The organism is Actinomadura sp. J1-007 (genome assembly GCF_009793335.1).
Lineage (GTDB): Bacteria > Actinomycetota > Actinomycetes > Streptosporangiales > Streptosporangiaceae > Spirillospora > Spirillospora yumaensis.
This window is the reverse complement of sequence record NZ_WING01000001.1, coordinates 3,360,551-3,471,614: the sequence shown is the minus strand read 5'-3', so window position 1 is coordinate 3,471,614 and position 111,064 is coordinate 3,360,551. Positions and strand designations below refer to the sequence as shown.

Here is a 111,064-nt window from a genome sequence, read left to right as displayed (position 1 = left end):
GGACGAGGTCCTGGACTGGAGCAACCCGCCGTTCGCCAAGTGGTTCGAGGGCGGCGAGCTGAACGTCGCGTACAACTGCGTCGACCGGCACGTCGAGGCCGGGCGCGGCGCGAAGGTCGCGTTCCACTGGGAGGGCGAGCCGGGTGACGGCCGGACGCTGACCTACGCCGACCTCCAGCGCGAGGTCAACAAGGCCGCGAACGCGCTGCTCGAACTCGGCGTGCGCAAGGGCGACCGGGTCGCGATCTACCTGCCGATGATCCCCGAGCTGCCGATCTCGATGCTCGCGTGCGCGCGGATCGGGGCCACGCACTCGGTGGTGTTCGGCGGGTTCTCCGCCGACGCGCTGCGCACCCGGATCGACGACGCGCAGGCGCGCCTGGTCATCACCGCGGACGGCGGCTACCGGCGCGGCAAGCCGTCGGCGCTCAAGCCGACCGTGGACGAGGCCGTCGAGCGGACGCCGAGCATCGAGCACGTGCTGGTCGTACGGCGCACCGGCGCGGAGGTCGCCGAGAACCCGCGCGACGTGTGGTGGAACGACCTGGTCGAGCGGCAGAGCGACCAGCACACCGCCGAGCCGATGGAGGCCGAGCACCCGCTCTACATCCTCTACACCTCCGGTACGACCGGGAACCCCAAGGGCATCCTGCACACCTCCGGCGGCTACCTGACGCAGGTCGCCTACACCCACCACGCGGTGTTCGACCTCAAGCCCGAGACCGACGTGTACTGGTGCTCGGCCGACATCGGCTGGGTGACCGGGCACTCCTACATCGTGTACGGCCCGCTCGCCAACGGCGCGACGAGCGTCCTGTACGAGGGCACGCCCGACACGCCGCACAAGGGCCGCTGGTGGGAGGTCATCCAGAAGTACGGGGTGACGATCTTCTACACCGCGCCGACCGCCATCCGCACCTGCATGAAGTGGGGCGACGACATCCCGGCGCGGTTCGACCTGTCGTCGCTGCGCGTGCTCGGGTCGGTGGGCGAGCCGATCAACCCCGAGGCGTACGTCTGGTACCGCGAGAACATCGGCGCCGGGAAGACCCCGGTCGTGGACACCTGGTGGCAGACCGAGACCGGCGCGATCATGATCAGCCCGCTGCCGGGCGTGACCGCCGGGAAGCCGGGCGCGGCGATGCGCCCGCTCCCGGGGATCGTCGCGGACGTGGTGGACGACCAGGCGAACAGCGTGCCGAACGGCGGCGGCGGGTTCCTGGTGCTCAAGGAGCCGTGGCCGTCGATGCTGCGGACGATCTGGGGCGACGACGAGCGGTACGTCAAGACGTACTGGTCGCGGTTCGACGGCCTGTACTTCGCGGGCGACGGCGCGAAGAAGGACGAGGACGGCGACCTGTGGCTGCTCGGCCGCGTCGACGACGTGATGCTCGTGTCGGGCCACAACATCTCGACCACCGAGGTCGAGTCGGCGCTGGTCTCGCACCCGAAGGTCGCCGAGTCCGCCGTCGTCGGGGCGACCGACCCGGTGACCGGGCAGGCGATCGTCGCGTTCGTGATCCCGCGCGGGAACGCCGGCGAGGACGTCGAGGGCGAGGAGTTCGCCAAGGAGCTGCGCGACCACGTCGCCAAGTCGCTCGGCCCGATCGCCAAGCCGCGCCAGATCATGATCGTTCCGGAGCTGCCGAAGACCCGTTCCGGCAAGATCATGCGGCGGCTGCTCCGCGACGTGGCCGAGAACCGCGGCATCGGCGACGTCACCACCCTCGCCGACAGCACGGTCATGGACCTCATCGCCGAGAAGCTGCCGAGCGCCAAGTCCGACGACTGACCCTCCGGACCGCGGGCGCGCCCACACGCGCCCGCGGCCGACGCACGCGGCCGACGCACGCGCCCCGGTTCCCGCTCAGAAGCGGGAGCCGGGGCGCGTGCGTGTGGAACGGCCGTTCGGTCGCAAGGCGCGCCTTCGGGCCGCCGAAACGGGCGGAACGGGCGGAGCGACGCGGACGGACGATCCGGTCATCCGGGCAGGTCGGGGGCGTCAAGGGCGCATAAGTGACGATCATGCGGGTACGCTCGGGCGCAGGTGTGCCGGGAAGTCTGGTCGGCGGGGGTACGGGCCGTCCCGGTCCTACGGCGGGGACGGGCTGTGCCGCGTCCAGCCCGCCCACCTGCACAGCTCGGGGGATCCATGCCGCGTCGTGTCGCCGCAGTCCGGCCCGTCCGTCCCACCATCCGCTACTCCCGGCACGTCGCCGAGGCGCTGCGCGCCGAGACGGTCGGCGGCATCGTCATGCTGCTGGCGACGGTCGCGGCGCTGGTGTGGGCCAACACGCCCTGGTCGTCCGCCTACACGCGGCTCCGGTCGTACGAGATCAGCCCCGGCTGGCTCGGGCTCGGCCACATGGACCTCCAGCACTGGGCGTCCGGCGGGCTGCTCGCGGTCTTCTTCTTCATCGCGGGCCTCGAACTGCGCGAGGAGCTGACGCACGGCGAGCTGCGCGATCCGCGCGACGCCGCGCTGCCGGTGATCGCGGCTGCGGCGGGGGTCGTGATGCCCGCGGTGCTGTTCGTCGCGGTGAGCGCGGGAGAGCCGGGGCGCTCAGCGGATGGGCGGTGCCGACGGCCACCGACATCGCGTTCGCGCTGGCGGTGCTCGCGGTGACGTTCTCGTCGTGCCCGGCGCCGCTGCGGGCGTTCCTGCTGACGCTCGCCGTGGTGGACGACCTGATCGCCATCCTGATCATCGCGCTGTTCTACACCGACACGCTGCGCTGGGGCCCGCTGCTGGCCGGCGCTGCGCTGATCGCGGTGTACGGGGCGTTGCAGTCGCGCGGGGTCCGCACGCCCTGGGCATACGTCCCGCTGGCCGTCCTGGCCTGGTACTTCGTGCAGCGCAGCGGTATCCACGCGACCGTCGCGGGCGTCGCGCTCGGCATGCTCACCAGCCCGCGCGAGCCCCTGGACGGGCGGCCGACGAACGCCGAGCAGGCCGACCACGCGCTGCGGCCGCTGTCCGCGGGCGTGTGCGTGCCGGTCTTCGCGTTCCTGTCGGCGGGCGTGGCGCTCGGCGGGCCGGCGCTCGGGCGGTGTTCGGCGACCGGGTGGCCCTGGGGGTGATCGTCGGACTGGTGGTCGGTAAGTTCGTGGGGTCTTCGGCGGAGCCTGGACGGCCGTGCGGCTCGGCCTGGCGACGCTCGGGAGGAGCTGCACTGGCGGGAGATCGCGGGCGTCGCGTTGCTCGCCGGTGTCGGTTTCACCGTTTCACTGCTGATCGGCGGTTTGGCCTATACCGACCCCGCACAATTCGAGAGAGTGACAACAGCGGTTCTGCTCGCGAGTGTGATCGCGTCGGCGGCCGCCACCGTCGTCTTCCGCAGGCGGGTGCGCCAGCGCGCACGCCAGGAGGAGACCGTCGGCTGACCGGTGCCCGGCAGCGCGCGCCCGCCTCGCCGCGAGCGCGCCGACCCGCCGGCGGGCGCCGGACGGCGGCGGGCGCCGAGCGGCGGGCGCCGGACGGCGGCATCGGGCGGCCGGCGGGCGGGTGGCGCCGGACCGCCGCCGACGCCGGGTGGCCGGACGAGCGGCCCGGCTGCCAGGCTGGGCCGAGCCCTGGAGGCCCGGGCCCCGAGACCGGGGTCCTGGAAGGAGAGAGCGATATGTCCGAGGCACTGCCGGACGAGCAGGTCGGGGAGAAATCCCTCGGCGAACTGGTCGCGCTGGCGTCGAGCAACGTGTCCAACCTGGTCAGGGCCGAGATCGACCTGGCGAAACTGGAGCTGAAGGACGACGCCAAGAAGGCCGCGCTCGGCAGCGTGATGTTCGGGATCGCGGGCCTGATCGGCGGCCTGATCGTGATCCTGCTGTCGATCGCCGCCGCGTACGGCCTGGTCGCGGCGGGCATCTGGCACTGGGCCGCGTTCCTCATCGTCGCCGGCGCCTACCTCCTGCTCGCCGTCGCGCTGATCGGGATCGGCTACTGGCGGATCAAGAAGATCGACGGGGCGAAGCGCACCCGCAAGACGCTGAAGGCCGACCTGACGATGCTGCGCCACCGCGGCGACTCGGACAAGCCCGCCCTGACGGACTGAGCGGGCATGGCCGGGCACGACGCGTCGGTGGTCGAGGTCGAGGGGCCGTGGACCCACCGCGCGGTCAGCGCGGGCGGCACGCGCTTCCATGTCGCCGAACTCGGGGAGGGCCCCCTCGTCCTGCTGCTGCACGGCTTCCCCGAGTTCTGGTGGTCGTGGCACAACCAGCTCGTCTCGCTGGCCGCCGCCGGCTACCGCGCCGCGGCCGTCGACCTGCGGGGCTACGGCGGCAGCGACAAGCCGCCGCGCGGCTACGACCTGGTCACCCTCGCGGGCGACGCCGCCGGGCTCGTCCGCGCCCTCGGCGAGGCCAACGCCATCGTCGTCGGCCACGACTGGGGCGGGCTGCTCGCCTGGACGACGGCCGTCTACCACCCCAAGGTCGTCCAGCGGCTCGCCGTGGTCGGCGTGCCGCATCCGCTGCGGCTGCGGCAGGCCGTACGGGGCGGGCTGCGCGGCGGCCAGGCGTGGGCCGCCCGCCACACGTTCGGGTTCCAGGTGCCCGCGTGGCCCGAACGCCGCCTCGTCCGCGACGACGCCGCCCTGGTCGGCCGCCTCCTGCACGAGTGGTCCGGCCCCGGCTGGCCGGACGAGCGCACCGAGCGCCTCGTACGGCGCGCGGCGCAGATCCCCGGCGCGGCGCACAGCGCGCTGGAGTACCACCGGTGGCTGATCCGCTCCCAGCCGCGCCCGGACGGAATCCGCTACGCCCGCCGGATGCGCGCGCCGATCCACGTGCCGACCCTCCAGCTCCACGGCGCGCTCGACCCGTGCGTCCTGCCCGGCAGCGCGCAGGGCTCCGGCCGCTACGTCGCCGCCCCGTACCGGTGGAAGCTCATCGAAGGCGCCGGCCACTTCCCCACGAGGAACGCCCCCGCGCGTTCGACGCCCAACTCCTCGGCTGGCTGTCCGACCCCGAACCCGACCACTGACCCCCCGGCTCCCGCCCACCCCGCCGCGCCCGGCGTACGCGCGCGCGTACGGTGGGGGGATGCGGGATCGCGATGAGGAAGGGCGTCCACGGAACGCACGGCCCCGTGACGCGTACGGGAGGCCGCTGCCGCACGGGACGGCGGGCGTGCCGACGATGCCGGACGACATCTCCCCCGCGCCCGCGCAAGGGCTGGCCGAGGCGCAACGCCTGCTGGACGAGGATCGCCCGTTCCACGCCCACGAAGTGCTCGAAGCGGTGTGGAAGGCCGCTCCCGAGGGCGAACGCGAACTGTGGCGGGGCCTCGCCCAGGTCGCCGTGGGCCTCACCCACATCCGGCGCGGCAACCCCAAGGGCGCGCGGGCGCTGCTGAGCCGCGCGGCCGACCGGCTGGAGGAGTACGCAGGCGAACGTCCCCACGGCATCGACGTCCCCGGAGTCGTCCGCGACACCCGTGCGCTGGCGCAGGCGAACGACCTCCCCACGGACCTCCCCGTACACCTCCGCCTGTCCTGACCCCCGCCCCTAGCCGAAGCAGCACGGACGGACGGGCCGCCGCCGGAACGGGCAGGCGCAGAGCCGGGATCAGTCGGAGCAGCTCTCCGTGCTGACGGGGACGGTGGCGTTGACGCCCGCGCGCGCGTCGGGGGCGACCTCTTCCGCCGTCAGCGCGTAGCCGGTGGACGGGGTGTCGAGGGCCGCGGCGAAGATGACGCCGTAGACGCGGCCGTCGGAGGCGAGCAGCGGGCCGCCGGAGTTGCCGGGCTCGACCGTGCCGCGGATCGCGTAGATCTCGCGGCTGACCTGGCCGGAGTGGTAGATGTCGGGGCCCCGGGCCGTCTGCCGGGCGCGGATGCGTGCGGCGCCGGCGGTGAACGGGTGGTTCTTCGGGAACCCGGCGATGATCGCGTCGTCCCGGACGCGGGCGGGCCCGGCGAACTTCAGCGGCGGGGCCTGCAACCCGGGAACGTGCAGGATCGCGATGTCGCGCTTCGGGTCGTACAGCACGACGCGGCCGCGGTCGCGGGAGCCGTTCAGCGACAGGACGCTGGACGATCCGCTCGCGCCCGCGACGACGTGCGCGTTGGTCATGACGCGTTCGGGCGCGAACACGAACCCGGTGCCCTCGATCTTGCGCTGGCACTGCGGGGCGGTGCTGACGACCTTGACGATGCTGCGCTTGGAGGCGCGGAGCGCGTCGGTGTTGAGGATCCGGTCGTCAGGCGGCGGGACCTGCGTGACCGATTCGCCGCCGAGCCCGTTGAACACCTGCGGGAACTCGCTGCTGCGCACGAATCCCTTGAACGACGAGAACCACGTCTGCGCCTGCGGGGGCATCACGTCGTTGATGCCGTTGAGGATCGACGAGCCGTTCACCTGCGTGCGGACGGGCTTGAACTCCGAGCCCACCACCAGCGTCCCGAAGAACCACGCGACGATCAGCAGCGACAGCGAGCTCACCACCGCGCCGCCGGCCGCGTCGACGGCGCGCGCGTTGAGGCCGGTCACGCGGTTGCGCAGGACGGCGCCCGCGGACGAGGCGATGAGCTGGCCGAGGGTGGCCGCGAGGAACGCGATCACGATGGCCAGCAGCGCCCGCTGGGCGGCGCCCTTCACCGTGGCCTCGGCGATCGGCGGCGCGATCAGGACGCCGAGCACACCGCCGCCGACGAAGCCGACGAAGCTCAGCAGGCTCACGATGAAGCCCTGCCGGTAGCCCGAGACCCGAACAGCACGATGAGCACGATCAGGATCGCGTCGAGAAGGTGGTCGCCCAGCACCGCTTCACCGTATAGCGCGGGACACCGTGTTCACGTCCCCTCGCTGGACCAGATCGGGCTCCGCGGTGTAGCCGCGCGGAGCGACGCGGCGCGGCGCCGGTACGCGCCGGGGATGACCCGTGCCGGCCTCCCGCAGGTCCCGCGCCCAAGTGACGGATCCGCTCACATCGCTCCCGTACGTGACCCCGCGCGTTTCCGGCCGTCCGGATTCCCGGGGCCGAGTACGGAAGCTTAGCCGCGCGAAGCGAGGTTGAGGACCTCGGGAGGCAGGTCCTCGACGCGGCTCGCGTCCCACGGCCGGTCCCAGCCGCCCGCGCCCAGGACCTGGATGAGCAGCCCGGCGGTGAAACCCCAGACCAGCATGCCGCCGACGCGGAACGCCGGGCCCATCTTGAGGCCGGACGGGTGCCGCACGGTCAGCCGGTTGGCCGGATCGACGAGGTCGGCGATCGGGACGCGGGCGACCGTGGCGACCTCGCCCGGATGCCCGGGGGCGATGTCGGACGGCTCGCGCCACCAGGCGGCGACGGGCGTGACGCGGTGCTCGCTGTGCGACAGGTACAGCTCGGGCAGGGTCGCCAGGACCTCGACGCCCGCGGGCTCGACGCCGGCCTCCTCCCACGCCTCGCGCAGCGCGGCGGCGACCGGGCCGTCGTCCTCGGGGTCGATGCGGCCTCCGGGGAACGCCGGCTGGCCCGCGTGCTTGTTGAGCGTCGCGGCGCGTTCGGTGAGCAGGACGTCGGGGCCGTGCGGGCCCTCGCCGAACAGGATCAGCACCGCCGCCGCGCGCCCGCCCGACGTCGGCCGCAGCATCGGGGGCACCGCCAGGTGCGGCGCCTCCGCGCGGAACCGGTCGAGCCATCGCGGGACGGGGGTCGCTGTGTCGCTCACGCCTTCTCCCAACCTCCGAACGGCCGGGATCCTTCCCGAACACCGTTCTGTGTCGCCGCGCGTTCGCGGTCGCACGGAACGCGGCGCCGCCCGCCGCCCGAACCGCTCAACCTACTCGAACGCCCCGACCGCACTGGCCCGGCGGAAAGGGCGGCGGAAAGGCTCGGGAGGAGCCGAGGCCCCGCAGAGGTCAAGGCCCCGCAGAGGCCACGGCTCAGGAGAAGGGGCCTTCCTTGACCAGCTTGCGCGCCTCGTCCTCGCCCGTCGGGCCCTCGCCGTACGACGGGCAGAGGTGGGCGAGCGTGCAGGCGCCGCAGGCGGGGCGCCGCGAGTGGCAGACGCGCCGCCCGTGCCAGATCAGCCGGTGCGACAGCATCGTCCAGTCCTTGCGCGGGATCAGCTCGCCGATCTCCTGCTCGACCTTGACCGGGTCGGTCTCGGCCGTCCAGGCGAAGCGGCGGGCGAGCCGTCCGAAGTGGGTGTCGACCGTGATTCCCGGCACATCGAACGCGTTGCCGAGGACGACGTTGGCGGTCTTGCGCCCCACTCCGGGCAGCGTGACCAGGTCCTTCAGCCTCCCGGGGACCTCGCCGCCGAAGCGGTCGCGCAGCGCGGCCGACAGCCCCATCACCGACTTGGTCTTGGCCCGGTAGAACCCGAGGGGCTTCAGGATCAGCTCGACGTCCTCGGGATCGGCGGCGGCCAGATCCTCCGGCGTGGGGTACTTGTGGAAGAGCGCCGGAGTCGTCAGATTGACGCGTTTGTCGGTGGTCTGGGCCGACAGCACGGTGGCGACGAGCAACTCGAACGGGTTGACGAAGTTGAGCTCGCAATGGGCGTCGGGATAGGTCTCGGCCAGCGTCCGGTTGATCCTCCTGGCCCGCCGTACCAGTGCCAGCCTGCTTTCGGGCTTGCGCCCGGACCCCGCCGCGGCCCCGTTCGTCGCCATGCCGCCAGCGTAGCCGCCCGGACCGCCGCGAGGCGTATGACCAGCGCGTTCCGGACCGTCCGCTAACGGGCGAAGAGAGCCGGTGTGACACCCTTCACCCGTTGGTCCGTAGACTGAGGCGACAGGATCGTGGCGACCGGCAGCTCAGGTGGATGCGTGAAGTCCAGCTCGCGGGGCGCCGCCACGGGGGCGGGACCGCCGTTGCGAGGCACGGGCGCAAAGGTGCGGCCCGGTCCCGTTTCGGCGCGCCGTGACCCCACTTTCACGTACGCGGTGGGACGTACGTCACACTATGCATGTAGGTGTTTGAGGAGGAGAAGCGTGACCGACCGCGACGTGGACGTTCTGAGTAGAGCCCCGTTGTTCGAGGCCCTCGACGAGCAAGGCGCCAAGGCGCTGCGCGCCAACGTGACCGAGGTGCGGCTCGCACGCGGTCAGACGCTCTTCAACGAGGGCGAGACGGGGGACCGCCTGTACGTGGTCCTGGAGGGGAAGATCAAGCTGACCCGGACCGCGCCCGACGGCCGGGAGAACCTGCTGAGCGTGCTCGGGCCGAGCGAGATGTTCGGCGAGCTGTCGCTGTTCGACCCGCGTCCCCGCACGGCCAGCGCGATCGCCGTGACCGAGTGCCGCCTCGCGGGGCTCGGCCACGACGACCTGCGGCCCTGGCTGACCGGGCACCCGGAGGTCGCGGTGCAGCTGCTGCGCGCCCTCGCCCAGCGCCTGCGCAAGACCAACGACGTGATGGCCGACCTCGTCTTCACCGACGTTCCGGGACGCGTCGCCAAGGCCCTGCTCGACCTGGCCGAACGCTTCGGCCAGCCGTCCGAGGCCGGGCTGCACGTCCACCACGACCTCACCCAGGAGGAGCTGGCGCAGCTCGTCGGCGCCTCCCGCGAGACGGTCAACAAGGCGCTGGCCGACTTCGCCCAGCGCAACTGGCTCCGGATCGAGGCGCGGGCCGTCGTCATCCTCGACATCGAACGGCTCCGCAAGCGCTCCAAGTGACGGCCGACCGCACGATCACGCGCCGCCCGCCGTGATCGTGCGGCCCCTCGCACGAGCCCGACCTGGAACGCTCCACTCGCCCATCGACAGCGTGGCGAGGGCGGGCCGTACGGTCAGCGGCGCTCGTCGAGGTAGTCGAGCTGCGACTGGACCGACCACTCGGCGGCCGGCCAGAGCGCCGGATCGACGTCCGCGTAGACGATCTCCACGACCTCGCGGGCCGTCCGTGCGCCGCCCGCCACGGCGGCCTCGACCTGGGCGAGGCGTTCGCGGCGGTGGTCGATGTAGTGGTCCAGCGCGGCGAGCGGATCGTCCAGCTTCGGGCCGTGGCCCGGCAGGATCGTGGCCGCGCCGGCGTCCGCCGAGAACGCGCGGAGCCGGTCGAGCGAGCTCAGGTAGTCGCCGAGCCTGCCCTCCAGGACGGTCGTCCCGTACCCGAGGACGGTGTCGCCGGTGAGGACCGCGCCGTCGGCGGGCAGCCAGAACGTGAGCGAGTCGTGGGTGTGGCCCGGCGTCTCCATGATCCGCAGTTCCAGGCCGCCGGTGGTGACGACGTCGCCCTCGACCAGGCCCTCGTCGCCGAGCCGGTGCTTCGGGTCCATGGCCCGCACGTTCACGCGGGAGCCCGCCGCGGCGGCCGACGCCATCTCGGCGAACCGCGCCGCCCCGGCCGCGTGGTCGGGATGCCCGTGCGTCAGCAGGACGAGCCCAACCCGGCGGCCCTGCGCCGCGACGGTCTCAACCACCCGCTTGAGGTGCCTGGCGTCCTTCGGGCCCGGGTCGACGACGACCGCCTCGCCGGCGCCGGGCTCGGCGATGATCCAGGTGTTGGTGCCGTCCAGCGTCATCATGGACGGATTGGGCGCCAGCACGCAGGTCGCCCGTTCCGTTCCCATCCCGTCGATCTCGCTCATCCGTCCCATCCTGCCCGAGCGAAGATCGGGATGGCGGACCGGGTTCCAGCCCGCGCGGTCCAGGTGGCGCAGGGCCGAGGTGCCCGCCAGCCGCCGGACGAGCGCGTGCGCGAGGGGGTCGATCCCGCGCGCGAGCCGGCCGCGTGCGAGGCGGCTGCGGGCGAGCCTGCGCGGGAGCACGGTCCGTTCATCCCCTGGGGTAGTGGTGCGCCGACTCCTCGGGAAGGACGAGGTAGGGCTCACCGTCGATGATCTCGGCGTGGGGCTCCTGCACCACGATGTCACGGGACGCCGCCAGCACGCCCGCGACCGTCTCGAACTCCGCCAGTTCGGCCAGCGTCGCCAGCGTCGGCGGCAGCATGAACCACTCGCCCGCCCGCGCCCGCTCGGCCGCCTCCGCCGGGCGGACCCACGCCACGCGGTCGGCCTCCGTGCTCACGTCGCGGGCCCGCTGCCCCTCCGGCATCCCGGCGACGAAGAACCGCGTGTCGTACCGCTTCGGCTCGATCGCGGGGGTGACCCAGTGCGCCCAGGGCCGCAGCAGATCCGAGCGCAGCACGAGCCCGCGCCGGTCGAGGAACCCGCCGAACGACAGGGAACGGTCCAGCAGCGCCTGCCGGTCGGCCTCCCAGTCCTCGCCGCGGGTGTCGTCCACCACCGTCTCGCCCGTCGGACCGGCGAGCAGGACCAGCGTCTCTTCGAACGTCTCGCGGACCGCCGCGCAGACCAACTCGCGCGCCAGCGTCTCGTCCGCGTTGAACGCCGTTCCCCACTCGGACGGCGCGGGCCCCGACCAGGCGAGGTCGGCCTCGCCGTCGCGCGGGTCCACCGACCCGCCGGGGAAGACGTACGCGCCCGGCGCGAACGCCATCGACGCGACCCGCCGCAGCATGAACGCCTGCAACCCGTGCCGTTCGTGGTCGCGCAGCACCACGACCGTGGCCGCGTGCCGGGCGGGCGCCGGCTGGACGCTGCCGTCGAGGATGCCCTCGACCTGCTCCCTGAGCTCCGCGGGAAGCTTCAGCCCGTTCACGGGCGCCCGGCTGAACATGTGATCCTCATGGCCGCCCATTCGGACATACCGAACGCCATTCCGTCAACCCCTCCCGCCCCCGCCCGAGCCTCCCGCGCCCGTCTCCCACCAGGACCGGAGAACGGGCGCGAGGCGCGGCGCGCGGACGACCGAGCCCCAGGGGGAACGAGGACCGGCCGCGACGGACCGTTCTCGCGAACGGCTCGACGCCGCGGCCGGGAGGCCGGAGGGGGCGCGTGGCCCGAGTCAGGCGATCTCGGCGATCAGCTCTACCTCGACGGCGGCGTTCCGGGGCAGGGAGGCGACGCCGACGGCGCTGCGCGCGTGGACGCCCGCCTCGCCGAACACCTGGCCGAGCAGGTCGCTCGCGCCGTTGACCACCTGCGGGTGGCCGCCGAAGTCGGGGGTGCTCGCCACGAATCCGACCACCTTGACGATCCTGGCCACCCGCGACAGCTCGCCGACCTCCGCCTTCACGGCGGCGATGGCGTTCAGCGCGCAGATCCGTGCCTGCTCGATCCCCTGCTCGACGGTGACCTCGGCGCCGACCCGGCCGGTCACCGGCAGCTCGCCCCTGACCATCGGGACCTGCCCCGCCGTGTAGACGAGCGAGCCCGTGCGCACGGTCGGCACGTACGACGCCAGCGGCTTGACGACCTCCGGCAGTTCGAGGCCGAGCTCCCTGATCCGCTCCTCGGGCGTTGCCATGATCACTTCCCTTCCCGGTGCCGCGCGCCCGCGCCCGCGGCCCCGCCGGTGCCGGTCCGGACCGCGGGTCCGGTGATGTCGAGTCGTACGGGCTACTGGGCGTCGAGCTCGCGCTTGAAGTAGGCGACGAGGTTCTCGGGGTTCGGGCCCGGCAGCACGGTGACGAGCTCCCAGCCGTCCTGCCCCCAGTTGTCGAGGATCTGCTTCGTCGCGTGGACCAGCAGCGGCACGGTTGCATATTCGAAACGCTTCACAGGGGCCACCCTATGACGCCGCGCCCCGCCCCTTCCCACCTCGCGCACCGGCCACCCCGGAGCCGTCCCGTCCCGGCCCCGGGCGCCGCCCGCCGCTCCGGGTCGTCAGGGGTTCTCGGCCTTGCGCATGACGCGGCGGAGGAGGTCCGCCAGGAGCCTGCGCTCGTCGGGGTTCAGGGCGCCGAGCAGGCGGTCCTCCTCGTGGCCGAGCGCGGACATCGCGCCCAGCCAGGCGGTACGGCCCTCGTCGGTCAGCTCGACGTCCACGCGGCGGCGATCGGTGGCGGACGGGAGGCGGCGGACGAAGCCGCGGCGGTCCAGGGCGTCCAGGCGGCCGGTGACCGAGTTGGGCGCCATGCCGAGGTCGGCGGCGAGCTGCGAGGGGGCCGCGTGCCCGCCGCGCCCGGCGAGCGCGTGCAGGGTCTCGTACTCGTGCCGCTGGAGGTCCAGGCCGGCGAGCGACTCGGCCTTCACGCGCCGCAGGTGGTCGGTCAGGAACGCGGCGCGGGTCACGACGCCCTCGATGTCGGGGTCGAGATCGGGCAGCACCGGCAGCCAGCGGGCCACGTGGTCGTCCGTCCGGTCGGGCGGCGGGCCGGACCTCGTCGCTTCCCCTGGCATGTGGCCGTACTCCTTGCTCGCCGGATCGCGTGGCTCGTTCGGGGCCCACCCTACCCAGTTCGACGCAGAAATGTTCGTTGACGAATAGTTCGTCAACGAAGTACCTTCCCGGCATGGCTCATCCACTTCGCGGCCGGGACTTCCGGCTGCTGTTCGGCGCGCGCGTGCTCTCGCTGACCGGGGACGCGGCGGTGCCGGCCGCGCTCGCCCTCGCCGTGCTGCGCGCCACCGGCTCCACCTCGGCCCTCGCGCTCGTGCTGGCCTGCGCGATGGTCCCCCGGTTGCTGCTGCTGCCGTTCGGCGGCGTCGCCGCGGACCGGTTCGACGCCCGCCGGGTCGCGCTCGCGACCGACCTCGCCGCCTGCGCGGCCCAGGCGTACGCCGCGTTCGAACTGCTCAGCGGCGAGCCGCGGCTCGCCCACCTCGCGGTCGCGCAGGCGGTCGGCGGCGTCGCGTCCGCGTTCCAGAACCCGACCGTCTCGCCGCTGGTCGCCGGAACGGTGGACCGGGAGGGCCTGCAAAAGGCCAACTCCCTGCTCGCCGTCGCGAACGGCGCCACCGCGCTCGCCGGACCCGCGCTCGCGGGCTCCTTCGTGCTGACCGTCGGACCCGGCTGGACGTTCCTGCTGGACGCGGCGTCGTTCGGCCTCAGCGCGGTACTGCTCGCGTGCGCGCGCGTACGGCACGTCCCCCTACCGCGCCGTTCGCTGCGCGCCGACCTCGCCGAAGGCTGGTCGGAGGTGCGCAGCCGCGACTGGTACTGGTCGAGCCTCATCGCGCACTCGGTGTGGAACGGCGCGGCGGGCGTCCTGCTGACGCTCGGGCCCGCGCTCGCCATCGAACGGCTCGGCGGCGAGGGCGCGTGGATCGCCGTCCTCCAGGTCGGCGCCGCCGGGCTGGTGCTCGGCTCGCTGGCCGCCTCCCGGCTGCGGCCGCGCCGCCCCGTCCTGGTGGCCAACGTGGGCCTCGCGACGTTCGCGCTGCCCCTCGCCCTGCTCGCCGCCTCCGCGCCCGCACCGCTCGTCATCGGCGCGTACGGGCTGGCGATGGCCGGGCTCGGCGTCCTCAACCCGATCTGGGAGACGGTCGTGCAGAGAACGGTCCCGCAGCACGCCCTGGCCCGCGTCACTTCGTACGACTGGCTGCTCTCCCTGGGCGCGGCGCCCCTCGGCTACACCCTCGCGCCGTGGGCGGCCTCCGCCTGGGGACCGGGAGTCCCGCTGACCGTCACGGCCGTTCTGGTCGGCGGGAGCTGCCTGGCGACGGCCGCCGTCCCCGGCGTACGCCGCCTATCCCTGGACCCGCCACCGGTACAGCCCCCGGCCGCTTCGGCTTCCGTTCAAGTGCAGTGACGTTTTTACTCGGGCGGGGTCTGCGGGCGCGGGCCTTCGGATTCGCCGCTTGCGATGCCTCTCGGGCCGTTCTCCTCCGTGCCCGCCTCCACGCCCTGGGTCTCGCCTCGTTCGCCCTGGCCGTGGTGCGGTTTGGGCTCGTCCAAGCCGATAACGGGCGGAACCTCGTCGGCGGGCGCCAGCGGCTGCTTCTCGGCGGCCTTGGCGAGCTCCTCCTCGGCCTTCGCGAGCCGTTCGCCCAGGCCGGGCTTGCCTTCGCCCGTCGGCTCGCCCTCGGAACTGCTGCCGCCGCCGGCGGCGCGGTCGAAGAAGCGCAGGATCTCGACGGGCAGGGGCATGACCAGCGTGCTGTTCTTCTCGGCGGAGACCTCCACGACCGTCTGGAGCAGCCGGAGCTGGAGGGCCGCCGGGTCCTGCGACATGATCTCCGCCGCCGCCGCGAGGCGCTTGGACGCCTGGAACTCGCCGTCCGCGGTGATGATCCGCGCGCGGCGCTCCCGCTCGGCCTCGGCCTGCCGCGCCATCGAGCGCTTCATGCCCTCGGGCAGCGAGACGTCCTTGATCTCGACGCGCTCGATCAGGATGCCCCACGGGTCCTGGGTGATCTCGTCCATGATCCCGCGCAGCCGCACGTTGATCTTCTCCCGCTCGCCGAGCAGCTCCTGCATGTCGGTCTGCCCGATGACCGAGCGCAGCGACGTCTGCCCGATCTGCGAGACGGCGTAGCCGTAGTTCTGGACGTTGACGATCGCCTTCACCGCGTCCACGACGCGGAAGTACACGACGGCGTCCACGCGGACGCTGACGTTGTCCTGGGTGATGCCCTCCTGCGCGGGCACGTTCATCGTGACCGTCTGCTGGTTGACCTTCTGCATCCGCTCGACGATCGGCAGGATGACCGTCAGCCCCGGCGAGCGGACGGCCCCCGGCCTGAGCTGATCGTTCCGCCGCACCTGGCCGAACCTGAAGACGATGCCGTGCTCGAACTGCTGGACGACGCGGATCGACGACGCCAGGCCGATCAGCCCCACCACCACGACGCCGAGCACCACGAACAGAATCACCGCTGCCATCGCGGGCCGCCTTTCACGAGGAAGGTCCGGAGCCCTGCAACCAGTCGTACCCGGCCCGGGGGCCGGTTTCACGTTTCCCACCCAACCTCGCGGGCAGGCCCGAAACAACGGCCCCGCGAGGGTTTCCGCAGCATGGACGGCACCGTGTCAGGAATCACTTGCATGAGAGCGGGCACCCTCTGAAGTCCTTGCCGAGCGAACGATATGGTCGATCGGGTGAGCGCGAGAGACACCGACTGGGACGGCGTACGCCTCCACGTCGTCACCGGTAAGGGCGGCACGGGCAAGACCACCGTCGCCGCCGCCCTCGCCCTGGCGCTGGCCGCCGGGGACGGAAGGTGCTGCTGGTCGAGGTGGAGGGCCGGCAGGGCATCGCCCAGCTCTTCGACTGCCCGCCCCTCCCGTACGGGGAGCGCAAGGTCGCAGTCGCCCCGGACGGCGGCGAGGTCTACGCGCTCGCGATCGACACCGAAGAGGCGCTCATCGAGTACCTCGAGATGTTCTACAACCTCAAACGGGCCGGGAAGGCGATGACCAAGCTCGGCATCGTCGACTTCGTCACCACGATCGCGCCCGGCCTGCGCGACGTGATCCTCACCGGCAAGACGAGCGAGTCGGTGCGCCGCAAGGAGAAGAACGGCTCGTTCATCTACGACGCGGTCGTGATGGACGCCCCGCCCACCGGCCGGATCACCAAGTTCCTCAACGTCAACGACGAGGTCTCGGGCCTCGCGAAGGTTGGACCGGTCCGCAACCACGCCGACACCGTGATGAAGGTCGTGCGCAGCCCCGAGACGGCCGTGCACTTCGTCACGCTGCTGGAGGAGATGCCCGTCCAGGAGACCCTCGACGGCATCCACGACCTGACGGAGGTCGGCCTCCCGGTCGGCGGCGTGATCGTCAACATGGAGCACACCCCCGTCCTGCCGGAGGACGACCTCGCGGCGGCCGCCGCCGGCGCCCTTGACACCGACGAGATCGTCCGCGGCGTGAAGTCGGCCGGGCTGGAGAACGGCGCCGAGGCGATCGCCGCCGACCTCGCCGCCGAGGCCGCCGAGCACGCCCGCCGCACCGCCCTCCAGCGCCGCGAGAAGGAACGCCTCGAAGCGATCGAGCGGCCGCGCTACACCCTGCCGTTCCTGTCGGACGGCATGGACCTCGCCGGCCTCTACGACCTCGCCGCCGCCCTCCGCGACCAGGGCGCCGCATGACCGCGGCCCCGGTCCGCCGAACGACCCGTCCGCGCAGGCGCACGGCCCCCGCACGGGAGACTGAGGAAGATGAGCCCGACCGGTAAGAACCCGCCCGTTCTGGACGTGGACGCGCTGCTCGACGACCCCCGCACCAAGATCATCGTGTGCTGCGGGTCCGGCGGCGTCGGCAAGACCACCACGGCCGCCGCGCTCGGCGTGCGCGCCGCCGAGCGGGGCCGCGACGTCGTCGTGCTGACCGTCGACCCCGCCCGCCGCCTCGCCCAGTCGATGGGACTGTCGGAGCTCGACAACAACCCGCGCCGGATCGAGGTCGAGGGCGACGGCGAGCTGCACGCCATGATGCTCGACATGAAGCGGACGTTCGACGAGATCGTCGAGGCGCACGCCGACCCGGACCGCGCCCGGCAGATCCTCGCCAATCCCTTCTACCAGTCGCTGTCGTCGTCCCTGTCGGGCACGCAGGAGTACATGGCGATGGAGAAACTCGGGCAGCTGCACCGCTCCGGCGCCTGGGACCTGATCATCGTGGACACCCCGCCGTCCCGCAACGCGCTGGACTTCCTGGACGCGCCCGAGCGGATGGGCCGCTTCCTCGACGGCCGCTTCATGAAGATCCTCGCCGCCCCGGCCAAGACCGGCGGCCGGTTCGGCGTCAAGGTGATCAGCGCCGGGTTCGGCATGTTCACCGGCGTGATCAACAAGGTGCTCGGCGTCCAGCTCCTGCGCGACGTGCAGACGTTCGTCGCGGCGTTCGACACGATGTTCGGCGGGTTCCGCGAACGGGCCGAGAAGACGTTCAAGCTGCTCCAGACGCCGGGCACCGCGTTCCTCGTCGTCGCCGCGCCCGAGCCGGACGCGCTGCGCGAGGCGTCCTACTTCGTCGAGCGCCTCGCCGAGGAGCGGATGCCGCTCGCCGGCCTCGTCGTCAACCGCGTCCACGAGTCGTCCGCCGACGGCCTCTCCGCGGCCCGCAGCCAGGCCGCGGCGGAGACCCTCGACGAGCGCGGCGACCACCCGCTCACGGCCGCGCTGCTGCGCCTGCACACCGACCGCATGCAGCTCGCCGCCCGCGAGGAACGGCTCCGCGACCACTTCGCCTCGGCGCATCCCACCGTTCCGGTGACGGCCGTCCCGGCGCAGGCCGAGGACGTCCACGACCTCGACGGCCTCCGCCAGGTCGGCGAAGACCTCGCGGCGCGCACCACCCGGGCTACGCCCGCCGCCTGACCCTTCCGGCGACCTCGCCCCGCGTGCGGGCTAGAGGATTGGCACCGTGCGGCCGGTTTCCGCGCGAAGCCCGCCCGACCGGACGCGGGTTGTCCTAAACCGAGCCGGTACGACCACATGCGGCCAATCGCTTTTCGGCTCGTCCGTAATTCCGCGCGAGTGCTGTCCGAAAAGCGGTGAGGCCCGCACCCATGACTCGGGTACGGGCCTGTAGCCGTTGACTCAGTCCTTGGACCTCCGCTGGACAGGGCCGCGCACGTCGCGACCCGTACCGCCAGGAGTGCCGGTCAGCTCGCGACGAGTTCGCTCTCGTCGACGTCGACCGACCGCTCGTACTCCTCCTTGGCGGTCTCCAGCAGCTCGCGCCACGATTGCACATCCGGCCGCCGCCGCAGCAGAGCTCTACGCTCCCGCTCGGTCATCCCACCCCAGACACCGAATTCGATCCGGTTGTCGAGAGCGTCAGCGAGACACTCGGTCCGCACCGGGCAGCCGCGACAGATGAGCTTGGCTCTGTTCTGCGCCGCCCCCTGGACGAACAGGGCGTCCGGATCCGCGTTACGGCAGGCGGCGCGGGCGGTCCAATCCGTGATCCACATCTTGGCCCCACTCCCCTAGGGTCTGTGTCGATTTGCGCTCCTTGGCCGGACGGGCGCGGACGTCAGGCCGCCAAACGAAAGCCGTGGGGAAGAACTTACGGAAGCGAGGCACGATTCAACAGCCCCCGATGGGCCCATTCTCGATATAGCCCACCGGGGCCATACCGCCGGAACGGACTAGTTACCTGTAGTTGACGGCCCAGACACCACGACGGTTGTCGTGGAGGGCACGGATCGGGTGATTGTTCCGCTCCGCGCGGCGTCCCGCGCCGTCCCGGCGACGCCCACGACGCCCGCGCGACGCGAACGAGACGGCCATGCGACGGCCATACGGCGCGGACGAGGCGGCGTGCGCGCCCCGCGCACCCGGCCGTCGCGCGCCGGGCCCGGCGAAGATCGCACCCGGGGCCGGCGAAGATCGACGCGGCGAGAAGGGCAAAACGCGGTGTCGCGCGAGACCTGTCCCGAATGCACTGGTCGTCCCGCGTACTCTAGACCCCGTGCACGATGCTGATAGAGATCGGGGTAAGGCGTTCTCGACGCTGTTCCGGCTGTTGGGGGCAGGGGTCGTCGCCGGCGTCCTCGTCGCGTTCATCGCGCTGCCCGGTGTCGGCAGCGCGGGGCTGACCGCGCGCGACGCCGCCAACAACTTCGAGAACATGGACAGCAAGATGAACACGCAGCCGCCGTCCGAACGGACGGTGGTGTACGACGTCAACGGCAAGCCCGTCGCGTCGTTCTTCGACAAGTACCGCGAGTCGGTACGGCTCGACCAGGTCGCGCCCATCATGCGGCAGGCGATCGTCGACATCGAGGACTCGCGCTTCTACCAGCACGGCGCGCTCGACCTGAAGGGCACGATCCGCGCGTTCGCCTCCAACGTGGAGTCCGAGCAGACGCAGGGCGGCTCGACCCTCACCCAGCAGTACGTGAAGAACATGCTCGTCGACAGCGCGACGACGCCGGAGGAGTACAAGGAGGTCACCGCCCCGACGGTCGGGCGCAAGCTGCGCGAGCTGCGCTTCGCCCTCGACGTCGAGAAGCGGATGACCAAGAACGACATCCTCCAGGGCTACCTCAACGTCGCGTACTTCAGCGCCGGGGCCTACGGCGTGCAGGCCGCCTCCAAGCGCTACTTCAGCAAGCCCGCGTCCAAGCTCACCCTGGAGCAGGCCGCGCTGCTGGCGGGCATCACGCAGAACCCGACGGCGTACGACCCGATCCGCAACCCGAAGGACGCGCGCAAGCGCCGCGACGTCGTCCTCTACCGGATGCTCCAGCTCGGGCACATCACCAAGCAGCAGGCCGACGCGGCCGCCGCCAAGCCGATCGAGCTGAACCGCACCGACCCCGTGGGCGGCTGCGAGACGAGCAACGCGCCGTACTTCTGCGAGTACGTGAAGTACGACATGCTCAACATCCTGTCCAAGGGCAAGTACTGGTCGCTGCAGCCGAAGCAGCGCCAGAACATCGTCAACAAGCTCAACCGGGGCGGCTACACGGTCCGCACCACCCTCGACATGAAGGCCCAGAACGCCGTCGACCGCGCGCTGCGCGGGCAGGTGCCGCCCCCGGCAACCGGGTCGGCGCGGAGGCCATGGTCGAGCCGGGCACGGGCAGGCTGAAGGCCCTCGGCGTGAGCAAGCGGTTCGGTGCGGGCAAGCGGCGCACGACCATCAACCTCGCGGCCGACTCCGCGCACGGCGGCGGCAGCGGCGTGTCCGCGGGCTCGACGTTCAAGGTGTTCACGCTCCTCGCGGCGCTCGACCAGGGCGTCCCGGTCAGCACCAACATCAACTCCCCGCAGACCATGGGCATCTCGGGCTACCAGCCGTGCAAGTACACGGGCATGTTCGGCGGCAAGAAGTACAACAACGAGATGCTGGGCGGCGGCTCCTGGCCGTCCGTCTCCAACGCGGGCGACAGCGAGGCCGGCAACTTCAACCTCAAGACCGGCACCTGGCACTCGGTCAACACGTTCTACGCGCAGCTCGAGAAGCGCGTCGGCGTCTGCAACGCCATCAAGATGGCCGAGAAGTTCGGCATGAGGCGCGCCGACGGCAACGCGCTCGCCCCGATCCCCTCGCAGGTCCTCGGCACCAACGAGATCGACATGGTGCACCTGGCCGCCGCCTACGCGGGCCTCGCGGCGCGCGGCAAGTACTGCGCGCCGATCTCCGTCACCGAGGTCGTGGACGGCGCGGGCAAGAAGCTGAAGCTCCCCAAGCAGGACTGCCACCAGGCCGTCGACGAGCCCATCGCCGACAAGGTCAACTCGATCCTCAAGGGCGTCCTGACGAAGGGCACCGCGAAGGGCCGCAGCATCGGCCGTCCCGCCGCGGGCAAGACCGGCACCTGTGAAGAGCACTCCTGCGCGGTCTTCGCCGGGCACACCCCCAACCTCGCCGCCGCCACCGCCTACTGGGACTACCGCGGCCCGGTGCAGTACAAGGTGTACGGCGTGTTCGGCGCCGACACCCCCGGGGCCATGTGGCAGCAGAGCATGCAGAACGCGCTCGCGGGCAAGCCCGCCCCCGAGTTCGCCCAGCCGACCGAGGACTTCGGCGACACCACGACCGTCCCGAAGGTCAAGGGCCTGCCGCTCGCCGCGGCCAAGGCCAAGTTGCAGGGCGCCGACCTCCAGGTCAAGGTCTCCCCGCGCCCGGTCGAGGCCGACCAGCCGAAGGGCACGGTCGCGGCCACGTCCCCCGACGCGGGCACCGAGACCGCCCCCGGAACGACCGTCATCATCTATCTGAGCAGCGGCAAGAAACGCGACGACCACGGCGGCGACAAGCCGGACGACGGCGGCTGGCCCCCCTGGGGCGGCGACTGACGCGAAAGGGCCCGGCTCCTCGGAGCCGGGCCCTTCGGCGTTCTCAGCCCGCGAGCTGGCGCTTGACCTCCGCCGAGACGCGTCCGCCCTCGGCACGCCCCGCGACCTTGGGGTTGACGGCCTTCATGACCTGCCCGATCGCCCGCGGCCCCGCCGCGCCGGTCTCCGCGATGGCGTCGGCGACGAGCGCGGTCAGCTCCTCGTCGCCCAGCTGCGCCGGAAGGTACTCCTCCAGGACGGCGCCCTCGTCCCGTTCGTTCTGCGCCTGCTCGGTACGGCCCGCGTCCGCGAACGCCGTGGCCGCCTCCCGGCGCTTCTTGGCCTCCCGCCCGAGCACCTTCACCACGTCGTCGTCGGACAGCTCGCGCGACCGCTTGCCGGCGACCTCCTCGTTCTTGACCGCGGTGAGGGCCATGCGCAGCGTGCGGGTACGCACCTCGTCGCGGGCCTTCATCGCGGTCGAAAGGTCGGTTTCCAGCTTCTCCTTCAGGGCACTCATGCTCACATCATGCCCGTACGCGCACCGGGGCCTCACCAGGATTACGGCGCGATTCGGCAGGGGCGTCCCCGTCTGGGAGCATGGGACCGGGCCCGCCACGGGGCCCTGGAGGGGAGAACCGTGCGGAAGCTCTACGCCGTACCGCTGGGCCTCGCGGGCGCCGGAGCCGCGACCTTCGGGTACGCCTCGCTGATCGAACGGAACTGGTTCCACCTGCGCCGCTTCGACGTCCCGGTGCTGCCCCCGGGCCGTCCCTCGGTCAAGATCCTGCACCTCTCCGACGCGCACCTCACCCCGGGCCGCTCCCGCCTGATCCACTGGGTCCGCTCCCTCGACGCCCTCGAACCCGACCTCGTGGTCAACACCGGCGACACCCTCTCGCACCGCGACGCGATCGGCCCGTTCCTGGACGCCCTCGGCCCCCTCCTCGACCGTCCGGGCGCGTTCGTGTACGGCTCCAACGACCTCTACGCGCCGATCTTCAAGAACCCCCTGCGCTACATCTGGCGCACGTCCAAGTCCGACTACGGCCGCCGCCGCCGCGAGCCCGACCTCCCGTACCGCGAGCTCGGCTCGTCCCTCCAGGCCGCCGGCTGGCTCGACCTCAACAACCGCATCGGCCGCCTCAAGGTCGGCGGCCTCGACGTCGAGTTCGGCGGCATCGACGACTCCCACATCGACCGCGACCGCTACGACAAGATCGCGGGCCCGGTCGACCCCCAGGCCGACGTCCACCTCGGCGTCATGCACTCCCCCGAACCCCGCAACCTCGACCGCTTCGCCGCCGACGGCTACGACCTCCTCTTCGCGGGCCACACCCACGGCGGCCAGGTCTGCGTCCCGTTCTACGGCGCCCTGGCCACCAACTGCGGCATCGACCGCCCCCGCGTCAAGGGCCTGCACCGCCACAACGGCTCCTGGCTCCACGTCTCCGCCGGCCTCGGCACCTCCCCCAAGGCCCCGGTCCGCTTCTGCTGCCCGCCCGAGGCGTCCCTCCTCACCCTCGTCCCCCGCCCGGGAAATTAGGGACGCACCACTCCCCAGCATCCGCTAAAGTGGTCAAGGCGCCGGGAGCACGTACGACTCCCGGGCAGCCACCACCGGGGTGTAGCGCAGCTTGGCAGCGCGCTTCGTTCGGGACGAAGAGGTCGTGGGTTCAAATCCCGCCACCCCGACAGATAACGCCAGGTCAGAGGCCGTTCCCCAGCACAGGGGAACGGCCTTTTGATCGTTTGGCTCTCATCCGGCGCTGGGACTGGACGTCATCAGCTGATCCTGCCCTCAGCGGCGCGGGTAGCGTCCTCACAGATCGATCAGCGGAACCATCGAGTTCAGACAGCTGCCAAGCAGTCACCGATGCGCCGAAGTTGGCAGCCAGGGAACCCCGCCGCGCGGCGTGTAGCGTCCGCTGCGCGGCATGAGCGGAGGTCGTCCGGCGGTGTCCTACCGAAGCGTGGTTCCTCTCGAAACGTTATGTGACACCTACGGCTTGGCCGACGAGGTGATCGGCGATCCGGCCAGGGCCGCGGAGTCCGGCACGCCCGTGTAGTCGGGCAGCTCGATGCCGTTGATCGCGCGCCCGACCAACTCGGTGAACCATGCGCTGGCGAAATCGGGGCGCGGCTCGGCGTCCGCCCCAGGGACGTCGCGACTGCGGGCGTTCAACCGGCCGATCTCCTGATTGGCCTCGACGAACGAGCGCATCCGCGCCTCGTAGCGGGCGAACCCGGTGTCGGGGTCCCATCCGGCGGCGGCCAGCTCTCCGGCCAGCAGGTAGGCGCCGACCAGGGCCAGCCCGGTGCCCTGGCCGGACATCGGCGAGGAGCTGTACGCCGCATCCCCGAGCAGCCCCACCCGTCCACTCGACCAGCGGTCCATCACCACCTGGGCGACCTGGTCGAGGTAGAAGTCCGGGGTGTCGTCCAGGTGCGCGAGGATGTCCGGGGTCAACCAGCCCAGGCCCGCCATCCGCTCGCCCAGCACGACCTTCTGGGCCGCGACGTCACGGTGGTCGACGTCGAAGTCGGCCGAGGGGAAGTAGAACATGGCCATCGCCCGGGTGGCGTCCTGGATGGGCCGCAGGAGGGCAGAGCGCCCGGTCTCCTGGTCTTGGTGCTCGAGCAGCCAGCGGTCCAGACCGAACTCGTTGGGCACACTGTAGAAGGCCAGCACGTGCCCGAGATGGCGGAGGAACCGCTCATGCGGCCCGAAGACCATCGCTCGCAGCTCCGAGTGCAGCCCGTCGGCCCCGACCACGAGGGCGAAGCGCCGCCGGTCGCCGCCCGCGAAGACCACGTCGATGCCGTCCACGTCCTGGGCGAGCCCGGCGATTCGGTCGCCGAAGACGTACTCGACGCCGTCGCGGGTGTCGTCGTAGAGCACCTGGGACAGGTCCCCGCGCAGGATCTCGATGTCCGCGATGAACCCGTCGCCGCCATCGTCGTCGGCACGGAAGGTCTCCAGCACTTGCCCGTCCGCGTCCACGGTGTGTGCTCCGGCGGTGTCGGTGCACGCCGCGCGCACAGCCGCGTCCAGCCCCATGCGCCCGATGACCTCCTTGGCGACCCCGCGCGCGTCCACCGCCTGCCCGCCGGGACGCAGTTCGGGGGCCCGTTCCACCACGGTCACCTCGGCCCCCCGCCGACGCAGCCAGTGGGCCAGCGCGGGTCCCGCGATGCTCGCTCCCGCCACCAACACCTTGGGACCGCTCACCCGCGTCCCCTGCTCGCCAGTCCGAATGGCGTGCTCCTGCTTTGAGTCGCCGACGCTCATCACTGCCCTCCATGTGCTTCCCCGCGCTGGGATGTTCGCAGCACTGGCCCACCGTTATCGGTGTGTCCATCCGTATCGACTACGGATCCGCACAAAGCTCATCGGCACGACCGAAATCGCGTCCGCGGTGCAGCCGAACGAAGGCCGGAACGATCCCCTTCAAGCAGGAGGAGTTGAACAGCCTCGTCCCGGTCAAGCCACCGACCCCTGCTGTCAGGCCGCATCGCGACCCTCTGACACTCCCATGAAGGCCCTTGCGCACTGCGAGTGCGCAGTTGCTCGTGGAACTGTGCACTCCTAGGCTCACTGTTCGTAAAGAGCACTACCTCACACGGCGCACTGGGGAGTTTCACTCATGTCGAATCCGCTGACGAGTGAGGACCCACTTCTCGGCCGCGCGGAGATCGCCGCGCTGGTCGGCGTGAGCCGATCGACCATGGCCTCCTGGGAGGAGCGGGATGCCGGCTTTCCCTCGCCACGGCACTCGAACGGCCAGGACCGCTTCTCCCGGTCGGAGGTCATGAGCTGGCTGGATCAGCGCCCCGTGCCGCCCGAACGGCTCACGGCCGGCGAACCCCTCGGGACCACTTACGGCGATCGGGCAAGACGTAGGGACGGCGCCGGAAAGTCCTCAGCTGGAGAGATGGAACGCCGGTCCGGGGGCCGGTCGCCATACCGCCTTCCGTTCGGCGCGGTCGACGAACCCCGTCCCGAGAACCGCCGGATCGTGACCGAGTTGCTGGACGCGTCCGTGGACCGCGTTCGCGGAGCAGCCAGCGTGCTCGAGTATCTGAGCCTGCTGCTATGTCTGCACTACCTCCGCGGTGCCGCCGCCGATCGGTTCGAGAGATTGGCCGCCCGGGCACGTGCTGTCAACACCCTCGACGAGGCAGCCCTACTGCTGCGGGACATCGGTCGCGAAGCCGACGAGGACCTGTGTGGGCTCGGCGTCCGTCCGAGCATGCAGGAGGCGTTGGGTCGCCTCGAACCCAGGACCGCTCGCGATCTTCGGAACGTCGTGGAAGCGATGAGCAGCCTCGACGAGGACGTGTTCGGACTGATCCTCGATGAGTACGAGCAACGAGCCGCACTGGGCAGTGGCGAGTTCTTCACTCCCCGTGCGGTGGTTCGGGTGATGGCACGGCTGGCTTGTTCGGAGTTCGGCCCCGGGCTGCCGGAATCCATCTACGATCCGTACGCTCGCGACGGCGGATTCCTCATCGAGGCGGTTGCCGCCTGCGCTTTCGATGAAGACGGCCTGCCACGCGAGGAGACCGTGCGGACGTACGGGGAGACCCGGCGCGCCGACACCTGGCGGCTCGCGACCATGAACCTCCTCCTTCACGGCACCGCGCCAGCCATCGCCCTCAAACGCGCAGTCCCATGGGCCGCCGACGCGACGCGCTTCCCCGCGAGCCGTTCGACGTCGTGCTCACCAACCCGCCGTTCAACATGAGCGACCCCGGCCGCGGGGAACGCCGCGATGGCCAGTGGGCGTACGGGGCTCCACCCCTCGACAACGACAACTTCGCCTGGCTGCAGCATTGCTTGTCCATGCTGAGCACAAGAGGCCGAGCCGGAATCATCATGCCCAACAAGGCGGGGAATTCGGGTAACAAGTCAGAGCGCGCCATCCGCCGGAACCTGGTGGAGTCCGGAGTCGTCGACTGTGTCATCGCCCTCCCCGCTCGGTTGTTCACTGGAACCGCCGTTCCGGTCTCAGTGTGGCTGCTCCGTCATCCCAGCTCACCGTGCGACAGCACGCTGTTCCTCGACGCACGGCATATGGGTGCGCAAAACGGCTCGCGCCGAACCTTGAGCGCTCTGGACGCGGAGACGCTCCTCGATGCCTATCGCACCCACAGGAGCCCGGAGAAGGCCGCAGTCCGGCTTGAGACGTCGGCTACGGGGGAGCAGGTGCCCGCCGCTCTGGTCTCCCAGAAAACACTGAGGCGCAGCGACTACTCCCTCAACCCTCTTGACCATGTCGAACGCCGGGGAGGCAAAGGCGAGAACTCCGAGCACGACCTCAAGACTGCCTGGAAACGGCAAGGCGATGCTGAGAGGCACCTTCGTGACGTCCAGGCCGCCGTTGCCCAGCTGCCGTTCGTCGGGGACCGGGAACCGCCGCCCCGAAGAAGACGACCTAACGCTATGTTCACCCTCAACTCACTGTGCGACATTCAGGCAGGCCCCTCCTATTCCAAGTTGGGCAAGGCCCAGCGCGGTGAGGGCGGGCCGGTCCCAGTCGTCTTCCCGCGGCATCTGAGGGACCGGCGCATCAGCGATGAGAAGGACGAGCGCGTCTCAGAGGCCACGGCCCGCTGGCTGACGGGCTTCGAATTGCGAGCGGGGGACATCGTGTGCGTCCGTTCCGGCGCGATCGTTCCGCCAGCTCTGGTGCGGGAGCATCAGGCTGGTTGGCTGATGAGCCCGAACATCATCCGGCTCCGCGTACTCCCGGAACACCAGGGCCGGGTACTGCCGGAGTACCTGTTCCACTACCTGTGCCTGGACGGATCCGTCGCCTGGATGCGTGATCGAGCCGCGGCCACCGCGGCCCCATCGCTGCGGACCGAGTCCCTCGGGACCCTGCGGATTCCTCTACCGGATCTGACCGAGCAACTGGAGATCGCGGGCGCACTCGACGGCCTGGACGAGCTGGACTGCGCGTACCGAACCGCAGCCGCCTCTTTGCGGCACACCCGCACCACCCTGGCCAGCGCGCTGCTGGACGCGCCCGCCGAACCAGACCCTGGGATCAGCGCCCACCACCGACCTGAGAAGGAAGCGTCGCTGTGAACACCCCACACCAACCGTCCGCATCGACGACTCCGCTCCCGTCGAGACCTGAGCCGCCGAACAGCGCCTGGATCCCTTGGCTCCTGGTCATGGTGCTGTTCTCTGCTCTCATCGCGGTGTGCGTCGGCTTCCTCAAGGCACTCGACGGCAGTCCGGCCACCGATGCCGTCCTCTCGGCAGGCGCGGCATTCGGAGGCGCCGCGCTGCTGTGCCTGGCCGTGGTCCCGGTCGTCCAGCAACTGCGGCAACGCCGCTAAGCGGCATGAGCCGATGTTGTTTTGGTCGGTGGCGCTGCCAGGGAGGCTGTGGATCACGCTAGGACATGGCTGCCAGGACTGTCTGGATCACCCCGGCGATCGTAGCGATGATCGTGAGAAATGTGATGAGGGTCTGTTTCGAATCGATGGTGGCCGGTTCGGTTTCAGGTGCCGAAGCAGGCGGGGCCGGCTGTTGCCCTGGGCGTGGCGCCGGTGCGCTGAATTGCCGAGGAGGGCGCCGGAAACCCAGCATCCGAAGCAGTGCATCGTTCTTGTAAACCGCATGTGAGGACTCGCGCTTGCACGCGATCAGACGCCCGTTTGCTGGATTCTTGCAGGGCCACCCCTTGCTCGTTTCCACACCGCAGAGCGTGGGAACTGCGCACAGTTCATAGTAGGCGAGTGTCAAGATCGGCAGGATCCAGAGTTCCGGAGAACCCGACTGCCACGCGAATACTGCCAACAAGATGACCGCGCCCCACCAGATCAGAACGGTGTTTCGCCGCTTCTGGGATTGGGTCTGTCGTCGCGCCATATTTTCGTCTCCCCGCCGATCCTGCCAGACGGAGGCAGCGTAGGCACCGGAGGCCGTGCAGTAAATGCACTTTGACACACTGCGCAACTAAGTTGCCAATGAGACGTAATGTGACGATCGTTGCTGGTGATGCGGGCTATCCGCTGGCACGATTGCGAGGGCTGTGAGGGCAATTGCGGGTTTGAAGTCGAGCTCAGCGACAGCCAGGGCGGAAATCCAGATCTTGCGGCGGAAGCAGTCGCTGGGGATGTCGCCGTCCGTCTCGCGGGTGCCGGAGGATCGGGGGTTGTCCTTGCCCTTGGCCCGGCGTTCAGCTCGGTAGAGCGCAAAGGCTGTCTTGCAGTGGGGCAGCGGCGCTTGCCAGCGGTGTAGGCGCTGAGGGTGGCGTGACGGTAGCTGCGGCCTTTGTCGTTCGGTTGGGACATCCCTAGGTCGTCGGGGTCTGGAGCCGCTCCGTGCTGGTGCGGGGCTTGGTGGTGACTTGGCGGAGGGCGAAGAAGAGGGAGGGCGGCAGCATAAGGGGCGACTCGACGGTAATTGCGGTGGGAAGTCGGTGGAGTTTTGCAAGTCAGAGGCTTCGTGATCAGACTGTCTGACCGGACAGGGCACGGGACGTGATGTTGCCGCAGGGCGCTTTAGATTTTGGATTTGGTGTGGGCTTGCTGGGTCCAGGTGGTGTGGCGGGAGTGGGCTTCGGTGAGGAGGAGGTTGCGGAGGTGGGCGCGGGTTTGGCCGCGGGTTTTGGTGGCGTGGCAGTTGGGGCATAGGGCGATCATTTGGCTGGGGTGGTCGCGGCCCCAGTTCGCGCGGTTTTCGAGGTGGTCGACTTCCAGGATCGGCTCGCCGTGGTCTGTTACGTCGGCGGGTTGGCCGGTGCACAAGGGGTTCTCGCAACAGCCTCGGCTGCGGGGGAGTACGGCTTTTACCGCGGTTGTGGAGCGTACGGGTCGTTCGTTGGTCGTACGGGTGGTGCGGTCGTGGTCGCCGCGGGCTTCGGCGGCCTCGACGCTGTGGCAGAGGCGCTGGTAGGTCTCGAAGTCTTGGGGGTGGGTGTGAGGGTTTGCTTTTGGGGGGTCAAGACCTACTTCTTTGAGTAGGGCTTGGGGGATTTCGCCGTTGAAGAAGCGTTGGGCGAGTTCTGCTATGGCTTCGGTGCGTGCTTCTTCGGTGGAGGCTGTTAGTTCGTACGCCCAGGTGGATAGGCCGCTGGATGGGTTGTGCTGTTCTAGCCAGCCGAGGGGCTCTCCATGGGCGGGTGGAGCGGCTCCGTCGGGGCCGTGGAGTTCCCATAGGTCGGTGCGGGCCAGGGCGAGGATTGGGAACTCTGGATGGGGCCTTGAACTCGGCTGGCCGTATGCGCGTAGGAGGCCGCGAAGTTCTAGGTGAGCTGAGTTCCAGGGGACTAGGCGCGGGGCGCGGTGAGCGGCGCGGCCTAGCGCCCAGAGGAGGGTGATCGGCTGGTGTCTGGCAGGTCCGTTTGCGGTGCTGGCGACGCGTAGGCCCTTCAACTGGTCCTTGAGTTGTTGAAGGGATGGAGGAGGGGCCTTGGCGGCCACCTTGAAGTCCAGGCGGGTGAGGAGTCGTACGACGGTTTGGAGGCCGCCGGAGAATTCGTTGGCGTTCAGTGGGCGGCCCGCTACGGAACGGTAGGCCACGCCCACGATGGCTTTGGAGTCGTAATGGACGTCGTTGTGGTGCAGGAAGTAGCGACGCGCGGGGTCGTAGCCGTACTTCTTGAGGAAGCGGTCCCGCCCCAGGCGGTCGCACTTGGCGATCGTCTCCAGCACGGCTTCGCGTGTAATGGGCGAGAGGTCCATGGAGGGAGGTTATGCCCGGGTCCGGGCGGTTCGCGGGTGGTCGGGAATGCACTGGGTGGGGGTGGGAGGTGGCCGGGGGGTGAGGGATTGAGACCGGTTGGGGGCTGTTCGGGGACAAGGGGGGTTTTGGGGGTCAGGCTGGGTGGGGGGCGGAGTCGCCCCTACGGTGAGCAGAGGAGAGCGCCATGGACGATTACGTCGTCTCGATCATCCGCACGTGGGTGCCCGTCGCCGTTGGGACGGCGCTGACCTGGCTCGCGCGGGAGCTCGGGATCGTTCTCGACAAGGACACCAGTGCCATGGCCACGACGGTCGCGGTCGCGCTGGTGATCGCGGTGTACTACGCGGCGGCGCGGGCGGTGGAGCAGCGGTGGCCGGCCGTTGGGCGGGTGCTGGTGGCGCTGGGGCTGCGGAAGAGCCCGCAGTACGTCGTGGCGAAGTCGGTTCGGCGGTCGGCGCAGGCCGGTTGAGGCGGGGGTTCGCTGCGGCGAGGTGCTTCAGGCGGAGGGGTTGGCGGTTGTTCCTTCGGTGCTGAGCAGGATCAGGGTGCTGGACAAAGGGAGGGACAGGCCGTTCTGGAGGGCGGCGCGTACGCCTGCCAGGGAGGCGGCGCCGCAGGGGCCTGCGGGGACGCCCAGCGCGGCGAGGTCGTGGGCGGCGCGGACGGCGTCGGCGTCGGTGATCGCGACTGCGGCGTCCAGGCCGTTGCGCAGGTAGGGCCAGGCGATGCTGGACGGGGTGGCGCAGTTGAGGCCCGCCATGATCGTGGCGCCGGTCGGAATGGTGGTGGGGTGGTCGTTGTGGAGGGCCGTGAGGACGCAGGCCGCTGAGCGGGGTTCGACGGAGAGCAGGGTGGGGGCGAACGGCCCGCTGCGGTAATGGGTCACTGCCGCCTGGGCCAGGGAACCGACACCGACGGGGACAGCGATCAGGGACGCGGCGGTGCCGAGTTGGGCGTCGATCTCGGCGAAGAGGGTGCTGTAGCCCTCGACGATCCAGCGGGGAACGTCCTCGTAGCCCGGCCAGGCCGTGTCCTGGACGAGGAGGTCGGACGGGCCCGCTGTCGAGGCGGCGTGGCGGACTGCTTTGTCGTAGGTGGTGTTTAGGGTGACCAGGGTTGCGCCTTCGGCCTCGATGGCGGCGCGGGCTTCGGGGTGGACACCGTTCGGGACGTAGATCAGGGAGTCGAGGCCGAGGCGGCGTGCCATGGCGGCGACGGCGCGGCCGTGGTTGCCGTCGGTCGCGGTGATCAGGCGTACGGGTGGAAGGTCCGTCAGGCGGGCGAGGTCGCCGTCGGGGGGCACGTCGTGGTGCCGGCAGAGGGCCCGGTAGACGCCCCAGGACGCGCCAAGGATCTTGAACGCGGGGAGGCCGAGGCGGGACGACTCGTCCTTGACGAAGACGTGGGCCACGCCGAGTTCGGAGGCTAGTGCGGGTGTTTCGAGGAGGGGGGTCGGGGCGTAGCCGGGGAGGGACCGGTGGAACGCGGCCACGTCGGTCGGCGCGGGAGGGCAGCGCCACGTTCGGGCCTCTGGGCGTGCGTACCAGGTGGGGGTCCGCGGGGGCGAGTCCTTGAGGCGTGGCATGGGTTCACGGTGCCGTAGGGGCGATCGGTGGGTCCAGCGAATGTTTTCGAGGGATAGTCGTTAGGAAATCCGAACGGGGGGGTGTCGTGCTCGACCTGCATCGGCTGCGGCTCCTGCGGGAGCTGAAGCATCGCGGGACGCTCGCGGCGGTGGCCGCGGCGCTCTCGTACAGTCCCTCGTCGATCTCCCAGCAGCTCTCCGTGCTCGAACAGGAGGCGGGGTTCCGCTGCTGGAGCCGGTCGGGCGGCGGGTGCGGCTCACGGCCCAGGCGGAGATCCTCGTCGCGCACACCGAGGCCGTTCTGGAACGGCTCGAACGGGCCGAGGCCGATCTCGCGGCGTCGCTGGAGGGCATCAGCGGGGTACTGCGCGTCGCGGCGTTCCAGACGGCGGCGCTGGCGCTGGTCCCGGCGACGCTGACGCGCTTGAGGGAAGCGCATCCGGGGCTGCGCGTCGAAATCACGCAGACGGAGCCCGAGACCGCGCTTCCGGCCCTGGTGGCGCGCGATTTCGACCTGGTCATCGCCGAGGAGTATCCGGACGACCCCGCGGCCCGTCCGGCGGAGATCGAGCAGGCGGAGCTGTGCCGGGACGAGCTGCGTCTCGCCGTGCCGCGGTCCGCGCTCCGGCGCCTGGACGGACCGGGCGCTTCGCTGGAACGGCTCGCCGACCACCCGTGGGTCATGGAACCGGCGGGTACGGCGTCGCGGCGCTGGGCGACGACCCTGTGCCGCCGGGCCGGATTCGAGCCGGACGTACGTTTCGAGTCCACGGACCTGTTGCTCCACCTGCGGCTCGTTGAGGAGGGGCATGCCGCGGCCTTTCTGCCCGATCTGGTCTGGGACGGGCGTACGGCGTCCGTCGCGCTGCGGCCTTTGCCGGAGGAGCAGGGGGTTCGGCGCTTGTTCACGGCCGTACGACGGGGAAGCGGTCGGCATCCGGCCGTGCGCGCGTACCGCGACGCTCTGCTCGCCGCCGCCGAAGCGCGCACGCGCCCGCGGATGTGGGGTGGCGGGGGGCGGTTTAGGGGTTGGGAACGGCCGCCGGAAGGGCTTGACTGAAGGAGCGCGGGGGCTGCGACGGGGGTCGCGGAACGGCTCCATGCGACGCGTTTTGCCTGCTGGGTGAGGGGCACGAGACCGGTTCGTTCTGTCAGAGGGGGTACGTAGATTGAGTCGATGGGTAGTGTGACGCGATACGGGAGGATGACCGCGCATGAGGGACGAGGGGGCGAGCCCGCAGAGGTGTTGCCCGAGGCGGCTGAAGGGCCGCGGGGCGACTCTCGGGGCGAGCAGGACCTCGTCGAACGGCCGGCGGACCGTCCGGATGCCCTCTGGGTGACGGGAATGTGGCGAAGCCGGTCGGACCTGGACGCCCCATCGGCCCGGGTGCGCGGGAGTGAGGCCGCCGCGGCGGCGAAGGCGCTGGTCGAGAGCGCCCAGATGATCGAACTGAAGCCGATCGGACGCGGGGAACCGGGCTTCTCGCCCGCCTCGTAGGCTCCGGGTGGAGCCACACCTACGGGTTGTATGGGGGCCTTCCCCACCAGGGGTGGGGGTTTTCCCCGATGGCGATGAATTCGTCCGGTCGTCAGAGTCGTAGTCAGCAACAGGGGATGGGAGCCCCTCCGCAGGAAGAAGGCACACGATGTCGAAAACGCTGAGCCTCACCTCGATGACAACGTCAGACCTGGCCCAGGTCCTCTTCACGTCCGGGTTGCAGGCCTCGGCGGACCCGTCCCCCGAACAGGTCCGTACCGCGATAGACGAGCGTCTGTGCGCGTGCGGCGGCGACCGGGCGTCCTGCACGGCGTCCGTCGCGCAGGAGGCGGGCGACCATCCCGACGAGTACGCCGCCCGGATGCGCTGGGCGTTGCACACGGTGACCCGCACGTTCCCGGGGTGCGTGGCCGCCGCCTGAAGGTCCGTCCGAAGAGGAGATGTCCGATGCGTTCTCCGTTCGCCGACAAGACCGAAGAGATCGTCCCGCGCTCGCTCAAGCAGTTGCTCGCCGCCGACGCCGCCGACGCCGCGCCGGACGACGACCGCAAGCGCCGTCCACGCAAGACCAAGACGCTGCGGCGGGTCACCTAGGCGGGCCGCCCGGACCGGAGCACCGTCACCGACGGCCGGGCCGGGCGGCCGCCAAGCCCCTGACCCTCCGCTGCACCTCCGCCGGGTCCTCCTGCTGCACCAGCCGCAGATAGCGGCGCGTCACAGCGGGAGAGCCCCCGGCGGCCGCCATGAACGTGTCGCGCACGTGGCGCACGCCGGGAACGGTCGCGCTCTCGCTGGCGACGCGGTACGCCTCCGACAGCCACCGCAGCGCGTTCGCCGTGCGACGGCGGCGCTTCTCGTACGCCCGCGCGGCCTGGGCGCACGCGTCGCCCGTACGGCCGCCGCCGTCCAGGGCACGGGCGAGTTCCTGGGCGAGGACGTACGCGTCGAGGAGGGCGCTGTTGGCCCCTTGCGCCAGGTGCGGGGCCATCGCGTGCGCGGCGTCGCCGAGCAGGACGAGACGCCCGTCCACCCAGCGGCGGCAGCTCACGGTCTCGATCGGCGTCACGATCAGCTCGTCGAACGAGCCCACGCCGGCCAGGGCGGTGTCGCCGCCGGGGATCATCGACGCCGCCAGCCGGCGTAGCGCGGGCAGGTCGCCCCGGGCCATGGCGTCCCACGCCGCGCCCCGCGAGGCGGATATCGCCAGGTAGGAGACGCCGCCGCCCATCGGCGCGCCCATCGCGATGCCGTGCTCGCTCCAGAACTCGCCAACGTCCGCGGGGAACGGCTCCCCTCCACAAGCGCCCGAACGGTCAACCCCGGCGTCCTGACCCGCCGCGCCCCAAACCCACCGCACGACCGAACGACCGACCCGATCCCGTCCGCGCCCACCACCAGGTCAACACGCGCCAACTCCCGCCCCCCGCCGCTTACGCCTGGGGCTGGGGCTGGGGCGGGGGCGGGGGCTGGCGCTGGGGCTGGGGCTGAGGCGGGGCCGGCGGTCGGGTCGCCACCCGGGGCGGGGTGGACGGTCGAGTCACCGCCCAGGGCCGGGCGGACGGTCGAGTCGGTGTCCAGGGCCGGGCGGACGGTCGGGTCGCCGTCCGGAGCGGGAGGGACTGCGAGATCGCCGCCTGGGGCGGGGTCGGCGGTCCGATCGCCGCCCGGGGCGGGGCGGACGGTCCGACTGCCGTCGGGGGCGGGGCACGCGGTCGGATCGTCGCCCGGGGCGGGGCGGACGGTCGAGACACCGCCCGGGGCCGGACGGACGGTCGGGTCGTCGTCTGGAGCGGGAGGGCCTGCGAGATCGCCGCCTGGGGCGGGGCCGGCGGTCGGATCACCGCCCGGGACGGGGCGGACCGTCCGATCGCCGCCCGGGGCCGGATGGACGGTTGAGTAGCCGCCCAGGGCCGGGCGGACGGTCAGGTCACCGCCCGGGGCGGGACGGACGGTCTCGCCGTCCGTGGCGGGCCGGAGGGGCGGGTCGCCGGCCGGAGCAGGACGGACCCTCAGATCGCTGTCCAGAGCAGGACGGACCCTCAGATCGCTGTCCGGAGCAGGACGGACGGTCAAGTCGCCGTCCGGGGTCGCGTGGACGAGTTCGTGGCCGAAGAGGGTGTCGATCCCTTCATCGGTTTGGACGGCTTCGTGGAGGACGTCGAAGAGGTGGGCGCGGGTGACTCCGAGGGCGTGGTCGAGGCCGTCGCCGAAGTCGGGCAGGGCGGCGCGGCGGGTGCGCGTCCCGAACCGCAGGCCGCCCGCGTCCGTGGCGTACGAACGGCTGGTGAGGCGTTCGCGCAGGCCGAGCCCGTAGAGGACGGCCAGTCCGTTCGGGAACAGCGCGATCGCGGCGCCCACGGGGGCGGGCTCGCGGACGCGTTCAAGGAGGGTCACCCGGGCGCCGGCGCGGGACAGCAGCAGGGCCGCCGCCATGCCCCGATGCCCGCGCCGACGACGGCGACGTGCGGGGACGGGACACGGTCGCGGGGACTCCTCACCATGTTCGGGTTCCTTCCACGCCATAGCAGCGGACCGGCCGAGGGTAGCCGACGCGCGGGAACGCGCCGCGACCGGTACGGCACGCTGCGTTCGGCCCCCGCGTTCCGTTCGTGTGGACGCGAACTATGCTGGCGGCCGTGAGCGATGAGTCGGCGGATGATCTGAAGGGCCGTCCCGGCGCGGGCGGCCGTGAGTACCGCATCGGCGAACTCGCGCAGGCAGCGGACGTCCCGGTGCGCACGCTGCGGTACTACCAGGAGCGCAAGCTGCTGCCGCCGCCGCGCCGCGCGGGCCGCATCGGCCTGTACTCCGAGGAGCACCTGGCCCGGCTGCGCATGATCGGCAACCTGCTGGAGCGCGGCCACACGCTGGAGGGCATCCGCGAGCTGCTGTCGGCGTGGGAGCAGGGTCGCGACATCGGAACGGTGCTCGGCGTCGAGAAGGCCGTCACCACCCCGTGGTCGACCGAGACGCCCGTGACCATGACGCTGGCCGAACTCGCCGAGCTGTTCCCCGGCGAGATCGACCCCGAAGCGGTCGAACGGGCCGTCGCCATGGGCCACATCGAGATCGACGGCGACCGCGTCACGCACTGGAGCCGCCGCCAGCTCGAGGCGACCGTGGCGCTCGTTCGCGCCGGGGTCCCGCTCGGCGAAGTGCTGTCGGCCAGCCGCGAACTCCAGCGGAGCATGGACGAGCTGGCCGCGATGTTCGTCCGGCTGATCACGACGCACGTGGTGGACCGGATCGCGCAGCAGGACCTCGGCGACCTGACCCGGATCCTCGCGCGCCTGCGTCCCGGCGCGCAGGTCACGGTCGAGGCCGGATTCGCCCGCGCCATGGACCGCCAGGTGCACGCCGCCATCGACCAGGTCCTCGGCCGCCTCACCACCCCCGAAGACGCCACGTCCCAACGTTCATAGCGCCATCGGCGAGGGTTGGGCGGCAGTTGGTGGGGGTTGGTGGTTGGGGAGGGGGTGTGGGGTCGGTGTGCGGGGTCCGCGTTGATCGTTCGGTACGGAGTCGTTACCTGCCCCACTCGGACGTGGCACGCGTCTGATCATTAGCGTGGTGCGGGTGTCGCGACGTCTCTCTCGAACCCTGACCGCCGCTCTGGTCGCCGGAGCCGTGCTGTCCGCTTCGGCCGTTCCGGCGAACGCCTCGCCGCAGGCCGGAGCCCCGTACCGCCTGGACGCCCGCGCCGCCGCGGCGGCGCCCGCCCTGCCTGCGACGACCGCAGCCGCGAGCAATCCATGCAGGTCGTCGGCGCATCCGAAGGTCGCCAAGAAGCTCGGGGAGCAGATCCGCGCGGCCCTGCGCGGGCGCAGGGGCACCGAGTCGGTCGCGGTGTACGACCGCAAGCGCGGCATCTACTGCTCCGTCGACTCGGGGCGGCACTACGACTCGGCGAGCGTGGTCAAGGCGACCATCCTCGGCGCGCTGCTGCGCAAGGTCACCGACCAGCACCGGGCGATGACGCGGTCCGAGAAGTCCCTCGCGAACAAGATGATCACCCGTTCGGACAACAACGCGGCCTCGGCGCTGTGGCGGTCGGTCGGCCGGACCCGCATGAAGCGGTTCCTGAAGCGGGCGGGGATGACGCACACGACGCTCGGGTCCGGCGGTTACTGGGGCCTGACGCAGATCACCGCACACGATGAGATGCAGCTCCTGCGCCACCTCACCGCGCGCAACGCGCTGCTGCCCGACAAGGCCCGCGCCTACGCCCTGAAGCTGATGAACAGCGTCATCCGGTCGCAGCGCTGGGGCACCCCCAGCGGACGTCCGGCCGGGACCAAGTGGCATGTCAAGAACGGCTGGCTGCCGCGCCACAACAAGTACTGGCGCGTCCACAGCATCGGCAGTTTCGACGGGCACGGCCGCGACTACATGATCGTCGTCCTGACCAGGGACACCCCGTCCATGGCGTACGGCGTCGGGACGATCGAACGCGTCGCCAAGGTCGTCCACCGCGACCTCAACCCGGGCCTGCGCTCCATGACCACCGAGCCCGTTCCCAACCCGACCTTCGAACGATCGGACGGCTCCGTCCCCGCCGACGCCTGATCACCTGGGAACCGCCCATTTCCGCCAACACTCGACCGTCCAGGAACGCCCGACCGTTCGCGAACGCTTGAGCGTGCACAGGAGGTTCGAGCGTGCGCGGACGTTCGGTCCCTGCGTACGGCTGACCGTCCGAGAACGTCCGGACGCGCTGGAACGCCGCATTGCTGCGACGCTTGACCGTCCGATGCCGCCTGGCCGTCCGCGGACGCCCCACCGTCCGCGGACCGTCCGACCGTGCGAGAACGCGCGAGCGTGTGGGGACGCTCGATTCTCGCGGACGCCTTCCCGTGAACGCCTGACCGCTCACGGACGCCTGATCCCGGATACGGCGTCTCGGAAGCGATGACCCGGAGGCGGCATCCCGGAAGCGGCGTCCCGGAGGCTGTGTCCCGGACGTTCGGGGCTGGTCGGGGCTGGGCCCGGCCTCGGTGAGTCGGCCCCGGCCCCGGCGGTCACCGGGAGGCTGCGGGCCGGGCTTGGTGGGTGTTCCAGGGTGGGGCTGGTGGGGGCTTGAGCTGGGTGATACTTGGCGCATGGTCGATGATGAGCGCTGGAAGGCGCGGTTCCGGGCGGCGCGGGTGAGCCTGCCGCGCTGGGCGCGGGACGCGCCGCACCGCAGCACGTACCGGTCGAACGCCACCGGCACCTGGGAGATCTACTCCTGGGACAGGGAGACGGACGCGCGCCGCCAGGTGACGGAGCGTCCGAACGGGACGTGGATGGGCGGCGTCGACCCGTCGGGCGAGTGGATCTGGTGGTTCGCCGACACCGACGGGGACGAGTTCGGGGTGTGGCGGCGCGTGCCGTTCGGCGCGGACGTCAAGGACGGCAGGGACCCCAAGGACGGCAGTGTGCCGGCGGTGCCGGAGCTCGGGCCGTCGTATCCGGCGGGGCTCGCGCTCGGACGGGACGGGCTCGCGGTGGTCGGGCGGACGACCGAGGAGGGCAACACCGTTCACCTGTGCCGTCCGGGGGCGGCGCCCGAGGTGCTGTACCACCACGCCGAGGACGCGCACGTGGCCGCGCTGTCGCGGGACGAGAGCCTCATTGCGATCGGGCACAGCGAGCACGGCGACAGCCGCCACCTGGCGCTGCGGGTGCTGCGGCCGGACGGCTCGGCGGTCGCGGACCTGTGGGACGGGCAGGGCAAGGGCCTGTACGCGAGCGGGTTCGCGCCGGTGCCCGGCGACGCGCGGCTGCTGGTCAACCACGAGCGCCGGGGCCGGGAGGAGCTGCTGATCTGGGACCCGGTCGCGGGGACCGAACGGGAGATCGTCCTTGACCTGCCGGGCGAGATCGGCGCCGAGTGGTATCCGGACGGCTCGGCGCTGCTGATCTCGCACTCGTACGAGGCGCGGGACGAGCTGTTCCGCTACGACCTGGCGGACGGGGCGCTGACGCGGATCGAGACGCCGCGGGGCGTGATCGGCGGGGCCGCGGTGCGGCCGGACGGGACGGTCGAGTTCTCGTGGTCGTCGGCCGCCGAGCCGCCGGTGATCCGTTCCACGGCCGGAGGCGTGGTGCTGACGCCGCCGGGGCCGCCCGCGCCGGCGTCCGTCCCGGTCGAGGACGTCTGGGTGGACGGACCCGGCGGGCGGATCCACGCGCTGGTCAGCAGGCCGGAGGGCGGCGCCGCGCCGTACCCGGCGGTGTTCGACGTGCACGGCGGCCCGACGGCGCAGGACGAGGACTCGTTCGTCCCGTCCGCCGCCGCGTGGGTCGATCACGGCTTCGCGGTCGTCCGGGTCAACTACCGGGGATCGACCGGGTACGGGTCGGAGTGGCGCGACGCGATCGAGGGCCGTGTCGGGCTGACCGAGCTGGAGGACATCAAGGCCGTCCGCGACTGGGCCGTCGGAACGGGCCTCGCGGACCCGTCCCGGCTCGTCCTGACCGGTGGGTCATGGGGCGGGTTCCTGACCCTGCTCGGCATCGGGACGCAGCCGGACGACTGGACGGTCGCGGTCGCGTCCGTGCCGGTCGCCGACTACGTCGCGGCGTACGAGGACGAGATGGAGGGCCTCCAGGCGTTCGACCGGTCCCTGTTCGGCGGGTCGCCGGACGACGTGCCGGACCGGTACCGCGAGTCGTCCCCGATCACCTACGTCGAACGGGTCAAGGCGCCGGTGCTGATCCTCGCCGGGGAGAACGACCCGCGCTGCCCGATCCGGCAGATCGACAACTACCTCGGGCGTCTCGCCGAGCTGGGCCGTCCGCACGAGATGTACCGCTACGACGCGGGTCACGGGTCCCTGGTCGTCGAGGAACGGATCACGCAGATGACCGCCGAGATGGACTTTGCCCGGAAACATCTAGGTATGTCCTGACTTATCCGCCCGGGTGCGGGCCATTCCCCCCGCACCCGGGTTTACAAGATCGCAGCTCCGGGGATTTTTCCGAACGGCCGCTGACGAGCACGCCGGTCACCAGGACCGGCGGCCCCCCGGCGTGCCGCCGCCTCAGCGCGCGGCGGCGCGGCGCTCAGCCGACGCCCTCTGATCCGAGGGCCGGACAACCGGGGGAACCGCATGTCGTACGGACACGCCACCGAATCGCGTCACCGGACCATCCGAAAACCGCGGGCGGTACGCCGCGCCGCGCTCGCGATCGGCTTCGCGGCGACCACCGCCGCCTCCGCCATCGCCACACCCGCCGGCGCCGCGGCCCCCGCCCGGGGCCCCGCGCCTCGGCACGCCCGCCCCGGCCCGGACCCGGAAACCCGCTCATCCGCCACAACACCCGACGGCGCCACCCGGCAGAACCTCCCGGACCGCGTCCGCTCGTCCGCCACAACGCCCGACGATGCCGCCCGGCGGAACCTCCCGGACCGCGTCCGCTCGTCCGCCGCAGCGCCCAACGGCGCCACCCGGCAGGACCCGCCGCCACGCGCCCGCTCGGTCGCCGCAGCGTCCCACCGTGCCACTCCTCAGGACGCTGCACCTCGCGTCCGTTCGGCCGGTCCAGACGACTTAATGTCCGCGCCCTCCTCACCCGAAATGCGCTCGGACGTTCAACGGCCATCGTCCGAAGTAGGCGCCCTGGCCCGTTCCCTGCTCGGCGAAACAGCAGCACCCGACGAAACTTTGCCCGCTATTGACGCGAACGGCCCGTCCCTGCCCGACGCCGACATAATCGCGCCAGCCCTGCACGTCGCACGTCCACCGAGCAGCGCCGGAACGAGCGGCCAGCCATGGCCGGAGACCTTTCCCAGCGGGAACGAGAAGTCATCGCCCGTCTCGAACGAGCCCGCAGGCATTTCCACACGAGCGGATGCGAACGGACCTGAACATCCCGAGGACACCGACGTCCCCGGAAAAGCGGCCGGCCCCGCAGGAGAAACCGCTGCCGACGCCGCAGCGGAAGCCGCAGCGGAGGCGGCCGCGGCCGGGGTCGCCGTCGGGCGCGCCGTGCCGGTGACCAGCGCTTCGTTCCGGCCCGCCAGCAGTGCTTCGCTGATGCCGAAATCCACGTCGCCCGCCGCGCTGGAGATCGCCGTCCGGACGCACGACGCGCCCGTCTCGTTGCGGGTCGCCGGTCCCACCACCGCCAGGAAGAGCGCCGGGCCGCCGAACGGGGCGCGCCGCGTGCCGCCACAGCCCGATACGCGGCGGATGTCCAGGACGGCGCGCGTACGGCAGGGCCTCGCCGAATCGGCCCTGCGGGCGAACGGCATCACGTGGCGTTCGACGGGCGGCTGCTCCGAGCGGACGCGGCTCGGCTGCACGTCGTTCGACCAGATCAGGTGGGGCTCGATCGACGGGCTGATCGGCTTCCGGAAGGCGACCGGCTGCGGGCTGGTCGTGTCGGGCGGCACCGAGCGCGGCCACGCGCCCGGCCCGTACAGCCACTGGAACGGCTACAAGATCGACATCATGCCGACCGCCTGCACCGACCGGTACATCCAGCGGTACCGCTTCCTCGGCACCAGAGGCGACGGCGCGGAGCTCTACCGTTCCCCGGCGAACGCCGTGTTCGCCCGGGAAAGCGACCACTGGGACATCACATTCCACTGACCACGGCCCCAGCCACGGGCCCCGGCCCCGCCGGCCCCGGCCACGGCCACGGCGGTGGTCAGGCGCGGACGTCGCGGATGATGTTGACCAGTTCGCGGGTGACGGACTTGAAGCCGGGCAGGCGCGACATCGAGACCATCCGGTTGACCAGCGGGACCGTGCGCTCGACCAGCAGGTACGTCTTGCGGCAGCCCGGCGAGTCGTCGTGCACCCAGTACAGGACGATGCCCATCGAGTAGAGCCACAGCAGCTCGGGCAGCTCCTCGCGGAACTCCTTGTCGATCTTGAGGCTGGAGCCGTTCACGACCTCGCGGTAGATCGCGACCGCGGAGTCCCGCGCGGGGCCGGACTCGGCGCTGAACGGGTTCAGCGGGCTGGTCGGCTCGGCGGCGAACTTGAAGAACTTCCCGGCGAACTCGTGGTAGGGCACCATCGTGTCGACCCGCGCCTTCAGCACGCCGAGCAGGCGGGGTGCGAAGTCGCGCTCGGCGGCGAGGACGGCGCGGCAGGCGGTGACGTGGTCGTCCTGGAGCTCGTCGTAGTACGCCTGGATCAGCTCCTCCTTGGAGCCGAAGTAGTAGTAGGCGTTGCCGACCGAGACGCCCGCCTCCTTCGCGATGGCCCGCATCGTCGTCGCCTCGTACCCGCGCTCGCGGAACAGCCGCAGCGCGGTCTCGACGATCAGCGCCCGGGTCTGCTCGGACTTCACGGCCTTCGTCTCGGTCACGCATGCCAGCCTAAAGCCCAGCGGCGACACTTGTTCATGACGCCGAACGCGTCTCAGCCGGTGGAGCCGGTGGAGTCCGCGGCGCCCGCGGCGACGAGTTCGGCGGTCCGCACGATGTTGAGCGCGGCGCCCTGCCGGAGGTTGTCGCCGCACAGGAACAGGTCGAGCGCCTTCGGGTCGTCCTCCGAACGGCGCACCCGCCCGGCCCACGCCGGATCCGTCCCGACCACGTCGGCGGGCGTCGGGAACTCGTGCGCCTCCGGTACGTCGCACAGCACCACGCCCGGCGAGCCCGCGAGGACCGCCTGCGCCTCCCGCCGGTCCGTGCGCTCGCCGAACACGGCGTGGACGGCGAGCGCGACGCCGGTCACGACGGGCACCTGGACGCAGGTCGCGGTGACCTTGAGGCCCGGGAGCCCGAGGAGCCGCCGCGTCTCGTCGCGTACGGCCCGTTCCGCCGAGGTCCAGCCGCCGTCCGCGAGAGACCCGGCCCACGGCACGACGTTCAGCGCGAGCGGCGCGGCGAACGGCCCGGGATCACCGGCCGCGCCCCGTACGTCCCCGGCGCGGTGCCCGAGGGTGCGGTCGCCGCCGACCCGTTCCATCTGCGCGTGCAGCGCGTCCACGCCCGCGCGCCCCTCCTCGGAGGCCGCCTGGTACGAGGCGACGACGAGGCGGCGCAGGCCGTACCGGCGGTGCAGCGCGTCGATCGCGGCGATCATCGTGAGGGTGGTCGCGCCCGGCCCCGCGACGATCCCGCGCGGGCGTTCCCTGACCCGGCCGCGGCCGATCCCCGGAACGACCAGCGGGACGAGCGGATCGTCGCGGAACGCGCTCGTGCCGTCCACCACGACGGCGCCCCGTTCCACCGCGACCGGCGCCCAGCGCTCCGCGGTCTCGGCGGCCTCCCTGCCGTTCCCGGCGAACATCGCGATGTCGACACCGTCGAAGACCTCCGCCGCGACCGCGGCGACCTCCACCCGCTCGCCGCGCACGGCCGCCTTCCCCCGGCCGAACGGGGCGGGCCCGCGAGCCTGATCTCCCCGTACACGTCGGCCCGCGTGGACAGCAGGTCGAGGACCTCGGCGCCGACCGCTCCCGCGGCCCCGACCACGGCGAGCACCGGACGCCCCCGGCCGAACGCGCTGGAGCCCATGATCGCCTCCACCCTCCCGGCCGACCGCCTCAGTCGCCGCCGCCGACGGGACCGGACGAGCGCGGCGGGTTCCACGCGTCCGGCGGCGACGCGCCAGGCTTGGCGCGCCGGACGGCTCGCGGCGGCGCGCCGTCCGGCGCACCCAAACCCTCGCCCGCCCGCCGCCCCCGCACTGTGTCCCGTGGCACACCGGACCACATCAGGCCGCACCCAGAAAACGGCACGGAACGCCCGTGCCCGGCCCCCGCGAACGAGGACCGGGCACGAACGAACGGCAGCGCGGGTCAGCGGCCGGTGCCTCCGTAGACGACGGCCTCGACCTGCTCGGTGTCGAGGTCGAACGCGCGGTGCGCGGCGGCGACGGCGGTGTCGAGGTCGTCCTGCGCGGTCACGACGGAGATCCGGATCTCCGAGGTGGAGATCATCTCGATGTTCACGCCGGCGTCGGCGATGGCGGCGAAGAACGTGGCCGTCACGCCGGGGTGCGAGCGCATCCCCGCGCCGATCAGCGAGACCTTGCCGATCCGGTCGTCGTAGCGCAGCGACTCGAACCCGATCCGCTCCTTGAGCTTGTTGAGCGCGGTCAGCGCGCTCTGCCCGTCGGTCACCGGCAGCGTGAACGAGATGTCGGTGCGCCCCGTGGACGCGGCCGACACGTTCTGCACGATCATGTCGATGTTGATCTCGGCCTCGGAGAGCACCGTGAAGATCGTGGCGGCCTCACCGACCTTGTCGGGCACCCCCACCACGGTGATCTTGGCCTCGCTCCGGTCGTGCGCGACGCCGGAGATGATCGCCTGCTCCATGTCGTGTCCTTCGATCTCGCTGCTGTCGACGACCCACGTGCCTTCCTTCTGGCTGAACGAGGACCGTACGTGGATCGGGATGTTGTAGCGGCGCGCGTACTCCACGCAGCGCAGGTGCAGGATCTTGGCGCCGCTGGCGGCCATCTCCAGCATCTCCTCGTACGAGATGCGGGGGATCTTGCGCGCGGCGGGCACGATGCGGGGGTCGGCGGTGAACACGCCGTCGACGTCGGAGTAGATCTCGCAGACGTCGGCGTCCAGCGCGGCGGCGAGCGCCACCGCGGTCGTGTCGGAACCGCCGCGGCCGAGCGTGGTGATGTCCTTGGTGCCCTGCGAGACGCCCTGGAAGCCGGCGACGATGCAGATCGAGCCCTCGTCCAGCGCGGTCCGGATCCGTCCCGGCGTGACGTCGATGATCTTGGCTTTGCCGTGCGAGCCGTCGGTGATCACCCCGGCCTGCGAGCCGGTGAACGAGCGGGCCTCGTGGCCCAGGTTGGCGATGGCCATGGCCAGCAGCGCCATCGAGATGCGCTCCCCGGCGGTGAGCAGCATGTCGAGCTCACGGGCGGGAGGCAGGGGGCTGACCTGCTTGGCCTTATCGATGAGGTCATCCGTCGTGTCACCCATGGCGGAGACCACGACGACGACGTCGTGGCCCGCCTTCTTCGTCGCGACGATGCGCTGGGCGACCCGCTTGACGCACTCGGCGTCGGCGACGGAGGAGCCACCGTACTTCTGCACGACAAGAGCCACGAGTGGGCGCTCCTCGGATCGGGGTCAGTGCGTACGCCCGAAGAGTCTACCGAGGCGCTCGCCGTGGATTACGAGCAGGTAACTCACACCCCGCACCGCCCCCGCCCGCGCTATGAGCCCCACACCCCCTCCGGCGCCGCCCGAAGCCCCTGCGCCCCGGCGACGCTTACGGCCTCAGCCCACGGCACTGGCCCCGCGTACGGCACTGGCCCGGCGTACGACGTACGGCTTGCGGCGTGCGGCGGTCATCCTCCGGCGTCGCCCAAGGCCCTGCGGCCCGGCGAGGCGTACGGCCCTCAGCCCACGGCACTGGCCCCGCCGCGTACGGTACTGGCCCGGCGTAGGGCGTACAGCGTGCGGCGGTCAGCCTCCGGCGTCGCCCGAGGCCCCTGCGGCCCGGCGAAGCGTACGGCCCTCAGCCCACGGGCCGGCGGAATGCGCGGCCGTCGGCGTGCCCGGAGGGGTCAGCTTGCGGCGACGGACTCGGTCACGACGTCCAGGCGGGCGCCGGCCACCACGGCGTGCAGGGCGCGCAGGGCGGCGCCGGCGTGGTTGCCCCAGTGGTTGAAGTAGGAGTACTGCCACCACCAGAGCGCCTCCAGGGGACGTTCCTGCTGGTAGTGGCGCAGGCCGTGGACGAGGTCGCTGGCCACGTCGACGAGGTCGTCGGACAGGCGGTACGCCGTCGGCTCGGTGTCCTTGTAGGGGTCGAAGACCTCCACGTACTCGTCGAGCGCGGTCAGGCGGCTCGCGAGCCCCTGCCGCACGGCGTCGAGGTCGGGGTCGTCGCCGATCTCCGGCTCCCAGTTGTCGGGCAGGATCACGTCGGCGCTGGCGCCGAGCTGCGCGCCCGCCAGGATGACCTGCGAGACCTCCAGGAGCAGCAGCGGAACGGTATGGGAGCCGCCGTCGCCCCGCGCGACCGCCTCCAGTCCGTTGAGGTAGTTCTCGACGTGGCACGCCACCCGTTCGGCGAGGGCGTTCCAGTCCTGCGGGCTGTTGGTGTCAGACATCGAGCAGCCTCCGTCCTTCGAATGCGCGGCCCAGCGTTACCTCGTCTGCGTACTCCAGGTCGCCGCCCACCGGCAGGCCGCTCGCCAGGCGGGTGACGGTGAGCCCCATGGGCTTCACGAGCCGGGCGAGGTAGGTCGCGGTCGCCTCGCCCTCCAGGTTGGGGTCGGTGGCGAGGATCAGCTCGGTGACCGCGCCGTCCGCCAGGCGCTGCATGAGCTCGCGGATGCGCAGGTCCTCGGGCCCGACGCCCTCGATGGGGCTGATCGCCCCGCCGAGCACGTGGTAGCGGCCTCGGAACTCGCGGGTCTTCTCGATCGCCACGACGTCCTTGGACTCCTCGACCACGCAGATGACGTGCGGGTCGCGGCGGGCGTCCCGGCAGATCCGGCACTCCTCCTCCTCGGCGACGTTCCCGCACGTCTTGCAGAAGCGCACCTTGTCCTTGACCTCTTTGAGCGCCTTGGAGAGCCGTTCGACGTCGGCGGGGTCGGCGGCCAGCAGGTGGAAGGCGATCCGCTGCGCGCTCTTGGGGCCGACGCCGGGCAGCCTGCCCAGCTCGTCGATGAGGTTCTGGACCACCCCTTCGTACAACGGTCGCTCCCTTTCACGTGTGGCCGCGGTCCCGGTTCCGACTCCGGTTCCGGGACCTTACGCCGGTTTCCGGTCGCGGCGCCGGTTCTCCGGCTTCCGCCAGGTTCCGGCCTGGGGACATCGGCGGCGGTCCCGCACCTGCGGGCTTGGCCTTTCAGTACGGGCTTTTCGTTCGGACTTTCCGTTCCGGCCGTTCCGGTCGTTCTGGTCGGTCCCGGTCCGGTGGGACGGCTTCTTCTAGGACAAGGCTCACATTGAAGCCGTCGCCGGGCCAAGCCCCTGCGGGATCCATTTCCGGTCGCCGCTCCGCGGTCCCGCGCGAACGGTCCGTTCGACCGCCCGTGCGCGGCCTGCCAGGAGGGCCCGGTGAGGCGGCGCGCGCGGCGGGAGGGCCGCTCAGGCGCCGGGCGTACCGGGCGTACCGCCGCCGAGACCTCCGAGGCCGGGGAAACCGCCGGGCAGGCCGCCCTCGCCGAGGCCGGGCATGCCGCCGCCGCTCCCGAGGCCCTCGGCCAGCGGGCCCATCTTCTCCTGCTGGAGCTCCTGGGCGGCGCGGCCGGCGTCGCGGATCGCGGCGAGCACCAGGTCGGCGATCGTCTCGGCGGTGTCGGCCGGGTCGTCGGGGTCGACGGCCTTCGGGTCGATGGTCAGCCCGGTGACCTCGCCCTGCCCGTTGACGGTCGCCGTGACGAGGCCGCCGCCCGACGTCCCCTTCACCTCGGCCTCCGCCAGCTCGCGCTGCGCGGTGAAGAGCTGCTCCTGCATCTGCTGGGCCTGCTGGAGCAGTTCCTGGATGTTCAAACCACCGGGTTCCACGGTGCACTCCGTTCCTCGGCCCTGGTGAGGGCCTTGTCCTCGGCGACCCGCCGACCACCGGACGTCTGTTCCCCCGAGACTACGGGGTGACGACACGATCCGGCACGTACCGGCCGCGGTGCGCCGACTACGGCCGTTCTCCTCAGGAGTTGTCGATTTCTCGGATGATCTGCCCACCGAGCTCGCGCTGGATGAGGGCCATCCCGTTCATCTCGGCCTCGTTGCCGTCGGCGTCGGCGTCGCCCTCCGGATCGACCTCGTCGCTCTCGTCCACCGGGGACGGCGCGTCGGGCGGAGGCACCTCGTCCGGCGGCGGGGCGGGCGGCGGAGGACCGGGGTCTCCCGCGGGTTCCGCGGACGGCGCCGCGTTCGGGCGCGGAGGAGCGGGCGCCTCGGCCAGCGCCTGACCTCCGCCCGGCCCGGGGGCCCCGGACGCACCGCCGCCGCCGAACGAACCGGAGGCCGGCCCCGAAGCCTGTCCCCCTGCGGGGCCGTTCGCCGGCTGGCTGTGCCGCGATGGCCCGCCGCCGTACCCGCCGCCGCTGCCACCGCTGCCGCCGCCGGGCCTGGACCCGCCGCCTCCGGGACGTCCGCCGCCGCCCGGCGCGGGCTCGGACCCGGCGAGAACGGTGTCGACACGCCAGTCGACGCCCATCCGTTCCTTGAGCACCTCGCGGAGCACCGCGTCGCGGCCGCCGTTCGCGAAGTTGGTCCTGGCCCCTTCGGCGTCGAACGCCAGGGTGAGCAGGTTCCGGTCGAGCGACACGGGCCGCACCCCGGACATGATCACCATCCAGGCGACGCGGCTCTTCTGCTTGACCGCCTCGATGATGTCCGGCCACAACCGCTGAACGGCCGCGACGTCCATCCCCCCGGCGGCGGGCGCCGACTCCCCGCCCCCGCCCGCGGCGGGCGAAGGAGCAGCGGGCGGCGCGGCCGGCCGCGACGGCGCGGGCGGCGTGGACGGCCTCGACGGCGCGGACGGCGCGGAGGCCGCGGGCTCAGGTGCGGGCGGCGGCTTGGGCCGTTCCCTCTCAGGCTCGGACCGCGGCGCGGGAGACGGAACCGGCGCAGCCTCCACCGGAGCGGACGCCGCGGGCGCGGGCGCAGGCGCAGCGGCTGCGGGCGGAGCCGACGGCAGGCCACCCGAGACGCCCTGGAAAGCAGGCTGCGGCGGCGCGCCTCCCGCGGAGGGAAGACCGCCCTGGGACGCCTGCCGTTCGAGCCGGTCGAGGCGGGCGAGCAGCGACGCCTCGTCCTCGTACGCCGCCGGAAGCAGGATGCGCGCGCAGATCAGTTCGAGCAGGAGCCGGGGCGAGGTCGCCCCGCGCATCTCCGTCAGGCCGGTGTGCAGCAGGTCGGCCGCCCGGGTCAGCTCCCCGGGGCCCATCGACGCCGCCTGGCGCCGCATCCGCTCCATCTCGTCGGACGGCGCGTTCAGCAGCCCCGTCCCGCCGGCCTCCGGAACGTTCGACAGGATCACCAGGTCGCGGACGCGCTCCAGCAGGTCGGCGGTGAACCGGCGCGGCTCCTGCCCGCTCTCCACCACCCGGTCGATCGCCGCGAACACCGCGGCGCCGTCGCGGGCCGCGAACGCCGCGACGACCTCGTCCAGCAGCGTCGAGTCGGTGTAGCCGAGCAGCGAGACCGCCCGCGCGTACGTGATGCCGTCCTCGTCGGACCCGGCCAGCAACTGGTCGAGGATCGACAGCGTGTCGCGCGCCGACCCGGCCCCCGCCCGCACCGCGAGCGGCAGCGCCGACGCCTCGTACGGGACGTCCTCGGCCCGCAGGATCTCCTCGACCAGCTCCTGGAGGACGCCCGGCGGGATCAGCCGGAACGGGTAGTGGTGCGTCCGGGACCGGATCGTCCCGATGACCTTCTCCGGCTCCGTCGTCGCGAACACGAACTTCAGGTGCGGCGGCGGCTCCTCCACGAGCTTCAGCAGCGCGTTGAAGCCCTCGCGGGTGACCATGTGCGCCTCGTCGATGATGTACACCTTGAAGCGCGCCGACACCGGGGCGAAGAAGGCGCGTTCCCGCAGGTCGCGCGCGTCGTCCACGCCACCGTGCGAGGCGGCGTCGATCTCGATCACGTCGATGTGGCCGGTGCCCGTGGGTCCGAGCGCGACGCACGAGTCGCACTTGCCGCACGGTTCGGGCGTCGGGCCCTGCTCGCAGTTCAGCGAACGGGCCAGGATCCGGGCGCTGGACGTCTTGCCGCAGCCGCGCGGCCCGCTGAACAGGTACGCGTGGTTGATCCGGCCGTTGCGCAGCGCCTGCTGCAAGGGCTCGGCGACGTGTTCCTGCCCCTTGAGCTCGGCGAACGTCGCTGGCCGGTACTTGCGGTACAGAGCCAGACTCATGGGGGTCCGCCCTCCCTGGAGAAGCAGAGCGTCAAAAGCGAAAAGGACCCCCCGCACACCCGCCAGAGCCTGCTTATCCTTGCTGCCTTCCGGCCCTGGGGAGGTTCACAGGGTGACGCCGTGCGAGGGGTCTGCACAGAGTCTATGACATCCCCGGTCCCTGATTCGCACGCTTCCCGCGTAGGCTCCCGCCCCATGGCCCCGACGCTGCTGCACATCGCCGAACGCCGCCACTGGGAATCGGCCCGCGCCGCCGGAGTGTCGTACGAGATGTCCACCCTCGGCAGAACGCTCGCCGACGAGGGCTTCATCCACTGCTCCACCGACGAGACGCAGGTCGAGGGCGTCCTGGCCCGCTTCTACCGGTCCGTCGACCGGAACGACCTGGTGCTCCTGGTCATCGACCCGACCCTCCTGGACGCCCCCGTCCGCTACGAGCCCGTCGACGGCGACGTCTTCCCCCACGTCTTCGGCCCGATTCCGCTCTCGGCGATTATTGATGTCCGCGCACTGCCCGAGACCCGGTAAGCTCTCTCGCGGAGGATTCGCCTAGTGGCCTAGGGCGCACGCTTGGAAAGCGTGTTGGGTGCAAGCCCTCACGAGTTCGAATCTCGTATCCTCCGCTCGCCTGACCAGGCAAGACACGAGGCCGGTACCCCACGGGTACCGGCCTCTCATGCTCTCCGCCCCCAGCCAAAGCCCACGCCACGCCCCTCCAGGGCGTCCGTGCCGCCTCCGTGCCCGCTCGCCAGGGATCGCCCACGCCGCCGCCGGCGCGCCCTCCGCCTAGCCAGCCGTACACCGTACGCCGTGCTGGTTCTGAACGGCATTCTCTTGCGATCTGAGCCCCGTCGCTCCGACCACAGAGATCATCTACTTGCATCGGCGGACGTACGGAACGATGTGAATTTTCACCACTCAAACACCTCCACCTTTGGCAGCACGCCGCACGAATACAGGTGGAGCGGCTCACGCGTCCCCGCGAGGCCGGAAATCCAACCAAGATCTCCACGACCGGCATCCGTCCCGCCTACCCCCTACGACCAGGTAGAACGGTCCTCGACGCCCGAGGCGGGCGGCGCCGCGCACGAGCGGGGCCGGTGATCAGAATTCGGGATTGCTTGTGGACGAATCGGTCTCTGGGGGCGGGCTTGCCGACCGGCCGTAATTCGGTGGCCGTCGCGCTGCCCTAACTGGGCATTCCTTGCGATTGATCGAGGGCCGGTCGATGTCTACGTTCACATCATGGGAATTCCCACTGAACCGATCGGCAGCATCCCCCGGCCCCCCGAACTGCTGGCGGCGATGAGCGCCGGAGACCCCGTCGAGACGGCCGCCGCGCAGGGCGCGGCCGTACGGGACACGATCCGCCGTCTGGAGGAGATCGGCTCGCCGGTCGTCACCGACGGGGAGCAGTCCAAACCGAGCTTCGCCACGTACCCCCTCGCAGGGGCGGACGGCCTGGGCCCGGACGGCGTCGTCATCCCGTTCGAGGACGGCCACACGCGGCAGCTCCCGGTGCTCACCTCCGGCCCGTTCCGCTACGCCGTGCACGCCCAGGACTACCTGCGGGCGGCGCTCAGCCACGCGAACGTCCCGGTCAAGCAGGCCGTGATCGCCCCATCGGCGCTCAGCCTGCTCTACCCGAGCGACGGCCTGGACGGGTACCCGGCGAAGGCGTTCCGCGACGATCTGGTGGCCGAGGCGGAGGCCGACATCCGAGGCTGCCTGAACGCCGGGGCGCACGTCGTCCAGCTCGACTTCACCGAAGGGCGGCTGTCGCTCAAGCTGGACCCGTCCGGCGGCGTGCTGGACGACTTCGTGGCGCTCAACAACCAGGTCCTGGACCGGTTCTCCGAGGCCGAACGCGCCCGGATCGGCGTGCACACCTGCCCCGGCGGCGACCAGGACTCCACCCACAGCCTGGACGTGGACTACGCGGGGCTGCTGCCCAAGCTCTTCCAGATCAGGGCGGGCAACTTCTACGTCCAGCTCGCCAGCGAGAGCGACCCTGAACGCGTCCTCGGCATCATCGCCGACCATCTTCCGGCGTCCGCGCGCGTGTTCGTCGGCGTCATCGACCCCATCGACCCGCGCGTCGAGACCCCCGAAGAGGTCCGCGACCGGGTCCTCGCCGCCGCCGCCCGCATCCCGGTCGAACGCCTCGGGACCTGCGACGACTGCGGTTTCGCGCCGTTCGCCGACGACACCTCGACGTCCCGCGAGATCGCCTTCGCCAAGATCCGCGCCCGCGTCGAAGGCACCGCCCTCGCCTCGACCCAACTGGGCCTCTAGCCGGTTCTCCGGAGGCCCGTCCACCGCGCTCGCCAGGGCTCGTGCCTGACCGCGCCCTGGCGAGCGCCGCATCGCTTCGCGATCGGGCCGGCGGCTCGGGTACGGAGCGGTTGAGCTGGGGCGGCGGGGTTGACGGACGGGCGGGGGACGCGTGAGGCGGCGGGTTGCGGTGCCTTCTCTGGTGTTGGCGGACCCCTTAGACTCGAAGTGTGATCTTCAAGGCGGTAGGTGACGGAAGGCCCTATCCCGAGCACGGATTCTCGTCCCGGGACTGGGCCAAGATCCCGCCGCGCCAGGTCCGCCTCGACCAGCTCGTCAGCACCAAGCGCGAGCTCGACCTCCAGTCCCTGCTGGCCAAGGACTCGACGTTCTACGGCGACCTGTTCCCGCACGTGGTGCAGTGGCGGGGCGAGCTGTACCTGGAGGACGGCCTGCACAGGGCGCTGCGCGCCGCGCTGCACCAGCGGCTCGTCCTGCACGCCCGCGTCCTCGACCTCGACGCCGTGGACATGGCGGGCACGCCCTCGGAGTGAACGCCCGGACGGGTCCGCGATCCGTCGCGTTCACCGGTGGGACGTGACGGATCGCGGCCGGGGCGGGTTCAGCGGCGGGCCGGTTCCGGGGCGGGGGCGGCCAGGTCCTTCGGCTCGATGAGGTGCTCCAGGCGGCCCTCCTCGTGGACGGGGTCCGTCCGGACGAAGCCGGGGCGCGCCGCGAGCAGGCCGAAGATGATCTCCGGGACGACGAGGGCGAGCAGGAGCGTCAGCGAGACGTTCCAGCCGCCCGTGGCCGAGTGCAGGACGCCGACCGCGAGGGGGCCGAGGCCCGCGAGGAGGTAGCCGCCGGTCTGCGCCATGCCCGACAGCCGGGCGGCGACCGCGGGGCTCGGCGAGCGCAGGCTGAGCAGCGTGTAGGCCAGCGGGAACGCGCTGCCGGTGCCGACGCCGAGGAGCGCGACCCACACCCAGCCGAGAGACGGGGCGAGGAGCAGGCCGCCGATGCCGGCCGCCATCGTCGCCGCGACGCCGACCACGACGGCGCGCTGGTCGCGCAGGCGGGCGGCGAAGACCGGCACCGCGAAGCCGAGCGGGATACCGATGATCATCATGGCCGAGACCATCATCCCGGCGGTCGCGGGCGCGTAGCCGTGGTCGCGCATGACCTCCGGCAGCCAGGACATCAGCACGTAGAACATCAGCGAGGCGAGGCCCATGAACGCCGCGACGTACCAGGCCACGGGCGAGCGCAGCAGCGAGCCCTCGGCCTTGGGGGCCGCCTCGGCGGGCGGGGCGGCGCGCCGGCCGCGGACGGCCAGCGGGCCCCACGCGAGCGCGGCGACCAGGGACGGGACGGCCCAGACGGCGAGCGCGAGCCGCCAGCCTCCGGCGTCGTCGAGGGGGACGGCCACCCCGGCCGCGATCGCGCCGCTCGCCGCCATCAGCATCATCGCGAGGCCGGTGAGCGAGCCGACGCGGGACGGGAACACCCGCTTGATGACCGCCGGCATCAGGACGTTGCCCATCGCGATGCCCGCGCCCGCGACGACCGTCCCCGCGTACAGGGCGGCCTGCGCCGGGACGACGCGCAGCAGGATGCCGATCGTGATCATGACAAGCGCCCCGGCGATCGCGGTCTCCGCGCCGAGCCGCCGCGCCACCACCGGCGCCAGCGACGCGAACGCGCCGAGGCACAGCACCGGCAGCGTGGTGAGGACGCTCACGCCGACGCCCGACAGCCCGAACGTGTCCTGGATGTCGCTCAGCATCGGGGAGATCCCGGTGATCGCGGCACGCAGGTTCACGGTGAGCAGGACCAGGCCGGTGAGGGTCCAGATCGCGGTGGCACGCGAGACGCGTGGAACGGACGGGGTCGCAGAGGTGCTCATGTCGCCTTCGTCATGCGCCCGTGGGCGCGTCGTACGTGGAAATGGGGCAGACCGCGGTGCCGGGACGTCCCGGAGGCGCGGATCGTGATGGCGGGCCGTTCGACGGCCCGTGCCGGCGTGCGGGCGGGTGGGTCCCGCCGCGCCGGAGGTCAGGCGTGGACGGCCTCGGCGTCGCGCGGCGGGGCGTCCGGGATGGGCTTGGTGGATTCGAGGATGCGGTCGAGGCACGCGTGCGTGGCGTGCGCGGCGGCCTCGGCGTCGCCGGCCTCGATGGCCGAGGCGATCGTGTCGTGCGGGATGTCGGCGTGTTCGAGGAGGGTGCCCGCGGCGCCGATGCTCGCCCGCAGCGCGACGCCGAAGTCGCGGTACAGCTCGATGAGCACCTGGTTGTGGGTCGCCTCGACCACGGCCTGGTGGAACGCCAGGTCGGCCTCGACGAACTCCGCGTGGTCGCCGGACGCCCACGTGGCGTCCCGGCGGGCGAGCGCCCGCGCGATCTCGGCGGCGTCCGCGGCCGTCCGGCGGGACGCGGCGAGCCGCGCGGCCTCGACCTCCAGGCCGCGCCGCACCTCCAGGATCTCGACCAGCTCGGCCGCCTCCAGGCGCCGCCGTACGGCTCCGGACAGCTCGCTGGTCGCCCGGACGTACGTGCCGTCGCCCTGGCGGCCTTCGAGCAGGCCGGCGTGGGTCAGCGCGCGGACGGCCTCGCGGACCGTGTTGCGCCCGACCCCGAGGGTCTCCACCAGCACCGGCTCCGGGGGGATCTTCGCGCCGACCGCCCAGTCGCCGGCGGCGATCTCGTTCTTCAGCTGGTCGATCACCTGCTCGACCAGCGACGAACGGCGGGCGGTGCGCAGAGTCAAGGCGTCCCCTCGGTCCGGGACCCACCGGAACGTCCGGTGAGCCAATCATCCCATGTCTGCAAGGTAAGACGTTCAGACACACCCGCGGTATTCCGTAACGGGCGCACTGTGAAGCAACCCACACCCCGTCCGCGCGGCCGGGCCCGGCGCGGCGTCAGACGCGTCCGAGGTCCCGGGCGGCGGCGGTGGGGCGGGGGTGGCGGAGGCCGGCGGCCTCAAGGGCCCGGCGGTACGCGGCGGCGGCCGAGGCCGGATCGCCGACGATCTCGTGGAGCTCGCCGAGCTCGCGGTACAGGGCGGCGGTGGGACGGCCCGGCGCCAGGCCGTCGAGCTGGTCCTGCGCCGCCCGCAGGACGACCCGCGCGGCGGCGGGGTCGTTCTCGGCGACGCGGGCGCGCGCGAGGACGAGGCGGGCCAGGACCGTCGTGTGCGTACGGGCCTCGGGGTCGGTGCCGGGCGGCGGCGAAACGGGCCGCGCGGTCGAGCCCTCCGGCGCCGCCAGGGCCATGCCGGTCTGGAGGAAGTCCTCAAGGGCGGTGACGGCCTGCGACGTCTCCCCGGCCAGCACCAGCGCCCGCGCCCTCACGATCGTCGCCTCGGTGGCCTCGGAGCCGGTGAGGGTGGACGTGGCGGCGAGGAGGCCGAGGGCCTCGGCGGCGGCCTCCGGCGTCCCCTCGGGACGCGGGCGGCCGAGCTCGGCGGACGCGGGGAACATGCCCCGGCGGCCCTCGGGCTCCGCGGGCGCCTCGGAGAACGGGCGGACGCCGCGCAGGAGCGCCTTGGCGCCCGCGAGGCTGAGGCGGGCCTGGGTCTGGCGGGGCGTTCCCTCGCGGCGGGACGCGAGGGCCTGGTCGGCGAGGTAGAGCGAGTCGCCGATCGCCGACTCCTCCAGCGCGCGGGTGCTCGCGCGCTGGTAGTGGACGGAGGCGGGCGCGTCGTCGCCGGAACGGTCCGGGCCGAGCAGGGTCCGGCCGAGGGCGTGCGCGCGTTCGCGGTCGGATCGATCCACGTAGGCGAGCAGGAGGATCCGCCCGGCCTCGGCGTGCTCCTCGCCGACCGCGAGGCCGAGGCGTCCGAGCCGTTCGAGGGCGCGCTCTCCGAGGGCGATGGCCTGCCCGAGGTCGCCGACCGTGTGGTAGCAGCGCGCGAGCGCGATCACGGGCGGCAGCCAGCTCGCGCGGCCCGGGTCGCGTTCGGCGTGCTCGCGCAGCTCCTCGAACAGGGCGATGGCCTGCGCGGTGCGGCCGAGCTCCTCCAGCGCGCGGGCGCGGCCCCAGCGGGCGCGCGCGGTGAGGTCGGGGTCGTCGCTGCGCGCGATCACGTCGTCGAAGCCGGACTCCGCCGTGGCCGGGTCGCCGCCGAGCAGGGCCAGGTGCGCGTGGCGCTCCCGTACCTCCAGGTGGGCGCGCTGCTCCGGCTCGACGCCCTCGGCCAGGTACTCCGGGGTGCAGCCGAGCCGTTCGGCCAGCATGCGCAGAACGGTCGGGGTGGGCGTTCGCTTACCCGACTCGATCAACGAGATGTAGCTGTCTGAGAGGTCGTGACCGGCGAGCTGTGCCTGCGACAAGCGTCTGGTCAGCCGCAGGTTGCGGACACGTTCGCCGACGTTGCCTGGACCCGGCATGTGGACTCACTTAGCGGAAGTAAACAAGCGGCTGGGGTGCCGACATGATTGCACATTGCGGGTTATCGCACATCGAGAGTAATGAAGCGGCAAGAGTTGGCTCCACCCGTCCGGCCCCCGTGCTCGGCACCCCGTCCCCCGACCGTAGCCGACGAACCGGCCAAGATCACCGTATCCGCCGATTTTGCTCGTCGCCTGCACCGGTCCACGGCCGCCGTACCGGAACGACCCGGGAGCCGCCTGGCGAACGGGGGCGGGAGCGGGGACGCCGCGGCCGGGCCGTCCTGGACCGGCGGCGCGCCGCGGCCGGGGAGGGGGGTCAGTCGTCGGCTCCGGGGTTCTTGTTGGGGAAGATCATTTCGCAGACCTCAAGGTAGAGCTGCTCGGGGTAGGGGAGGTACTCGACCGTCGACAGCGCCTGGTCCTGGCCGGCGGACTCCAGGACGAACTCGCCGTAGCCGAGCATCCGGCCCGCGATCGTCCGCTTGAAGCTCATGTCGGTGACCTTCGCCAGCGGCATCATCGCGACCTTGCGGGTGATCAGGCCGGTGGTGAGCAGCATCCGCTGGTTGGTGATGACGAAGTAGTCGACCGACCACTCGGCGACCCGCCACACGAACCACGCCAGCAGGATCAGCCAGCCCCACCAGATCCACGAGATCACCGAGCCCGCGCCCGCGACGGTGTTGCTCAGCACCCCGGCGATGATCAGGCCGCCGAGGACGAGCCCGACGGGCACCATCAGCACCGCCGGGTGCCGCCGCACCGTGATGACCTGCGTCTCGTGCGGAAGGAGGTACTTGTTCACCGACGCCGGAGCGGAGTCGCCGGGCGTCACGAGTCTCATCGGGACCTCAGGCCAGTGCGTTGACGAAGGTGGCCACGGAGCCGGCGGCGGAGGCGAGTCCGTCCGCGGCGGTCTGCACGGATCGCGCAGCCCCGTCGGGCTGGTTGAACACGTAGAACGCCACGAAGGCCACGGCGACCCACGTGATGTACTTCTTGGCGGGCACGACTGCCTCCCGGAGCGCGCGTAGACCCACTGACCCCAGGTCAGTTTCGCACAGCGGGCAGCACCGGCAAAGCAACGGCTATGGCGCGTTTCCGAGAGACGTCCGGCGCGCCTGGCGGCGCCGTTCCGCCGCGACGGCCGCGAGCACCTGGAGGTGCCTGCGGGCGATCCGTTCGACCAGGCCGGCCTCGGCCGCCCCCGTGACCTCCTCGGCTCCGTGGCGCGCCGCCGCGACGCACCGCGCGACCGTCTCGGAGGCGTGCACGCCCTCGAACTCCTCGGTGAGGCGCTCGCCGATCTCCTCGTACAGCGGCTCCTCGCCGTCCCCTTGGTGAGCCATCACGCTTCCTAGAGCCTCGCTCGCACCGCCCCGGTCCGAACCGTCCCCTGTTGCCGGGGTGGCGGAGGGGAACGAACACTGACGTTCCGTAGCGGTGTATTACCCAAGGTCATCAAGGATCGAACATTCCGGCGACGCCCGCCGCCGGGAACGCCGGGAAGGCCCGTTCAGACGACGCCGTACAGGCGGTCTCCCGCGTCGCCGAGGCCCGGCATGATGAAGCCCTGCTCGTTGAGGTGGGAGTCGATCGCGGCCGTGACCACGCGGATCGGGGCGTCCACGTCGGCGAACGCCTGCTCCAGGTACTTCAGGCCCTCGGGGGCGGCGAGCAGGCAGATGGCCGTGACGTCGTCGGCGCCGCGCTCGCACAGCAGCTTGACCGCGGCGGCGAGGGTGCCGCCGGTGGCGAGCATCGGGTCCAGGACGTAGCACTGCCGCCCCGACAGGTCGTCGGGCAGCCGCGTCGCGTACGTCTGGGCTTGCAGGCTGCCCTCGTCCCGGATCATCCCGAGGAACCCGACCTCCGCGGTCGGCAGCAGCCGCGTCATGCCGTCCAGCATCCCGAGGCCCGCGCGCAGGATCGGCACGACGAGCGGCTTCGGGCTGGCGAGCTGGACGCCCCGCGCCGGCTCCATGGGGGTGTTCACCGTGGCCTCGGCCACCCGGACGTCGCGGGTAGCCTCGTAGGCCAGCAACGTGACCAGTTCGTCGGCCAGGCGGCGGAACGTGGGCGAGTCGGTGCGCACGTCCCGCAGGGTGGTCAGCTTGTGCGCGACGAGCGGGTGGTCGACGGCGAGGGTCTGCATGGCCACACCGTAACCCACCCGCCCGGACGCTCCGCCCCTGCTCGGCCGCCCGTCGGAGCCGGAGGATAGGAGCCCGCTGAGCTGGGCAGTATGCCGTTATGAACAGCGATCGCGATCAGCATTCGAGGCCGGCCGCGCGGGCCCGCGAGTCCGCGCCCGACCCGCCTCCCGCGCCCGCCGCGCCCTCCGCGTCCGGCCCGGTCAGCGGCCCGTCCGGCGCCGCGCCGGCGGCCCGCGCGAGCCGTTCCCCCGAGCGCTCGTCCCCCGGAACGCCTCCCGCTCCCTCCCCGCCTTCGACGCCGTACGCGCCCTCCCCTCCCACTCCGTCCGGTGAGGCCGGTCTCCGGCCCGTCGCCGGACGTTTTCCGGACGTTCCCTCGCGCGAGACGGCGGAGGCCGGCGGGGTCCAGGGGGAGAACGAGGTTTCCGCGGTCGGCGAGGTTTCCGCGGAGGAGGTCCGGGAAAGGCTGCGGCGCCGGGCGATCTTCCTCCGGGAGTTGGCCGAGGCGCGCGAACTGCGCCGCCGGGTGACGCCGCACCGATCCAGAAGGGCACGGATCCACGCGGCGCTGCGGCGGCGGACGTTCCGCATCAATTAATCATGGACCAGGAGCTTGCGCAGGGCGCTTGGACCAGCGCTGACTCCCCGTTTCACCGCGGGCGCGGCGCCCCAGTTCGGCGGTGAGGTACGCGAGCACGCGCCGCATCTGGGACCATGCCCTGGCAGGAACCGCGCCGGTGGGGTGGAAATGACGGATGTGGACGCGACGGACTTCGCCGTCGTGGTGTACCGGGAAGACGACCGCTGGGAGGCCGAGATCCTCCCTGTGGCGCTGACCGAGGATCTCGCTGGGCTGATCCACGCGCTGCGGCAGCAGCCGAGCCTCGGCGGGACGATCGGGCTGGTCTCGGTCGGCGACGACTTCTTCGTGGCGATCCGCCTGCTCGGCGACGAGGTGATGGTCTTCCTGTCCGACGTCACCGCGTCGGTCGACTGGCCGCTCGCCGGGCAGGTGCTCGACCACCTCGACATCCCGATCCCGGAGGACGAGGAGCTGGACCAGGTCCTCCCGGTCGGCGACATGTCAATCTTCGCGGACCTCGGGCTGGACGAGATGGAGCTGGGCGCGATCTCCGGCGACCTGGAGCTGTACCCGGACGAGATGCTGCTGAGCGTCGCGGGCCGCATCGGCTTCGCCACCGCGTTCGAACGGGCCCTGGACGCGGTCGTCTAGCACGTCCCCGACGATTCCCCGGCCCGACGTCCGGGGCGCGCGTGCTCTTGGGGCGCGGTCTCTGAGAACGGCGCTCGCGAGGGTGTGACGGTTGCGATCCCGTGGGTCACAATGAGCAGGTGTCGTACTTCTCCGCAGTCTTCGCGCGTACCCCGCAGGGCTGGGTCGGCGCCGAGGCCGTGCTCGCCGAGGCCGAGGGCGTCGACGACGTCGCCGATCTGATGCGGGAGGCGGCCGTCGAGTCGTACGGCGACCCGGTCGTGCTGCTCATCGAGCAGGACGACGACTGGTTCGCGGTGGTGCGGCTGGACGGCGACGAGGAGCCGCACGCCTACGTGTCGACCATTCGCGACGACGGGCTGGGTGCGCTGTTCCACCAGCTCGTCGGGGACGTCCCGGACGGCGAACCGGCCGGCGACCCGTCCCTGCTCGCCGACCTCGGGCTCGACGCCAAGGAGCTCGGCGACCTCGGCGAGCGCGCCCTGCCCGGCGACGCGCTGCTGGTGGTCGCCGAACGGGCCGGGTTCGGCGAGGAGTTCGACCGGCTCCGTGACTGAGATCCCTCCCGGCGAGGAGTTCGCGGAACCGATGCGGCGCGCGCTCGCCGAGGCGCGGCTGGCGGGCGAGGCCGGGGACGTCCCGGTCGGCGCGGTCGTGCTCGGCCCGTCCGGCGAGACGGTCGCCGCCGGGCACAACGACCGCGAGCGCGCCGCCGACCCGACCGGCCACGCCGAGATCGTCGCGATCCGCGCCGCCGCGGCCGCGCGCGGCGCCTGGCGGCTGGCGGGCTGCACCCTGGTCGTCACGCTGGAGCCCTGCACGATGTGCGCGGGAGCGGCCGTCCAGTCGCGCCTGGACCGCGTCGTGTACGGCGCGGCCGACCTCAAGGCCGGCGCGGTCGGCTCCCTCTGGGACGTCGTACGGGACCGCCGCCTCAACCACCGTCCCGAGGTCATCGCCGGGGTGATGGCCGACGAGTGCGCCGCGTTGCTGACCGAGTTCTTCACCCGCCGCAGAGTCGGGTAGGCTCTCCCGCGGTGGTGTCGCCTAGTGGACGAGGGCGCACGCCTCGAAAGCGTGTGAAGTGCAAGCTTCCGTGGGTTCGAATCCCACCACCACCGCCATTTGAGTCGGCCGTCCACCTGGCCGACCACGTTGAGGGCGGGACCCCCGGGTCCCGCCCTCAACGCGTTTCGGCCTCGGGTTATTGGGTGGGGAGGGTTGTGAAGGGGGGTTTGTAGGTGGCGGCTTGTTTGGCGGGGAGCAGTTTGGTTACGCGGAGCAGGATTCCGCCGCGGATCAGGTGGTATTCGGGGACGAGGATTCCGACGGCGGCGATGGACTGCTTGATGAATGCCGAACGGGCCCTCGCGCCCGCGTTCGTCGGGTAGACCTCGACTCCGCAGCCGTACTCGACGCTTCCCTTGGACTTGTCGTGGACCTTGGCGAGGGGGACGCGGCGGTCGGCGCAGGCGGCCTTGCTCGTGTACTGGCCCGGTTTGCCGAGCTTGTGGTTGGGGTCGGTCCGGGCGTTGTAGACGGCGGTCACGCGCAGGGGGACGCCTCCGCGCTTCAGGGCGGCGAGGACCTGCGCGGCTGTCAGGCGTCCGCTGGGCGAGGAGCCGCGCGGCGCGGGCGGGGAGGCGGCCGGCTCGGACGAGGCGCCGGGCGATGCCGGTACGCCGCCCGACTTCGGGTCGTCTCCGGACGTTCCGCATCCGGCGAGTCCGATCATCGTCGCGCCCGCCACCACGGCAACGGCGTACCGCATGCTTCCCCCTCGGCCTGTTCCAAGATCGCAGCCGAGAAGGTATGCGGACGGGGGCCGTTCCGCCCATGGATACACGACACAAAGGCCAGATCCGGCTATTTGCTACATCGGCGTACACAACGGTCAACACGTTGCCGGGAGCGTTCCAGGTCAGCCGACCGTGACGAGTGCCACTCCGGCGACGGCGACCGCCATGCCGACGCGCTGGACGGCGCGGAGCCGCTCGCTGTAGGCGATGCGGGCGAGCAGGACGGTGATCGCCGGATAGAGGGAGGTGAGGACGGCGGCGAGGCTCAGCATGCCCTGCTGGGCCGCGACGAAGTAGAGGGCGTTCGCGCCCGCGTCCAGGGCGCCGGAGAGCAGGGCGAGGCCGATCAGGAGCCGTCCGGACACGCGGGGTCCCGGGTCGGCGCCGCGCATCCGCGCCATGGCGGCGAACGCGACCGCGATCACCGCCACGTTGCCCGTACGGGCCGCGACGAGGGGCCACAGGCCGCCGTCGTCACCGGCGGTCTTCAGCAGGATGAAGAAGATCCCGAAGCAGGCTCCGGAGACCGCGGCCATGGCCGGTCCGCTGTCGAGCAGCCGCCGCGCGTCGAGGCCGCGGCGCGGTTCGGCGGCGGGCCGGGCGGCGCTGTCCTCCATGCTGACCAGGCCGATCGCGACCAGGCAGAGCAGCACCCCGGCGAGCGCGCCGGTGTCGAGCCGTTCGCCCCGGGCCACTCCGACGATCACCGGCAGCACGGCGGAGGCGAGCGCGGAGACGGGGGCGACCACGCTCATCGGGCCGCGGGCGAGCGCGCGGTAGAACGTGATCAGCCCGGTGCCGCCCGCCAGGCCCGCGACGAACCCGCTGGCCAGGCCGGGCGCGGTGGGCCGTCCTCCGGTGAGGAACGCGGCGAGCAGCACGATCGCCAGGCCCATCGGGACGCACCAGAGCAGGGCCTTGAGCGCCGTCGAACGCCGGGCGACGGCGCCGCCGAGGAAGTCCGCGACGCCGTAGGCGAGCGCGGCCGACAGCGCCAGCGCCGTCACCATCACTCGCCGCCGATCAGGCGGCTCTCGATCCGTACGCCGGGGGTGACGGCGCGCAGCCGCGCGGACAGCGCGTCGCCGGCGGCGCGCAAGCGGTCGAGGGGGTACGGCTCCAGGCGTTCGAGGAGGAACAGCGCGTTCTTGGTGTCCTCGGTGAGCCTGGTGCGGACGCACTGCCGCCAGTTCCAGCGCCGGCAGGTGACGCCGTCGTCGTCCCGCCACACGACCTCGCCCGCCGACGGGTGCTCGACGGCCGGTTCGCCGCCCGCGACCGTGTCGAACGGCTCGTCGCCGTCCGCGCGGACGAGGCGTGCGGGCCCGCGGTAGGCGTCGAGGTCCTCGCCGCCGATGGGCAGGGCGTACTCGACGCTGATCGCGTTGTAGGCGTCCACGACCTTGTTGACGGTGGGCAGGGCGTCGGCGCGGCGGAGCAGGGCGTCCACGGAGGGCCTGGTGCGCTGCGGCTTCGCGCCGAACGCCCGGTAGGCGTCGCGCCACGCCTCGATGTGCGGGTCGCCCGCGGACGCGGTGGCGGACCCGGCGGCGGCCTCCAGCCAGCCGGCGGCGACGTCGTCGGTCGGGCCGTTCGCCAGGCCCTCGGCGGTCATGACGAGGACGGCGAAGTCGGGGCGCAGCGCGCGCACGGCGCCGTCGACGGCGATCCGGTCGAGCATTCTCGGGGTCTCCCTCATGCGGTCACTTTAATGCACTGTAAATATCAGTATAACGACCATCGTGGGGGGTAGATGAGGTTCGTGCCGTCCGCCGGAGCCGGTGGGGGGTGTGAGATCGTTCCTGCGCGGCCGGGCCGGGTCCGCGGCGGGCGGGACGACCGTACGGAGGCCGGCCCATCGGGCGGAAGGGACCCCCTTGAGCGAGCACGAAGCGATCGGCGAGGCCGTCGCGCGGACCGTCCGCGCCCTGCGCGGCGGCCACGGCTGGAGCCTCGACGAGCTCGCCGGGCGGGCCGGGGTCAGCAAGGGCGTCCTCGTCGGCCTCGAACAGGGCCGCGGCAACCCGAACCTCGGCACCCTCATCCGCATCGCCGACGCCCTCGGCGTCCCGCTCACCCGCCTCGTCCAGGTGGAACGGGAGCCGCTCGTGCGCGTGTTCCCGGCCGACCGGCAGGTGGTGCTGTGGCGGGGCGACTCGGGCGGCACCGGAACGCTGCTCGGAGGCAGCGACCCGCGCCCCTCGCTGGAGCTGTGGCGCTGGGAGCTGGCCCCCGGCGAGACGCGCGAGAGCGACGCGCACCTCCCCGGCACCAAGGAGATCGCGTACGTGGAGGAGGGCACGCTCACGCTGCTCGTGGACGGCGCCGTGGAGAGCATCGGAACGGGCGTCGCCGCGGTGTTCGTCGGCGACCGCCCCCACTCCTACGTCAACGAGGGCGACACCGGCCTGCGGTTCGTCCTCGCCGTACTGGACCCGTGACCGCGTGAGCGGCGTGGACCGGACGACCGGACCGAACCGCCGGAGGCTCCGTGGAACGGACCGTTCAGATCGTTTCGTTGGTGGGGTGTGCGAACGCTTGTCACGACCCACGGTCACGGTCGATGATCCCGCTGGACGGGACCCGTCTCACAGGTGAGGGGCCGTAAGCGGTGAACCGGCAAGAGACCCATGGCCGCCCCAGGGTCACCGGCGCGGCGATGGTGCTCCGGGGCGGACCCTGGCAGGTCGTCGCCCCCACCGCGGTGGAGATCCCGCACCTGCTGACGGGAGTCGCCGCGGCCTCGCCTACGCAGGTCTGGGCGGTCGGGAACGCCTCCCAGCAGCCCCTGGCCGCGTACTGGGACGGCACCGCTTGGACCGTCCCGCCCGGCCCGGCCCCGGACGCCGCGTTCCTCGGCGCGGCCCTCCAGGGCGTCGCCTGCACCTGGACCCCCGTTCCCGGGTCTGGTCCTGGCTCCGGACCTCAGGCTCAGGCGGGCGGCTCGGACGTGCCGGGCCAGCGGCCCGGCGCCTTGGGCGGGACGGGCGCGGCGGCGGCTGGGCTGGAAGCGTCAAGCTCCTTGGGCGGGACTGGTGCGTCGGGCGCGCCGTACGGGCCGCCGGGCCCGACCGGCGGAACGGATGCGTCGCCGGGTGAGGGCTTGGCTTCGGCGGGGCGTTCCGGGCGTTCGGACGGGCCGCCGCAAGCTGGGAACGGGCCGTACGCGATCGCGGTGGGCGGTGCCTACGACCGCCTCGCCGGTACGGAGGTGCCGCTCGTCAGGCACTGGGACGGCGAGTCCTGGCGTTCCTGGGACGCTTGGAGCGCTCCCGAACTGGCCCGCGGCTACGTCCTGACCGACGTCGCCATGCTCCCCGACGGGACCGCGTGGGCGGTGGGCCATGGCTTTCCCCGGACGCCCGCGGAGAATCCCGCCGGGCCGTCCGGAACGAGGGTCGGCGGGCGCGCGGACGCTGGTCCTGGGGGTTCGGGGCCCGTGGCGTTGCGCTGGACGGGACGCGACTGGGCGCCCGCGGCCATGCCGAACGTTCCGAAGGGGAAGCTGCTCGCGGTGTCCGCGGCGGCGCCCGGCGACGTGTGGGCGGTCGGGGCGGCCGACCGCGCCGGGCTGATCACGCACTACGACGGCCGCGCGTGGCGCTGGGTCGCGGCGCCGTCCACCAGGTTCCCGCTGACGGACGTCACGGCGGTGTCGCCGGAGGACGTGTGGGCGGTCGGGCGCGATCGCGTCCTGCGCTGGAACGGCCGCAAGTGGCGCCGCGTCAAGTCGCCGGTGACCGCCGCCAACACCGTCACGGCCGTCGGCCCGGACGACGTGTGGGTCGCGGGCGGACGGGGCGAACTGGCGCACTTCGACGGGCACCGCTGGACCCTCGAAGCGTCCCCCAGCCGCTGGGCGAGGGCGCGGTCTGGCTGGCGTCCACGTCGACGCGCCAGGACGGCGTCTGGCTGGTCGGCACGCGGCAGCAGGCGCGCACGGGCCCCTTGGACGGAACCCCGACGATCACCGCCCGGTCCACCGACACCTGACCCGGGCCGATCACGCGCCGTCAGGCGGGCAGGCCGAGGAAGTCGGCCATGCGGTCCACTGCGTAGGAGAAGAACGCGTCGGCCGGGTCGAGGGTGCGGGCCAGATGGCCGAACAGCTCGAAGCTGATCATGCCGCCGAGCTGCGTCCAGGCGACGGCGGCACGGAGGACGACCGCGGCGGGGACCCCGGGCGCGATCGCGTCGGCGACGAGCGCGGCCTGCGCGTCCAGCGGCGGCGCCAGGGCGGCGCCGTCCGGAGGGGGGTCGAGGGCCCCGGCCTCCCACGCGTCCCGGACGATGCCGAACAGCGCCGCCGGTACGCGGGCCGCCGATCCGATCGTGGCGTCGGGGGCCTGGTAGCCGGGCACGGGCGAGCCGTAGACCAGCGCGTACTCGTGCGGGTTCTCGACCGCCCAGGCGCGGACGGCCTCGCAGACCGCCCGCCAGCGCGCCCGGAAGCCGTCGCGCGGCACCTCGCGGGCGGCCGTCTCGGTCCGTTCACCGAGGGCGTCGTAGGCGTCGACGATCAGCGCGGTGAGCAGTTCGTCGCGGCTCGGGAAGTAGCGGTAGAGGGCGGACGACACCATGCCGAGCTCGCGGGCCACCGCGCGCAGCGACAGTCCGGCCGGCCCTGAGGCCCCGAGCTGGCGGCGGGCCTCCTTCTTGATCTCCGACGTGAGTTCGGCCCGGGCTCGTTCGCGCGCGGTACGGCCTGCGTTCATGCCCGGCAGTCTGGCAGAGGCGAGAGCGGCGAACAAATTCGAGAGCACTGCTCTTGACGAGGGTCGGGCAAATTGTGCACACTGATCTCACTAGAGAGCAGTGCTCACAGTTTGGAGACCTGAGATGACCGCCACCGCCGCGCCCCGCTACATCGAGACCGTCGGAGTCGAGGTCTACCTCCACAAGGCCGTCGCGTTCCTGGCACGGCGCGGGATCAGCCTCTTCGGCACGCGCGTCCTCGCCGTCCGCGGCCGTACCAGCGGCGAGTGGCGGACCAACCCCGTCAACGTGCTCACCGTCGACGGCGAGCGCTACCTCGTCGCGCCGCGCGGCCACACCCAGTGGGTCCGCAACCTGCGGGTCGCGGGCGACGGCGAACTCCGCCTGGGCCGCTCCGCCGAGCCGTTCACCGCGACGGAACTGACCGGCGACGACAAGCTCCCGATCCTCCGCGCCTACGTGGCGCGCTGGGGCTGGGAACTGGGCCGCTTCTTCGAGGGCCTCACCAAGGACTCCACCGACGCCGAACTGGCCGCCGTAGCCCACGACTTCCCCGCCTTCAAACTCAACTAAGTCCCGACCAGCCGCCGATCCCCCTCCCCAGCGAGCGAAAGGCGGAGCGGTGAGCGACGGCCGCTCGGCCGCGCGGCCGAGCGGCGGCGCAGCGGGAGCGGGGAGCGGAGCGACGGAGGGGGAAGCGACGGCCGAACGGTCGGGCGGCGGCGCAGCGGGCGAACGGCCGAACGGCGGCGCGGCGCAGCGGGGAGCGACGGCCGAACGTCGGGCGACGCAGCGGCGCAGCGGGCGGACGGCGGGAGCGGCGCTACTCGGCGGCCGAGCGGACGTCCTCCACGCTCAGGGCACGGCGTTCTCCAGGCGCGAGCACGCGACCAGCATGGGTGCCCGACGGGCGTTCGGCAGGGGGTTCGAGATGGGCAGAGGGGCGGGGGTCACCGGTTTCGGGTGGGGGTCAGGCCGCGGACGATCGCCTCGGCGACGGGTGAGGGGTCGGTGCCGTCCAGGTCGAAACCGTCGGGGACGGCGATGCCCGGCTGGGACATCATCCGTGGCGTCGTCCCGGTGTGCGGCCAGGTCGCGGTGTGGACCAGGAACGGATGCAGCAGGTACACGTCGCCGGCGCGGCCGGTGGCGTGGGTGACCGGCCGGTGCAGGACGGAAGGCCGGAGCCGTTCGGCCACGGCGCCGCCGCTCATCCCGGCTGGGCCCGCGGCGGCGAGGATCGGGGGAACGGACAGGTGGGAGCCGGAGACGAGCCGGGTGGGCGCGTCGTTCCGGCCGACGTCGGAGAACAGGAAGAACGCGGTGAGCCCGCGCCCGGTGGAACGGGCATCGGTCCAGTAGTCCTCGCCGCCCCACCGGTTGCCCTCGATGTGCCAGCCGGTGTCGCCCGGCCAGTCCTCGAAGGGGAACTTCACCGTCCCGCCGTGCGCGGGGATCGGAGCCTGCCACCGACCGGCGCCGATCAGGGCGTCGATGGCGCCGACGAGGACCGCGCCGCTCGCTGCGGCGGCGAACGGCCCCCCGGGCGGGCACGCGGCGTCGACCTTGGGAGCCCGCCAGGTGCCGCGATCCGCCCGGTCGATCCCGTGGGACTCCAGCACCGACCAGATCACCTCGCGGCACGCCGCGGCGACATCGGCATCGAACGCCCGCCGGATCACGACATGGCCGTCCCGCACGAAGCCCTCGACGTCCACGCATCCAGCATCCCCGATGGTGCGGTCGCGTCAACCGATGATCGCCGGTGCGAGCCCTCTGCCACCTGGCCGGATGCCGCCAGGGGTTGACGCGCACCCGCAACACCTGGCTCCCGCGCCGTTCCCGCACACCCGCCCAGCGCCGCCGCACCGGCTGCGACCCACGCCCGATCCGCCCCGCCATAACCGTCCGGTCCACGCCGCCCTCGCCCCCGCGCCCGACCGTCGCCATAACCGTCCAGTCACCGCCGCCCCCGCCCCCGCGCCCGACCGTCGCCATAACCGTCCAGTCACCGCCGCCCCCGCCCCCGCGCCCGACCGTCGCCATAACCGTCCGGTCAACGCCGCCCCTGCCTCCGACCGCCGCCCATTGGCCACGGCAGCCACGGCAGGGCGAACCGGACGACGGCTGAGATCCAACGGCCATGGGACGGGACGTCCCGGGGAGACGCGGAGGGGCCGGGGCGGGACGGCAGGAACTGGGAGGCCGGGCAGTCAGGAGGTCAGGAGGTCAGGCGGTCAGGCGGACGGGCATGGCCAGGTAGCGGAAACCGGTGTCGCCGTCGGCGTCGGGCTCGGACTCGTCGTCCTCGGGGTCGGGGATGGCGGTGAGGAGGGCGGCGCGGGTCGGGCCGGAGCATTCGAGGCGGGCGAACTCGGTCTCGATGCCGGCGAGGCCGTCCAGCAGGTACTGGGGGCTGAACGCGATGTCGACGTCCTCGCCGGTCAGTTCGGCGGGGAGCGACTCGTTGGCGCGGGCGGCGTCGCCGGAGGCCGCGCGGATGCGGAGTTCGTCGGCGGTGAACGCGAGCCGTACCGGGGTGCCGCGCTCGGTGACCAGCGCGACGCGCTTGATGGCCTCCACGAACGGCGCGGTACGGATCTTGGCGGTGGACGTCCAGGTGCCGTTGAGCCGCTTGCGGTAGTCGATGTACTGGTCGTCGAGCAGGCGGGACGTCATGGCGCGGCCGCCGCCGGAGACGCCGATGAGCGTGTCGGCCGTACCCGCGAGGTCGATGGTCACCTCGGCGCCGGGCTTGATCGCCTTGGCGGTGTCGGCGAGGGTGCGGGCGGGCACGACCACGCCGGCCTTGAAGCCGGGGTCGGACGGCGACCAGGTGAGTTCGCGGGCGGCGATGCGGTAGCGGTCGGTGCAGGCCAGCCACATGGTGTCGCCGTCGATGTCGACGCGCACACCGGTGAGCATGGGCAGGGTGTCGTCGCGGCCCGCCGCCGGGGTGACCTGCGCGACGGCGGCGGCGAACACGTCGCCGGGGACGGTGCCCGCGAGCCCCGGCGGCTCGGGTAGGGCGGGGTAGTCCTCCACGGGCATGGTCAGCAGCCCGAACTCGGCGTTGCCGCACCGTACGACCACCTCGGCGCCCTTGAGGGAGACCTCGACGGGCTGGGCGGGCAGGCTGCGGACGATGTCGGACAGCAGCCGCCCTGGGACGAGGACGCGGCCGGACGCGGCGACGTCCGCCTCGATGCGGGCGCTCGCGGAGACCTCGTAGTCGAAGCCCGCCAGCGACAGTCCGCCGTCGGAGGAGGCTTCGACGAGCATGCCCGCCAGCACCGGGAGCGCCGGACGCGCGGGCAGCGTGCGCGCCGCCCAGGCGACGGCTTCGGCGAGCGTCTGACGATCGACCCGGAACTCCACGATGACCCGCTCCTTCTCACACGTACGGCGATCCCAGCGAGATCGCCCACACCCGGGACGTTATCCCTCGCCTCTGACATTCCAGCGCGACGACGCCCGCCCCCGGACGGCGGGGCGCAGACGGCGGACGGACTCGGCGTGCTGGGCTTGGCGCGGCCCGTTCGCCTCCGGTGGCCGTGCTCGTCTTGCGCGCCGCGTCCCGTCCCCGCTCGGCCCGGCCTGCCACCGGGCCGCCTCGGCGGGCGGGACGGGGTCAGAAGAGGGGTTGGAGGGTGGGGGTTTGGCGCCGGTACGGGTTTCGCGTTCGAAGGCCAGGAGGAAGCGTTTGCGTTCGATGCCGCCTCCGTAGCCGGTGAGGTCGCCGGTGGAGCCGACGACGCGGTGGCACGGGACGATCACGCCGATCGGGTTGCGGCCGTTGGCGAGGCCGACGGCGCGGGACGCGGCGGGGTTGCCGATCTCGGTGGCCAGTTCGCCGTACGAGATCGTCTCGCCATACGGGATCTCCCGCAGGGCGGTCCAGACGCGCTGCTGGAACGCGGTCCCGTGGAGGGTGAGCGGCATGTCGAACTCGATCCGTTCGCCCGCGAAGTAGGCGGCGAGCTGGTCGGCGGCCTCCCGAACGGGCTCGTCCGGGCGTCGGGGACGAACGCGCCGAACGTCTCGTCCGCCGGTCGGTGCCGTTGCAGGTCCATGTAGAGCCCCGACAGGACGCCGTCGGTCGCGACCAGGGTGAGGCGGCCGACCGGGCTGTCGATGGCGGTGTGCGTACGGGCCATGGGGTGATCCTTTCTCGGCCTGCGGGGGGCTTCAGCCGGTGGGGAGGAGGTTGATCGCGTGGTCGCCGGTCGCCCACAGGTACTGCACGGCGTACGCGCGCCAGGGGCGCCAGGCGGCGGCGCGGCGGGTGAGGGCGGCCGGGGTCGCGGGCAGGTCGAGGGCGCGGGCGGCGGCGCGGACGCCGAGGTCGCCCGGGATGAACGCGTCGGGGTCGCCGAGCGCGCGCATGGCGATCGACTCGATCGTCCAGGGCCCGAATCCGGGGAGTCCGGCGAGGCGCGCGCGGGCCTCCTCCCAGTCGGCGCCGACGCCGAGGTCGACGTCGCCGGCCGCGAGCGCCTCGACCAGGGCGGCGAGGGTGCGGCGGCGGCTCTTCGGGAACGCGAGCGTTTCCGGGTCGAGGTCCGCGAGCGCCTCCGGCGACGGGAACAGGTGGGTGAGTCCGCCCGCCGGGTCCGCGACCGGCTCGCCGTACGCGGTGACGAGCCGGGCGGCGTGCGTGCGGGCCGCGGCCGTGGACACCTGCTGCCCGAGGACGGCCCGTACGGCGAACTCGGGCCCGTCCGCCGTGCGCGGCACGCGGCGGCCCGGCGCCTTGTCGACCAGCGGCGCCATCACCGGGTCGCCGCGCAGCAGGTCGTCCACCGCGACGGGGTCGGCGTCGAGGTCGAGCATCCAGCGGCAGCGGCTGATCGCGATCGTCAGGTCCCGCAGGTCGGCGAGGGCGAGGGAGCAGGCCACGTGGTCGGGGTGGGGCCGCAGCGTCGCGACGCCGGGACCGTGCGGCAGGCGCATCGTCCGGCGGTACGCGCCGTCGCGCCACTCCTCCACGCCGGGGACGGCGGTCGCGGCGAGGTGCCCGTACAGGTTGTCCGGGCACAGCGGCGCGCGGAACGGCAGCCGCAGCGACAGCGTCCCGGACGCGGCGGCCGGATGCCCGCGCGCGACCCGGTCGCGCAGCTGCGTCGGGGTCAGCGCGAACACCTCGCGCACGGTCTCGTTGAACGCCCGGATGCTCGCGAACCCGGCGGCGAACGCCACGTCGCCCATCGGGATCGGCGTGGTCTCGATCAGCAGCCGCGCGGTCTGGGCGCGCTGGGCCCGCGCGAGGGCGAGCGGTCCCGCGCCGAGCTCGGCGCTCAGCTGCCGTTCGATCTGCCGGGTGCTGTAGCCGAGCCGGGACGCGAGGCCGGGCACGCCCTCCCGGTCGACGACGCCGTCCGCGATGAGGCGCATGGCGCGCGCGACCGCGTCGGCCCGGTGGTTCCACTCGGGCGAGCCGGGGCTGGTGTCGGGGCGGCAGCGCTTGCAGGCGCGGAACCCGGCCTGCTGGGCCGCGGCGGCGCTAGGGTAGAACCGCATGTTCTCGGGCTTCGGCGGAACGACCGGGCAACTCGGACGGCAGTAGATCCCGGTGGTCACGACCCCGGTGAAGAACCACCCGTCGAAGCGGGCGTCCTTCGACTGGACCGCCCGGACGCACCGTTCCACATCTTCGTGCATGCCTCCAGCATCACCGATGGTCAGCACGTTCCACTAGCGGAATTCCGACATCAACGTCGGCGGGCGGACAGGCGTTGTCGCGCGGGGTCAGCGGGTGCGTCCCGCGAAGGCGTAGAGGACGACGCCCGCGCAGATCGCCGCGATGCCCGTCCACGACCAGGCGCCGGGCGCGGCGGACGAGGTGATCACCGGTTCGAGGAGGGCGACGAAGACGACCTCGGCGGCCTGGGTCGCCTCGACCGCGGCCAGCCGGAACGGGTGGCGGCGCACCCGGTGCGTCGCGGCGAAGAACAGCGAGGTCGCGATCACGCCCGAGCTGACCGCGACCAGCGCCGTCCCGGTGAGCTGCCCGGACGGCGGCGGGCCCGCCCGCACCGCGCCCAGCACCCCGACGGCCAGCCAGAACGGCAGGCTGGCGATCGACATGGCGAGCAGCCGCTGGAACGTGTCGAGCCCGGCGCCCGCGAGCTCCATCGTCCGCCGGTTGCCGAGGGGGTAGGCGACCGCCGCGACGAGGACGACCGCGACACCCCCGGCCATCCCCCAGGACAGCGAACCGTGCCCGCCGAGCTGCGTCAGGAACACGCCCGCGAGGATCAGCGCCGACAGCGCCAGGCCTCGCACGGGGATCGCGCCGCGCTCGTCGTCGTACAGCAGGGGCGCGAGGAGAACGCCGCAGACGATGGTCACCTGCCAGGTCGCGGCGACGGTCCAGCCGGGCGCGAGGTCGGCGGCGAGGCACAGCGGCGCGTAGAACAGGCCGAACCCGACCGTGCTCCACACCGTCCACTGCCAGGGCCGGGCGCGCAGCGCGCGCAGCACGGGCCCCGTCCCGCCGCGCGCGGCGACGATCACGAAGAAGATCGGCAGCGAGTAGAGGAACCGCAGCGACGCGCTCCACTCCCACGCCCCGCCGTCCACGGCCATGACCCGGTTGGCGATGAACGACGCGGAGAAGAACAGCGCCCCCAGCACGGCGAGCCCGATCGAAGCCGCCGCCGCCCCGTTCCCCCGAACGCGGCCCCCGCCCCGCCCGGCGGATCACTGCCTGCCAAGCCCATCTGACCAGCCGAAGTCACCTGACCAGACGAGACGGCCTGACCGGACGGGACGGACCGGTCCGCTGGGGCCGTCTGGCCAGGCGGGACGGACTGGCCGGACGGAACGGATCGGTCCGCGGGGACCGTCTGGCTGGACGGGACGGACTGGCCGAACGGAACGGATCGGTCCGCGGGGACCGTCTGGCCGGACGGGACGGACTGACCAGGCGGGACGGACTGGTCCGCTGGGGCCGCCTGGCCGGACGGGACGGGCCGTCCGTCTGGCCGAGCGGACTGGTCCGCTGGGGTGGCCGGGTCGGTTCGGCCGGTCGGGGGTGTGCCGGGTGTCGCCGGGTCGGCCACTGGAGCCGCTCTCCTTCCTCGCGTTCGGATGCCGTCTCGCGCGCCGCTCGTACCGCTCGCGGCACATCGCCGTGCGGACGGGTCGATCTTCGTGGAGGGTGGGAGGGCGCGGGCAGACACTATCCGGCCCGGGGGCGGGCGAATCCGGGCAGGCCGCGACGTTCCGCCAGAACGGGGGGCATGACCCGCGAGGTAATCGATCTCCGGTCGTTCCGCTGGAAACGTGGACGACAACGGGGAGCCGGACGGCCTCCCGGACCGGATACGGCAGGAGAACGCCATGAACGACGCCCAGCAGATCGTCGACCGCTACATCGCCGCGTGGAACCAGAAGGACCCGGCCGCGCGCCGTGCCGAGATCGACGCCCTCTGGACCGAGAACGGCGCGTACATCGACCCGCTGGCCGAGGCGGAGGGCCGGGACGCGATCGACGCGACCATCGGGGCGGTGCAGGCGCAGTTCCCCGACTTCGTGTTCCGGCTGGCCGGGGGCGTGGACGCCCATCACGACCTGGCCCGGTTCACCTGGGAGCTCGGTCCGGCTGGCGGCGAGGCCGTCGTGGTCGGCTTCGACGTGGCCGTTCTCACCAAGGACGGACGGATCGACCGCGTCCACGGCTTCCTCGACAAGGTCCCCGCCTGAACCCCCGCCGGACGCGCCACCGCCCGGCCCCGGCGACGGGGTTCCGGGCGGACGGCGGGCGGCGGGCGAGCCGTACCACCGGGGTCAGAGGTGGGGGAGGGTGCCGCCGTCGTCGGTCCGTTCGGCCCCGGTGACCTGGGAGGCGAGCGGGGACGCCAGGTAGCCGATCACCCGCGCCGCGTCCTCAGCCGCCTCATGCTCTACGCCGCCGAGCCGGGCCCCGTCGCAACGGGCACTGCGCAAGCTGGCCGAGACGTCCCACCACGCGTCCAGCACCGACCTGGCTGCTCCCCGAAGCCGGCGGGCGGCGGCCCGGCGTCGCGGCCTTACGATCGGGGGAACGGCGGCGACTAGGGGTGACATGGGCGGAGAACGCCTCGCGTGGACGGAGAACGGGGAGGAACGCACCGCCCTCTGGCGTTCGGAGACCGGAGCGGCGGCCCCGCGCCGGGTGGTCGTGGCGGACGACGCCACCCGCGCGGACGACGCGTACCGCATGGCCTGCGAGGGCACCGCGCTGCTGTGGCGCGGCGACTTCCAGAACGCGCGGCAGCTCCTCACGGCGATGGCGCGCCGCGCCGACCGGACGCCGCGCCGCAAGCGCCGGGGCCGGGACCGGGTCGAACCGTCGCAGGTCCAGGCGTTCCACCTCTACCGCCAGGCGCGGGCGCAGCGGGCGCGAACGCTCGGGATGCTGCTGATCCCGCTCGACGCCGGCCACGTGGTCCCGTTGCGGCGGGCGCCCGACGTGCGGGAGGCGTGCGCCGAGGCGTACGGCCCGGACGGCGGCCCCTACGTGACGTCCCTGCGCGAACTGCTCGGCGTCGTCGGCGCGCACGAGTGGCGGGCGAAGGGCGTGGAGATCCCCGCCCTCGCCGGTGCCCGGATCCATCCGCACTACGGGGTGTTCTCGCCGATCAGGGGCGAGTACGTCGATCTGGTCGCGGACGCGCCGCTTCCGTCCACGACGCTCGCGTACGACGTCGGCACCGGCACGGGCGTCCTGTCGGCCGTTCTGGCCCGCAGGGGCGTCGAACGCGTCGTCGCGACGGACCAGGACCCCCGCGCGCTCGCCTGCGCCCGTGACAACGTCGCCCGCCTCGGCCTGGCCGGCCGGGTGGACGTCGTGGAGGCCGACCTGTTCCCGCCGGACGGCCGCGCGCCGCTGATCGTGTGCAATCCGCCGTGGCTGCCCGGACGTCCCGCCTCCCCCTCGAACACGCCGTCTACGACCCCGACAGCCGGATGCTCCACGGTTTCCTGAACGGGCTGCCCGGCCGCCTCGAACCCGGCGGCGAAGGCTGGCTCGTCCTCTCCGACCTCGCCGAACACCTCGGACTCCGCACCCGCGCCGCCCTCCTCGACGCGTTCGCCGCCGCAGGGCTGACGGTCCTCGACCGCCTCGACATCAAGCCGCGCCACCCGCGCGCGTCCGATCCGGACGACCCCCTGCACGCCGCCCGCGCCGCCGAGACCACCTCCCTCTGGCGCCTGTCCCCCACCTGACCATCGCACGCCGCTCTGACATTCCTCGTCCTGAGGAGGGGGCCCCGCGTGCCCTGAGGACGACCAGCCGCGCCCCATCGCGAAGCTCGGGCCGCGGGCCTCGGCCACGGCACACCGAAACCATGCGCGCCGATCTCCTTCCCTTAGCTGTCACCCATTCGCGACCGCTTCGGCGTAGTTGCGGTGAAGACGTTGATAGGAAGGACGCCGCATGGCGGATCGATCCGGCTTCACCGGCTATGTCGAGGAGCATTCCGACCGTTTACTGCGCCTGGCGTACCTGCTGACGCAGGACTGGGCCCGTGCCGAGGATCTGTTGCAGACCGCGCTCGCCAAGGCATGGGTCGCATGGGGACGGGTGTCGGACGATCCGAGCCCGTACGTCTACCGGATCCTGACCAACACGCACGCCTCCTGGTGGCGGCGGCGCTGGCGCGGCGAGGTCCCGACCGCGCGGCTCCCCGAGACCGCCCGGCCCGACCCGACGACGGCCTTCGACGACCGGGACGCGATGTGGACGGCGCTGGCCCGGCTGTCGGACCGGCAGCGCGCGGTCGTGGTGCTGCACTACTTCGAGTCGCTGCCGCTCGCCCAGGTCGCCCGGATCCTGGGCTGCTCCGTTTCCAGCGTCAGGACCCAGCTCCGCAGGGCCCTGCTGCGGCTGCGGGTCGATCCCACCCTCCAAGCCCTCAAGGAAGCGAGATGACCATGCCTCGATCAGAGCGGGAACTAGTCGTCATGCTGCGGGAACGCACCGAGAACCCACCCGCCGCCCCCGAGCGCGGCGAACGGGCCGCAGCACTCGGGCAACGCATTCTGCGCCGCCGCCGCGCCGTCCGCGCGTCGTTGGCCACCGGCGCGGTGGCCGCCCTGATCGGCGCCGCACTCGCCCTCCCAGACGGCAAGGACGACCCGATCCCCGCCGAAGCCGTGCCGGTGTCGGTACGCCTTCCGGCCAAGGTGCCGCTCCCCGCCAAGGCCGGCCACCTCTTCCGGAACGAGAACCTGCCGCTCATCCAGTCGGAGCAGCACGACCGCATGGGCGAACCGGTCCGCCTGCGGTTCACGGCCTTGAGCACCGACACCATCTACAACGTGCGATGCTCCGTCCCCGACTCCTGGCTGGTGGTCAAGACCGACTCCCCCGGCCGTGCGGCGGACATCGGCCGTTGCGGCCCGCGGGACCACCTGGCGCAGTTCGACCCCCAATCGGCCGGAACCGCGTGGGCGGGACGGCCGCACACCTGGGAACTGTGGGTGCTACCGCCCGAGGCGGAGATCAACGGCACGACCGACCCGGAGAAGATCGACAAGGTCGCCGCCCGCACCGGCACCCGCCCGGGAACCTGGGCGGTCGGCATCTACGACAGGCGCAAGTGACGGACTGCGCCCACCGACGACCAGGCGGCGACACCTCGGCGCTGCCTCCTGGCGCGGACGAGACGTTCACCTGTCTCGCCGCGCCAGGACGCAAGGCCGGACAGGCCCCGGCGTGCCGGGACCGCTCCCCGGAACGATCAATCGGGCAGGTCGGCCTCACGGGCGGCGACCAGGCCGAACAGGTCGCCGATCGTGGTCAGAGCCGCGGCGTGCAGGTCGTCCGCCGGGACCGGCGCGCCGCCCGGACCGGGAAGCGGCCGACTCGCGCACGCCTCGGCCACGACGGTGGGCCGGTACCCGAGGTTGAAAGCTCCCTGCGCCGTGAACTGCACGCACATGTGGGTCATGAAGCCCGCCAGCACCAGATCCGGCCCGGCGTCCAGCCGTTGCAGCACCTCCAGCAGGTCGGTCTGGTGGAAGGAGTTCGGGAATCCCTTCACCACGACCTGCTCGCCGTCGCGAGGCGCGACGCGCGGCTCGATCCGTCCGATCTCAGCGCGGATGTCGTACGGACTGCCCTCCCCGCCGTCGTTGACGACGTGCACCACAGGCGTCCCGACGGAACGAGCGCGCTCCAGCAACCGCGCCCCAGCGTCCAGGGCCCGATCTGCGCCGGGAAGCGCCATGACGCCCGTACGGTACGTGTTCTGAAAATCGATCAGCACCAGGGTGGACGCGGACAGCCGCGGCAGCGTGCCGTCCAGCCCCATCACCTCGCGCAGCGTCGCCGAAACGTTCATCTGTCTCCTCCAAATCAGAAATCGAACAAACCAACCCACCAGCCGACGCACTCCGCACCCGACCGCCCCGGCCCTCCGCCTCAGCCGCGCGACGCCCCCGGCAAGCGCACCGGAGGCCGCGCCGACTCAGGCCGCGCCGAACGCGCCGCACCGGCCTCGCCCCGAGCGCACCGCACCCGAGGCCCCGCCCGTACGACACCGTCCCGCCTGGACGAGAAATCAGGCGGCCGTGCGGAACCGCCGTCGGTAGGCCGCAGGAGTAGTGCCGAGACGTCGGCGGAACGCCCGGTGCAGCGTCTCCACCGACCGCAGGCCGCACGCGTCGGCCACCCGGTCGAGCGGCTCGTCGGTGCTCTCCAGCAGCCGCCGCGCGGCCTCCACCCGCGCCGCCTCGACGTAGACCGCCGGGGTGGTGCCGGTCTCCTTGCGGAAGACCCGGGTGAAGTGCCGTTCGCTGAGGCACATCCGTTCGGCGAGCGCCGCCGCCGACAGGTCCGCGGTGAGGTCCGTGGTGATCCACGCCCGCAGCTCGTCGATGTCGCGGCGCTCGGTCGGGGCCTGCCACAGCGGGACGCTGAACTGGCTCTGCCCGCCCTGGCGCTTGAGGTACATCACCAACTGCCGGGCGACCGCCAAGGCGAGCCGTTCGCCGTGGTCCTCGGCGACCAGCGCCAGCGTGAGGTCCATGCAGGCGCTGATGCCCGCGCCCGTCCACACCTTTCCCGAACGGACGTAGATGGGGTCGGGGTCCACGGTGACGTCGGGATGGTCGGAGGCCAGCCGGTCGGCGGTGGCCCAGTGCGTGGTCGCCGTCCGTCCCGCCAGCAGCCCGCCGGCGGCCAGCAGGTGGGCGCCGACGCACACCGACGCGACCCGGCGGGCGTGCCGCGCGGTGTCGGTGATCCAGTCGACCACCACCGGATCGATCACCGGAGCCCCGTCGGCGTCCACCGCGCCGGGCACCACGAGCGTGTCCACCCGGTCGCCGACCTGGTCGAACGTCAGGTCGGTGGCAAGCCGTACCCCGGCGCTGGTGCGCACCTGCCCGCCGTCCGGCCCGGCCAGCAGCACCTGGTAGGGCGTACGGCCCGACATCTCCCGGTTCGCGACCGAGAACACCTCGGCGGGCCCGGTGACATCGAGCAGATCGACGCCGGGAAACACGGCGACGACGACACGGTGCGGAGTGGACATGTCCTCATTGTCGCTAACCAACCCCCATGACCGCCATGACGACCTTCTGTCACATCCGGACACCCCGGCGCGGGGCGAACTCGCTGCCGCGACTGGGTACGCGCCTTTACAGGGTGATCGTCCTGACGCCAGGCGGGCCCGCAGGGATCAGGAGGCGGTGCCGCCCCCGGCCTCGCGCTCGCGTTGCCGCTGCCGGGCCGCGGCCCGCTGGATGATGTCGCCGTACACGCGGACCTCCTCGGCGTCCTCGCGCCGCCCCCGGTAGTACTGCGACGCGGGGACGATCGCATCCATGAACCGTTCATAGGCGGCGAGCGCCTCGCCGAGATCCCGGGCCCGGTCAGCGTCCACGGCTCACCTCACCTTCGTGCCGCGCGGCCGGCGCCCGACGAGGGCGGGTGCGGGCACCGACCGCGCGTCCTCCTTCCTCGGCTCCTGGACGGAGATCCCCCAGGAGCCGAGGAAGCATGGACCGTACGGCCCCCGCCTCGGGTTGCCCGGGATAGGCCGGGCGGGCGACCGTACGGCGTCGGGATGTGCCAGATGAAGCGGTGAATCCCGCCGTTCATGCGGAACGCGCGCCATCCGTTCCGCCCTCGACGTCGATGCCGAGCACCTCGCGGGAGGTCATGACCCGACCTCACGCAGCACGTACACAATGCGGTCCGCGACGCCCGTCACCGCCGTGACCGGCCCGATGACCGGACCCCAGACCCAATGGAAGGCGTCGTCCTTGCAGACGATCTCGCCGTCCATCCGAGCGAAGGCCGGGTTCTGCACATGCAGAACGTCACCGTTCGGGCGGGTGCGGATCTCCGCTCTCCACTTCCGGCCGATCAGCTCGGAGCGGAGGTTCCCCAGGTGTCGTATGGCGTCCATGACCACGGAACGTACCGGCGCGATCGCACTCCGATTTCACAGGTGTGGAATCCCGCCCGATCCGCTCAGCCGTTCAGTGCGGCACACCCATCCGCGCCGCCATCCCCCGCAGCTCACGGCCGACTGCCGCCGCACGCGCCTGCTCCAACAAGACTTCGACCGCGTGCCGCGCCGGAGTGCTGTTCCTGATTCGCTGCGGGGCGATCCGCTCGGCCTTCGCCAGGGCCGCGACCGCGTCTCGTTCCCGGCCTGTGACATGGGCGAGCGCTCTTCCCACGTCGGCGAACAGCATCGCCTTCCGCTCCTTGTTGGCCAGGCGCTCTGGGTTGACGCTGCTCGCAGCGCGGACGGCTCCCTCATAGTCGCCCGCTTCGGTCGCGATGGCGACGCCCCAGATGCCGACGTTGGTAGGGCCGAAGTCGCCCCATGCGCCCGGCCGTTCCCCCGTCCGGCCCGCAGTCTCGGCGGCCTCGGCGAGATGCTCGTCTGCCGCGCTTGTGTCGCGCATGACCGCCGAGCACATCGCGGCGGACAGATGCAGCATCCCGTAGGTCTCCTGTGCGGCGGGCTCGTCCAGGTGCGGCTGCAACCGGGCGGCGGCCTGGTCGGCAATGCGGACCATGGTCTCCGCGCCACGCTTCGGCAGGGTGTGAACGCGCAGGTTCGCAGCGCGACCGGCGAGGACCGGATCGTCCGCCCGCCACGCGGCCTCCCGCGCCCGCTCGGCGGCGACGAACGCGAGGTCTTGATAGTTCAGGTGCCGCAACGTCATCCCGGCGCCATTGCACGCTTGCACCAGCAGCGCGCACGCCTGACGCTGCGCCGCCTCGTCGCCGGTCGCGCTGTGAACGTGCAACTCGTTGAGCACGGGACCGAGCAGATTCCCGCGGACGAGGTAGTCCGCACGCTTCTCCGCTTGGTGGATCGGACCTGCGAGTTCGGCAGCGAGTTCGGCGAGCGGCCGGGCGTAGTCGGTGCACGCGTCGTCCAGGGTGTTGGACGTGAGCGCCAGCCGGAGCGCCGGAACGGTGCCGTGCGCCGCGGACTGGATCGGGTCCTTCGACAGGTGCGGTCCCCCGACGATCTCGGTCTCCGACACCCGCAGCGCCACCGCCAGCGCCGCGATATAGGACCGCCGATCCAGCGCCCGCTGCCCCCGCTCGATCATCGACAGCAGGGACGTACTCATCCCCGCCTGCCCAGACAACTCGGCCAGACTCATCCCACGCCAGACGCGCAACGCCCGAAGCCGCGACCCGATGGCCACCCCGTCGTACATCGGCCTCACACCTTCCTGACGGACGGGTCCCGAGAACCTCAGGCTACGGCGCGCCCCCGAATCATGTCAGGGGTCAGGTGAACGGCCTGAAGCACTTGCGCCCCTATGCCCCGTCCCGGCCTGCTCCCTCGATTCCTCGCACTGCAAGCCCAACGCGGCCGAGCAGGACGCGCCGCAAGCACAGCGCCAGGGCACGGACGTACGGCGCAGAGGCGGTCGCAAGGCCCGCGCGCATTGCCCAGCGCACGCCTCGGCGCAGAGCCCAGGCGCAGGACGCGTCCAAGCGCTGAACGTGCCAAGGCGTAGGGCGCGGCGCAGCAGCGGAGCGCAGTCGTCCAAGGCAGGCGCACAAGCAAGCGCCAACGCAAGGCAGGCGAACGAGCCCAGGCAGTCAAGGGCTGCTGCGACCGCTGCGGCTGATACGGCTGCTGCGGCTGCTACTTGGACGGGGGCGAGGAGTCCCCAGGAAGGAAGCGGGCAGCGAGGCCGTCGAGGACGCATTGGAGTCCGCTGTCGAAATCCTCATCGCGGGAGGCCCTCACGTTCTGTTTCCGCTGGGCGGCGTACAGCTTCCGCAGCCGCGGGTACTCCTGGACGGCTTGTTCGGCGGCGGGCCAGAGGCTTTCGGTCCATTCCTGCTCGCTCTTGCCGCTGCGGGCCAGGGTGGTCAACCAGGCGGCCTCACTCGTCGCCACCCCGACGACGTAGGCGACGACCGTGTTCAGGGCTCGATCGGCCGCTTCCAGGGTGAAGCCCCCCTGCTCGAACGTGGCGAGGATGGCCTCGTTCTGCCGCAGCACGTTCGGCCCTAGATAGGCCACGCCGGCCTCGCCCTGTACGGACACGATCCAGGGGTGGCGCAGGAACGCGGCCCGCATGCTGTGGGCGCAGCGCGCGATGGCCGTACGCCAGCCCGCCGGATCGCCAGCGCCCGCCGGATTGCCGGTGCCCGCCGGATTGCCGGTGCCCGCTGAATCGCTGGCACCCCCCGGATCGTCGGCAGACGGTGGCTCGACCTCGCCGTAGACCTCGTCGACGACCAACTCGATCAGCTCGTCCTTGTTGGCCACGTGCGTGTACATCGAGGTGGCCCCGGCGTTCAGGCGGGCGCCGAGCTTGCGCATGCTGAGGGCGTCGATGCCTTCGGCGTCCAGCAGTTCGAGCGCCGCCGACACGATCTGCTCGCGGCTCAGCGGCGGCTGCTCCCGCCGGGGCCGGTGCGGGCGGGCCCACACCGACGGGTACGGCTGCTTGTCGGCCGGCATCCGGTCTCCTTCACGACGATCCGTTCCGAACAGTGTACGGCTTTACGAACGACGCACGACCTCCGTACAGTGTGCGGAGCGCCGCACAACGTACGGTGCATCAGCTGAAAGGACCGTTCTCCATGCCGTCATCACGTTTCGAGGCCGACCGCTGGCAGGCCAGGCTGGACGGGTTGCGCGCCGTCCATCACGTTCCGGGCGCCACGCTGGCGGTGCTGGTGGACGGTGAGATCCACGAGCTGGCCAGCGGCCTGCTGCACCGCGGGACCGGCGTGGAGGCGACCACGGACTCGGTGTTCCAGTCCGGTTCGATCGCCAAGGTCTATACGGCGACGCTGGTGATGCAGCTCGTCGACTCCGGCGAGCTGCGGCTGGGCAGCAGGGTCGCCGACGTCCTGCCCGGCTTCGCGCTCGCCGACGGCGAAGTCGCCGAGAACGTGACGATCGGGCAGTTGCTCAGCCATACCAGCGGGATCGCCGGGGACTTCACGCACGACACCGGACGCGGTGACGACTGCCTCGCCCGTTACGTGGAGGCGTGCGCGGACGTGGGCCAGGACTGCCCGCCCGGGACCGTCGTCTCCTACTCCAGCACCGGGTACGCGATCCTCGGCCGGATCGTGGAGGTGATCACCGGCCGGACCTGGGACGAGGCGCTGCGCGACCGGCTGCTGGCGCCGCTCGGCCTGGAGCACTCGATGACCCTGCCGGAGGAGGCGCTGCGGTTCCGGGTGGCGATGAGCCATCTCGGCGAGCCGGGCACCGAACCCGAACCGGCGCCGGTGTGGGACATGCTGCCGCGCTCGGCCGGGCCGTCCGGGCGCGTCCTGGTCACCGCCGCCGACGTCGTCCGCTTCGCGCGGATGCATCTGGACGGCGGTACGGCGCCCGACGGCACGCGCGTGCTGTCCGCCGAGTCGGCGGCGGCGATGCGGCGGCGCGCCGTCGACTGCCTGGACCGGTGGACGTTCATGGCGGACGGCTGGGGCCACGGGTGGGCGTTGTACGACTGGGACGGCGTCGACGGCTACGGGCACGACGGCGCCGCGCTCGGGCAGTTCTCCTACCTGCGGGTCGTGCCCGGCAGCGGCGTCGCGGCCGCGCTGCTGACCAACGGAGGCCGCGCGACCGGCCTATTCGTCGACCTGTTCCAGGAACTGCTCGGCGAACTCGCGGGGGTGCGGATGCCCGACGCCTTCGCCCCCGCCGAACGGTCCCGGCCGTTCGACGTCGCCCCGTTCGCGGGCACCTACGAACGCGAAGGCGTCCGCCTCACGATCGGCGAACGGGACGGCGCGCCGCGGCTGCGGCTGGAACTGACCGGCGGGAACGCCGGATACTCGCCGCCGATCGAAACCGGCCTCGTGCCGGTGTCCGGCACCGTGCTCGCGATGCCGGGCATCGGCCCCGTCAGCGCGCCGTGGCTGCCGCTGGTGTTCGGGACGTTCCCGGACGGCGCGCCCTACCTCTACTTCGGCATGCGGGCGGCACCGAAGGTCGCCTGAACGAGCCGCCAACGCGTTCAGCGCCGCGGTCGGCGAACCGCGGCGTGACCAGGCTCAGCCGCACGCGGACCGGCCCAGCCGATGGACCTCCAACGCCACGGCGGGCGCGGTCGGCAAGACCAGCAGGGCAGGCGCGGCACCGTACGGCCGCAGGGCCGTCAACGGCGCGGCAGGCCACGCCGGACGGGATCGGCCGTCACGACGCCGCTTCGAGCCGCGCGCCGTTGCGCCACGCGGCGGCCAGGTCCTGGATCGGCAGGTCGAGCACCTCGCTGAGGCGGGCGACCGTGCCGAACGCGGGGGACGGCAGCCGACCGGTCTCGATCTTGCGCAACGTCTCCGGCGACATGCCGGCCGCACGCGCCACGTCGCCGAGGTCTCGGTCCGCCCGCGCTTCGCGCAGCAGCCTTCCGAGACGCCTGCCGGCCTCGACCTGTTCGGGCGTGAGCGGATTGCGAACCATGGCACCAGAGTACGGTTGGTATTTTAATACCGCAAGCGCTAGGCTCGGTATTAAAATACCAGCGTACGACTCGTGAGGTACCCATGATCGAACTGAAGTCGCCCGCGGAGATCGAGCGGATGCACACCACCGGGCGGTTCGTCGCCGACATCCTGTCCGAGCTCGGCGAGATCGCCGACGTGGGCGTCAACCTCCTCGACCTCGAACACCACGTCCGCGACCGGATCCGCCAACGCGGGGCCACGTCCTGCTACTGGGACTACGCCCCGTCCTTCGGCAACGGCCCGTTCCGCAACGTCATCTGCCTGTCGGTCAACGACGCGGTCCTCCACGGAATGCCCCACGACTACACGCTGCGCGACGGCGACATCCTCAGCATGGACATCGCCGTCGGCATCGACGGCTGGGTCGCCGACTCCGCCCGCACCGTCATCGTGGGCACGCCCGCCCCCGAGGACCTGCGGCTCCTGCGCGCGACCGAGGAGGCGCTCGCGGCCGGCACCGAGGCCGCGCGTCCGGGCAACCGCCTGGGCGACGTCTCGGCGGCCATCCAGGCGGTCGCCACCGGCTACGGCTACCCGATCAACACCGAGTTCGGCGGCCACGGGATCGGACGGACCATGCACGAGGACCCCCACGTCCCCAACAAGGGCCGTGCCGGCCGCGGCCTCAAGCTCCAGGCGGGCATGACCCTCGCGCTCGAACCCTGGCTCGCCCGCACCACTGACCGGATCGTCTTCGACCCCGACGGCTGGACGATCCGTTCGGCCGACGGCTCCCGCACCGCCCACTCCGAGGACACGGTGGCGATCACCGAAGACGGCCCCCTCGTCCTCACCCGGCGCCTCCCCCACCACGCCGACCCGACCCCCGCCTGACCTGGCCCCTCACCCGCGCGGCCCTCGCCGCCACTCCCCAGCACGAAACACCCACACCCCCGCCCGGACCTCAACGAGCCCCCCAGGCCCCGGAGACGTGCCACAGCCCTATCCCGCTGCCTTAACCGCATTTCACAGACGAAATCGAGCCCAAGTCACCCGCCCGAAGAGCCGACTCCACAAAGGCCGCGCGACTACTGGGCCATGTCGACAAAACGACTGTAGTGGCCCTGGAAGGCCACGGTCACCGTCGCCGTGGGGCCGTTACGGTGCTTGGCCACGATCAGGTCGGCCTCTCCCGCGCGCGGCGATTCCTTCTCGTACGCGTCCTCGCGATGGAGCAGGATGACCATGTCGGCGTCCTGCTCGATCGAGCCGGACTCGCGCAGGTCCGACACCATCGGCTTCTTGTCGGTGCGCTGCTCGGGACCGCGGTTGAGCTGGGAGAGCGCGATCACCGGCACGCCGAGTTCCTTGGCCAGCAGCTTGAGCGAACGGGAGAACTCCGAGACCTCGACCTGGCGGCTCTCGACCCGTTTTCCGGACGTCATGAGCTGGAGATAGTCGATGATGACCAGGCGCAGATCATGCTGCTGCTTCAAACGGCGGCATTTCGCGCGGATCTCCATCATCGACATGTTGGGCGAGTCGTCGATGAACAGCGGCGCCTCCGCCACCTCGCTCATCCGCCGGGCGAGCCGCGTCCAGTCCTCGTCCTGCATCGTGCCGGAACGCATCGCGTGCAACGCCACCCGCGCCTCCGCGGAAAGCAGGCGCATCGTGATCTCGTTGCGCCCCATTTCCAGGCTGAAGAACGCCGACGTCAGCCCATGCTTGATGGACGCGGCCCGGGCGAAGTCGAGCGCGAGCGTCGAGTTGTGCGTCGGAACGCACGAACGACCCGCCAGGTACATGTGGTCGTCGTTATCGACCTGCACGCACCGCACCGGCACACTCTCGACCCGCCGCACATCCACGATGTAACGCACCCGCGCCCCCGGCTGCCCGGTAAGCCACCGCCGCGCCGCCTCACCGTCCCCCCGAAACCCCGTCTCGGCCCCCGTGAACTCAACCCGATAAAACACAGCGACACTAGGCACCGCCCCACCTCGGCCCCGACCGCCAAACCGGTGCCCACCCCCGCGCCCGCGCCCAGCGTCGCGTCCGTTCCCGGCCCGGCAACCATTCCCGTCGCCGCGCCCAATTCCGATGCCGTGCCCGGTCCCGGCATCGGGTCCGCGCCCGGTGCGGGGACTTGGCCCGGCGTCGCCGTCATCGTGGCCTGGTGACCGAGGCTGAGGAGCAACTCGCGCACTCCTTCGGCCAGTCTTTCGCAGCCGAACGCCAGCCATACCTGCCCGGCTTCCGAGCGGCGCCCGCCGGTGTCGAGCAACCCAGCGAGCAGTGCGCGCCGCTGGTCTTCTGACGCCCGCAGGTAGATGGCGGGGACGTGCTTGTCGTTCAGCAGCCCGTGGTCCTTGAGCCTCCGGGCGAGTCCCGGCAGGCCGTACCAGCCCGGCCCGAGGGGAGTGACCTGCTCTCCGGCCGCTTCCAGTTCCGCGACGATCTCCGTGCCGAGGCCGGTGATCTCGCCTCCGTCGCTCGTACCGCCGCCGAGCCACGCGCCGAGGACGTACGGATCGATGGGGAGATCGGCATGAGGCAGGACGAACGGCCTCGCCACCTCGACGGCATGGTTGGGACGGCCGTCGCCGCGGACGCGCAGGGTCGCGGCGATCTCCTCGGTGGTCTTGACCGACCGCTGCGACACCTCGGACGTGCCGTCCGCGACACGGTTGAAGTGCCGCGTCTCCCGCCCGACCCCAGAACTCTCGACCCGCTTCGGCCCTAGCCCGGACCCCGCAACGTGGCCCGTCCCGCGACCGAGGAGGCCGACCTGGTTCGGACGTGGCTCGTAACTTCCGATGCTGCTCAGCCCGAGCCGGACAAGCCTGTCTTGGTCCAGGATCAGCTCGGCTGTTCCGATCTGGCTCGGCTCATGACCGAGAAGCCCGAGCTTCCTCATCCCACGCTCGGACCTTCTGACGTTCTGCGTCCCGAGAAGACCGAGCGGAAGCCCGGTGCCCGTGCGCGGACGCCGTGGGCGCATGAAGGAGCTACGAAGGTCACGCATCGCCTGGTCCGCGTGCACGAACGGCCCGGCGACCGCCACCATGCCCCGCCCGCGCAGGCCCCACGCCGGCACCCTCCGCTCACGCAGGCCCCACGTCCGCGCGACCTGCCCGCGCTTACCCCCCTTGCGTATGTCCTGTCCGCGCTTGCCTTGCTCGCGCATGCCCCTGCCACGCGTGCCCTGCTCACGCCCGCCCTGCTCACGCAGGGCCTGGTCGCGCATCCCCAGCTCACGCGCGACCAGATCGCGCGTGACCAGATCGCGTGTCGCGTGGTATCTCGGGTCAGTGGTGCTGGGCAGTGCGCCGCGGGCCGTTCGGGGAGGCGATGGCGGGCGTTGGGACGGTTGGGTGGTCGTTCGCCATTGGTGTTGGGCGTCGGCGACGATGACCTCTCCGTCGGAGAACTCGACCTCGTAGCAGGGGCGGCCGTACATGACCTCCGTCGCGGCGACGACCCGCGTCGGTCTGCCGTCGGCGCCGAGGAGGTGGTCGCCCACCTGGACCTCGCCCATGGTGGTCCAGCCGGTGGGCGTCGCGAGGGGGGTGTCGGTCTTGAGGGCCTTGCCCATGGCGGGACGGGCCGCGACGACGATCATCTGGCCCGGGTGCAGGCCGTTGGTCAGGGCGTCCATGTCGGCGAAGCCGGTGGGGACGCCGGTCATCTGGCCGCCGCGGCTGCCGATGGCCTCGATCTCGTCCAGGGCGCCGGGCATGATCTCGCTGAGGGGGACGTAGTCCTCGCCGGCGCGCTTCTCGGCGATGGCGAACACCTCGGCCTGGGCCCGGTCGAGCACCTCGTCGGCGTCGGCGCCGTCGGCCGCGTACCCCATCTGGACGATGCGGGTGCCGGTCTCCACGAGCTTGCGCAGCACCGACCGCTCGTGAACGATCTTGGCGTAGTAGCTGGCGTTGGCGGCCGTCGGCACCGAGGAGATCAGGGTGTGCAGGTAGGGGGCGCCGCCGACGCGGGAGATCTCGCCGTTCTTGGTGAGCTCGCCGGAGATGGTGACGGCGTCGGCGGGGTCGCCGCGGCCGTACAGGTCGAGGATGGCGTCGAAGATGATCTGGTGCGCGGGACGGTAGAAGTCCGCGGTGCGGATGACCTCGATGACCTCGGCGATGGCGTCCTGGGAGAGCAGCATGCCGCCGAGGACGCCCTGTTCGGCGGCGATGTCGTGCGGTGGCGTGCGCTCGAACTCTCGCTCGTGCGGTCCGAGCTCGGTCACGCTCACCGTCGCACCCCCTTCATCCTCGGTCGCCGGCGTCCCCGTCCGCCTCGTTGCCGACCGTTCATCACACGTCTACCGGAAGCGTCTGACATTCTCCGAGTCCGCGGCGCCGACACGCAAAGCGATCTGTGGACGAGGGTGTGGAGTCCCTGTGCAGACACGCCGGGAAGGTTGTGCACGACCTGTGGACAACTCTGGGGAAAGTCCGGGAAAGATCGCCGCGTCACCCTTGCTGACCTGCACTGACGTCGTCCACCGCCTGTGTGGGAAAGAAAGTCGCCGATCCGGCCCGCGGATGATCTCCGTAATCGTCTATTTTTCTATGTCGATTACAGCTTGATACCCTGCGCCCCCTATGGTCGGCTCACCCCTGCGGCGGCGCGCGAACGCGCACGACCGCGAGATCCTGCGGCTCGCCGTGCCCGCCTTCGGCGCGCTCGTCGCCGAGCCGCTGTTCCTGCTGTCGGACTCCGCGATCGTCGGGCATCTCGGAACGGCGCAGCTCGGCGGGCTCGGCGTGGCCGGCCAGGCGCTGACGACGCTGGTCAACCTGTGCGTGTTCCTGGCGTACGGGACGACGGCGGGCGTCGCGCGGCGGGTCGGGGCGGGCGACCTGCCGGCGGCGGTGCGGCAGGGCATCGACGGGATGTGGCTGGCGCTGGTGATCGGCGCCGTCCTGGTCGCGGCGGGCTGGCCGTCGGTGTCGTGGCTGGTGGAGGCGTTCGGCGCGTCGCCGTCGGTGGCGCCGTACGGCGAGACGTACCTGCGGATCAGCCTGTTCGGCATCCCGGGGATGCTGGTCGTCCTCGCCGGAACGGGCGTGCTGCGCGGCCTCCAGGACACCCGGACGCCGCTGGCCGTCTCGATCGGCGGGTTCACGCTGAACCTCCTGCTGAACGTGCTGTTCGTGCTCGGACTCGACTGGGGCATCGCCGGATCGGCATGGGGAACGGTGATCGCGCAGACCGCGAGCGCGGCCGTCTACATCGCGGTGGTGCTGCGGGCCGCGCGCCGGTACGGGTCGCCCGTACGGCCCGACCTCGCGGGCCTGCGCACGTCGGCGACGGCGGGCGTCAGCCTCCTGCTGCGGACGGCGGCGATGCGCGTCGTCCTGATCGTCGGGACGGCGCTGGCGGCGCGCATGGGCGACGCGGAGATCGCGGCCTACCAGGTCGGATTCCAGATCTGGACACTGCTGGTCTTCGCGCTGGACGCCCTCGCGATCGCCGGGCAGGCGATCACCGGCCGGTACCTCGGCGCCGCCGACACCGCCGGGACGCGCGCGGTGACGCGGCGGATGGTGGGCTGGGGCGCGGGCTGCGGCGCGGTGTTCGTGGTGGCGATCCTGGTCGCGCGCCCATGGCTGCCCGGCCTGTTCACGACGGACGACCACGTGCGGGACCTGCTGCTGGCGTCCCTGGTGATCGTGGCGGTGCTCCAACCGGTGGCCGGGGTGGTGTTCGTCCTGGACGGCATCCTCATCGGCGCCGGGGACGGCCCGTACCTGGCCGTGACGTCGCTGGTCGCGACCCTCGCGTTCCTGCCCGCGGCGTTCGTCGCGTACCGGCTGGACTGGGGCCTGCTCGGGCTGTGGACGGCGATCGGCCTGTGGATGGTCACCCGTTTCACCACCCTCGGCCTGCGCGCCCGCGGCGACGCCTGGATGGTGACGGGCGCCGTCCGCCGCTGACCGGCCCGCCCTGCCCCGACGAGCGCCGACGGCCGCTCGGCATACGCGGGCACAGCAAAAGCGCGCTACGCCGACGGACGACCCTCAGGGGACGGACGCGCGTCGGGACGGGCGGCGAGGCGGGCGCGCATCCCGTCGATGAGGAGGGCGAGACCGTACTCGAAGCCGTCGCGCCCGTCGGAGAATTCCTCCGCGGCGGCAGCGAGAAGCGGAAAACCCTCGGGACCGCCCTGAAGGCGTTCGAGGCTGTCGTCCTCACGGTCGCGGCCCGCCTGCTCCTCAAGGACGGCGCCGCTGACGTAGTCGGTGACGGCCAGGATGTTGAGCAGCGCCTCGCCGGGGGTGAAACCGGCGTCGCAGAGGGTGGCGAGCATCCCCTCGATGGCGGGGGCGCGGTCGGCGGGCGGACGGGTGCCCGCGGCGAGCCGTACGGCGTCGCGGTGGGCGCCGAACCCGGCGCGCATGGCGCGGGCGCGTTCGGTGAGCCACACGTCCCAGGTCTGGCCGGGAGCGGGCACGTCCGCGCCGTAGCCCTCGCGGGCCATCATGCCGACCATCTGGTCGAGGAGTTCCTGCTTGTTCTTGAAGTGCCAGTAGAGCGCGGGCGCCTGGACGTCCAGCTCCTTGGCGAGGCGCCGCAGGCTGAGGCCGTCGAGACCGACCTCGTCGAGGAGGCGGATGGCGGTGCGGACGATCTCGTCGCGCTCCAGCTTCATCGTGGCGGTCCTCTCGAAGGTGGGCGGGGCTTGACAGCTTAACAACGTTAAACCATCCTTAACGGCGTTAAATTTAACGACGTTAAGGGAGCGTGCCATGGAACGTCACGAGGTGGTCGTCGCGGGCGGCGGCCCGGTCGGGCTCATGCTGGCGGGCGAACTGCGGCTGCGGGGAACGGACGTGGTCGTCCTCGAACGGCTCACCGCGATCGACCGCCGCCTCAAGGCGGGCGCGATGCACGGCCCGGCGGCGGCCATGCTGGACCGCCGCGGCCTCGGCGGACGGCTCGAAGAAGTCCAGCGCGAGATCCTGGCCACCGTCGGCGCACCCCCGCGAAACCGCGAGTCCACCGAAGCGAGCGGCCCGACGGGACCCTCCACACTGCGCGGCCACTTCGCGGGCATCTGGGCACTCCGGGAGAGCGCGTACCCGTCCGATCCCCTCTTCCTCATCCCGCAGGACAAGCTGGAAGAGATCCTCGCGGAACGCGCCGCCGAACTCGGCGCCGACGTCCGCCGCGGCCATGCCCTCACCACCTACGAGCAGGACGCGGATGGGGCCACGCTCACCATCGAAGGCCCCGACGGGACGTACGAGATCCGGACCGGCTGGCTCGTCGGCGCCGACGGAGGCCGCAGCCTCGTCCGCAAGCTCGCGGGCTTCGCGTTCCCCGGAACGGACGGGATCATCACCGGCTACCAGGGCCGCGTCGAGCTGGACGACCCCGGCTTCGCACCGCGCGGATGGACGCGGTACCCCGGCGGCCTGCTGGTCAACGGCCCGTTCCCCGGACGCGTCATGGTGGTGGAGTTCGACGGGCCGCCGCCCGACCGGGACGCGGAGATCGCACTGGAGGACATGCAGGCGGCCGTACGGCGCGTCAGCGGGACGGAGGTCACGCTGAGGTCCGCCACGTCCCTCACCCGCTTCACCGACAACGCCCGCCAGGCGGACACCTACCGTTCGGGTCGCGTCCTGCTCGCGGGGGACGCCGCGCACGTGCACTCGCCGTTCGGCGGGCAGGGCCTGCTGCTCGGGATCGGCGACGCGGCCAACCTCGGCTGGAAGCTCGCGCTGGTCGCCGCCGGCCGCGCGCCCGCCCCGCTGCTGGACACCTACACGGCCGAACGGCATCCGGTCGCCGCCCGCGTCCTCGCCAACACGCGGGCGCAGGTCGCGCTGCTCCGTCCCGGCCCGCACACCGACGCGCTCCGGGAGATCTTCGAACGGCTGCTGGACCACGACGGCGCCAACCGCTACCTCACCGACATGATCACCGGTTCGGACGTCCGGTACGACCTGGGCTCGGCGGACGATCTGGTCGGCCGCTGCCTCCCGTCCGGCACGTCCCTCCACGACGGCACCCGCGTGGCGGACCTCCTGCACGACGGCCGGGCCCTCCTCGTCACGGACGACCCCGCCCTGCACGAGGCCGCCACCCCCTGGAAGGACCGCGCCGGAGTCGTCAGCGCCCCGGGCGTCCCGTACCTCCTGCGCCCGGACGGCGTCGTCGCCTGGACCGCCGACGAGCCCACCCCCCTGCCGGACGTCCTGACCCGCTGGCTCGGCCCCCACTGCCCCACTGACGGCAGCCGCCGTCCCCGATGGAGCGTGCTCCGCTAGAAGCAGTGGAGGACTCCGCCGGGTCAATTCGCGAAACCTCACCCGGACCACGAGCCACAGTCGCTACTATTCGAACATGTGTTCCACACATGGTGAGCGGATGGCCCGGCTGACGCAGGCGATCGACGACCTGGCGGCCGAGGGCCTCGCCGGGCTACCGCCGGAAACCCTGGTGGAACGCGTCGCGGGCATCTGGTCGCTGGTCGAAGGCATCGACCCCGAGATCGCCCGCCGCCGCACCCGCTACACCCTCCCGGAAACCTGACCCCGTCCGGCCCAGCGCCCGCCTGGCCCCGCCTCACGGCCCGCCCGGTACGCTTTCCGCATCCCGCATCCCGCACCACCTCGCCCCTCGCCCCTCGCCAGCGCGCCCGTACGCAACGAGCCCGTGGTTCTCCGGCGGCAAGAGGCGGTGGCCGGGTCGCTGGCCGCGCCAGTCACCAGCTCACGGGCCGTCGCTGAACGGGGAGGTGGTTTCCGTGCCGCCCGGGGAGGTACCGGCGGCGGGGTCGGGCTGGACGCGGACCGTGGACGTGGCGTCGGTCTCCATGCTCGTTCCCGGCCCGGTACGGGGACGGGCGCGAGGCCCGGTGGCACGGTCGAGCTCTTCCGAATCCAACGGGTCGGACGATGCCGGAGCACCGCCGAGGCGGGCCGCGACCGCGGAGCGCAGCTCGGGGAGCCGGCTGTAGAGCACGTCGCCGGGGCAGGTGGTGTCGTTGTAGTCGCGGTGGCCCACGATCCCGCGCCGCGGGTCGAGCCCGTACTCCTCGCACAGCCAGTGGCAGACGTCGACCAGGGCCGTCCACAGGCTCGCCGGGACGGGCGCCTTCATGTACGTGCCCTCGTTCTCGATGCCGATCGTGTGCTCGTTGTGGTGGAGCGCCTGGGCGCCGACGACGTGCCGGCCCGCCAGGATCGAGGACAGGCTCCGGTTGCGGCCCTCCATCACGTGCCCGCCGCGGCTGATCGTGAGCTGCTGGCCCGTGTCGTCCCACCCGCGCCCCCGCATGTGGAACCGCTGGATGTCGCGCGACAGCCGGAAGGCGTGCTCCAACGAGGAGTCCGGCGAGTTCGGCGACGCGGTGTGGTGGACGACGATGCGGTCCGGCGGACGGCTCAGGACGCGGGACGGGTTCTTCGGCGGCTTCGCCCTCCACTCGGCGCGCGTGTGTACGCGCGGGTCTCCCGATCCGGTAAGCGCGGCGAGGGTCTCGGCCATGGCCTCATTGTCCGGCTCGAACACGAGCAGCCCGGCCCCGAGCGCTCCTCCCAGCACCGAACGGCGTGTCAGCGGTCCTCCGCGCGCCGGATCCGTCATGGGACGCCCCTTCCCCTCCGCGATGATCTAGTTACGGAACGTAGCCGTCCGAATGTTGATCACGAAGGAGTGGGCGTTTCGCGGAGGAAGAGGAGACAACCCCCGCGAAGATCATCAATGCGAGCCGAACCAGCCCCACCACCGACCGAAGCAAACCGAACCGCCCACCTCTGCCCCAAGGCCAAGGCGAACCGGCCGCCCCCGTCCAAGGGCGAGGACGAATCGGCCGCACCTGCGAAAGGGCGAGGCCAAGGCGAACCCGCCACCACCACGCGGAAGCGCGAGGACGAAGCCGAACCCGCCGCCACCACGCGAGAGGGCGGGCGCAGGAGGACCGCCCCCGCCGCTACACGGGGACGAGGGGGGTCTAGAGCTGACCGGTCGCCGCGAGGGAGTGCGGACGCAGGCCGACTGCCCCCGCCACCGCGCGGAAGTGCGGACGCAGGCGGACCGCCCCGCCGCTACACAGAGACGAAGGCGGGCTTCAAAGCTGACCGGTCGCCGCCCCGGCGAAGAGGGGCCGCCCCAGCGAAGAGAGGGGGCGACGGCGAAGGGGGGGTGCGACGGCGAAAGAGGGGGTGCGACGGCGACGGCCGGGTCCCTTTCGGGGGCCCGGCCGTCGTGGTGGTGCGGTGTGGTGCTGAGGTCAGACCTCGACGACGTCGACGTCGATCGTGGCGTTGACGTCGCTGTGCAGGCGGACGCTGACCTGGTGGGTGCCGACCGTCTTGATCGGGTTGCCGATCTCGATGCGGCGCTTGTCCAGGTCGGGACCGTCGGCGGCCTTGACCGCCTCGGCGATGTCGGCGGCCGTGACCGCGCCGAACAGGCGGCCGTTGCTGCCCGTGCGGGTGCGCAGGGTCACCTTCAGCGACCGGAGGGCCCCGGCGACCTCGCGGGCGTGCTCGACCGTCGCGATCTCGCGGGCCGAACGCGCCTTCTTGATCGACTGGATCTCCTTCTCCGCGCCCCGGGTCCACCTGATGGCGAACCCGCGCGGAACGAGGTAGTTGCGGCCGTAGCCGTCGCGGACCTCGATGATGTCGCCGGGCTCGCCGAGACCGGAGACCTGCTGGGTCAGGATGAGCTTCATGTTCCCCACCCCTCCTAACGCGCGGTGCTGGTGTACGGCAGCAGCGCCATCTCACGAGCGTTCTTGATCGCCGTGGCGACGTCGCGCTGGTGCTGGGTGCAGTTGCCGGTCACCCGACGGGCCCGGATCTTGCCGCGGTCGGAGATGAACTTCCGCAGCAGGCCGGTGTCCTTGTAGTCGACGTAGGAGATCTTCTCCTGGCAGAACACGCAAACCTTCTTCTTCGGCTTGCGAGGAGGTGGCTTCGCCATCGTGGTGCTCCTTCCAGAGCCCCGCTCGCGCGGGAATGGGCGTTGTACTCGTTGTGATCGTCTGGCCTGGAACGGCGGCCCGTGACGGGGTTAGAACGGCGGGTCGTCGGAGAAGCCTCCGCCGCCGCCACCGCCCCCGCCGCCGGTGGCCCAGGGGTCGTCGGCCGGGGCACCGCCCCCGCCGGGTCCGCCCTGGCCGCCGCCGAAGCCGCCGCCCCCACCGGGGCCGCCGCCGAAACCGCCGCCGCCCTGGCCGCCACCGCCGCCGAAGCCCCCGCCACCCTGCCGCTGGGTCTTGTTGACCTTGGCGGTGGCGTTGCGCAGCGACGGGCCGACCTCGTCGGCCTCGATCTCGAAGACGGTGCGCTTCTCACCCTCGCGGGTCTCGTACGACCGCTGCTTGAGCCGGCCCTGCACGATCACCCGCATGCCGCGCTGGAGGGTCTCGGCGCAGTTCTCGGCCGCCTGCCGCCAGACGTTGCAGGTCAGGAACAGCGCCTCGCCGTCCTTCCACTCCGACGTCTGGCGGTCGAAGAACCGCGGCGTCGAGGCGATGCGGAACGACGCGACCGCCTGGCCGCTCGGGGTGAAACGCAGATTCGGGTCCTCGACGAGGTTCCCGACGATCGTGATTACGGTGTCGCCTGCCATGGGGCTCGCTCCGGCTGGTGTGAGGGCTGGGCCCGGCTCAGTGGACCTCGGGGCGGATGACCTTGGTACGGAGGATCGACTCGCTCAGGTTGAGCTGCCGGTCGAGCTCCTTGACCGTCGCGGGCTCAGCCGACAGGTCGACCACCGCGTAGATGCCTTCGGACTTCTTCTGGATGTCGTACGCCAGGCGCCGGCGGCCCCAGACGTCGACCTTCTCCACGCTGCCGCCGCCGTCCTTGACGACCTTCAGGAACGGGTCGAGCGCCGCGGGTGCGGTGCGCTCGTCGATGGCGGGGTCGAGAATGGCCATGAGTTCGTAACGACGCATGCTGTGTCCCTACCTCCTCTGGACTGATGCGGTCACGGTCTCTCCGTGACAGGAGGGCTCTTGCGTCTCCCGCGGCGGTACGGCCCGGATCGCCGGGGCACCGGCCGCGAGACCGATACAGGCTACCAAGACCCGGCAGCGTACGAGCCGGTTCCGGGTCGCCCGGACGGGCCGGACGGGCCGTGCCGGTGTCAGCGGCGGGCGCCCGCGCGGGCGCCCTTCGCGCAACGCCGGCGTTCGAGCTCGGCCATGATGTCGGCCATGCGGGCCCGCATCCGGGCCGTCTGGGTGGTCAGCATCGACAGCTCCTCGACGAGCTCCGCGTCGCCGATGACCGTGAGTTCGCTCTGCCTCACCGTGTGCACCTCCTGCCTCTCCCCGCTTCCCCTCGGGGCGGACCGAGACCGCTGTTCTCGAATCCATGTTCGACCGTACCGGGTGCCGCCGACATTTTCCGCCCCGGCCGCCCGGATTGATCTCCCGGCCGGCCGGGAATCCTCTACGGATGCGGGTCATGCCGTCCCGCGGCCACCACGCGTCCCAGGACGCAACGGAGGAGGTGTCCCGATGTCACAGGAGGCAGCCGGACCCGAACGGTCCGCCGCCGCGACCGCCCCGAGGACCGAACGGCACCCGCTCCAGAGCGCGCTGGCGCTCGCCGCGGTCGTCATCGGGCTGGCGGCCCTGGTGCTGGGCGCCATCCCGACCACGCACTTCTTCGGCGCGGTCGCGGGCGTGATCGGGCTCCCCCTCGCGCTCTACTCGCAGATGATGTCCGCCACGACCAACGAGCGCTGGCTGAACGTGATCGGCATGGTCGCCTCGTTCGTCGGCGCCGGATTCGCCCTGCGCCACGGCGGTTTCAGCATCTGAACCCGTTCCGGCTCCCGGGATGCGGGCGGGGGGCGGCGCAGCGGAGCTAGTCTCGTTGTCATGCGCATCGGAGCCCACGTCGACCAGACCAACCCGCTCGACAGCGCCCGCGCCAAGGGGGCGGACGTCGTCCAGTTCTTCCTGGGCGACCCGCAGGGCTGGAAGAAGCCCGTCCTGCCCGAGGGCGTCGAGGCCGTCAGCGAGTCCGATGTCGACGTGTACGTGCACGCCCCGTACACGATCAACGTGGCGACCTCCAACAACCGGATCCGCATCCCGAGCCGCAAGAACCTCACCCAGCAGCTGGAGGCGGCGGCGTCGATCGGCGCGAAGGCCCTGATCGTCCACGGCGGGCACGTGCTGAAGGACGACGACCCCGAGACGGGCTTCGAGAACTGGCGCAAGGTCTTCGAACGCGTCGAGTGCCCCGTCCCGGTCTACATCGAGAACACCGCCGGCGGCGGGAACGCCATGGCGCGCAGGTTCGACCGGATCGCGCGGCTGTGGGAGGTGCTGTCGGGCGTTCCCGGGCTGGAGTCCAAGCTCGGCTTCTGCCTCGACACCTGCCACGCGCACGCGGCCGGCGAGGAGCTGATCGACGCGGTCGACCGGATCAAGGCCATCACCGGCCGCATCGACCTGGTGCACTGCAACGACAGCCGCGACGCGTTCGGCTCGGGCGCCGACCGGCACGCCAACCTCGGCAGCGGGAAGATCGACCCGGACCTGATCCTGACGGTCGTCCGCGCGGCGGGCGCGCCGGTGATCGTGGAGACGCCCGGCGACGGCCAGGCCGACGACATCTCCTGGCTCCGCTCCAACCTCGGCTGACCCGTCCCTCGCCCCCACGCCCCTCGCCTCCACGCCCCGTCCGGTGCGCCGCGTGCGGGACAGCGCGTCCGGGACGGCGCGTGCGGGACGGCGCGTGCGGGACGGCGCGTGCGGGACGGCGCGCCGGTGGGGGCGGGTGGCGGCGGCGCGGGGCGGGGCGGGGGAACCTTGCCGGGTTCGTGTGCATCTAATCTCGCGTGGGTGCGAACGGCATCAAAACCGCAAGCACGACACACTGGCATAATCCGGAACCCCAGCCCTCAGCGCACGCGCGGTACACAGGCGACGGCGGGCGCGCCAACCGATCGGGAAGTCAATGGCACAACCCCCCTATGACCCGTACGGCGGCTACGGGCCATCGGACCCGTACGGCCAGCAGCCCTACCAGGCGCCGGTACAGCACCACTACTACGGCGGCGGGCCGCCGCCGATGGCGCCGCGCAACAACGGCATGGCCGTGGCGTCCATGGTGCTCGGCATCATCGGCGTCGTGACCTGCGGCGGGATCATCTTCTCCGTCGGCGCCGTCATCTTCGGGCACGTCGCGCAAGGGCAGATCCGGCGCACCGGCGAGGGCGGCGGCGGTATGGCCACGGCCGGCCTCATCCTCGGCTACATCTTCGCCCTGATCGGCCTGATCTACTGGATCGTCGTCGTGGGGATCTACGGCGCGGCGATCTGGAGCATCAACCACGACTCGTCCACCACCTACTGACACGGCCGGCCACGGGCACGGCGGCCACCGACGGCGAGCGGGCGGGGAGGTCCTCCGGCCCGGCCGCGGCTCAGCCGAGACGGGGAACGCCCGCCACCTCCACACCGACGCTCGACAGGAGCACGGTCATGGGGGTGGCGGTGTCCCGCCAGATCTCCACCGCTCCCTTGAACACCGCCAGCGCCGTACGGAACGAAGCCTGATCGGCTTCGGCGAGCTCGGCCCACGACTCGTACAGCACGACGAACCCCTTGCGGGCCCCGGCCCAGGACAGGTCGGCCAGGCAGTCCTCCAGAGCGTCCCAGTTGCCGCCGAACCAGCCCGGGAACCCGAACACCTCCGCGCACAGCGCCAGGAACGCGTCCTTGCCGCGCGCCCGCCGTCCGTCCAGGTGGTACGCCCGCCAGCCTTCCTCAACGGCCCGCGCCGTCCAGCCGGTGTCGCCCACCGCGCCTGGAACGGCGGCCGTACGCCACTGGTAGACGCCCGGCTTCAGGTCGCCCTCGACCAGCCGGGTGAGCGCCCGATTCGCGTCCACGTCTCCTCCCGGTAGCCGTCGCTCGCTTCCCGCCGTACGGGCTCGGCGGCCCGTGCGTGCCATGCCCACCATGCCTCGCCGGGCCCTCACCTGTCGCCTCCTCGGAGTCGCGCGTTTGACAGGGACACCACGCTCACCTAATCTCTCTTTCAGAGAGAGACTCTTTGGGGAGTTGCTCTCGCTGCGAGGTAGTTGCCCGATTCCGAGAGGAAAACTGAGATGGACACCGCGCACACCAGCACCACCACCGACAGCACCACCGCCGCGACCACCGGGACCGAGGGCGGCGCGGACGCGTCCGTCGAGCGGGTCCAGGTGCACTACGGCAACGTCAAGAAGCTCGGCAACTGGACGAGCGCGTCCCGCTTCGAGGTGCGCGCCCGCAGGGGCATGGCGGTGATCGACCTGCGGTCGCCGCGGATCCCCGAGGGGACGATCGAGGTGGCGGTCGACCTCGACCACTCGATGGTCAAGCTCCTGGTCCCGCAGGACGCGCGGATCGACCACTGGGACCTGCGCTACACCGGCCGCGGCCGGGTCAAGGACTGGACCGGCGAGGACGGCGAGGGCCGCCGCGTCCGCGTCACCGGCGAGGTCCGGCACGGCGAGATCCGCGTCCACCGCGGGGGCGTCGCGACGCTGTCCGCGATGTTCTCCCGCGAGTTCGTGCGGGACGCCCGCCGCGCCCACCGCGAGGGAACCACGCCGACCGTCGCCGACCCCGCCGGGGCGGCCTCCGCCGACTCCGCCTGACGGCCGCGGCGCGTCGTTCCCTTAGCGAGATCGCGTACGGCCCCGCGGCCGTGCGCGATCTCGCGCGTTCAGCCCCTGGACTCCGTGCGGGCCCGTCGCGAGCGGTCTACCGGTTCGCTCCTCGGCGCGGGAGCGGGGCGGTCATGGGGACAGGAGGGTTCGCAGGTCGGCGAGGCGGCGCTCGCTGAGGTCCGGGAGATCGTTCTCCATGCCGTGCAGGACGTCCTCCACCGGGTCGGCGAGCGCCCAGAAGCGCAGCTTCGCCTCAAGCCGCGCGGTCATCGGGGCGCCGCGCTCCTCTTGGACGCGCCGGACGAGGCCGGGGCCCGCCTGCTGCCACAGGTAGGCCAGGTCGAAGTCGGGGTCGCCGACCGCGACGTCCCCGAAGTCGATCAGGCCGGTGATCTCCGTGCCGGTGACGAGAAGGTGGTCGAGGCTGACATCGCCGTGGATGAGCACCGGCTCGTCCGGGAAGTTGGCGTCGTCGCCGAGGTACGCGCCGAACGCCGCGAGGAGCGCGTCGGCCTCGCCTCGCGGCAGCAGCGGGACGACGTGCTCGCGCGCGAGCCGCTCGCTGTCGGCGTACTCCTCGCGCGGCTCCTGGAGCGGGACGCCGAGTTCGCGCGCCCGTTCGGCGGGGAAGGCGTGGACGGCGTCGAGGACGCGCGCGATCAGCCGTACCGGTCCCGGCTCGTCCAGCAGGCCGCGCGCGTGCCACTCCTCGGGGCGCAGCGAGTCGCCCGGAACGGCCGGGTAGCAGCAGAACGTTCCCGGGCCGAGCGGGTTGGGGGCCGTGAACGCGAAGCGCGGGACGGGCACCGGGAGCCGCGGGGCGAGCTCCGGCAGCAGGCGCGTCTCGCAGGCGATGCCCTCCGCGCCGTCCTCGTTCCGCGGGAAGCGCAGGACGTGGGCGGGGCCGCCGGGCGGTTCCAGCAGGAGCGCGACGCTCTCGAAGCCCTCTCCGAGGGGACGCAGCGCGCCCGCCTCCGCGAGATCCGGGCGGACGTCCGCCACGGCCTTCCGTACCCGCCGCTCCCGCTCGCCGGTGAGCGCGTCCCCCGATGTCCGCATGCGCGCGATGCTAGGGACGATCTTCGATGACGGCCAGCCGTTTATCGGCGGGAGGCGAGAAAGCCCCAGTCGAGCATCCGCCGCGCGTCCTGGAAGCGCGCGGCGCGCCGCGTCCGCGAGCTGTGCAGGACGACGCCGACCAGCGTCCGGCCGCCTCGGCGCGCGGCGAACAGGAGGCAGTAGCCGGCGGCGGACGTGTAGCCGCTCTTGATGCCGAGCAGTCCCCGGTAGCGGCCCATGAGATCGTTCGTGCTGCGCCACACGTACCGCTTGTGGTGCGGGCCGCGGCGCAGCACGTGCCGTCGCTGCCCGACCACCCGTCGGAACAGCGGGAAGCCCATCGCGTACCGGCCCAGCGCCGCTTGGTCGCGCGCCGTCGAGTTCCCGGGCGCGGGCGGCAGGCCGGACTCGTCGGCGTACCGGGTGCGCCTCAGCCCGAGCGCGCGCGCCGTCCGGTTCATCTTCCGCAGGAATCCCGCGCGTCCGGGACCGTACGCGTCCGCGAGCGCCGCGGCGGCGTCGCAGCCGGACGGCAGCATCATCGCGCTCAGCAGCTCGCGCGCCGTGATCCGGTCGCCGGGCCGCAGCCGGGCGGTCGTCCCGTGCCGCGCCGCGGCGTACGCCACGTGCCTCGGCCGGATGCGGACCGTACGGTCGAGCCGGCCCTCGCGCAGGACGACCACCGCCGTCATCACCTTGGCGATGCTGCCGATCGGCCGCCGTACGCCCGCGCGCCGCGACCACAGCACGCGCCCGCTCCCCATGTCCGCGAGGACCGCCGACCGGGCCCCCACCCCGCGCGGCCCGTGCGGCCCGTGCGGCCCGTGCGCGCCCCCACCCGCCTCCGCGACGGCCGGCGCGCGCGTGGCGTTCGCCGTGCGCGTGCCGTTCGCCGTGCGGGCGGTGTTCGCCGTGCGTGTGGCGTTCGCCGTGCGTGCGGCGGTGGCGGGCGGGGTGGCGGGTACGGCTAGGGAAAGGGTGACCGCGGCGAACGTGACGGCCGCGGCGAACGTGGTCCGCATGGTCGGTGACTACCCCTGCCACCAGGCGTTCCATGCCGCGTGCCCGGGTTCTTGACCCGCGTCCGGCGGACGAACGCGGACACACTTCCGCGAGTCGGTCCGTTCGCTCGCGCCGCATGTTCCATGTGAAACCTCGCGGGGGATCGCGCCGGTCCTGGGGCGTGTTCGTTTCAGGTGGCGGGGACGGTGGTCTGCTTGGGAGTGCGGCTGTGGCGCCAGCGGGTCAGCGAGACGGCGTCGTCGGCGCCGTCGAGCACGCCGCCCGCCGGGTCGTCGTCCCCGTCCGTACGCACCCGGTCGGCGGACGGGCGCAGGATCTCCCACACGACCAGGATCGCCAGCGCGAGCACCGTGAAGAAGCGGGCGAACAGCGCGAGGTGGTAGACGCCGCTGGTGATGCCTTCGGACGGCGCGTCGAAGCGCAGCACGGACGAGATCGTGTCCGACAGGTCGGCGCCGCCGCCGGGCTGCGTGGACACCGCCAGCAGGTACCACCAGATGCCGAAGAAGTAGAGGATCTCCCCGGCCTGCCACACCAGGAACGCCGGGACCTTCGGGCGGGCGAGGGCGACCAGCGGCAGCAGCCACAGCACGTACTGGGGCGACCAGACCTTGTTGGGCAGCATGAACGCCACGAGGACCAGGAACATGAGCTGCGGCAGCCGCGGGCGGCGCGGCGCGGCGAGCGTGAGCACGGCGATGCCGAGCGCGAGGACGAGGAACGTGCCGGTGCCGAGCAGGTTGACCCGGCCGGTGTCGTCCAGGCCGGACAGCCCGTGGTCCTTGAGGAAGAAGAACACCGACCCCCAGTCGATGCCGCGGTGCTGGCTGAAGGTGTAGAACTCCAGCCAGCCGTCCCACGCGAAGACCATCACGGGCAGGTTGACCGCCAGCCAGGCCACCGCCGTGCCCGCCAGCATCCGGCCCATCGCGCGCCACTGGCCCGCGCGCACGCACAGCAGGACGAGCGGTCCGAGGAACAGCAGCGGGTAGAACTTCGCCGCGATCGCGAGGCCCAGCAGCCCGCCCGCGAGCGCGGGCCGCCTCGCCGTCCAGGCGGCGAGGGCGAGCGCGGACAGCGCGACGGCGAGCAGGTCCCAGTTGATGTACGCGGTGAGCAGCAGCGCGGGCGACAGCGCCACCATCAGCCCGGCGCGCAGCGAGCGCCGCCCCGCCGCGTAGGCCGTCGCGAGCACCGCCACGATCGCCAGCAGCGCGAGCAGCAGCACGGTGACGTTGTAGAACGCCATGCCGCGCTCGTCCACGCCGAACGGCCGCACGAGCACGGCGGCGAGCTGCATGAACCCGCCGCTGAGCACCGGGTACTCGACGTAGTGGAGGTCCGAGCCGGTGAACGAGTCGAAGTAGGGGATCCTGCCGTCGTTCAGGCCGCGCACGAAGTACAGCGGGTAGATGTCGGTGTAGCAGCCGTTCGTCGTCGTCTTGACGAAGTCGAAGCCCGCCGTCGAGCACGGACGCTTCTGGAGCCAGCCGAGCAGGCAGACGAGGGCCGTGACGCCCGTGAGCACCGGCGCGAGCCGCGCGGCCCGTCCCCGGCCGGAGCGTTCCGTCACGTCACCATCGGTCGCGGAGCCGGACATCGTGAGCCTTTCGGGTGGCGGCGGCATGGCAGCAGACTATTGGGCCCGCGGCCCCTCCCCGCACTTCCGGCAACTCCCCGCAGACCAGACACCCGCGGCCCCGCGGCGGACCGGCCGGAACGGGGAACGGGGGAACTGCCGGAACGGGGAACGGCCCGGAGCGTCGTGGCTCCGGGCCGTTCCATCGCGCCGCGCGCGGCGGCGTCGCGTGCTCGCCGTTCCCTACTCGCCGTTGCGGTTGGGGCCGCGGGGCGGCGGATCCTCCCTGCACTTCGGGTGGTTCGGGTGGCTGGGGCACCACCAGCCGAGGTCGCCGCTCGGCGGGAGATCCGGGTTGCAACCCACCGGCAGGTGCATCTGGTTGCACGGCTTCTCGTTGGGCGACGGCGACGTCGGCGAGTCCGTCGGGTCGGGGGTCTTCTTCTTGCAGCCGCCGGGGGCGTCCGGGTCCTCGACCTCGTTGGGCTTGCAGGTCGGGTCGGCGTCCGGCGTCGGCGTGTTCGTCGGCTTCGGGTCGGTCTTCGGCGTCGCCCACGGCGCGATCGAGCCGACGTTCGCCGGCGGGCCGAACTGCGAGATGTCCTTGCCCTCCAGCGCCTTCATCATGAAGCGCCGGAACAGCTCGGCGGGGACGTCACCACCGTAGATCTGGTCGTAGCCGCCGACGCCGAGCAGCGACTGCCGCACGCCCTTCCTGTCCTGCCGCCACATCGCGACCGACGTCGCGTACTCCGGCGTGTAGCCGACGAACCAGGCCGACTTGTTGGCGTCGGTGGTACCGGTCTTGCCGGCGACGGGGCGGACGCCGAGGTTGGCCTTCTTACCGGTACCGGACGTGACCACCGCGCGCATCGCCGACGTGGCGTCCCTGGCGACCCCCTCGGGGAAGACCTCCGTCGTCTTCTCCCACGGCCGCTTCTTCAGCTTCTTGCCCTTGTCGTTGGTGACGGGGTTGCCGTGCTGGTCGGTGATCTCCTTGATCACGTGCGGGCTGCGGTGCTTGCCCTCCGCGGCGAACGTCGAGTAGACCGACGCCATCGTCACCGGGCTGGCGTCGATGACGCCGAGCGGCAGCGAGGTGTAGGTGGAGTCCAGGCTCGGGGTGTTCTCCGGGATCCCCATCGCCTTGGCCATCTCGACGACCTTGCTCAGCCCGATCTTCTGGCCGAGGTCCACGTACGCGGTGTTGATCGACATCGCGGTCATCTGCTTGAGGTCGTAGACGCCGTTCTCACCGCGGCTGTCGTTGGTGAACGGGGTGCCGTTGATGACCCGGCGGTAGCTGCCGTCCAGCGTGGTGCGGAGGCTGGTGCCCTCCTTCAGCGCGGTCGCGAGGACGATCGGCTTGAACGACGAGCCCGGCTGCACCTTCGCGTCGAACGAGTCGTCGAACTGCTGCTTGTTGTAGCCGGGACCGCCGTACGCGGCGACCACGCCGCCCGTCTTCGGGTCGATCGTGGTGAGCCCGAAGTGGATGTCCTTCTGGAGGTTGCGCTCCTTGCGGACCGCCCGGACGACCTTGGCCGTGTAGTCCTGGAGCCCCTTGTCGAACGTGGTGGTGATCCGGAGGCCGCCGGTCTCCAGCTTCTGCTCGTCGATCCCGAGCGTCCGCAACTCCTTGACCACCCGGTCCTTGAGGTAGCCGGCGGTCTGCGTGGTGTCGCGGACGTCGCTCCAGTTGGTCTGCGTCTTCGGGAACGTCAGCCCGGCGCGCTTGGTCGGGTCGAGCCACTTCTCCTTGACCATGCCGTCCAGCACGTAGTTCCAGCGCTCGATGAGCGCCTTCTTCGCCGGGTTGCTGTCGCTGCCGGTCGTGACGAAGTACGAGGGGCGCTGGATCATCGCGGCCAGCAGCGCCGCCTCCGCCTCGTTGATCTGGTTGACGGTCTTGTGGAAGTACGCCCGGGAGGCGGCCTGGATGCCGTACGCCTGGCGGCCGAACGAGACCGTGTTCAGATAGAGGTTGAGGATCTCCTTCTTCTGCTTGTCGTTGCCCAGCCGGACCGAGATCAGGATCTCCTTGAGCTTGCGGGAGATCGTCCGCTCCTGGCTCAGGCCCTGGTAGTAGTTGCGCGCGAGCTGCTGGGTGATCGTCGAACCGCCGGTCACGTCGCCGCCCGTCGCGGTCTTGAACAGCGCGCGGGCGACACCGGTCGGGGAGACGCCCGGCTCGTGCCAGAACCCGCGGTCCTCGGCGGCGAGCACGGCGTCCTGCACGTGCTTGGGGACCTTGTCGAGGGGGACGTCCTCGCGGTGCATGCCGACGCGGGCGATCGGCGTGCTGCCGTTGCCGTAGTAGATCACCGACTCCTGGCGCGTCGCGTCGGTCTGCGTCGCGGTGGGGATCGGGGTGTTGGCGTACGCGACGACGACCAGTGTCGCGACGCCCAGGATCATGACCGCGACCACGGCGACCATGATCTTCCAGGACGGGACGTAGCGCCGCCAGCCCGTCTTGACCGGCTTGTCGCCGCGCTTGCCGCGCCGCCCGCGCCCGCCGGGACCGCCGGGGCCACCAGGACCGCCGGGTCCTCCCGGCCCGCCCGGACCGGGACGCGGACCACCGGGACCGCCCGGACCGCCAGGGCGTCCGGGGCCGCCGGGCCCTCCCGGGCCGCCGGGACCGCCGGGACCGCCGCCGCGTCCGCCGGGACCACCAGGGCCGCCGCCGGGTCCGCCGGGTCCGCCGGGTCCGTTCGGGCGGCCTACGCCGGGGCGCGGCGGGGCCGGCGCGCCCATCGGGCTGGCCGCCGGAGTGCCGCCCGTCTGCGGGCCGCCGCGCCTGCCGGGGGGCGGCGGCGAGCCGCGGCGCCGGGTGCCGCCTCCACCGCCGCCGACGCGGGACGGTCCGCCGCCCCGGCCGCCGTTGCCGCCTCGCCCGGCCGCGCGGGCGGACCGGCCGGGCATCGGCTGGCCGCCGCTGTTGCCGCCGCCGCCCGGAGCCCCGCCTCCACCGGGGGCCCCACGGCCGTTGGGCGCGCCAGACCCGCCGGGGCGGTACGAGCCCTGCCTGCCCGGGCTCTCTCCGTATTCCGGTCCGTATTGGCTTGGGTAACTCACGCGACCTCATCAACTGGGGTACGGCAATGCGTCGTCCGAGAGTACTGCGAGCTCCGGTGCCCAGGGGGCAGGGGAGCGGGGCTCGGGAACGACGGCGAGGACGAATGCGCTCCCGCGCGGCTACTGGTCATGACTTATCCCCCCTCGGATTCCGGTTACGGCTCCGTTCGGCTCCCGCCCGGCTCCCGCCGTCCACCTTCCGATCGGCGGAAAGTCCTTCTTCCGCACGGCCGAAACGCAGGTCCGGCAGGAGCTCCGGGCCGATCCGCGCCCGGCGCTAGCCGGGCGGTCTCGTGGCGAGCCGTCTCGGCTGCTGCTCCTGCGGGTACGGCCAGTTCGGCCCGCCCGGCCCTCCGGGACCGCCCGGACCCCCGGGACCGCCGGGGCCTCCGTGCCCGCGGCAGGACGGGTGGCCCGGATGCGTCGCGCACCACCACCTGGGCGGGTTCTGGCTCGGCGGCTTGTTCGGGTCGCAGTCGCCGTCCGGGAACGGCGACCGGCACGGCGGCTTGTCGCCGTCGTCGTCGTCGCCGTCCTGGCACCTCGGGTCGTACTTGCCGATGGGCTTGTCGCACCACGGCGGCTTGCCGTCGTCCTTCGGCTTCTTCGGCTTGAACGGCTGCGCCCACTTCTGCGGCGACCCGACCCACGCCGGCGGCTGGAACTGGTCGACCGGCGTGCCCTTCGTCGCCTCCGCCATGTACGCGTGCCAGATCTTCGCGGGAATGGAGCCGCCGACGACCTCGCCGCCCGGATAGGTGAGCGACTTGCGCTTCTCGTTGTACATCGTCACCGCGGTCGAGATCTTCGGCACGTAGCCGACGAACCACGCCGCGACGTTCTTGTCGGTCGTCCCGGTCTTGCCGGCGACCGGACGGTCGGGCAGCGCCGCCGGGACCGCCGTGCCGCCCGGCTTGACCACCTGCTGGAGCGCGTACGTGACGTCCCGCGTGACGCCCTCGCTGAAGGTGTCGGGCTTCTGCTCCCAGCGCAGCGTCTTGTAGACCTGCCCCTCGGACGTCTTGACCGCCTTGATCACGTGCGGCTGGCGGTAGGTGCCGCCGTTGGCGAACGTCGCGTACCCGGCCGCCTGCTCGATCGGCCGCAGGTCGTTGATCCCGAGCGCGAGCCCGACCTGGCCCTTGTACTTCTCCACCATCGAGGGGTCGACGCCGGCCTTCTCCGCCGTCTTCACCACGTTCGAGACGCCGGTCTTCAGCGCGAGCTGCACGAACGCGGTGTTGGTCGACTCCTTCGTCGCCTGGACCAGGTTGATCGCGCCCTTGCCCGCGTGGCTGTTCGGGAACGGCCCGACGCTGCCGTCCTGCCCGTTCGGCACGACCTTGCCCGTCCCGTCGAACGACTTGCCGGACCGGCCCTCGACCAGGCTCTTGAGACCGAAGCCCTTCTCCAGCGCCGCCGCGAGCACGTACGGCTTCATCGCCGAGCCCGCCTGCGCCGACCCCACCCACACGTTGTCGAACGACTGCTTGAGGTAGTCGGGCCCGCCGTAGATCGCCTCGACCTCGCCGCTGGCGGTGTTGACCGACGCGAGCCCGAGCCGGACGTTCTTCTTCAGCAGCTTGGACGGGTTCACGTTCGGCACGGTCTTCTCGACGGCGTGCTTGGCGGCGGCCATCTTGCGCTTGTCGAACGTGGTGGTGATGCGCAGGCCGTTCTCGATGACCTGCTGCTCGGTGATGCCCTGCCGCTCCAGCTCCGTGAGCGCCCGCTTGATCATGTAGCCGCGCTGGCCCCCGTAGGTGGCGGGCCCGCCGACCGGCTTGGTCTCGGGGAGCTTCTGGCTGTACTTGTCGAAGTCGGCCTGCGACAGCGCCTTGGTCTTGCGCATCCCGTCCAGCACGTAGCGGTAGCGCGCCAATGTCTGCGCCTGCGCCCGCTTGTCCTCGCTGCGCGGGTCGAGCCGTCCGGGCTGCTGGATGATCGCGGCGAGCAGCGCGCCCTGGTCCGGGCGCAGCTTGTCGACCGTCACCTTCGGGCCGAAGTAGGCGCGGGACGCGGCCTGGATGCCGTACGAGTTGCGGCCGAAGAAGATCGTGTTGAGGTACAGCTCCAGGATCTTGTCCTTGGTGCCGAGCTTGTCCTCCAGCTTCAGGGAGATGAACATCTCCTTGAACTTGCGGGTCATCGTCCGGTCGTCGGTCAGGTAGTACTTCTTCGCGAGCTGCTGGGTGATCGTCGAGCCGCCCTGCGTCTCGCCGCCGGTCAGGTTGTTCCAGACCGCGCGCGTGATGCCCGAAGGGGAGAACCCGTTGTCGGAGCGGAAGCTGCGGTTCTCGGCCGCGATCACCGCCTCCTGCACGTGCCTGGGCACCTTGCCGATCTCGATCAGCTCGCGGTTCTTGCCGATCCGGCCGATCTCCGTGCCGTCCCGGTAGTAGAAGATCGCCGCCGTCTTGGTCGCGTCGGAGTTGCCCACGTCCGGCACCGGCGTCTGGGCGTACGCCACCCCGACCAGCGTCGAGACCCCGACGAACCCGAGCGTCGAGACGCCCGTCACGAGCTTCCACGACGGCAGGAACCGCCGCCATCCCGTCGGCCGCGACCTGAGGTGATCGGCCAGGCCCCGCTTGCCGCCGCCCCGTCCGGGCGGAGGCCCGTCGCCCGGCATCCCGAATCCCCCCGGCACCCGAGGACCCCCCGGCCCTCCGGACCCACCAGCCCCACCGGGACCGCCGGGACCGCCGGGACCGCCGAAGTTTCCAGGGGCGCCAGGACTTCCGAAGCTCCCAGAACCGCCGGAGCCACCAGAGCCGCCGAACCCGCCCGTTCCGCCGGGTCCGCTCTGTCCGCCGGAGCCGCCGGAAACGCTGTAGCCGCCCGTCCCGCTGTAGCCGCCCGTCCCGCCGGAGCTGCCCGGACCGCCGGAACCACCTGGCCCGCCTGAGGCGCCGATACCGCCTGGCCCGCTCGAACCGCCAGGGCCGCCGGGACCGCCCGGGCCGCCGGGGCCGCTGGAGGAGCCGTTGCCGGGGGTGAACGAGGCGTTCGCCGCGTGGCGGCCTCCGGCCTGGCCTCCGGGGCCGGGCAGGTGGCCCGGGACGCCGTGGCCGGCGGTGCCGGCGCTGCCGAAGCCACCGGCGTCGCCGCCGCTCGGGCCGTTGCCGGTGCTCATGCCGCTGCCGTACGGAGCGCCGCCGGCAGCACCGCCGGGAGCGCCGCCGGGGACGCCGGAGGGGGCGTCGGGACGGCCGGGCGGGGTGGCCTGGGCGCCGGGACGGGGGACCTGCTGCCCGCCCGGCCCTGGAGACCCGGAGTCCGGTCTGGGCTGGCTTGGATAACTCACGCGACCTCATCAACAGGGGGACTCACGACTGGTGCGTCGTCCGAAGAGTACTGTGCGGGCTGGTGAGCGGGGGGCCGCTGTGCACGGTGGGGAACCGCCTCGGGCGGACGGGCGTCCACGCAGGTCGGACGGCCTGCGTTCCCTCCTCATCGCTCGTCGGGCCGGTCCGCGTGGCCGAGCGTGTACGACATCGCCAGATGGTTCCAGGCGCAACTTTGGCACACTTCGACCACATAGACCCTGAATTCTCCGTATTCGCGGTCCATGTCCGCCAGCTCGGCGGTGGCCTTCACGCGCCCTTCGTAGCGGCCCAGTTCGGCTCCGTACACGTACGTCACGTGGGTCAGGCGCTCGCGCGCGCAGACGGGGCAGGGCTTGTCGGTGGGCTCGCCGTGGTGGCGCGCGGCGCGCAGCAGGTAGGGGTGGGCGTCGCAGGCGTCGTCCCTGGTCAGCGCCCCGGAGCGGAGCTCGGCGAGGGCCGCCCTCTTCGCGAGGCCGTAGTCGACGACCAGCCTCGGTCTCATGGGCGGCGGCTCCGACCCCACATGGCAGCAGGGTAAGGCGCTCCCGCCCGCATTGGAAGATCGCCGGGGCCGTTCCGGAGGGGGCGCGCCGGACGGGCGACTTGCCAGGATGCGCGGCGGTACGTATCTTTGCGATGTATCGAGCCGATACATTCGCTCGATACATCAGCCCGAGACATCGGGCCGATACCTCGGCTCTGCGGAAGTGGGAACCGGATGGCTGGCAAGAAGGGCGCGGGCGTGCTGGAGCTCGCCGTGCTCGGCCTGCTGCACGAGTCCCCGATGCACGGGTACGAGCTGCGCAAGCGGCTCAACACCCTGCTCGGCATGTTCCGCGCGTTCTC

Annotated in this window: 105 protein-coding genes, 3 tRNA genes, 1 other RNA gene and 8 pseudogenes (2 of these 117 cut by a window edge); 51 read left to right on the top strand and 66 right to left on the bottom strand. The window is 72.1% G+C overall.

Annotated elements, in window-relative coordinates:
- From acs to GEV43_RS15795, 6 genes and pseudogenes are all read left to right on the top strand, one after another.
- Positions 1 to 1,792, top strand: a pseudogene (gene acs / locus GEV43_RS15815) (acetate--CoA ligase) (it extends 187 nt beyond the left edge of the window).
- Between the two features lie 360 nt (positions 1,793 to 2,152).
- Positions 2,153 to 2,626 (top strand): Na+/H+ antiporter NhaA, encoded by a 474-nt coding sequence (locus GEV43_RS50305; protein ID WP_241682926.1) that lies wholly within the window; start codon positions 2,153 to 2,155, stop codon positions 2,624 to 2,626.
- A pseudogene (locus GEV43_RS50300) lies at positions 2,578 to 3,384 on the top strand (Na+/H+ antiporter NhaA). Before GEV43_RS50305 ends, GEV43_RS50300 begins: the two are co-directional and overlap by 49 nt.
- 236 nt (positions 3,385 to 3,620) lie before the next feature.
- Entirely contained in the window at positions 3,621 to 4,052 is a 432-nt protein-coding gene (locus tag GEV43_RS15805; RefSeq protein ID WP_160821346.1) for a phage holin family protein, read from the top strand.
- Positions 4,053 to 4,058: 6 nt separating this feature from the next.
- Positions 4,059 to 4,984, top strand: a pseudogene (locus GEV43_RS15800) (alpha/beta fold hydrolase).
- Positions 4,985 to 5,043: 59 nt separating this feature from the next.
- Entirely contained in the window at positions 5,044 to 5,499 is a 456-nt protein-coding gene (locus tag GEV43_RS15795) for a DUF309 domain-containing protein (protein WP_160821344.1), read from the top strand.
- Positions 5,500 to 5,568: 69 nt separating this feature from the next.
- On the opposite strand, the pseudogene GEV43_RS15790 reads toward GEV43_RS15795, so the two are convergent.
- The 3 genes and pseudogenes from GEV43_RS15790 to nth form a co-directional block, all read right to left on the bottom strand.
- Positions 5,569 to 6,764, bottom strand: a pseudogene (locus tag GEV43_RS15790) (MarP family serine protease).
- A gap of 231 nt (positions 6,765 to 6,995) precedes the next feature.
- Entirely contained in the window at positions 6,996 to 7,655 is a 660-nt protein-coding gene (locus GEV43_RS15785) for an NUDIX hydrolase (RefSeq protein WP_375539046.1), read from the bottom strand.
- A gap of 214 nt (positions 7,656 to 7,869) precedes the next feature.
- Positions 7,870 to 8,604 (bottom strand): endonuclease III, encoded by a 735-nt coding sequence (nth, locus tag GEV43_RS15780; RefSeq protein WP_160821343.1) that lies wholly within the window; start codon positions 8,602 to 8,604, stop codon positions 7,870 to 7,872.
- A gap of 321 nt (positions 8,605 to 8,925) precedes the next feature.
- Between nth and GEV43_RS15770 the strand changes: the two genes are divergently transcribed.
- Positions 8,926 to 9,612, top strand: a complete 687-nt coding sequence (locus GEV43_RS15770) for a Crp/Fnr family transcriptional regulator (RefSeq protein ID WP_067483689.1) — start codon at positions 8,926 to 8,928, stop codon at positions 9,610 to 9,612.
- A 113-nt stretch (positions 9,613 to 9,725) separates the two neighbouring features.
- Here the strand turns inward: GEV43_RS15770 and GEV43_RS15765 are convergent, their stop codons facing one another.
- The 5 genes from GEV43_RS15765 to GEV43_RS15745 form a co-directional block, all read right to left on the bottom strand.
- Entirely contained in the window at positions 9,726 to 10,535 is an 810-nt protein-coding gene (locus GEV43_RS15765) for an MBL fold metallo-hydrolase (RefSeq protein WP_160824550.1), read from the bottom strand.
- 178 nt (positions 10,536 to 10,713) lie between these two features.
- Entirely contained in the window at positions 10,714 to 11,577 is an 864-nt protein-coding gene (locus tag GEV43_RS15760) for an NUDIX hydrolase (protein WP_160821342.1), read from the bottom strand.
- Positions 11,578 to 11,805: 228 nt separating this feature from the next.
- The gene (locus GEV43_RS15755; RefSeq protein ID WP_160821341.1) at positions 11,806 to 12,267 is read right to left on the bottom strand and encodes a RidA family protein; all 462 of its coding nucleotides are present in this window, start codon (positions 12,265 to 12,267) and stop codon (positions 11,806 to 11,808) included.
- Between the two features lie 92 nt (positions 12,268 to 12,359).
- A complete protein-coding gene (locus GEV43_RS15750) occupies positions 12,360 to 12,521 on the bottom strand; it encodes a DUF4177 domain-containing protein (protein WP_160821340.1) in 162 nt (53 codons plus the stop codon).
- 105 nt (positions 12,522 to 12,626) lie between these two features.
- The gene (locus GEV43_RS15745) at positions 12,627 to 13,142 is read right to left on the bottom strand and encodes a MarR family winged helix-turn-helix transcriptional regulator (RefSeq protein WP_160821339.1); all 516 of its coding nucleotides are present in this window, start codon (positions 13,140 to 13,142) and stop codon (positions 12,627 to 12,629) included.
- A 113-nt stretch (positions 13,143 to 13,255) separates the two neighbouring features.
- Here GEV43_RS15745 and GEV43_RS15740 point away from each other — a divergent pair, with 113 nt between their 5' ends.
- Entirely contained in the window at positions 13,256 to 14,494 is a 1,239-nt protein-coding gene (locus tag GEV43_RS15740) for an MFS transporter (protein ID WP_160821338.1), read from the top strand.
- A 5-nt stretch (positions 14,495 to 14,499) separates the two neighbouring features.
- On the opposite strand, the gene GEV43_RS15735 is transcribed toward GEV43_RS15740, so the two are convergent.
- Entirely contained in the window at positions 14,500 to 15,567 is a 1,068-nt protein-coding gene (locus GEV43_RS15735) for a slipin family protein (RefSeq protein WP_160821337.1), read from the bottom strand.
- Between the two features lie 204 nt (positions 15,568 to 15,771).
- On the opposite strand from GEV43_RS15735, the pseudogene GEV43_RS15730 reads away from it, so the two are divergent.
- Positions 15,772 to 16,778: pseudogene (locus GEV43_RS15730) on the top strand (ArsA-related P-loop ATPase).
- A 69-nt stretch (positions 16,779 to 16,847) separates the two neighbouring features.
- Entirely contained in the window at positions 16,848 to 18,008 is a 1,161-nt protein-coding gene (locus GEV43_RS15725; RefSeq protein ID WP_160821336.1) for an ArsA family ATPase, read from the top strand.
- A 287-nt stretch (positions 18,009 to 18,295) separates the two neighbouring features.
- On the opposite strand, the gene GEV43_RS15720 is transcribed toward GEV43_RS15725, so the two are convergent.
- Entirely contained in the window at positions 18,296 to 18,607 is a 312-nt protein-coding gene (locus tag GEV43_RS15720) for a WhiB family transcriptional regulator (RefSeq protein ID WP_160821335.1), read from the bottom strand.
- A gap of 500 nt (positions 18,608 to 19,107) precedes the next feature.
- On the opposite strand from GEV43_RS15720, the gene GEV43_RS15715 reads away from it, so the two are divergent.
- Both GEV43_RS15715 and GEV43_RS15710 read left to right on the top strand, forming a co-directional pair.
- On the top strand, positions 19,108 to 20,232 hold the full coding sequence (locus GEV43_RS15715) for a transglycosylase domain-containing protein (protein WP_160821334.1): 1,125 nt from the start codon (positions 19,108 to 19,110) through the stop codon (positions 20,230 to 20,232).
- Positions 20,205 to 21,443, top strand: a complete 1,239-nt coding sequence (locus GEV43_RS15710) for a penicillin-binding transpeptidase domain-containing protein (protein WP_160821333.1) — start codon at positions 20,205 to 20,207, stop codon at positions 21,441 to 21,443. Before GEV43_RS15715 ends, GEV43_RS15710 begins: the two co-directional genes overlap by 28 nt.
- A gap of 43 nt (positions 21,444 to 21,486) precedes the next feature.
- Here the strand turns inward: GEV43_RS15710 and GEV43_RS15705 are convergent, their stop codons facing one another.
- Entirely contained in the window at positions 21,487 to 21,942 is a 456-nt protein-coding gene (locus GEV43_RS15705; RefSeq protein ID WP_160821332.1) for a GatB/YqeY domain-containing protein, read from the bottom strand.
- Positions 21,943 to 22,062: 120 nt separating this feature from the next.
- Here GEV43_RS15705 and GEV43_RS15700 point away from each other — a divergent pair, with 120 nt between their 5' ends.
- Positions 22,063 to 22,968 carry a metallophosphoesterase gene (locus tag GEV43_RS15700; RefSeq protein ID WP_309239652.1) on the top strand — a complete coding sequence of 302 codons (906 nt, stop codon included), beginning with the start codon at positions 22,063 to 22,065 and terminating at the stop codon, positions 22,966 to 22,968.
- Between the two features lie 75 nt (positions 22,969 to 23,043).
- Positions 23,044 to 23,117 (top strand) — tRNA-Pro (locus tag GEV43_RS15695).
- 307 nt (positions 23,118 to 23,424) lie between these two features.
- Here GEV43_RS15695 and GEV43_RS15690 read toward each other — a convergent pair.
- On the bottom strand, positions 23,425 to 24,633 hold the full coding sequence (locus GEV43_RS15690) for an FAD-dependent monooxygenase (RefSeq protein WP_206681181.1): 1,209 nt from the start codon (positions 24,631 to 24,633) through the stop codon (positions 23,425 to 23,427).
- Between the two features lie 436 nt (positions 24,634 to 25,069).
- Between GEV43_RS15690 and GEV43_RS15685 the strand changes: the two genes are divergently transcribed.
- The 3 genes from GEV43_RS15685 to GEV43_RS15675 all read left to right on the top strand — a co-directional run bounded on the left by GEV43_RS15685 (position 25,070) and on the right by GEV43_RS15675 (position 27,773).
- Positions 25,070 to 26,170: an N-6 DNA methylase gene (locus tag GEV43_RS15685; RefSeq protein ID WP_160821329.1), complete on the top strand. Its 1,101-nt coding sequence runs from the start codon at positions 25,070 to 25,072 to the stop codon at positions 26,168 to 26,170.
- Positions 26,098 to 27,516 carry a type I restriction-modification system subunit M/S gene (locus GEV43_RS15680; RefSeq protein ID WP_160821328.1) on the top strand — a complete coding sequence of 473 codons (1,419 nt, stop codon included), beginning with the start codon at positions 26,098 to 26,100 and terminating at the stop codon, positions 27,514 to 27,516. Before GEV43_RS15685 ends, GEV43_RS15680 begins: the two co-directional genes overlap by 73 nt.
- An 89-nt stretch (positions 27,517 to 27,605) precedes the next feature.
- A complete protein-coding gene (locus GEV43_RS15675) occupies positions 27,606 to 27,773 on the top strand; it encodes a hypothetical protein (RefSeq protein ID WP_160821327.1) in 168 nt (55 codons plus the stop codon).
- Positions 27,774 to 27,831: 58 nt separating this feature from the next.
- On the opposite strand, the gene GEV43_RS15670 is transcribed toward GEV43_RS15675, so the two are convergent.
- Entirely contained in the window at positions 27,832 to 28,308 is a 477-nt protein-coding gene (locus GEV43_RS15670; protein ID WP_160821326.1) for a hypothetical protein, read from the bottom strand.
- 635 nt (positions 28,309 to 28,943) lie between these two features.
- Entirely contained in the window at positions 28,944 to 30,125 is a 1,182-nt protein-coding gene (locus GEV43_RS15665; protein WP_160821325.1) for an HNH endonuclease signature motif containing protein, read from the bottom strand.
- A gap of 185 nt (positions 30,126 to 30,310) precedes the next feature.
- Here GEV43_RS15665 and GEV43_RS15660 point away from each other — a divergent pair, with 185 nt between their 5' ends.
- Positions 30,311 to 30,595 carry a hypothetical protein gene (locus GEV43_RS15660; protein WP_160821324.1) on the top strand — a complete coding sequence of 95 codons (285 nt, stop codon included), beginning with the start codon at positions 30,311 to 30,313 and terminating at the stop codon, positions 30,593 to 30,595.
- Positions 30,596 to 30,622: 27 nt separating this feature from the next.
- Here the strand turns inward: GEV43_RS15660 and GEV43_RS15655 are convergent, their stop codons facing one another.
- Positions 30,623 to 31,711, bottom strand: a complete 1,089-nt coding sequence (locus tag GEV43_RS15655; protein ID WP_160821323.1) for a pyridoxal-phosphate dependent enzyme — start codon at positions 31,709 to 31,711, stop codon at positions 30,623 to 30,625.
- Between GEV43_RS15655 and GEV43_RS54875 the strand changes: the two are divergent.
- The 4 genes and pseudogenes from GEV43_RS54875 to GEV43_RS15640 form a co-directional block, all read left to right on the top strand.
- Positions 31,705 to 31,902, top strand: a pseudogene (locus GEV43_RS54875) (hypothetical protein); the annotation flags it as partial. The gene GEV43_RS15655 and the pseudogene GEV43_RS54875 overlap by 7 nt on opposite strands.
- A gap of 59 nt (positions 31,903 to 31,961) precedes the next feature.
- Positions 31,962 to 32,771 (top strand): LysR substrate-binding domain-containing protein, encoded by an 810-nt coding sequence (locus tag GEV43_RS15650; protein ID WP_309239651.1) that lies wholly within the window; start codon positions 31,962 to 31,964, stop codon positions 32,769 to 32,771.
- A gap of 613 nt (positions 32,772 to 33,384) precedes the next feature.
- Positions 33,385 to 33,630, top strand: a complete 246-nt coding sequence (locus GEV43_RS15645; RefSeq protein ID WP_160821322.1) for a hypothetical protein — start codon at positions 33,385 to 33,387, stop codon at positions 33,628 to 33,630.
- Positions 33,631 to 33,656: 26 nt separating this feature from the next.
- Positions 33,657 to 33,803 carry a hypothetical protein gene (locus tag GEV43_RS15640; protein ID WP_160821321.1) on the top strand — a complete coding sequence of 49 codons (147 nt, stop codon included), beginning with the start codon at positions 33,657 to 33,659 and terminating at the stop codon, positions 33,801 to 33,803.
- Positions 33,804 to 33,828: 25 nt separating this feature from the next.
- On the opposite strand, the gene GEV43_RS15635 is transcribed toward GEV43_RS15640, so the two are convergent.
- Both GEV43_RS15635 and GEV43_RS56125 read right to left on the bottom strand, forming a co-directional pair.
- Positions 33,829 to 34,449, bottom strand: coding sequence for an NAD(P)/FAD-dependent oxidoreductase (locus tag GEV43_RS15635; protein ID WP_194252518.1), 621 nt, complete (start codon positions 34,447 to 34,449; stop codon positions 33,829 to 33,831).
- Between the two features lie 893 nt (positions 34,450 to 35,342).
- Positions 35,343 to 35,642 (bottom strand): annotated as a pseudogene (locus tag GEV43_RS56125) (FAD-dependent oxidoreductase); the annotation flags it as partial.
- A 203-nt stretch (positions 35,643 to 35,845) separates the two neighbouring features.
- On the opposite strand from GEV43_RS56125, the gene GEV43_RS15625 reads away from it, so the two are divergent.
- The 4 genes from GEV43_RS15625 (at position 35,846) to GEV43_RS15610 (ending at position 41,788) form a co-directional block, all read left to right on the top strand.
- The gene (locus GEV43_RS15625) at positions 35,846 to 36,631 is read left to right on the top strand and encodes a MerR family transcriptional regulator (protein WP_309239650.1); all 786 of its coding nucleotides are present in this window, start codon (positions 35,846 to 35,848) and stop codon (positions 36,629 to 36,631) included.
- 154 nt (positions 36,632 to 36,785) lie between these two features.
- Positions 36,786 to 37,775, top strand: coding sequence for a serine hydrolase (locus GEV43_RS15620; protein WP_309239649.1), 990 nt, complete (start codon positions 36,786 to 36,788; stop codon positions 37,773 to 37,775).
- Positions 37,776 to 38,308: 533 nt separating this feature from the next.
- Positions 38,309 to 40,102 carry a prolyl oligopeptidase family serine peptidase gene (locus GEV43_RS15615; protein WP_160821317.1) on the top strand — a complete coding sequence of 598 codons (1,794 nt, stop codon included), beginning with the start codon at positions 38,309 to 38,311 and terminating at the stop codon, positions 40,100 to 40,102.
- A 1,128-nt stretch (positions 40,103 to 41,230) separates the two neighbouring features.
- On the top strand, positions 41,231 to 41,788 hold the full coding sequence (locus GEV43_RS15610; RefSeq protein ID WP_206681180.1) for a hypothetical protein: 558 nt from the start codon (positions 41,231 to 41,233) through the stop codon (positions 41,786 to 41,788).
- Between the two features lie 58 nt (positions 41,789 to 41,846).
- Here the strand turns inward: GEV43_RS15610 and GEV43_RS15605 are convergent, their stop codons facing one another.
- The 8 genes and pseudogenes from GEV43_RS15605 to ffs form a co-directional block, all read right to left on the bottom strand.
- Positions 41,847 to 42,515 carry a TetR family transcriptional regulator gene (locus GEV43_RS15605; RefSeq protein ID WP_160821316.1) on the bottom strand — a complete coding sequence of 223 codons (669 nt, stop codon included), beginning with the start codon at positions 42,513 to 42,515 and terminating at the stop codon, positions 41,847 to 41,849.
- Positions 42,516 to 42,568: 53 nt separating this feature from the next.
- Positions 42,569 to 43,671, bottom strand: a pseudogene (locus GEV43_RS15600) (aspartate-semialdehyde dehydrogenase).
- Positions 43,672 to 43,955: 284 nt separating this feature from the next.
- Entirely contained in the window at positions 43,956 to 45,230 is a 1,275-nt protein-coding gene (locus tag GEV43_RS15595) for an aspartate kinase (protein WP_160821315.1), read from the bottom strand.
- A 464-nt stretch (positions 45,231 to 45,694) separates the two neighbouring features.
- Positions 45,695 to 46,243 carry a DUF5063 domain-containing protein gene (locus tag GEV43_RS15590; RefSeq protein WP_160821314.1) on the bottom strand — a complete coding sequence of 183 codons (549 nt, stop codon included), beginning with the start codon at positions 46,241 to 46,243 and terminating at the stop codon, positions 45,695 to 45,697.
- Positions 46,236 to 46,835, bottom strand: coding sequence for a recombination mediator RecR (recR, locus tag GEV43_RS15585; protein ID WP_160821313.1), 600 nt, complete (start codon positions 46,833 to 46,835; stop codon positions 46,236 to 46,238). Before recR ends, GEV43_RS15590 begins: the two co-directional genes overlap by 8 nt.
- 396 nt (positions 46,836 to 47,231) lie before the next feature.
- Positions 47,232 to 47,651, bottom strand: a complete 420-nt coding sequence (locus GEV43_RS15580) for a YbaB/EbfC family nucleoid-associated protein (RefSeq protein ID WP_160821312.1) — start codon at positions 47,649 to 47,651, stop codon at positions 47,232 to 47,234.
- Positions 47,652 to 47,793: 142 nt separating this feature from the next.
- Positions 47,794 to 50,016 carry a DNA polymerase III subunit gamma and tau gene (locus GEV43_RS15575; RefSeq protein WP_160821311.1) on the bottom strand — a complete coding sequence of 741 codons (2,223 nt, stop codon included), beginning with the start codon at positions 50,014 to 50,016 and terminating at the stop codon, positions 47,794 to 47,796.
- A gap of 39 nt (positions 50,017 to 50,055) precedes the next feature.
- An RNA gene (gene ffs / locus GEV43_RS15570) (signal recognition particle sRNA small type) lies at positions 50,056 to 50,151 on the bottom strand.
- A gap of 60 nt (positions 50,152 to 50,211) precedes the next feature.
- Here ffs and GEV43_RS15565 point away from each other — a divergent pair.
- The 4 genes from GEV43_RS15565 (at position 50,212) to GEV43_RS15550 (ending at position 52,844) form a co-directional block, all read left to right on the top strand.
- Positions 50,212 to 50,544: a DUF952 domain-containing protein gene (locus tag GEV43_RS15565; protein WP_160821310.1), complete on the top strand. Its 333-nt coding sequence runs from the start codon at positions 50,212 to 50,214 to the stop codon at positions 50,542 to 50,544.
- 10 nt (positions 50,545 to 50,554) lie between these two features.
- A tRNA-Ser gene (locus GEV43_RS15560) sits at positions 50,555 to 50,639 on the top strand.
- Positions 50,640 to 51,261: 622 nt separating this feature from the next.
- Positions 51,262 to 52,311, top strand: a complete 1,050-nt coding sequence (locus GEV43_RS15555) for a cobalamin-independent methionine synthase II family protein (protein ID WP_160821309.1) — start codon at positions 51,262 to 51,264, stop codon at positions 52,309 to 52,311.
- 209 nt (positions 52,312 to 52,520) lie between these two features.
- Positions 52,521 to 52,844, top strand: a complete 324-nt coding sequence (locus tag GEV43_RS15550; protein ID WP_160821308.1) for a type II toxin-antitoxin system VapB family antitoxin — start codon at positions 52,521 to 52,523, stop codon at positions 52,842 to 52,844.
- 68 nt (positions 52,845 to 52,912) lie between these two features.
- Here the strand turns inward: GEV43_RS15550 and GEV43_RS15545 are convergent, their stop codons facing one another.
- The 8 genes from GEV43_RS15545 to GEV43_RS15515 all read right to left on the bottom strand — a co-directional run bounded on the left by GEV43_RS15545 (position 52,913) and on the right by GEV43_RS15515 (position 59,163).
- The gene (locus tag GEV43_RS15545) at positions 52,913 to 54,196 is read right to left on the bottom strand and encodes an MFS transporter (protein WP_160821307.1); all 1,284 of its coding nucleotides are present in this window, start codon (positions 54,194 to 54,196) and stop codon (positions 52,913 to 52,915) included.
- A 149-nt stretch (positions 54,197 to 54,345) separates the two neighbouring features.
- Complete coding sequence (locus GEV43_RS15540; RefSeq protein WP_160821306.1) at positions 54,346 to 55,059, bottom strand: FadR/GntR family transcriptional regulator; 714 nt, start codon at positions 55,057 to 55,059, stop codon at positions 54,346 to 54,348.
- Positions 55,060 to 55,213: 154 nt separating this feature from the next.
- A complete protein-coding gene (locus GEV43_RS15535; protein WP_160821305.1) occupies positions 55,214 to 56,683 on the bottom strand; it encodes a helix-turn-helix transcriptional regulator in 1,470 nt (489 codons plus the stop codon).
- 319 nt (positions 56,684 to 57,002) lie between these two features.
- Entirely contained in the window at positions 57,003 to 57,530 is a 528-nt protein-coding gene (locus GEV43_RS15530) for a PH domain-containing protein (protein ID WP_160821304.1), read from the bottom strand.
- Positions 57,531 to 57,537: 7 nt separating this feature from the next.
- Positions 57,538 to 57,696, bottom strand: coding sequence for a hypothetical protein (locus GEV43_RS46845; protein ID WP_164717194.1), 159 nt, complete (start codon positions 57,694 to 57,696; stop codon positions 57,538 to 57,540).
- Positions 57,697 to 57,774: 78 nt separating this feature from the next.
- Complete coding sequence (locus GEV43_RS15525; RefSeq protein ID WP_160821303.1) at positions 57,775 to 58,035, bottom strand: hypothetical protein; 261 nt, start codon at positions 58,033 to 58,035, stop codon at positions 57,775 to 57,777.
- A 167-nt stretch (positions 58,036 to 58,202) separates the two neighbouring features.
- On the bottom strand, positions 58,203 to 58,841 hold the full coding sequence (gene upp, locus GEV43_RS15520) for a uracil phosphoribosyltransferase (protein ID WP_160821302.1): 639 nt from the start codon (positions 58,839 to 58,841) through the stop codon (positions 58,203 to 58,205).
- Between the two features lie 115 nt (positions 58,842 to 58,956).
- Positions 58,957 to 59,163, bottom strand: a complete 207-nt coding sequence (locus tag GEV43_RS15515) for a hypothetical protein (protein WP_160821301.1) — start codon at positions 59,161 to 59,163, stop codon at positions 58,957 to 58,959.
- A 427-nt stretch (positions 59,164 to 59,590) separates the two neighbouring features.
- Between GEV43_RS15515 and GEV43_RS15510 the strand changes: the two genes are divergently transcribed.
- From GEV43_RS15510 to GEV43_RS15495, 4 genes are all read left to right on the top strand, one after another.
- A complete protein-coding gene (locus GEV43_RS15510; protein WP_160821300.1) occupies positions 59,591 to 60,076 on the top strand; it encodes a tRNA adenosine deaminase-associated protein in 486 nt (161 codons plus the stop codon).
- Between the two features lie 101 nt (positions 60,077 to 60,177).
- On the top strand, positions 60,178 to 60,633 hold the full coding sequence (locus tag GEV43_RS15505; protein ID WP_309239648.1) for a tRNA adenosine deaminase-associated protein: 456 nt from the start codon (positions 60,178 to 60,180) through the stop codon (positions 60,631 to 60,633).
- Positions 60,634 to 60,664: 31 nt separating this feature from the next.
- The gene (gene tadA / locus GEV43_RS15500; protein ID WP_160824546.1) at positions 60,665 to 61,102 is read left to right on the top strand and encodes a tRNA adenosine(34) deaminase TadA; all 438 of its coding nucleotides are present in this window, start codon (positions 60,665 to 60,667) and stop codon (positions 61,100 to 61,102) included.
- A gap of 10 nt (positions 61,103 to 61,112) precedes the next feature.
- Positions 61,113 to 61,200, top strand: a tRNA-Ser gene (locus GEV43_RS15495).
- A gap of 80 nt (positions 61,201 to 61,280) precedes the next feature.
- Here the strand turns inward: GEV43_RS15495 and GEV43_RS15490 are convergent.
- From GEV43_RS15490 to GEV43_RS15480, 3 genes are all read right to left on the bottom strand, one after another.
- Positions 61,281 to 61,847, bottom strand: coding sequence for a hypothetical protein (locus GEV43_RS15490; RefSeq protein ID WP_160821299.1), 567 nt, complete (start codon positions 61,845 to 61,847; stop codon positions 61,281 to 61,283).
- 150 nt (positions 61,848 to 61,997) lie between these two features.
- The gene (locus GEV43_RS15485) at positions 61,998 to 62,885 is read right to left on the bottom strand and encodes an EamA family transporter (RefSeq protein WP_160821298.1); all 888 of its coding nucleotides are present in this window, start codon (positions 62,883 to 62,885) and stop codon (positions 61,998 to 62,000) included.
- Positions 62,885 to 63,574 carry a B3/4 domain-containing protein gene (locus tag GEV43_RS15480; RefSeq protein ID WP_241682925.1) on the bottom strand — a complete coding sequence of 230 codons (690 nt, stop codon included), beginning with the start codon at positions 63,572 to 63,574 and terminating at the stop codon, positions 62,885 to 62,887. The genes GEV43_RS15485 and GEV43_RS15480 overlap by 1 nt, the downstream gene beginning before the upstream one ends.
- 178 nt (positions 63,575 to 63,752) lie before the next feature.
- On the opposite strand from GEV43_RS15480, the gene GEV43_RS15475 reads away from it, so the two are divergent.
- Complete coding sequence (locus GEV43_RS15475) at positions 63,753 to 64,316, top strand: helix-turn-helix domain-containing protein (protein WP_160821297.1); 564 nt, start codon at positions 63,753 to 63,755, stop codon at positions 64,314 to 64,316.
- A 1,572-nt stretch (positions 64,317 to 65,888) separates the two neighbouring features.
- On the opposite strand, the gene GEV43_RS15470 is transcribed toward GEV43_RS15475, so the two are convergent.
- Positions 65,889 to 66,590, bottom strand: coding sequence for a TetR/AcrR family transcriptional regulator (locus GEV43_RS15470; protein WP_160821296.1), 702 nt, complete (start codon positions 66,588 to 66,590; stop codon positions 65,889 to 65,891).
- 124 nt (positions 66,591 to 66,714) lie between these two features.
- On the opposite strand from GEV43_RS15470, the gene GEV43_RS15465 reads away from it, so the two are divergent.
- Positions 66,715 to 67,164 (top strand): nitroreductase/quinone reductase family protein, encoded by a 450-nt coding sequence (locus GEV43_RS15465; RefSeq protein ID WP_160821295.1) that lies wholly within the window; start codon positions 66,715 to 66,717, stop codon positions 67,162 to 67,164.
- Positions 67,165 to 67,541: 377 nt separating this feature from the next.
- Here the strand turns inward: GEV43_RS15465 and GEV43_RS15460 are convergent, their stop codons facing one another.
- From GEV43_RS15460 to GEV43_RS15440, 5 genes are all read right to left on the bottom strand, one after another.
- Positions 67,542 to 68,309, bottom strand: a complete 768-nt coding sequence (locus GEV43_RS15460) for a phytanoyl-CoA dioxygenase family protein (RefSeq protein WP_160821294.1) — start codon at positions 68,307 to 68,309, stop codon at positions 67,542 to 67,544.
- 511 nt (positions 68,310 to 68,820) lie between these two features.
- Positions 68,821 to 69,969, bottom strand: a complete 1,149-nt coding sequence (gene dnaN, locus GEV43_RS15455; protein WP_160821293.1) for a DNA polymerase III subunit beta — start codon at positions 69,967 to 69,969, stop codon at positions 68,821 to 68,823.
- A 60-nt stretch (positions 69,970 to 70,029) separates the two neighbouring features.
- Positions 70,030 to 70,533: a methylated-DNA--[protein]-cysteine S-methyltransferase gene (locus tag GEV43_RS54870; protein WP_160821292.1), complete on the bottom strand. Its 504-nt coding sequence runs from the start codon at positions 70,531 to 70,533 to the stop codon at positions 70,030 to 70,032.
- A 246-nt stretch (positions 70,534 to 70,779) separates the two neighbouring features.
- Positions 70,780 to 72,252: an AlkA N-terminal domain-containing protein gene (locus tag GEV43_RS15445; protein ID WP_160821291.1), complete on the bottom strand. Its 1,473-nt coding sequence runs from the start codon at positions 72,250 to 72,252 to the stop codon at positions 70,780 to 70,782.
- Positions 72,253 to 72,339: 87 nt separating this feature from the next.
- Positions 72,340 to 73,227, bottom strand: coding sequence for a multidrug resistance efflux transporter family protein (locus GEV43_RS15440; RefSeq protein ID WP_206681179.1), 888 nt, complete (start codon positions 73,225 to 73,227; stop codon positions 72,340 to 72,342).
- A gap of 651 nt (positions 73,228 to 73,878) precedes the next feature.
- Between GEV43_RS15440 and GEV43_RS15435 the strand changes: the two genes are divergently transcribed.
- Complete coding sequence (locus GEV43_RS15435) at positions 73,879 to 74,298, top strand: nuclear transport factor 2 family protein (protein ID WP_309239647.1); 420 nt, start codon at positions 73,879 to 73,881, stop codon at positions 74,296 to 74,298.
- A gap of 84 nt (positions 74,299 to 74,382) precedes the next feature.
- On the opposite strand, the gene GEV43_RS15430 is transcribed toward GEV43_RS15435, so the two are convergent.
- Positions 74,383 to 74,574: a hypothetical protein gene (locus GEV43_RS15430; RefSeq protein ID WP_160821290.1), complete on the bottom strand. Its 192-nt coding sequence runs from the start codon at positions 74,572 to 74,574 to the stop codon at positions 74,383 to 74,385.
- 85 nt (positions 74,575 to 74,659) lie between these two features.
- On the opposite strand from GEV43_RS15430, the gene GEV43_RS15425 reads away from it, so the two are divergent.
- The 4 genes from GEV43_RS15425 to GEV43_RS15415 all read left to right on the top strand — a co-directional run bounded on the left by GEV43_RS15425 (position 74,660) and on the right by GEV43_RS15415 (position 77,184).
- Positions 74,660 to 75,562 (top strand): class I SAM-dependent methyltransferase, encoded by a 903-nt coding sequence (locus GEV43_RS15425; RefSeq protein WP_241682924.1) that lies wholly within the window; start codon positions 74,660 to 74,662, stop codon positions 75,560 to 75,562.
- Positions 75,544 to 75,804: a hypothetical protein gene (locus GEV43_RS50280; protein WP_241682923.1), complete on the top strand. Its 261-nt coding sequence runs from the start codon at positions 75,544 to 75,546 to the stop codon at positions 75,802 to 75,804. The genes GEV43_RS15425 and GEV43_RS50280 overlap by 19 nt, the downstream gene beginning before the upstream one ends.
- A 211-nt stretch (positions 75,805 to 76,015) precedes the next feature.
- The gene (locus GEV43_RS15420; RefSeq protein WP_160821289.1) at positions 76,016 to 76,510 is read left to right on the top strand and encodes a SigE family RNA polymerase sigma factor; all 495 of its coding nucleotides are present in this window, start codon (positions 76,016 to 76,018) and stop codon (positions 76,508 to 76,510) included.
- Entirely contained in the window at positions 76,507 to 77,184 is a 678-nt protein-coding gene (locus GEV43_RS15415; protein ID WP_160821288.1) for a hypothetical protein, read from the top strand. Before GEV43_RS15420 ends, GEV43_RS15415 begins: the two co-directional genes overlap by 4 nt.
- A 137-nt stretch (positions 77,185 to 77,321) precedes the next feature.
- On the opposite strand, the gene GEV43_RS15410 is transcribed toward GEV43_RS15415, so the two are convergent.
- The 6 genes from GEV43_RS15410 to GEV43_RS15385 all read right to left on the bottom strand — a co-directional run bounded on the left by GEV43_RS15410 (position 77,322) and on the right by GEV43_RS15385 (position 82,541).
- Entirely contained in the window at positions 77,322 to 77,924 is a 603-nt protein-coding gene (locus tag GEV43_RS15410; RefSeq protein WP_160821287.1) for a cysteine hydrolase family protein, read from the bottom strand.
- Between the two features lie 219 nt (positions 77,925 to 78,143).
- Positions 78,144 to 79,118, bottom strand: a complete 975-nt coding sequence (locus tag GEV43_RS15405) for a GlxA family transcriptional regulator (RefSeq protein ID WP_160821286.1) — start codon at positions 79,116 to 79,118, stop codon at positions 78,144 to 78,146.
- 147 nt (positions 79,119 to 79,265) lie between these two features.
- A complete protein-coding gene (locus GEV43_RS15400) occupies positions 79,266 to 79,469 on the bottom strand; it encodes a hypothetical protein (protein ID WP_160821285.1) in 204 nt (67 codons plus the stop codon).
- A 276-nt stretch (positions 79,470 to 79,745) separates the two neighbouring features.
- The gene (locus tag GEV43_RS15395) at positions 79,746 to 80,003 is read right to left on the bottom strand and encodes a hypothetical protein (protein ID WP_160821284.1); all 258 of its coding nucleotides are present in this window, start codon (positions 80,001 to 80,003) and stop codon (positions 79,746 to 79,748) included.
- 67 nt (positions 80,004 to 80,070) lie between these two features.
- A complete protein-coding gene (locus tag GEV43_RS15390; protein WP_160821283.1) occupies positions 80,071 to 81,276 on the bottom strand; it encodes a helix-turn-helix domain-containing protein in 1,206 nt (401 codons plus the stop codon).
- 437 nt (positions 81,277 to 81,713) lie between these two features.
- Positions 81,714 to 82,541 (bottom strand): TetR/AcrR family transcriptional regulator, encoded by an 828-nt coding sequence (locus GEV43_RS15385; RefSeq protein ID WP_160821282.1) that lies wholly within the window; start codon positions 82,539 to 82,541, stop codon positions 81,714 to 81,716.
- 122 nt (positions 82,542 to 82,663) lie between these two features.
- On the opposite strand from GEV43_RS15385, the gene GEV43_RS15380 reads away from it, so the two are divergent.
- Positions 82,664 to 84,046: a serine hydrolase gene (locus GEV43_RS15380; RefSeq protein WP_160821281.1), complete on the top strand. Its 1,383-nt coding sequence runs from the start codon at positions 82,664 to 82,666 to the stop codon at positions 84,044 to 84,046.
- Between the two features lie 196 nt (positions 84,047 to 84,242).
- On the opposite strand, the gene GEV43_RS15375 is transcribed toward GEV43_RS15380, so the two are convergent.
- A complete protein-coding gene (locus GEV43_RS15375; RefSeq protein ID WP_160821280.1) occupies positions 84,243 to 84,509 on the bottom strand; it encodes a helix-turn-helix transcriptional regulator in 267 nt (88 codons plus the stop codon).
- Between the two features lie 83 nt (positions 84,510 to 84,592).
- On the opposite strand from GEV43_RS15375, the gene map reads away from it, so the two are divergent.
- A complete protein-coding gene (map, locus tag GEV43_RS15370) occupies positions 84,593 to 85,387 on the top strand; it encodes a type I methionyl aminopeptidase (protein WP_160821279.1) in 795 nt (264 codons plus the stop codon).
- Positions 85,388 to 85,581: 194 nt separating this feature from the next.
- On the opposite strand, the gene GEV43_RS15365 is transcribed toward map, so the two are convergent.
- Both GEV43_RS15365 and GEV43_RS54865 read right to left on the bottom strand, forming a co-directional pair.
- Positions 85,582 to 86,301, bottom strand: coding sequence for a replicative DNA helicase (locus GEV43_RS15365; RefSeq protein WP_241682922.1), 720 nt, complete (start codon positions 86,299 to 86,301; stop codon positions 85,582 to 85,584).
- Complete coding sequence (locus GEV43_RS54865; protein ID WP_309239646.1) at positions 86,211 to 88,754, bottom strand: DnaB-like helicase N-terminal domain-containing protein; 2,544 nt, start codon at positions 88,752 to 88,754, stop codon at positions 86,211 to 86,213. The genes GEV43_RS15365 and GEV43_RS54865 overlap by 91 nt, the downstream gene beginning before the upstream one ends.
- A 352-nt stretch (positions 88,755 to 89,106) precedes the next feature.
- Between GEV43_RS54865 and GEV43_RS15355 the strand changes: the two genes are divergently transcribed.
- A complete protein-coding gene (locus GEV43_RS15355; protein ID WP_160821278.1) occupies positions 89,107 to 90,441 on the top strand; it encodes an MATE family efflux transporter in 1,335 nt (444 codons plus the stop codon).
- Between the two features lie 65 nt (positions 90,442 to 90,506).
- On the opposite strand, the gene GEV43_RS15350 is transcribed toward GEV43_RS15355, so the two are convergent.
- Positions 90,507 to 91,157, bottom strand: a complete 651-nt coding sequence (locus tag GEV43_RS15350) for a TetR/AcrR family transcriptional regulator C-terminal domain-containing protein (RefSeq protein ID WP_160821277.1) — start codon at positions 91,155 to 91,157, stop codon at positions 90,507 to 90,509.
- Positions 91,158 to 91,254: 97 nt separating this feature from the next.
- On the opposite strand from GEV43_RS15350, the gene GEV43_RS15345 reads away from it, so the two are divergent.
- Positions 91,255 to 92,781, top strand: a complete 1,527-nt coding sequence (locus GEV43_RS15345) for an FAD-dependent monooxygenase (protein ID WP_160821276.1) — start codon at positions 91,255 to 91,257, stop codon at positions 92,779 to 92,781.
- Between the two features lie 76 nt (positions 92,782 to 92,857).
- Positions 92,858 to 93,046 (top strand): hypothetical protein, encoded by a 189-nt coding sequence (locus GEV43_RS15340; RefSeq protein WP_160821275.1) that lies wholly within the window; start codon positions 92,858 to 92,860, stop codon positions 93,044 to 93,046.
- Positions 93,047 to 93,226: 180 nt separating this feature from the next.
- Here GEV43_RS15340 and GEV43_RS15335 read toward each other — a convergent pair whose 3' ends face one another.
- From GEV43_RS15335 to GEV43_RS46840, 6 genes are all read right to left on the bottom strand, one after another.
- Positions 93,227 to 94,102 carry a peptidoglycan recognition family protein gene (locus GEV43_RS15335; protein WP_160821274.1) on the bottom strand — a complete coding sequence of 292 codons (876 nt, stop codon included), beginning with the start codon at positions 94,100 to 94,102 and terminating at the stop codon, positions 93,227 to 93,229.
- Positions 94,103 to 94,748: 646 nt separating this feature from the next.
- Positions 94,749 to 95,195, bottom strand: coding sequence for a 50S ribosomal protein L9 (rplI, locus tag GEV43_RS15330; protein ID WP_160821273.1), 447 nt, complete (start codon positions 95,193 to 95,195; stop codon positions 94,749 to 94,751).
- Positions 95,196 to 95,209: 14 nt separating this feature from the next.
- Positions 95,210 to 95,446, bottom strand: a complete 237-nt coding sequence (gene rpsR / locus GEV43_RS15325) for a 30S ribosomal protein S18 (protein WP_019631633.1) — start codon at positions 95,444 to 95,446, stop codon at positions 95,210 to 95,212.
- Positions 95,447 to 95,536: 90 nt separating this feature from the next.
- The gene (locus GEV43_RS15320) at positions 95,537 to 96,097 is read right to left on the bottom strand and encodes a single-stranded DNA-binding protein (protein WP_160821272.1); all 561 of its coding nucleotides are present in this window, start codon (positions 96,095 to 96,097) and stop codon (positions 95,537 to 95,539) included.
- A gap of 37 nt (positions 96,098 to 96,134) precedes the next feature.
- Complete coding sequence (gene rpsF / locus GEV43_RS15315) at positions 96,135 to 96,425, bottom strand: 30S ribosomal protein S6 (protein WP_160821271.1); 291 nt, start codon at positions 96,423 to 96,425, stop codon at positions 96,135 to 96,137.
- A gap of 191 nt (positions 96,426 to 96,616) precedes the next feature.
- Positions 96,617 to 96,781 carry a hypothetical protein gene (locus GEV43_RS46840; RefSeq protein ID WP_164717193.1) on the bottom strand — a complete coding sequence of 55 codons (165 nt, stop codon included), beginning with the start codon at positions 96,779 to 96,781 and terminating at the stop codon, positions 96,617 to 96,619.
- Between the two features lie 211 nt (positions 96,782 to 96,992).
- Between GEV43_RS46840 and GEV43_RS15310 the strand changes: the two genes are divergently transcribed.
- From GEV43_RS15310 to GEV43_RS15300, 3 genes are all read left to right on the top strand, one after another.
- Entirely contained in the window at positions 96,993 to 97,298 is a 306-nt protein-coding gene (locus GEV43_RS15310) for a hypothetical protein (protein ID WP_160821270.1), read from the top strand.
- A 60-nt stretch (positions 97,299 to 97,358) separates the two neighbouring features.
- Positions 97,359 to 98,129, top strand: coding sequence for a deoxyribonuclease IV (locus tag GEV43_RS15305; RefSeq protein ID WP_160821269.1), 771 nt, complete (start codon positions 97,359 to 97,361; stop codon positions 98,127 to 98,129).
- A 316-nt stretch (positions 98,130 to 98,445) separates the two neighbouring features.
- Positions 98,446 to 98,844, top strand: coding sequence for a DUF4190 domain-containing protein (locus GEV43_RS15300; protein ID WP_160821268.1), 399 nt, complete (start codon positions 98,446 to 98,448; stop codon positions 98,842 to 98,844).
- A 70-nt stretch (positions 98,845 to 98,914) separates the two neighbouring features.
- Here the strand turns inward: GEV43_RS15300 and GEV43_RS15295 are convergent, their stop codons facing one another.
- Complete coding sequence (locus GEV43_RS15295) at positions 98,915 to 99,382, bottom strand: barstar family protein (RefSeq protein ID WP_160821267.1); 468 nt, start codon at positions 99,380 to 99,382, stop codon at positions 98,915 to 98,917.
- 219 nt (positions 99,383 to 99,601) lie between these two features.
- On the opposite strand from GEV43_RS15295, the gene GEV43_RS15290 reads away from it, so the two are divergent.
- Entirely contained in the window at positions 99,602 to 100,135 is a 534-nt protein-coding gene (locus tag GEV43_RS15290) for a hypothetical protein (protein WP_175250064.1), read from the top strand.
- Between the two features lie 141 nt (positions 100,136 to 100,276).
- On the opposite strand, the gene GEV43_RS15285 is transcribed toward GEV43_RS15290, so the two are convergent.
- The 6 genes from GEV43_RS15285 to GEV43_RS15260 form a co-directional block, all read right to left on the bottom strand.
- Positions 100,277 to 101,206: a phosphotransferase gene (locus GEV43_RS15285; RefSeq protein ID WP_160821266.1), complete on the bottom strand. Its 930-nt coding sequence runs from the start codon at positions 101,204 to 101,206 to the stop codon at positions 100,277 to 100,279.
- 41 nt (positions 101,207 to 101,247) lie between these two features.
- Positions 101,248 to 102,228 (bottom strand): D-alanyl-D-alanine carboxypeptidase family protein, encoded by a 981-nt coding sequence (locus tag GEV43_RS15280; protein WP_160821265.1) that lies wholly within the window; start codon positions 102,226 to 102,228, stop codon positions 101,248 to 101,250.
- A 170-nt stretch (positions 102,229 to 102,398) separates the two neighbouring features.
- Positions 102,399 to 103,802: a glycosyltransferase 87 family protein gene (locus tag GEV43_RS15275; RefSeq protein ID WP_309239645.1), complete on the bottom strand. Its 1,404-nt coding sequence runs from the start codon at positions 103,800 to 103,802 to the stop codon at positions 102,399 to 102,401.
- Between the two features lie 249 nt (positions 103,803 to 104,051).
- A complete protein-coding gene (locus GEV43_RS15270) occupies positions 104,052 to 106,247 on the bottom strand; it encodes a transglycosylase domain-containing protein (RefSeq protein ID WP_241682920.1) in 2,196 nt (731 codons plus the stop codon).
- 919 nt (positions 106,248 to 107,166) lie between these two features.
- Positions 107,167 to 109,521: a transglycosylase domain-containing protein gene (locus GEV43_RS15265; RefSeq protein ID WP_160821263.1), complete on the bottom strand. Its 2,355-nt coding sequence runs from the start codon at positions 109,519 to 109,521 to the stop codon at positions 107,167 to 107,169.
- Positions 109,522 to 110,342: 821 nt separating this feature from the next.
- Positions 110,343 to 110,720 carry a DUF5318 family protein gene (locus tag GEV43_RS15260; protein WP_160821262.1) on the bottom strand — a complete coding sequence of 126 codons (378 nt, stop codon included), beginning with the start codon at positions 110,718 to 110,720 and terminating at the stop codon, positions 110,343 to 110,345.
- A gap of 216 nt (positions 110,721 to 110,936) precedes the next feature.
- Here GEV43_RS15260 and GEV43_RS15255 point away from each other — a divergent pair, with 216 nt between their 5' ends.
- Positions 110,937 to 111,064 carry the start of a PadR family transcriptional regulator gene (locus GEV43_RS15255; RefSeq protein WP_160821261.1) on the top strand. The gene runs 502 nt beyond the window's last position, so the window shows 128 of its 630 coding nt (coding positions 1-128); its start codon is at positions 110,937 to 110,939; its stop codon lies off the right edge, out of view.

What these genes read in the sequence shown, in the direction of transcription:
- GEV43_RS50305 (WP_241682926.1), top strand. Translation starts at nt 2,153, where the DNA reads ATGCCGCGTCGTGTCGCCGCAGTCCGGCCCGTCCGTCCCACCATCCGC.
- GEV43_RS15805 (WP_160821346.1), top strand. Translation starts at nt 3,621, where the DNA reads ATGTCCGAGGCACTGCCGGACGAGCAGGTCGGGGAGAAATCCCTCGGC.
- GEV43_RS15795 (WP_160821344.1), top strand. Translation starts at nt 5,044, where the DNA reads ATGCGGGATCGCGATGAGGAAGGGCGTCCACGGAACGCACGGCCCCGT.
- nth (WP_160821343.1), bottom strand. Translation starts at nt 8,604, where the DNA reads ATGGCGACGAACGGGGCCGCGGCGGGGTCCGGGCGCAAGCCCGAAAGC.
- GEV43_RS15765 (WP_160824550.1), bottom strand. Translation starts at nt 10,535, where the DNA reads ATGGGACGGATGAGCGAGATCGACGGGATGGGAACGGAACGGGCGACC.
- GEV43_RS15760 (WP_160821342.1), bottom strand. Translation starts at nt 11,577, where the DNA reads ATGTTCAGCCGGGCGCCCGTGAACGGGCTGAAGCTTCCCGCGGAGCTC.
- GEV43_RS15755 (WP_160821341.1), bottom strand. Translation starts at nt 12,267, where the DNA reads ATGGCAACGCCCGAGGAGCGGATCAGGGAGCTCGGCCTCGAACTGCCG.
- GEV43_RS15745 (WP_160821339.1), bottom strand. Translation starts at nt 13,142, where the DNA reads ATGCCAGGGGAAGCGACGAGGTCCGGCCCGCCGCCCGACCGGACGGAC.
- GEV43_RS15740 (WP_160821338.1), top strand. Translation starts at nt 13,256, where the DNA reads ATGGCTCATCCACTTCGCGGCCGGGACTTCCGGCTGCTGTTCGGCGCG.
- GEV43_RS15735 (WP_160821337.1), bottom strand. Translation starts at nt 15,567, where the DNA reads ATGGCAGCGGTGATTCTGTTCGTGGTGCTCGGCGTCGTGGTGGTGGGG.
- GEV43_RS15725 (WP_160821336.1), top strand. Translation starts at nt 16,848, where the DNA reads ATGAGCCCGACCGGTAAGAACCCGCCCGTTCTGGACGTGGACGCGCTG.
- GEV43_RS15720 (WP_160821335.1), bottom strand. Translation starts at nt 18,607, where the DNA reads ATGTGGATCACGGATTGGACCGCCCGCGCCGCCTGCCGTAACGCGGAT.
- GEV43_RS15710 (WP_160821333.1), top strand. Translation starts at nt 20,205, where the DNA reads ATGGTCGAGCCGGGCACGGGCAGGCTGAAGGCCCTCGGCGTGAGCAAG.
- GEV43_RS15705 (WP_160821332.1), bottom strand. Translation starts at nt 21,942, where the DNA reads ATGAGTGCCCTGAAGGAGAAGCTGGAAACCGACCTTTCGACCGCGATG.
- GEV43_RS15685 (WP_160821329.1), top strand. Translation starts at nt 25,070, where the DNA reads ATGTCGAATCCGCTGACGAGTGAGGACCCACTTCTCGGCCGCGCGGAG.
- GEV43_RS15680 (WP_160821328.1), top strand. Translation starts at nt 26,098, where the DNA reads ATGGGCCGCCGACGCGACGCGCTTCCCCGCGAGCCGTTCGACGTCGTG.
- GEV43_RS15675 (WP_160821327.1), top strand. Translation starts at nt 27,606, where the DNA reads ATGGTGCTGTTCTCTGCTCTCATCGCGGTGTGCGTCGGCTTCCTCAAG.
- GEV43_RS15670 (WP_160821326.1), bottom strand. Translation starts at nt 28,308, where the DNA reads ATGGCGCGACGACAGACCCAATCCCAGAAGCGGCGAAACACCGTTCTG.
- GEV43_RS15665 (WP_160821325.1), bottom strand. Translation starts at nt 30,125, where the DNA reads ATGGACCTCTCGCCCATTACACGCGAAGCCGTGCTGGAGACGATCGCC.
- GEV43_RS15660 (WP_160821324.1), top strand. Translation starts at nt 30,311, where the DNA reads ATGGACGATTACGTCGTCTCGATCATCCGCACGTGGGTGCCCGTCGCC.
- GEV43_RS15655 (WP_160821323.1), bottom strand. Translation starts at nt 31,711, where the DNA reads ATGCCACGCCTCAAGGACTCGCCCCCGCGGACCCCCACCTGGTACGCA.
- GEV43_RS15645 (WP_160821322.1), top strand. Translation starts at nt 33,385, where the DNA reads ATGACAACGTCAGACCTGGCCCAGGTCCTCTTCACGTCCGGGTTGCAG.
- GEV43_RS15640 (WP_160821321.1), top strand. Translation starts at nt 33,657, where the DNA reads ATGCGTTCTCCGTTCGCCGACAAGACCGAAGAGATCGTCCCGCGCTCG.
- GEV43_RS15635 (WP_194252518.1), bottom strand. Translation starts at nt 34,449, where the DNA reads ATGGGCGCGCCGATGGGCGGCGGCGTCTCCTACCTGGCGATATCCGCC.
- GEV43_RS15615 (WP_160821317.1), top strand. Translation starts at nt 38,309, where the DNA reads ATGGTCGATGATGAGCGCTGGAAGGCGCGGTTCCGGGCGGCGCGGGTG.
- GEV43_RS15610 (WP_206681180.1), top strand. Translation starts at nt 41,231, where the DNA reads ATGCCGAAATCCACGTCGCCCGCCGCGCTGGAGATCGCCGTCCGGACG.
- GEV43_RS15590 (WP_160821314.1), bottom strand. Translation starts at nt 46,243, where the DNA reads ATGTCTGACACCAACAGCCCGCAGGACTGGAACGCCCTCGCCGAACGG.
- GEV43_RS15575 (WP_160821311.1), bottom strand. Translation starts at nt 50,016, where the DNA reads ATGAGTCTGGCTCTGTACCGCAAGTACCGGCCAGCGACGTTCGCCGAG.
- GEV43_RS15565 (WP_160821310.1), top strand. Translation starts at nt 50,212, where the DNA reads ATGGCCCCGACGCTGCTGCACATCGCCGAACGCCGCCACTGGGAATCG.
- GEV43_RS15555 (WP_160821309.1), top strand. Translation starts at nt 51,262, where the DNA reads ATGGGAATTCCCACTGAACCGATCGGCAGCATCCCCCGGCCCCCCGAA.
- GEV43_RS15545 (WP_160821307.1), bottom strand. Translation starts at nt 54,196, where the DNA reads ATGAGCACCTCTGCGACCCCGTCCGTTCCACGCGTCTCGCGTGCCACC.
- GEV43_RS15535 (WP_160821305.1), bottom strand. Translation starts at nt 56,683, where the DNA reads ATGCCGGGTCCAGGCAACGTCGGCGAACGTGTCCGCAACCTGCGGCTG.
- GEV43_RS15530 (WP_160821304.1), bottom strand. Translation starts at nt 57,530, where the DNA reads ATGAGACTCGTGACGCCCGGCGACTCCGCTCCGGCGTCGGTGAACAAG.
- GEV43_RS15525 (WP_160821303.1), bottom strand. Translation starts at nt 58,035, where the DNA reads ATGGCTCACCAAGGGGACGGCGAGGAGCCGCTGTACGAGGAGATCGGC.
- upp (WP_160821302.1), bottom strand. Translation starts at nt 58,841, where the DNA reads ATGCAGACCCTCGCCGTCGACCACCCGCTCGTCGCGCACAAGCTGACC.
- GEV43_RS15510 (WP_160821300.1), top strand. Translation starts at nt 59,591, where the DNA reads ATGACGGATGTGGACGCGACGGACTTCGCCGTCGTGGTGTACCGGGAA.
- tadA (WP_160824546.1), top strand. Translation starts at nt 60,665, where the DNA reads ATGCGGCGCGCGCTCGCCGAGGCGCGGCTGGCGGGCGAGGCCGGGGAC.
- GEV43_RS15490 (WP_160821299.1), bottom strand. Translation starts at nt 61,847, where the DNA reads ATGCGGTACGCCGTTGCCGTGGTGGCGGGCGCGACGATGATCGGACTC.
- GEV43_RS15485 (WP_160821298.1), bottom strand. Translation starts at nt 62,885, where the DNA reads ATGGTGACGGCGCTGGCGCTGTCGGCCGCGCTCGCCTACGGCGTCGCG.
- GEV43_RS15480 (WP_241682925.1), bottom strand. Translation starts at nt 63,574, where the DNA reads ATGAGGGAGACCCCGAGAATGCTCGACCGGATCGCCGTCGACGGCGCC.
- GEV43_RS15470 (WP_160821296.1), bottom strand. Translation starts at nt 66,590, where the DNA reads ATGAACGCAGGCCGTACCGCGCGCGAACGAGCCCGGGCCGAACTCACG.
- GEV43_RS15465 (WP_160821295.1), top strand. Translation starts at nt 66,715, where the DNA reads ATGACCGCCACCGCCGCGCCCCGCTACATCGAGACCGTCGGAGTCGAG.
- GEV43_RS54870 (WP_160821292.1), bottom strand. Translation starts at nt 70,533, where the DNA reads ATGCCGCTCACCCTCCACGGGACCGCGTTCCAGCAGCGCGTCTGGACC.
- GEV43_RS15445 (WP_160821291.1), bottom strand. Translation starts at nt 72,252, where the DNA reads ATGCACGAAGATGTGGAACGGTGCGTCCGGGCGGTCCAGTCGAAGGAC.
- GEV43_RS15425 (WP_241682924.1), top strand. Translation starts at nt 74,660, where the DNA reads ATGGGCGGAGAACGCCTCGCGTGGACGGAGAACGGGGAGGAACGCACC.
- GEV43_RS50280 (WP_241682923.1), top strand. Translation starts at nt 75,544, where the DNA reads ATGCTCCACGGTTTCCTGAACGGGCTGCCCGGCCGCCTCGAACCCGGC.
- GEV43_RS15420 (WP_160821289.1), top strand. Translation starts at nt 76,016, where the DNA reads ATGGCGGATCGATCCGGCTTCACCGGCTATGTCGAGGAGCATTCCGAC.
- GEV43_RS15415 (WP_160821288.1), top strand. Translation starts at nt 76,507, where the DNA reads ATGACCATGCCTCGATCAGAGCGGGAACTAGTCGTCATGCTGCGGGAA.
- GEV43_RS15410 (WP_160821287.1), bottom strand. Translation starts at nt 77,924, where the DNA reads ATGAACGTTTCGGCGACGCTGCGCGAGGTGATGGGGCTGGACGGCACG.
- GEV43_RS15405 (WP_160821286.1), bottom strand. Translation starts at nt 79,118, where the DNA reads ATGTCCACTCCGCACCGTGTCGTCGTCGCCGTGTTTCCCGGCGTCGAT.
- GEV43_RS15390 (WP_160821283.1), bottom strand. Translation starts at nt 81,276, where the DNA reads ATGTACGACGGGGTGGCCATCGGGTCGCGGCTTCGGGCGTTGCGCGTC.
- GEV43_RS15385 (WP_160821282.1), bottom strand. Translation starts at nt 82,541, where the DNA reads ATGCCGGCCGACAAGCAGCCGTACCCGTCGGTGTGGGCCCGCCCGCAC.
- GEV43_RS15380 (WP_160821281.1), top strand. Translation starts at nt 82,664, where the DNA reads ATGCCGTCATCACGTTTCGAGGCCGACCGCTGGCAGGCCAGGCTGGAC.
- GEV43_RS15375 (WP_160821280.1), bottom strand. Translation starts at nt 84,509, where the DNA reads ATGGTTCGCAATCCGCTCACGCCCGAACAGGTCGAGGCCGGCAGGCGT.
- map (WP_160821279.1), top strand. Translation starts at nt 84,593, where the DNA reads ATGATCGAACTGAAGTCGCCCGCGGAGATCGAGCGGATGCACACCACC.
- GEV43_RS15365 (WP_241682922.1), bottom strand. Translation starts at nt 86,301, where the DNA reads ATGTACCTGGCGGGTCGTTCGTGCGTTCCGACGCACAACTCGACGCTC.
- GEV43_RS15355 (WP_160821278.1), top strand. Translation starts at nt 89,107, where the DNA reads ATGGTCGGCTCACCCCTGCGGCGGCGCGCGAACGCGCACGACCGCGAG.
- GEV43_RS15350 (WP_160821277.1), bottom strand. Translation starts at nt 91,157, where the DNA reads ATGAAGCTGGAGCGCGACGAGATCGTCCGCACCGCCATCCGCCTCCTC.
- GEV43_RS15345 (WP_160821276.1), top strand. Translation starts at nt 91,255, where the DNA reads ATGGAACGTCACGAGGTGGTCGTCGCGGGCGGCGGCCCGGTCGGGCTC.
- GEV43_RS15340 (WP_160821275.1), top strand. Translation starts at nt 92,858, where the DNA reads ATGTGTTCCACACATGGTGAGCGGATGGCCCGGCTGACGCAGGCGATC.
- GEV43_RS15335 (WP_160821274.1), bottom strand. Translation starts at nt 94,102, where the DNA reads ATGACGGATCCGGCGCGCGGAGGACCGCTGACACGCCGTTCGGTGCTG.
- rplI (WP_160821273.1), bottom strand. Translation starts at nt 95,195, where the DNA reads ATGAAGCTCATCCTGACCCAGCAGGTCTCCGGTCTCGGCGAGCCCGGC.
- rpsR (WP_019631633.1), bottom strand. Translation starts at nt 95,446, where the DNA reads ATGGCGAAGCCACCTCCTCGCAAGCCGAAGAAGAAGGTTTGCGTGTTC.
- GEV43_RS15320 (WP_160821272.1), bottom strand. Translation starts at nt 96,097, where the DNA reads ATGGCAGGCGACACCGTAATCACGATCGTCGGGAACCTCGTCGAGGAC.
- rpsF (WP_160821271.1), bottom strand. Translation starts at nt 96,425, where the DNA reads ATGCGTCGTTACGAACTCATGGCCATTCTCGACCCCGCCATCGACGAG.
- GEV43_RS15310 (WP_160821270.1), top strand. Translation starts at nt 96,993, where the DNA reads ATGTCACAGGAGGCAGCCGGACCCGAACGGTCCGCCGCCGCGACCGCC.
- GEV43_RS15305 (WP_160821269.1), top strand. Translation starts at nt 97,359, where the DNA reads ATGCGCATCGGAGCCCACGTCGACCAGACCAACCCGCTCGACAGCGCC.
- GEV43_RS15300 (WP_160821268.1), top strand. Translation starts at nt 98,446, where the DNA reads ATGGCACAACCCCCCTATGACCCGTACGGCGGCTACGGGCCATCGGAC.
- GEV43_RS15290 (WP_175250064.1), top strand. Translation starts at nt 99,602, where the DNA reads ATGGACACCGCGCACACCAGCACCACCACCGACAGCACCACCGCCGCG.
- GEV43_RS15285 (WP_160821266.1), bottom strand. Translation starts at nt 101,206, where the DNA reads ATGCGGACATCGGGGGACGCGCTCACCGGCGAGCGGGAGCGGCGGGTA.
- GEV43_RS15280 (WP_160821265.1), bottom strand. Translation starts at nt 102,228, where the DNA reads ATGCGGACCACGTTCGCCGCGGCCGTCACGTTCGCCGCGGTCACCCTT.
- GEV43_RS15270 (WP_241682920.1), bottom strand. Translation starts at nt 106,247, where the DNA reads ATGGTCGCCGTGGTCGCGGTCATGATCCTGGGCGTCGCGACACTGGTC.
- GEV43_RS15265 (WP_160821263.1), bottom strand. Translation starts at nt 109,521, where the DNA reads ATGCCGGGCGACGGGCCTCCGCCCGGACGGGGCGGCGGCAAGCGGGGC.
- GEV43_RS15260 (WP_160821262.1), bottom strand. Translation starts at nt 110,720, where the DNA reads ATGAGACCGAGGCTGGTCGTCGACTACGGCCTCGCGAAGAGGGCGGCC.